103 protein-coding genes (2 of these 103 only partly in view) are annotated in these 114,025 nt (G+C 58.8%); 61 read left to right on the top strand and 42 right to left on the bottom strand.

Annotated elements, in window-relative coordinates:
- From ccsB to ACFO24_RS04375, 3 genes are all read right to left on the bottom strand, one after another.
- Positions 1 to 456: the beginning of a c-type cytochrome biogenesis protein CcsB gene (ccsB, locus tag ACFO24_RS04365; protein WP_207575266.1), read on the bottom strand. It extends 912 nt beyond the left edge of the window; the window shows 456 of its 1,368 coding nt (coding positions 1-456); its start codon is at positions 454 to 456; its stop codon lies off the left edge, out of view.
- Positions 457 to 2,589 (bottom strand): cytochrome c biogenesis protein ResB, encoded by a 2,133-nt coding sequence (locus ACFO24_RS04370; protein ID WP_377737019.1) that lies wholly within the window; start codon positions 2,587 to 2,589, stop codon positions 457 to 459.
- Between the two features lie 109 nt (positions 2,590 to 2,698).
- Positions 2,699 to 3,301, bottom strand: coding sequence for a c-type cytochrome (locus ACFO24_RS04375; protein WP_377737020.1), 603 nt, complete (start codon positions 3,299 to 3,301; stop codon positions 2,699 to 2,701).
- A gap of 73 nt (positions 3,302 to 3,374) precedes the next feature.
- On the opposite strand from ACFO24_RS04375, the gene yihA reads away from it, so the two are divergent.
- Positions 3,375 to 4,130 (top strand): ribosome biogenesis GTP-binding protein YihA/YsxC, encoded by a 756-nt coding sequence (yihA, locus tag ACFO24_RS04380; RefSeq protein WP_377737021.1) that lies wholly within the window; start codon positions 3,375 to 3,377, stop codon positions 4,128 to 4,130.
- A gap of 73 nt (positions 4,131 to 4,203) precedes the next feature.
- Here the strand turns inward: yihA and ACFO24_RS04385 are convergent, their stop codons facing one another.
- Together ACFO24_RS04385 and ACFO24_RS04390 are read right to left on the bottom strand one after the other, a co-directional pair.
- On the bottom strand, positions 4,204 to 5,079 hold the full coding sequence (locus tag ACFO24_RS04385) for a lysophospholipid acyltransferase family protein (RefSeq protein WP_377737022.1): 876 nt from the start codon (positions 5,077 to 5,079) through the stop codon (positions 4,204 to 4,206).
- Positions 5,076 to 5,930, bottom strand: a complete 855-nt coding sequence (locus ACFO24_RS04390) for a lysophospholipid acyltransferase family protein (RefSeq protein ID WP_377737023.1) — start codon at positions 5,928 to 5,930, stop codon at positions 5,076 to 5,078. The genes ACFO24_RS04385 and ACFO24_RS04390 overlap by 4 nt, the downstream gene beginning before the upstream one ends.
- A 125-nt stretch (positions 5,931 to 6,055) precedes the next feature.
- On the opposite strand from ACFO24_RS04390, the gene metK reads away from it, so the two are divergent.
- Together metK and ACFO24_RS04400 are read left to right on the top strand one after the other, a co-directional pair.
- A complete protein-coding gene (metK, locus tag ACFO24_RS04395; RefSeq protein ID WP_377737024.1) occupies positions 6,056 to 7,237 on the top strand; it encodes a methionine adenosyltransferase in 1,182 nt (393 codons plus the stop codon).
- Between the two features lie 226 nt (positions 7,238 to 7,463).
- Positions 7,464 to 8,528 carry an NUDIX domain-containing protein gene (locus tag ACFO24_RS04400; protein ID WP_377737025.1) on the top strand — a complete coding sequence of 355 codons (1,065 nt, stop codon included), beginning with the start codon at positions 7,464 to 7,466 and terminating at the stop codon, positions 8,526 to 8,528.
- A gap of 129 nt (positions 8,529 to 8,657) precedes the next feature.
- Here the strand turns inward: ACFO24_RS04400 and alr are convergent, their stop codons facing one another.
- Positions 8,658 to 9,725 (bottom strand): alanine racemase, encoded by a 1,068-nt coding sequence (alr, locus tag ACFO24_RS04405; RefSeq protein WP_377737026.1) that lies wholly within the window; start codon positions 9,723 to 9,725, stop codon positions 8,658 to 8,660.
- Positions 9,722 to 11,023 carry a D-amino acid dehydrogenase gene (locus tag ACFO24_RS04410; protein ID WP_207575259.1) on the bottom strand — a complete coding sequence of 434 codons (1,302 nt, stop codon included), beginning with the start codon at positions 11,021 to 11,023 and terminating at the stop codon, positions 9,722 to 9,724. The genes alr and ACFO24_RS04410 overlap by 4 nt, the downstream gene beginning before the upstream one ends.
- Before the next feature lie 128 nt (positions 11,024 to 11,151).
- Here ACFO24_RS04410 and ACFO24_RS04415 point away from each other — a divergent pair, with 128 nt between their 5' ends.
- The 4 genes from ACFO24_RS04415 (at position 11,152) to groL (ending at position 13,972) form a co-directional block, all read left to right on the top strand.
- Positions 11,152 to 11,628 carry a winged helix-turn-helix transcriptional regulator gene (locus tag ACFO24_RS04415; RefSeq protein ID WP_377737027.1) on the top strand — a complete coding sequence of 159 codons (477 nt, stop codon included), beginning with the start codon at positions 11,152 to 11,154 and terminating at the stop codon, positions 11,626 to 11,628.
- Between the two features lie 21 nt (positions 11,629 to 11,649).
- Positions 11,650 to 11,868 (top strand): hypothetical protein, encoded by a 219-nt coding sequence (locus ACFO24_RS04420; protein ID WP_377737028.1) that lies wholly within the window; start codon positions 11,650 to 11,652, stop codon positions 11,866 to 11,868.
- A gap of 82 nt (positions 11,869 to 11,950) precedes the next feature.
- Positions 11,951 to 12,241, top strand: a complete 291-nt coding sequence (gene groES / locus ACFO24_RS04425; protein WP_207575257.1) for a co-chaperone GroES — start codon at positions 11,951 to 11,953, stop codon at positions 12,239 to 12,241.
- 87 nt (positions 12,242 to 12,328) lie between these two features.
- Positions 12,329 to 13,972, top strand: a complete 1,644-nt coding sequence (gene groL, locus ACFO24_RS04430) for a chaperonin GroEL (RefSeq protein ID WP_377737029.1) — start codon at positions 12,329 to 12,331, stop codon at positions 13,970 to 13,972.
- Positions 13,973 to 14,078: 106 nt separating this feature from the next.
- Here groL and dbpA read toward each other — a convergent pair whose 3' ends face one another.
- From dbpA to flgA, 7 genes are all read right to left on the bottom strand, one after another.
- Positions 14,079 to 15,494 (bottom strand): ATP-dependent RNA helicase DbpA, encoded by a 1,416-nt coding sequence (gene dbpA / locus ACFO24_RS04435; protein ID WP_377737030.1) that lies wholly within the window; start codon positions 15,492 to 15,494, stop codon positions 14,079 to 14,081.
- A gap of 109 nt (positions 15,495 to 15,603) precedes the next feature.
- The gene (locus ACFO24_RS04440) at positions 15,604 to 16,494 is read right to left on the bottom strand and encodes a class I SAM-dependent methyltransferase (protein ID WP_377737032.1); all 891 of its coding nucleotides are present in this window, start codon (positions 16,492 to 16,494) and stop codon (positions 15,604 to 15,606) included.
- A complete protein-coding gene (locus ACFO24_RS04445; protein WP_377737034.1) occupies positions 16,481 to 17,107 on the bottom strand; it encodes a DUF1415 domain-containing protein in 627 nt (208 codons plus the stop codon). Before ACFO24_RS04445 ends, ACFO24_RS04440 begins: the two co-directional genes overlap by 14 nt.
- Before the next feature lie 43 nt (positions 17,108 to 17,150).
- Positions 17,151 to 18,377: a deoxyguanosinetriphosphate triphosphohydrolase gene (locus tag ACFO24_RS04450; RefSeq protein ID WP_377737035.1), complete on the bottom strand. Its 1,227-nt coding sequence runs from the start codon at positions 18,375 to 18,377 to the stop codon at positions 17,151 to 17,153.
- A gap of 25 nt (positions 18,378 to 18,402) precedes the next feature.
- Positions 18,403 to 18,771, bottom strand: a complete 369-nt coding sequence (locus tag ACFO24_RS04455) for a hypothetical protein (protein WP_377737036.1) — start codon at positions 18,769 to 18,771, stop codon at positions 18,403 to 18,405.
- Between the two features lie 170 nt (positions 18,772 to 18,941).
- Complete coding sequence (flgM, locus tag ACFO24_RS04460) at positions 18,942 to 19,271, bottom strand: flagellar biosynthesis anti-sigma factor FlgM (RefSeq protein ID WP_242700542.1); 330 nt, start codon at positions 19,269 to 19,271, stop codon at positions 18,942 to 18,944.
- A 118-nt stretch (positions 19,272 to 19,389) separates the two neighbouring features.
- Positions 19,390 to 20,130 carry a flagellar basal body P-ring formation chaperone FlgA gene (gene flgA / locus ACFO24_RS04465; protein WP_377737037.1) on the bottom strand — a complete coding sequence of 247 codons (741 nt, stop codon included), beginning with the start codon at positions 20,128 to 20,130 and terminating at the stop codon, positions 19,390 to 19,392.
- A 191-nt stretch (positions 20,131 to 20,321) separates the two neighbouring features.
- On the opposite strand from flgA, the gene flgB reads away from it, so the two are divergent.
- The 12 genes from flgB to ACFO24_RS04525 all read left to right on the top strand — a co-directional run bounded on the left by flgB (position 20,322) and on the right by ACFO24_RS04525 (position 32,295).
- Positions 20,322 to 20,747: a flagellar basal body rod protein FlgB gene (gene flgB, locus ACFO24_RS04470; RefSeq protein WP_207576158.1), complete on the top strand. Its 426-nt coding sequence runs from the start codon at positions 20,322 to 20,324 to the stop codon at positions 20,745 to 20,747.
- A gap of 22 nt (positions 20,748 to 20,769) precedes the next feature.
- Entirely contained in the window at positions 20,770 to 21,174 is a 405-nt protein-coding gene (gene flgC / locus ACFO24_RS04475) for a flagellar basal body rod protein FlgC (RefSeq protein ID WP_377737038.1), read from the top strand.
- Positions 21,175 to 21,204: 30 nt separating this feature from the next.
- Positions 21,205 to 21,900: a flagellar hook assembly protein FlgD gene (locus ACFO24_RS04480; RefSeq protein ID WP_377737039.1), complete on the top strand. Its 696-nt coding sequence runs from the start codon at positions 21,205 to 21,207 to the stop codon at positions 21,898 to 21,900.
- Between the two features lie 34 nt (positions 21,901 to 21,934).
- A complete protein-coding gene (flgE, locus tag ACFO24_RS04485) occupies positions 21,935 to 23,170 on the top strand; it encodes a flagellar hook protein FlgE (RefSeq protein ID WP_377737040.1) in 1,236 nt (411 codons plus the stop codon).
- A 34-nt stretch (positions 23,171 to 23,204) separates the two neighbouring features.
- On the top strand, positions 23,205 to 23,945 hold the full coding sequence (gene flgF, locus ACFO24_RS04490; protein WP_207576162.1) for a flagellar basal-body rod protein FlgF: 741 nt from the start codon (positions 23,205 to 23,207) through the stop codon (positions 23,943 to 23,945).
- Positions 23,946 to 23,969: 24 nt separating this feature from the next.
- The gene (gene flgG / locus ACFO24_RS04495) at positions 23,970 to 24,752 is read left to right on the top strand and encodes a flagellar basal-body rod protein FlgG (RefSeq protein ID WP_377737041.1); all 783 of its coding nucleotides are present in this window, start codon (positions 23,970 to 23,972) and stop codon (positions 24,750 to 24,752) included.
- A 105-nt stretch (positions 24,753 to 24,857) separates the two neighbouring features.
- The gene (locus tag ACFO24_RS04500; protein ID WP_377737042.1) at positions 24,858 to 25,562 is read left to right on the top strand and encodes a flagellar basal body L-ring protein FlgH; all 705 of its coding nucleotides are present in this window, start codon (positions 24,858 to 24,860) and stop codon (positions 25,560 to 25,562) included.
- Between the two features lie 36 nt (positions 25,563 to 25,598).
- Complete coding sequence (locus ACFO24_RS04505; RefSeq protein ID WP_377737043.1) at positions 25,599 to 26,741, top strand: flagellar basal body P-ring protein FlgI; 1,143 nt, start codon at positions 25,599 to 25,601, stop codon at positions 26,739 to 26,741.
- A complete protein-coding gene (flgJ, locus tag ACFO24_RS04510; RefSeq protein ID WP_377737045.1) occupies positions 26,738 to 27,724 on the top strand; it encodes a flagellar assembly peptidoglycan hydrolase FlgJ in 987 nt (328 codons plus the stop codon). Before ACFO24_RS04505 ends, flgJ begins: the two co-directional genes overlap by 4 nt.
- 44 nt (positions 27,725 to 27,768) lie before the next feature.
- Entirely contained in the window at positions 27,769 to 29,754 is a 1,986-nt protein-coding gene (gene flgK, locus ACFO24_RS04515) for a flagellar hook-associated protein FlgK (RefSeq protein WP_377737047.1), read from the top strand.
- A 29-nt stretch (positions 29,755 to 29,783) separates the two neighbouring features.
- Positions 29,784 to 31,004 (top strand): flagellar hook-associated protein FlgL, encoded by a 1,221-nt coding sequence (gene flgL, locus ACFO24_RS04520; protein WP_377737048.1) that lies wholly within the window; start codon positions 29,784 to 29,786, stop codon positions 31,002 to 31,004.
- A gap of 70 nt (positions 31,005 to 31,074) precedes the next feature.
- The gene (locus ACFO24_RS04525; protein ID WP_377737050.1) at positions 31,075 to 32,295 is read left to right on the top strand and encodes an HDOD domain-containing protein; all 1,221 of its coding nucleotides are present in this window, start codon (positions 31,075 to 31,077) and stop codon (positions 32,293 to 32,295) included.
- Positions 32,296 to 32,392: 97 nt separating this feature from the next.
- Here the strand turns inward: ACFO24_RS04525 and ACFO24_RS04530 are convergent, their stop codons facing one another.
- From ACFO24_RS04530 to ACFO24_RS04570, 9 genes are all read right to left on the bottom strand, one after another.
- The gene (locus ACFO24_RS04530) at positions 32,393 to 33,121 is read right to left on the bottom strand and encodes a M48 family metallopeptidase (RefSeq protein ID WP_377737051.1); all 729 of its coding nucleotides are present in this window, start codon (positions 33,119 to 33,121) and stop codon (positions 32,393 to 32,395) included.
- On the bottom strand, positions 33,118 to 33,915 hold the full coding sequence (locus ACFO24_RS04535) for a lysophospholipid acyltransferase family protein (RefSeq protein WP_377737052.1): 798 nt from the start codon (positions 33,913 to 33,915) through the stop codon (positions 33,118 to 33,120). The genes ACFO24_RS04530 and ACFO24_RS04535 overlap by 4 nt, the downstream gene beginning before the upstream one ends.
- A gap of 69 nt (positions 33,916 to 33,984) precedes the next feature.
- On the bottom strand, positions 33,985 to 34,521 hold the full coding sequence (locus tag ACFO24_RS04540; RefSeq protein WP_377737053.1) for a D-glycero-alpha-D-manno-heptose-1,7-bisphosphate 7-phosphatase: 537 nt from the start codon (positions 34,519 to 34,521) through the stop codon (positions 33,985 to 33,987).
- 33 nt (positions 34,522 to 34,554) lie between these two features.
- On the bottom strand, positions 34,555 to 35,778 hold the full coding sequence (gene fabB, locus ACFO24_RS04545; RefSeq protein WP_377737054.1) for a beta-ketoacyl-ACP synthase I: 1,224 nt from the start codon (positions 35,776 to 35,778) through the stop codon (positions 34,555 to 34,557).
- Positions 35,775 to 36,299 carry a bifunctional 3-hydroxydecanoyl-ACP dehydratase/trans-2-decenoyl-ACP isomerase gene (fabA, locus tag ACFO24_RS04550; RefSeq protein ID WP_377737055.1) on the bottom strand — a complete coding sequence of 175 codons (525 nt, stop codon included), beginning with the start codon at positions 36,297 to 36,299 and terminating at the stop codon, positions 35,775 to 35,777. Before fabA ends, fabB begins: the two co-directional genes overlap by 4 nt.
- 101 nt (positions 36,300 to 36,400) lie before the next feature.
- Complete coding sequence (gene lnt / locus ACFO24_RS04555) at positions 36,401 to 37,930, bottom strand: apolipoprotein N-acyltransferase (protein WP_377737189.1); 1,530 nt, start codon at positions 37,928 to 37,930, stop codon at positions 36,401 to 36,403.
- Positions 37,931 to 38,001: 71 nt separating this feature from the next.
- Positions 38,002 to 38,880 carry an HlyC/CorC family transporter gene (locus tag ACFO24_RS04560; protein ID WP_377737056.1) on the bottom strand — a complete coding sequence of 293 codons (879 nt, stop codon included), beginning with the start codon at positions 38,878 to 38,880 and terminating at the stop codon, positions 38,002 to 38,004.
- Between the two features lie 96 nt (positions 38,881 to 38,976).
- Positions 38,977 to 39,594, bottom strand: a complete 618-nt coding sequence (locus ACFO24_RS04565) for a GNAT family N-acetyltransferase (RefSeq protein WP_377737058.1) — start codon at positions 39,592 to 39,594, stop codon at positions 38,977 to 38,979.
- Positions 39,595 to 39,704: 110 nt separating this feature from the next.
- Positions 39,705 to 40,187 (bottom strand): Lrp/AsnC family transcriptional regulator, encoded by a 483-nt coding sequence (locus ACFO24_RS04570; protein WP_207575766.1) that lies wholly within the window; start codon positions 40,185 to 40,187, stop codon positions 39,705 to 39,707.
- A 152-nt stretch (positions 40,188 to 40,339) separates the two neighbouring features.
- On the opposite strand from ACFO24_RS04570, the gene ACFO24_RS04575 reads away from it, so the two are divergent.
- Positions 40,340 to 41,272: an MBL fold metallo-hydrolase gene (locus tag ACFO24_RS04575; RefSeq protein ID WP_377737060.1), complete on the top strand. Its 933-nt coding sequence runs from the start codon at positions 40,340 to 40,342 to the stop codon at positions 41,270 to 41,272.
- Positions 41,273 to 41,362: 90 nt separating this feature from the next.
- Here the strand turns inward: ACFO24_RS04575 and ACFO24_RS04580 are convergent, their stop codons facing one another.
- Positions 41,363 to 43,330: a lytic transglycosylase domain-containing protein gene (locus ACFO24_RS04580; RefSeq protein WP_377737061.1), complete on the bottom strand. Its 1,968-nt coding sequence runs from the start codon at positions 43,328 to 43,330 to the stop codon at positions 41,363 to 41,365.
- Positions 43,331 to 43,345: 15 nt separating this feature from the next.
- Between ACFO24_RS04580 and ACFO24_RS04585 the strand changes: the two genes are divergently transcribed.
- From ACFO24_RS04585 to ACFO24_RS04645, 13 genes are all read left to right on the top strand, one after another.
- Entirely contained in the window at positions 43,346 to 43,921 is a 576-nt protein-coding gene (locus ACFO24_RS04585) for a 5-formyltetrahydrofolate cyclo-ligase (RefSeq protein WP_207575763.1), read from the top strand.
- Positions 43,922 to 44,139: 218 nt separating this feature from the next.
- Entirely contained in the window at positions 44,140 to 45,000 is an 861-nt protein-coding gene (motA, locus tag ACFO24_RS04590; protein WP_207575762.1) for a flagellar motor stator protein MotA, read from the top strand.
- Positions 45,001 to 46,041 carry a flagellar motor protein MotB gene (gene motB / locus ACFO24_RS04595; RefSeq protein ID WP_377737062.1) on the top strand — a complete coding sequence of 347 codons (1,041 nt, stop codon included), beginning with the start codon at positions 45,001 to 45,003 and terminating at the stop codon, positions 46,039 to 46,041.
- Between the two features lie 29 nt (positions 46,042 to 46,070).
- The gene (gene cheY, locus ACFO24_RS04600) at positions 46,071 to 46,463 is read left to right on the top strand and encodes a chemotaxis response regulator CheY (RefSeq protein WP_207575760.1); all 393 of its coding nucleotides are present in this window, start codon (positions 46,071 to 46,073) and stop codon (positions 46,461 to 46,463) included.
- A 6-nt stretch (positions 46,464 to 46,469) separates the two neighbouring features.
- A complete protein-coding gene (locus tag ACFO24_RS04605; RefSeq protein WP_377737064.1) occupies positions 46,470 to 47,195 on the top strand; it encodes a protein phosphatase CheZ in 726 nt (241 codons plus the stop codon).
- Positions 47,196 to 47,367: 172 nt separating this feature from the next.
- Complete coding sequence (flhB, locus tag ACFO24_RS04610) at positions 47,368 to 48,513, top strand: flagellar biosynthesis protein FlhB (protein ID WP_377737066.1); 1,146 nt, start codon at positions 47,368 to 47,370, stop codon at positions 48,511 to 48,513.
- Positions 48,514 to 48,551: 38 nt separating this feature from the next.
- Positions 48,552 to 50,654 carry a flagellar biosynthesis protein FlhA gene (flhA, locus tag ACFO24_RS04615; RefSeq protein ID WP_377737067.1) on the top strand — a complete coding sequence of 701 codons (2,103 nt, stop codon included), beginning with the start codon at positions 48,552 to 48,554 and terminating at the stop codon, positions 50,652 to 50,654.
- A gap of 2 nt (positions 50,655 to 50,656) precedes the next feature.
- Positions 50,657 to 52,198 carry a flagellar biosynthesis protein FlhF gene (gene flhF, locus ACFO24_RS04620; RefSeq protein ID WP_377737069.1) on the top strand — a complete coding sequence of 514 codons (1,542 nt, stop codon included), beginning with the start codon at positions 50,657 to 50,659 and terminating at the stop codon, positions 52,196 to 52,198.
- Complete coding sequence (locus ACFO24_RS04625) at positions 52,152 to 52,967, top strand: hypothetical protein (RefSeq protein WP_377737071.1); 816 nt, start codon at positions 52,152 to 52,154, stop codon at positions 52,965 to 52,967. The genes flhF and ACFO24_RS04625 overlap by 47 nt, the downstream gene beginning before the upstream one ends.
- A gap of 4 nt (positions 52,968 to 52,971) precedes the next feature.
- A complete protein-coding gene (locus ACFO24_RS04630; RefSeq protein WP_207575754.1) occupies positions 52,972 to 53,688 on the top strand; it encodes an RNA polymerase sigma factor FliA in 717 nt (238 codons plus the stop codon).
- 199 nt (positions 53,689 to 53,887) lie between these two features.
- Positions 53,888 to 55,240 carry a flagellar filament capping protein FliD gene (fliD, locus tag ACFO24_RS04635; RefSeq protein WP_377737073.1) on the top strand — a complete coding sequence of 451 codons (1,353 nt, stop codon included), beginning with the start codon at positions 53,888 to 53,890 and terminating at the stop codon, positions 55,238 to 55,240.
- Positions 55,241 to 55,297: 57 nt separating this feature from the next.
- Positions 55,298 to 55,714, top strand: a complete 417-nt coding sequence (fliS, locus tag ACFO24_RS04640) for a flagellar export chaperone FliS (protein ID WP_377737075.1) — start codon at positions 55,298 to 55,300, stop codon at positions 55,712 to 55,714.
- A 21-nt stretch (positions 55,715 to 55,735) separates the two neighbouring features.
- Positions 55,736 to 56,032, top strand: coding sequence for a flagellar protein FliT (locus ACFO24_RS04645; RefSeq protein ID WP_207575751.1), 297 nt, complete (start codon positions 55,736 to 55,738; stop codon positions 56,030 to 56,032).
- Between the two features lie 154 nt (positions 56,033 to 56,186).
- Here the strand turns inward: ACFO24_RS04645 and ilvA are convergent, their stop codons facing one another.
- A complete protein-coding gene (gene ilvA / locus ACFO24_RS04650; RefSeq protein ID WP_207575750.1) occupies positions 56,187 to 57,758 on the bottom strand; it encodes a threonine ammonia-lyase, biosynthetic in 1,572 nt (523 codons plus the stop codon).
- Between the two features lie 292 nt (positions 57,759 to 58,050).
- Between ilvA and ACFO24_RS04655 the strand changes: the two genes are divergently transcribed.
- Positions 58,051 to 58,497, top strand: a complete 447-nt coding sequence (locus ACFO24_RS04655; RefSeq protein WP_377737078.1) for an OsmC family protein — start codon at positions 58,051 to 58,053, stop codon at positions 58,495 to 58,497.
- Between the two features lie 40 nt (positions 58,498 to 58,537).
- Here the strand turns inward: ACFO24_RS04655 and ACFO24_RS04660 are convergent, their stop codons facing one another.
- Entirely contained in the window at positions 58,538 to 59,626 is a 1,089-nt protein-coding gene (locus ACFO24_RS04660) for an SPFH domain-containing protein (protein ID WP_377737080.1), read from the bottom strand.
- Positions 59,627 to 59,760: 134 nt separating this feature from the next.
- On the opposite strand from ACFO24_RS04660, the gene glyQ reads away from it, so the two are divergent.
- The 16 genes from glyQ (at position 59,761) to ACFO24_RS04740 (ending at position 77,131) form a co-directional block, all read left to right on the top strand.
- Positions 59,761 to 60,711, top strand: a complete 951-nt coding sequence (gene glyQ / locus ACFO24_RS04665; RefSeq protein WP_377737082.1) for a glycine--tRNA ligase subunit alpha — start codon at positions 59,761 to 59,763, stop codon at positions 60,709 to 60,711.
- A 60-nt stretch (positions 60,712 to 60,771) separates the two neighbouring features.
- Positions 60,772 to 62,934, top strand: a complete 2,163-nt coding sequence (glyS, locus tag ACFO24_RS04670; RefSeq protein ID WP_377737084.1) for a glycine--tRNA ligase subunit beta — start codon at positions 60,772 to 60,774, stop codon at positions 62,932 to 62,934.
- Positions 62,935 to 62,951: 17 nt separating this feature from the next.
- Positions 62,952 to 64,673: a GspE/PulE family protein gene (locus tag ACFO24_RS04675; protein ID WP_377737088.1), complete on the top strand. Its 1,722-nt coding sequence runs from the start codon at positions 62,952 to 62,954 to the stop codon at positions 64,671 to 64,673.
- Entirely contained in the window at positions 64,666 to 65,901 is a 1,236-nt protein-coding gene (locus ACFO24_RS04680) for a type II secretion system F family protein (RefSeq protein WP_377737091.1), read from the top strand. Before ACFO24_RS04675 ends, ACFO24_RS04680 begins: the two co-directional genes overlap by 8 nt.
- A 33-nt stretch (positions 65,902 to 65,934) precedes the next feature.
- On the top strand, positions 65,935 to 66,375 hold the full coding sequence (gspG, locus tag ACFO24_RS04685; protein WP_377737095.1) for a type II secretion system major pseudopilin GspG: 441 nt from the start codon (positions 65,935 to 65,937) through the stop codon (positions 66,373 to 66,375).
- A gap of 43 nt (positions 66,376 to 66,418) precedes the next feature.
- Positions 66,419 to 66,907: a GspH/FimT family pseudopilin gene (locus ACFO24_RS04690; RefSeq protein WP_377737097.1), complete on the top strand. Its 489-nt coding sequence runs from the start codon at positions 66,419 to 66,421 to the stop codon at positions 66,905 to 66,907.
- Positions 66,904 to 67,311 carry a type IV pilus modification PilV family protein gene (locus ACFO24_RS04695; RefSeq protein ID WP_377737099.1) on the top strand — a complete coding sequence of 136 codons (408 nt, stop codon included), beginning with the start codon at positions 66,904 to 66,906 and terminating at the stop codon, positions 67,309 to 67,311. Before ACFO24_RS04690 ends, ACFO24_RS04695 begins: the two co-directional genes overlap by 4 nt.
- Positions 67,308 to 67,988 (top strand): prepilin-type N-terminal cleavage/methylation domain-containing protein, encoded by a 681-nt coding sequence (locus tag ACFO24_RS04700; RefSeq protein WP_377737101.1) that lies wholly within the window; start codon positions 67,308 to 67,310, stop codon positions 67,986 to 67,988. The genes ACFO24_RS04695 and ACFO24_RS04700 overlap by 4 nt, the downstream gene beginning before the upstream one ends.
- 92 nt (positions 67,989 to 68,080) lie before the next feature.
- Positions 68,081 to 68,821: a type II secretion system minor pseudopilin GspK gene (locus tag ACFO24_RS04705; RefSeq protein ID WP_377737103.1), complete on the top strand. Its 741-nt coding sequence runs from the start codon at positions 68,081 to 68,083 to the stop codon at positions 68,819 to 68,821.
- Positions 68,822 to 68,929: 108 nt separating this feature from the next.
- The gene (locus ACFO24_RS04710; RefSeq protein WP_377737105.1) at positions 68,930 to 69,985 is read left to right on the top strand and encodes a PilN domain-containing protein; all 1,056 of its coding nucleotides are present in this window, start codon (positions 68,930 to 68,932) and stop codon (positions 69,983 to 69,985) included.
- A complete protein-coding gene (locus ACFO24_RS04715) occupies positions 69,982 to 70,599 on the top strand; it encodes a GspMb/PilO family protein (RefSeq protein ID WP_377737107.1) in 618 nt (205 codons plus the stop codon). Before ACFO24_RS04710 ends, ACFO24_RS04715 begins: the two co-directional genes overlap by 4 nt.
- Complete coding sequence (locus ACFO24_RS04720) at positions 70,596 to 71,114, top strand: hypothetical protein (protein WP_377737109.1); 519 nt, start codon at positions 70,596 to 70,598, stop codon at positions 71,112 to 71,114. Before ACFO24_RS04715 ends, ACFO24_RS04720 begins: the two co-directional genes overlap by 4 nt.
- 36 nt (positions 71,115 to 71,150) lie before the next feature.
- Positions 71,151 to 73,637, top strand: a complete 2,487-nt coding sequence (gene gspD, locus ACFO24_RS04725) for a type II secretion system secretin GspD (protein ID WP_377737111.1) — start codon at positions 71,151 to 71,153, stop codon at positions 73,635 to 73,637.
- 145 nt (positions 73,638 to 73,782) lie between these two features.
- On the top strand, positions 73,783 to 74,232 hold the full coding sequence (locus ACFO24_RS04730) for a hypothetical protein (protein ID WP_377737113.1): 450 nt from the start codon (positions 73,783 to 73,785) through the stop codon (positions 74,230 to 74,232).
- A gap of 264 nt (positions 74,233 to 74,496) precedes the next feature.
- Positions 74,497 to 76,110, top strand: coding sequence for a cell surface protein (locus tag ACFO24_RS04735; RefSeq protein WP_377737115.1), 1,614 nt, complete (start codon positions 74,497 to 74,499; stop codon positions 76,108 to 76,110).
- Positions 76,111 to 76,207: 97 nt separating this feature from the next.
- Positions 76,208 to 77,131 (top strand): peptidylprolyl isomerase, encoded by a 924-nt coding sequence (locus ACFO24_RS04740; RefSeq protein ID WP_377737116.1) that lies wholly within the window; start codon positions 76,208 to 76,210, stop codon positions 77,129 to 77,131.
- Positions 77,132 to 77,489: 358 nt separating this feature from the next.
- Here the strand turns inward: ACFO24_RS04740 and ACFO24_RS04745 are convergent, their stop codons facing one another.
- The 3 genes from ACFO24_RS04745 to ACFO24_RS04755 are packed head-to-tail and all read right to left on the bottom strand — an operon-like array spanning position 77,490 to position 79,670.
- Positions 77,490 to 77,834, bottom strand: a complete 345-nt coding sequence (locus ACFO24_RS04745; protein ID WP_377737117.1) for an EamA family transporter — start codon at positions 77,832 to 77,834, stop codon at positions 77,490 to 77,492.
- Positions 77,831 to 78,661 carry a class I SAM-dependent methyltransferase gene (locus tag ACFO24_RS04750; protein WP_377737118.1) on the bottom strand — a complete coding sequence of 277 codons (831 nt, stop codon included), beginning with the start codon at positions 78,659 to 78,661 and terminating at the stop codon, positions 77,831 to 77,833. Before ACFO24_RS04750 ends, ACFO24_RS04745 begins: the two co-directional genes overlap by 4 nt.
- A 46-nt stretch (positions 78,662 to 78,707) precedes the next feature.
- Positions 78,708 to 79,670, bottom strand: a complete 963-nt coding sequence (locus ACFO24_RS04755; protein ID WP_377737119.1) for a glycosyltransferase family 2 protein — start codon at positions 79,668 to 79,670, stop codon at positions 78,708 to 78,710.
- Positions 79,671 to 79,833: 163 nt separating this feature from the next.
- On the opposite strand from ACFO24_RS04755, the gene ACFO24_RS04760 reads away from it, so the two are divergent.
- From ACFO24_RS04760 to ACFO24_RS04780, 5 genes are all read left to right on the top strand, one after another.
- Positions 79,834 to 80,634, top strand: coding sequence for an ABC transporter permease (locus ACFO24_RS04760; protein WP_377737120.1), 801 nt, complete (start codon positions 79,834 to 79,836; stop codon positions 80,632 to 80,634).
- The gene (locus tag ACFO24_RS04765) at positions 80,631 to 81,902 is read left to right on the top strand and encodes an ABC transporter ATP-binding protein (protein WP_377737121.1); all 1,272 of its coding nucleotides are present in this window, start codon (positions 80,631 to 80,633) and stop codon (positions 81,900 to 81,902) included. The genes ACFO24_RS04760 and ACFO24_RS04765 overlap by 4 nt, the downstream gene beginning before the upstream one ends.
- A 230-nt stretch (positions 81,903 to 82,132) precedes the next feature.
- Complete coding sequence (locus ACFO24_RS04770) at positions 82,133 to 83,653, top strand: methyltransferase domain-containing protein (RefSeq protein WP_377737191.1); 1,521 nt, start codon at positions 82,133 to 82,135, stop codon at positions 83,651 to 83,653.
- Positions 83,650 to 85,488: an LTA synthase family protein gene (locus ACFO24_RS04775; protein WP_377737123.1), complete on the top strand. Its 1,839-nt coding sequence runs from the start codon at positions 83,650 to 83,652 to the stop codon at positions 85,486 to 85,488. The genes ACFO24_RS04770 and ACFO24_RS04775 overlap by 4 nt, the downstream gene beginning before the upstream one ends.
- Positions 85,489 to 85,490: 2 nt before the next feature.
- A complete protein-coding gene (locus ACFO24_RS04780; RefSeq protein ID WP_377737124.1) occupies positions 85,491 to 88,025 on the top strand; it encodes a DUF7657 domain-containing protein in 2,535 nt (844 codons plus the stop codon).
- On the opposite strand, the gene ACFO24_RS04785 is transcribed toward ACFO24_RS04780, so the two are convergent.
- The 6 genes from ACFO24_RS04785 to ACFO24_RS04810 form a co-directional block, all read right to left on the bottom strand.
- Positions 88,012 to 89,076, bottom strand: a complete 1,065-nt coding sequence (locus ACFO24_RS04785) for an acyltransferase family protein (protein WP_377737125.1) — start codon at positions 89,074 to 89,076, stop codon at positions 88,012 to 88,014. The two genes, ACFO24_RS04780 and ACFO24_RS04785, sit on opposite strands and share 14 nt — an antisense overlap.
- Positions 89,077 to 89,085: 9 nt before the next feature.
- Positions 89,086 to 91,071: a glycosyltransferase family 2 protein gene (locus ACFO24_RS04790; RefSeq protein ID WP_377737126.1), complete on the bottom strand. Its 1,986-nt coding sequence runs from the start codon at positions 91,069 to 91,071 to the stop codon at positions 89,086 to 89,088.
- A gap of 96 nt (positions 91,072 to 91,167) precedes the next feature.
- A complete protein-coding gene (locus tag ACFO24_RS04795) occupies positions 91,168 to 94,767 on the bottom strand; it encodes a methyltransferase domain-containing protein (protein WP_377737127.1) in 3,600 nt (1,199 codons plus the stop codon).
- A gap of 92 nt (positions 94,768 to 94,859) precedes the next feature.
- Positions 94,860 to 95,822 carry a glycosyltransferase gene (locus ACFO24_RS04800; RefSeq protein WP_377737128.1) on the bottom strand — a complete coding sequence of 321 codons (963 nt, stop codon included), beginning with the start codon at positions 95,820 to 95,822 and terminating at the stop codon, positions 94,860 to 94,862.
- A gap of 11 nt (positions 95,823 to 95,833) precedes the next feature.
- Positions 95,834 to 96,892 (bottom strand): DUF1972 domain-containing protein, encoded by a 1,059-nt coding sequence (locus tag ACFO24_RS04805; RefSeq protein ID WP_377737129.1) that lies wholly within the window; start codon positions 96,890 to 96,892, stop codon positions 95,834 to 95,836.
- Complete coding sequence (locus tag ACFO24_RS04810; protein ID WP_377737130.1) at positions 96,885 to 97,988, bottom strand: MraY family glycosyltransferase; 1,104 nt, start codon at positions 97,986 to 97,988, stop codon at positions 96,885 to 96,887. The genes ACFO24_RS04805 and ACFO24_RS04810 overlap by 8 nt, the downstream gene beginning before the upstream one ends.
- 161 nt (positions 97,989 to 98,149) lie before the next feature.
- Here ACFO24_RS04810 and rfbD point away from each other — a divergent pair, with 161 nt between their 5' ends.
- The 4 genes from rfbD (at position 98,150) to ACFO24_RS04830 (ending at position 103,520) form a co-directional block, all read left to right on the top strand.
- A complete protein-coding gene (gene rfbD, locus ACFO24_RS04815) occupies positions 98,150 to 99,049 on the top strand; it encodes a dTDP-4-dehydrorhamnose reductase (RefSeq protein WP_207575131.1) in 900 nt (299 codons plus the stop codon).
- 63 nt (positions 99,050 to 99,112) lie between these two features.
- Positions 99,113 to 100,000 carry a glucose-1-phosphate thymidylyltransferase RfbA gene (gene rfbA, locus ACFO24_RS04820; RefSeq protein ID WP_377737131.1) on the top strand — a complete coding sequence of 296 codons (888 nt, stop codon included), beginning with the start codon at positions 99,113 to 99,115 and terminating at the stop codon, positions 99,998 to 100,000.
- A complete protein-coding gene (rfbC, locus tag ACFO24_RS04825; protein ID WP_377737133.1) occupies positions 99,997 to 100,551 on the top strand; it encodes a dTDP-4-dehydrorhamnose 3,5-epimerase in 555 nt (184 codons plus the stop codon). Before rfbA ends, rfbC begins: the two co-directional genes overlap by 4 nt.
- 74 nt (positions 100,552 to 100,625) lie before the next feature.
- Entirely contained in the window at positions 100,626 to 103,520 is a 2,895-nt protein-coding gene (locus ACFO24_RS04830) for an O-linked N-acetylglucosamine transferase family protein (protein ID WP_377737134.1), read from the top strand.
- Positions 103,521 to 103,531: 11 nt separating this feature from the next.
- Here ACFO24_RS04830 and ACFO24_RS04835 read toward each other — a convergent pair whose 3' ends face one another.
- The 3 genes from ACFO24_RS04835 to ACFO24_RS04845 form a co-directional block, all read right to left on the bottom strand.
- Positions 103,532 to 104,110 carry an acyltransferase gene (locus tag ACFO24_RS04835; RefSeq protein ID WP_377737135.1) on the bottom strand — a complete coding sequence of 193 codons (579 nt, stop codon included), beginning with the start codon at positions 104,108 to 104,110 and terminating at the stop codon, positions 103,532 to 103,534.
- Complete coding sequence (locus ACFO24_RS04840; RefSeq protein WP_377737136.1) at positions 104,107 to 105,219, bottom strand: DegT/DnrJ/EryC1/StrS family aminotransferase; 1,113 nt, start codon at positions 105,217 to 105,219, stop codon at positions 104,107 to 104,109. Before ACFO24_RS04840 ends, ACFO24_RS04835 begins: the two co-directional genes overlap by 4 nt.
- A 406-nt stretch (positions 105,220 to 105,625) precedes the next feature.
- Entirely contained in the window at positions 105,626 to 106,918 is a 1,293-nt protein-coding gene (locus ACFO24_RS04845) for a flagellin (protein ID WP_377737137.1), read from the bottom strand.
- 383 nt (positions 106,919 to 107,301) lie between these two features.
- Between ACFO24_RS04845 and ACFO24_RS04850 the strand changes: the two genes are divergently transcribed.
- Positions 107,302 to 108,504 carry a flagellin N-terminal helical domain-containing protein gene (locus ACFO24_RS04850; RefSeq protein ID WP_377737138.1) on the top strand — a complete coding sequence of 401 codons (1,203 nt, stop codon included), beginning with the start codon at positions 107,302 to 107,304 and terminating at the stop codon, positions 108,502 to 108,504.
- Positions 108,505 to 108,682: 178 nt separating this feature from the next.
- A complete protein-coding gene (locus tag ACFO24_RS04855) occupies positions 108,683 to 109,879 on the top strand; it encodes a flagellin (protein ID WP_377737139.1) in 1,197 nt (398 codons plus the stop codon).
- Between the two features lie 127 nt (positions 109,880 to 110,006).
- Here the strand turns inward: ACFO24_RS04855 and ACFO24_RS04860 are convergent, their stop codons facing one another.
- From ACFO24_RS04860 to ACFO24_RS04875, 4 genes are all read right to left on the bottom strand, one after another.
- On the bottom strand, positions 110,007 to 111,500 hold the full coding sequence (locus ACFO24_RS04860; RefSeq protein WP_377737140.1) for an ABC transporter substrate-binding protein: 1,494 nt from the start codon (positions 111,498 to 111,500) through the stop codon (positions 110,007 to 110,009).
- Positions 111,501 to 111,593: 93 nt separating this feature from the next.
- Positions 111,594 to 112,442 carry an ABC transporter ATP-binding protein gene (locus ACFO24_RS04865; RefSeq protein ID WP_377737141.1) on the bottom strand — a complete coding sequence of 283 codons (849 nt, stop codon included), beginning with the start codon at positions 112,440 to 112,442 and terminating at the stop codon, positions 111,594 to 111,596.
- A gap of 20 nt (positions 112,443 to 112,462) precedes the next feature.
- Positions 112,463 to 113,506 (bottom strand): ABC transporter ATP-binding protein, encoded by a 1,044-nt coding sequence (locus tag ACFO24_RS04870; protein ID WP_377737143.1) that lies wholly within the window; start codon positions 113,504 to 113,506, stop codon positions 112,463 to 112,465.
- A protein-coding gene (locus tag ACFO24_RS04875) for an ABC transporter permease (RefSeq protein ID WP_377737144.1) crosses the window boundary here: on the bottom strand, positions 113,500 to 114,025 show its 3' portion. 320 nt of this gene lie beyond the right edge of the window; 526 of the gene's 846 nt are visible here — the last part of the coding sequence; the start codon falls outside the window, past its right edge; its stop codon occupies positions 113,500 to 113,502. The genes ACFO24_RS04870 and ACFO24_RS04875 overlap by 7 nt, the downstream gene beginning before the upstream one ends.

Below are 114,025 nucleotides of genomic sequence, written 5' to 3' on the forward strand. Positions count from 1 at the left end.
GGCGTTTTGTTCGCCTTTGGCAAACAAGGCCACCCAGTAGAACGCGGTGGCAATAAAGCACAAAACGCCCATCCACAAAATGGCCGATTGGCTGGAAAGAAAGTACTTCAGGCCAAACACGGCTTCGGCTCGGTCCAGGTGCGCCACGCCATCGGGCCCGTGGTAAAGCCAAATGGCCAGCAGCGACAGGCCGCCGACAGTGAGCATGAGCTTTTGCAGCGGCCGCCAAAACCAGCCCATGGCGATCAGGCTGGGGGTGGTCAGCAGCAAAATGCCTTTTTCGTACACATCCATGGCACTGTCGTATTGCACCCAGGCGAAGACTGTGCCGGCCAGCAAAATCAGGGCAAAAAGCCAATCCCAAACATTGCGTCGGGCCATAAAACCAGGATTGAGGTCCATGGTTTTAGGAGCGGTGCTAGAGGGGGGTGCGGGGGTGGCAGTGATGGTGTTCATTCAAACCTCTGAGGCCGTAGGAGCCGTTGTCGGGGCCGCAGCCCCGAGCAGCTGGTGGTTCAATTGCGCAAATTCGCGGTCAATATCGATAAGCTTACGGTTACACGACATGGCCATGGTGGCATGGGTGTTTTGGGCGGCCTCGGCTTGAGGGGCCAGCCAGACCCACAAGCGCCGATCGCGCACGTAGAGCATGCCAAAAATGCCAACGATTAGGAAGAAGCAGCCCAAGTACACCACCTTCTTTCCCGGTGCGCGGGCCACTTGGAAGACGCTGGCTTGCACTTGGTCAAAGTCCTCCAGCATAAAGGCGGCCGGGGCCGGGTAGTACTGGGCATCGCTCAAGGCAAACACCGCTTGGGCCATAAAGCGCTGGGTTTCCGGAGTGACTTGCAGCGGGGGAAGTTGCGCCTGGCTGCGCAGTTGCTGGGTCAGCTCAAACAGGATGCCGTTCAAAATGCGCAGTAGCACTTCGCTGGCGCGTTCGCGCTCAGACTCGGGGACGCTGTCTTCGAGGTATTTACCCAGTGCCTGCAGGCCGCCGTCGGGTTTTTCGCGGTTGCCGGTGCCGGCGTACAAAATGGCAATGCGCAAGGCCGATTCGGCCAGGGCATCGCGCAGGTCGGGGCGTTCGGTGGGGGTCGCGTTGTTGGCATAGCTGCGCACAGCGGCCTCACGCTGGGCCGGGTCCAGCAGGGCCAGGCGCAGGCGCAAGAAGGTGTCCATCTTGCCCTCGGGATCGGCGGGTACGCGCAGATAGCGAAATGGCTCGGCTTCGGTCTCACGCACGCCCAACAGAAAGACAGAGTTGCCTTCTTCTTCCATATCGGTGGGCAGCATGTAATTTTGGTATTCGCGCGCCTGGCCGGCGCTGTCGCGCAGTTTGTAGCCAATGCTGGGGCCAATATTGCGCAGCTTTTTCTCGGTGCCGGTTTTGTGGCCGGCCCCAGTGCGGCTATCGAGCATGCTGCGCAGGTCCACCTTGCGGACATCGACGGCTGCGCCTTCGCGGTTGCTGAAGTTTTCTACGTTGATGGTGCGCAGCTGGGTGAATTCCAGTGTGACCGGGCTGCCATCAAAATCGGCCAACGTGGTGCTTTCGCCGACGATGCCATGGATTTCAAACGGCTTCGTGGTGGCACTGAAGGGCACCGCGCTGAGTTTGATCTTCGAGCCACCGTCGTCAAAGCTGGATTGGTAAATCTCGATCCCTCGGTGGCTGGCGGGGTGATTGACCTCGATGCGCTTGGGGATGGCTTCACCGGTTTCGTAATCGTGCAGGATGACTTCGCTGGCAAACAACTTGGGCATGCCGGTGTCGTAATACTCAACGATGAATTTTTTCAGCTCGACCGAGAAGGGCAGGGGCTGCAGCAGCACGCCGTCGGACTGGCTCAAGATGGCGGTGTCGGCCTGGGTGCCTTCGGCCACGGGCAGATTGCCCCGAAAGGTGGGATTGGTCACCGACAGGCGGTGCTGGTCGATGACTTCAGAAATACGGCCCGAGCCATTAAAAGGCGTTTTGCCGCCCAGCCACATTTGGGCACGAACGATTAAATCGCCATCGAGCAGGCCGCCCAGGCAAATCAGCACAATGGCGGTGTGGGCGGCGATATAGCCCAGCTTGTTGGCCGCACCTTTTTTGGCGGCGACCATGAAGCCAGTGCCGTTGGCCGTGGTGCGCTCTTGCACTTTGACGCGCCAGCCCAGTTGCACCAAGCCTTGGCCAATGCGCTGGGCTGCCGCTTGGCTTGATTCTGGCAAATCAGCCTGCGCCTTGAGGTTGAAGGCTTGCAGGCTTTTTTCGCGGATGTCTTCCTTGAAGTTGCGCAGGTCCGCCAAGTATTTGGGCGTGTGCCGTGTCAAGCACAAGCTGGTGCTGATGACCAAGAAAGCCAGAATGATCAAAAACCACCAGGCGCTGTAAACGGCGTTGAGTTTCAGCGCCAAAAACAGTTGCGACCAAAAAGGGCCGAATTGATTGACGTAGTTGTTGATCGGTTGATGCTGCTGCAGCACTGTGCCAATCACCGAGGCGATGCAAATCACGGTGAGCAGCGCGATGGCAAAGCGCATGGACGATACCAGCTCAAAAAAGCTGCGCAACCGTTGGCGAAGGGGGGAGTCAGGCATGGACAGGCAGTACGGAAAACGGGCGGGCCTTGCAAAATTAAGGCGCCGCCCGTGTTGAGTTTATTGTGCTGACGAAGTTCCCCGTGGTGGGCGGGGCTTTGCCAATGGCTTATTTCAAGCCAGCGATGTATTCGCCCAGGGCTTTGATTTCTTTGTCGTTGAGCTTGGCCGCGACATCGGTCATTTGCTGGTTGTTGTCGCGGGTGCCATCACGGAATTGGTTCAGCTGCGTGACGATGTATTGGGCGTGTTGGCCCGAGAGGCGCGGATATTGCGCAGGAATGCCGGCCCCGTTGGGGCTGTGGCAGCCGGCGCAGGAGGCGATGTTGCGATCCTGGATGCCGCCTCGGTAGATTTTCTCGCCCAAGGCAACCAAGTCTTTGTCGGTGGCTGCGCCGGGATCGGCTTTTTGCTGGGCCAGGTAGGCGCTGACGTTTTTCATGTCCTCGTCAGAGAGCATGGCGGCCATGCCCAGCATGATGGCGTTGTTGCGTTTGCCGCTTTTGTATTCGCTCAATTGCTTGACCAGGTACTCGGGATGCTGCTGGGCCAGCACCGGGTTTTCCTGCAGCACGGATTTACCAGCTTCGCCGTGGCAGGCGATGCACACGCCGCCGTAGGTTTCTTGGCCTTTGGCCAAGTCTGCAGCGGCGGCGGAGAAAGCGGGTGCTGCCACAACGGCAGCGGTCAGCAGGGAGGCAAGCAGCTTCATAGTAAATAGTCTGGTTATGTCAGCAAAAACGGCCGGATTCTACAATGAGGCTCCTGGATATTCCTAATACCCTATGACAACAAACACCCCCACCTTTGCCGCTGGTCAAGAATTTGACCCGGTAACCCCCAAGACAGCCATGGGTTGGATGCACACAGCACGGTTTTTAACCACTGCTGCGCAATTACAACAATTGCCCCCAGTCACTGTGCCAGAAATCGCCTTTGTGGGTCGCTCCAATGCGGGCAAATCGACCTCGATCAATACGCTGACGCAGCAAAAACAGCTGGCTTTTGCCTCGAAGAAACCGGGGCGCACACAGCACATCAACCTGTTTTCTTTGGGCAAGCAGGGGGTGACCGATGCGGTGCTGGCCGACCTGCCCGGCTATGGCTACGCGGCCGTTTCGCGCAGCGATAAAGAGCGCTGGCAGCGCGTGATGCTGAACTACCTGATGGAGCGCGAGAGCCTGACGGCGGTGGTGCTGCTGTGTGATCCGCGCCTGGGCCTGACCGAGTTGGACGAGGCGCTGCTCGATGCCCTGCGCCCCCGGGTGGAGCAGGGGCTGAAGTTTTTGGTGCTGCTGACCAAGGCCGACAAGCTCACGCGCGCTGAGCAGGCCAAGGCGCTGTCCATCATGCGGCTCAATGCCGGCGGTGGTGAGGTGCGCCTGTTTTCGGCGCTGAAAAAGCAGGGTGTGGACGAGGTGGCGCAACTGCTGTGGCAGTGGTGCCACCCGCAAGGTGGCGCTGCCGTGGACGCGCAGGCGGCGGACGATGAGCAAGAGCCGCCGGCGCTGGATGAAGCCCCGTTAGATCAGAATGAATAGCTGTTTACGCTGATACATAGTGATTTTTAAGCTGTTTTTAATCTAAAAACCAATAAATCAAAGCGCTAACAGCTCACTTGTACAAAGAATCCTGCCCCGCAGGGCGGGTTTTAAAGCGCTTGTGTACCCAGTAGTACTGCGCGGGCATGGTGCGGATGGCGGCCTGCAGCTCGCGGTTCATGCGGGCGGTGTCGGCCACATGGTCGTCGGTGGGGAAGTTGTCCCATGCGGGGGTCAGTTCGGCCACATAGCCCTGGGGGGTCATGCGGCTGTACAGGGCGACGACCTTGGCCTTGCCCAGGCGGGCAAAGCGCGACAGCGAGGGGATGGTGGCCGCATCGGGCACGGCAAAAAAGGGCACAAAAACCGAATCGCTGGGGCCGTAGTCCATGTCCGGCAGCAGGTACAGCAAGCCGCCTTTGCGCAGGCATTGGATGATGGGTTTGACACCATCGGCGCGGTTGAGCATGCGCACCTTGCCAAAGCGCTGGCGACCGGCCATGAACCAGGCATCGAGCACGGGATCGGGGTTGGTGGCGAAGATGGAGGTGAACTCGCGCGGCGTGTTCAGCGGCAGCGCCAGGCCGCCTGCGTCCATGCTGTAAAAGTGCGGCGCAAAGACGATGGTGGCGGTGTCGCCCTCCAGCTCGTGCAGGGCACCGGTCAGTTGCACGCGGCTGCGCACCAGGGCTTCGCTGCCAAACCACAGCCAGCTGCGGTCGATAAAGGTTTGGCAAAACACCACAAATGTTTCTTTGGCCCAGGCGCGGCGCTGGGCAGCGGGCACCTCGGGAAAGCACAGCTCCAGATTGCGCAGCGCAATCTTGCGCCGGGGGGCGGCCAGGATAAACAGCAGGCGGCCAACCCCCCAGCCGATGCCACGCAGCACGGGCAGCGGCAGTTTGGCCAGCAGGTGCATCAGGGCCAGGCCCAGGCGGCTGGTGTTCATGCGCTCTCTCCCGGTGTGGCGGGGGCCGCTTGGCGTGGTTGTTTGTAGCGGCCATAGCCCCACAGGTATTGCTGCGGGCATTGGCGGATGAGGTGTTCCATGGCTTGGTTCAGGTGCAGTACGGCCGCGTCCATCTCGGCGGGCAGGGGGCTGGGCAGGTCTTCAAAATACAGGTCAAAGCCCCGGCCCCAGGACAGGCGCTCGCAGCGCGCCAGCACCACCGTGGCGCCGGTTTGCAGGGCCAGGCGGGCGGCCAGGGTCATGGTGTAGGCCGGTTGGCCAAAGAAGGGTGCCCACTGGCCTTGGCCGTCGGGCGGCACCTGGTCGGGCAGCAGGCCCACGGCCTGGCCTTTGCGCAGGGCCTTGATCATTTGGCGCACGCCCGAGAGGGTGGTGGGCACGGCCTCGATGCCGCTGCGGTTGCGGGCGCTGAGCATCATCTGCGCCAGCCAGGGCTGCTTGGCCGGGCGGTAAAGGATGGTGATTGGCCCATGCTGCGCCGACCAGCGCGCGGCCGCGCCTTGCACCGACAGCTCAAAGCAGCCCAGGTGCGGGGTTAAAAACACGATGCCTTTGCCACGGGCCCAGGCGGCTTCGACCACCTCGGCACCATGGGTGTGATTGACCGGGGTGTCTTTGAGCCACAGGCGCGGCAGCTCGGTGACCATGCGCCCGGCATGGCCAATGGCGGGGCTGACCTCGTCAAAGGCATAGCCCGCCTGGGCGCTGTTGGCCGCAAAGCGGCGCCGGTAGGTGGGCGAGAGCAGCCAGGCCAACCAGCCCAGTAGCGCACCGATGCCGTGCGCCAGCCCCAAAGGCAATACAGAAAAAAAGCGAAACAGGGTGTGCATTAGAATGGCCGCCGTCGCTGAGTTAATAGAGCAACTTGCAGAGCGACGTTAAATAAAACTGCTAAAGCGTTCGCCAAGCTTTCCAGCCTCGGCAACGCGATTGCCCAAGCATAGGAGTTTATTCAATGGCGAACGACTTTCTCTTCACCTCGGAATCCGTGTCCGAAGGCCATCCCGACAAAGTAGCAGACCAAATTTCGGATGCCATCCTCGATGCCATCCTGGCCAAAGACCCCGTCTCGCGCGTGGCCGCAGAGACGCTGACCAACACCGGGCTGGTGGTGCTGGCCGGTGAAATCACCACCAACGCGCATGTCGATTACATCCAAGTGGCGCGCGACACCATCCAACGCATTGGCTACGACAACACCGAGTACGGCATCGACCACAAAGGCTGCGCCGTGCTGGTGGCCTACGACAAGCAAAGCAACGACATTGCCCAGGGCGTGGACCACGCCAGCGACGACCACCTGAACACCGGCGCGGGCGACCAGGGCCTGATGTTTGGCTACGCCTGCGACGAGACCGACACGCTGATGCCTGCGCCCATCTACTACGCGCACCGCCTGGTCGAGCGCCAGGCCCAGCTGCGCAAAGATGGCCGCCTGCCTTTTCTGCGCCCCGATGCCAAATCGCAAGTGACCATGCGCTACGTCGATGGCAAGCCGCACAGCATTGACACCGTGGTGCTGTCCACCCAGCACAGCCCGGACCAGTCGGAGTCGGCCACCAAGATGAAGGCCTCGTTCACCGAAGCCATCATTGAAGAAATCATCAAGCCCGTGCTGCCCAAAGAGTGGTTGCAAAACACCCAATACCTGATCAACCCCACAGGCCGTTTTGTGGTCGGTGGCCCGCAGGGCGACTGCGGTTTGACCGGGCGCAAGATCATCGTCGATACCTACGGCGGCGCTTGCCCGCACGGCGGTGGCGCGTTCAGCGGTAAAGACCCGACCAAGGTCGATCGCAGCGCCGCCTACGCCGCCCGCTATGTGGCCAAAAACGTGGTGGCTGCCGGCTTGGCGCGCCAGTGCCAGGTGCAAGTGGCCTACGCCATCGGCGTGGCGCGGCCCATGAACATCACCGTCTATACCGAAGGCACGGGGGTGATTCCGGATGAGCAGATCGCCAAGCTGGTGCACGAGCACTTTGACCTGCGCCCCAAAGGCATCATTCAAATGCTCGACCTGCTGCGCCCCATTTACGCCAAAACCGCAGCCTACGGCCACTTCGGCCGCGAAGAGCCCGAATTCACCTGGGAGCGCACCGACAAAGCGGCTGCGCTGCGTGCAGCGGCTGGTTTGTAAAACCAGCGCCCGCGCCAGCGGGCACAGCCGCTTTGGGGCGAAGTTCATATTGCGCAGCAATGTGAACGCAGACCACAAGCCTTCAGCGCTGCGTGCAGCGGCTGGTTTGTAAAACCTCTTCATTCATAGCTTTTTCCGCTTGTTAATAAAGGATTTCATGGTTAAAAGACGGTGAAATTGTTATTTAATCAGCGGAGAAAGCTATTCTTATTTTCAGGGTTTGACGATGTATCAAGTGCACACTGCGGTGCTGATTGGCCGCTTTCAACCGTTTCACAATGGGCACCTGGCCTTGCTGGAGCAGGCGCTGCAAGTGGCCCAGCAGGTCATTGTGGTGCTGGGCAGCGCCCACCAGGCCCGCAGCCCCAAGAACCCGTGGGTGTGGGAAGAGCGGCGCAAAATGATCGACGACTGCCTGCCCACCCGCATGAAGGGCCGGGTGCAGTTTGTGCCCATCCGCGATTACTACGATCTGCCCCAGTGGGTGGCCGAAGTGCAGCGCTGGGTGGAAGCCTTGGTGCCGCCCATGGGGGTCAGCATGGGCCTGATCAGCCACGAAAAAGATGCCAGCAGTGCGTATTTGCGCCACTTCCCGAAGTGGAAAGCCATTGAACTGCCCCGCCAGGGCGCGGTCGATGCCACGCCGCTGCGTGAGATGTTGTGGAATTTGGATGAGCAGCCGGCCGAGCAGGTGCAGGCCGCCTTGGCCGCCGCCCTGCCCGAGCCGGTGCTGCAAGCGCTGACCACCTGGCGCGAGACCCCCGCCTACGCTGCGGTGCGCGAAGAAGCCCAGGCCCTGGCCGCCTACCGCGCAGCCTGGGCGGGGGCCCCGTTTGCGCCGGTGTTTGTCACCGTGGATACCCTGGTGGTGTGCGCCAAGCATGTGCTGCTGGTGCAGCGCGGTCACAGCCCCGGCAAAGGCCTGCTGGCCCTGCCCGGTGGTTTTTTAGAGCAGCGCGACACCTTGGCAGAATCTGCCCAGCGCGAGCTGCAGGAAGAAACCGGCCTGGCCCTGAGCGCCGAGGACTGGCAAGCGGCCTTGCAAGGCGTGCGCATTTTTGACCACCCCGAGCGCAGCCTGCGCGGGCGCACCATTACCCACGTTTACGTGCTGCACCTGCCGGGCGACACCCTGCCCGAAGTCAATGGCGGCGACGATGCAGTGGCGGCCGATTGGGTGCCGCTTCAAGAGCTGTGGCAGCTGGAGCCGCAGTTCTTTGAAGACCACTTTCACATTCTGCGTACCTGTTTTGCACAGTTTGGCGGTGGGCCGCTGCCGGCGCTGCCGTAGACGGTTAGAAGTTTTTAAAACCGATAAAAACCACTAAAAGTCGTCAAAAATCGCAAAAATCCAGGTTTGGCCTCAATAAAAAGCCCTGCCATCAACAACGGCAGGGCTTTTTTTATGGGGGCAGAGGGCTTACCGGTACACCCTGGGCACGCGCTGCACGTGGCACATCAGCTCGTAGGCGATGGTGTTGTTCGCGGCCGCGATGGTGTTGATGTCCACCTGTGGGCCCCACAGCTGCACTTCTGCGCCCAGGCCAACGCCCGGTAGATCGGTCAAGTCCACCGTCATCATGTCCATGGAGACGCGGCCAATGGTGCGGCTGAGGTGGCCGTCAATGGCCACGGGCGTGCCATTGGGCGTGGTGCGTGGGTAGCCGTCGGCGTAGCCCATGGCCACCAGGCCCACGCGGGTGCGCTGGGTGGCGGTGAAGGCAGCGCCATAGCCCAGGCTGTCGCCCACTTCCAGCCAGCGCTGGGCAAAAATGCGGCTTTTCAACGCCATGACTGGCTGCAGCGCGGTGCTGCTGGCGCACGGCGCGGCACCGTAGAGCATGATGCCTGCGCGCCCCCAGTCCTGGTGCGCTTGGGGCCAGGCCAGGATGGCGGCCGAGTTGCTGATGCTGCGCCAGCCGGCCAGATTGGCGGTGGCGGTGTGAAAAGCGTGCAATTGCGCCTCGGTGGGCGCGGGGGTGTCCAGCTCATCGGCCCGGGCCAGGTGGGTGAGAAAGCTCACCTTTTCTACCTGGGGCAGCGCCGCCAAACGGGCGTGGGCGGCGGCAATGTCGTGCGGTGCAAAGCCTACGCGGTGCATACCGCTATCCACTTTGAGCCAAATGTGCAGCGCGGCCCCGGCATGCTGCTCAATCAGCTGCAGTTGCTGCGCTTGGTGGGTCACCAGCCACAGCTGGTGCTGGGCGGCCAGCTGGACATCGTCGGCCGCAAAGGCCCCTTCCAGCACCAGGATGGGCTGGGTGATGCCGGCGGCGCGCAGCGGCAGGGCTTCTTCGACAAAGGCCACGGCAAAGGCATCGGCAGGGGGGCTGGCTGTGGCCAGCGCCTGGGCACAGGCCAGGGCACCGTGGCCGTAGGCGTTGGCTTTGAGCACGGCAAACACCCGCCCGCCATGGGCTTTTTTGGCGGCGGCGTAGTTCGCTTGCAGGGCGGCAAGGTCGATCTCGACCCAGGCCGGGCGGCTCATGCAGCGCGGGTGCAGACTTTGCCTGCACGCATATAGCGTTCGACCGAGAGCCCCTCGGTGCTGATGTCGGCGGCGCGCTCCAGCACGATGTCGGCCACCAGCTTGCCGCTGCCGCAGGACATGGTCCAGCCCAGGGTGCCGTGGCCGGTGTTGAGGTAGAGGTTGGCAATCGGGGTTTTGCCGATGATGGGGGTGCTGTCCGGGGTCATGGGGCGCAGGCCCGTCCAGAACTCGGCCTTGGGCAGGTCGCCGCCGGGGAAGAGTTGGCCGACCACCATCTCCAGCGTGGCACGGCGCTGGGGGCGCAGCTGGCGGTCAAAGCCGCCCAGCTCGGCCATGCCACCGACGCGGATGCGCTGGTCAAAGCGGGTGACGGCGATTTTGTACGTCTCGTCCAGCACGGTGGAGACCGGGGCCAGGGCTTCGTTCACGATGGGAATCGTCAGCGAATAGCCCTTGACCGGGTAAATCGGCAAATCCAGCCCGGTCGATTGCAGCAGCGGGCGCGAGAAGCTGCCCAGGGCCAGCACATAGCGATCGGCCTGCAGGGTTTCGGCCGCGCTGCCGTCTGCGTTGTGGATGCGCACGCCGCTGATGCGGCCATCGGGGCCTTGCGTCAGCTGGTCGATTTCGGTGTTCCAGCGAAACTGCACCCCCAGGCCTTCGGCCAGCTTGGCCAAGGCGTTGGTGAACAAAAAGCAGTCGCCCGTTTCATCTTCGGGCAGGCGCAGGCCGCCGGCGATGGGGGCGGGCGATTGCGCCAGGGCGGGTTCGGCGCGGCAGACCCCGGCTTTGTCCAGCAGCTCGTAGGCGATGCCGCATTCTTTGAGCACCTCCATGTCACGCTGGGCTTGCTCCACCTGCTTTTGCGAGCGAAACAGCTGCAGCGTGCCGGCGCTGCGCCCTTCGAACTGGATGCCGGTGTCCGCCCGCAGCTGCGCCAGGCACTGGCGGCTGTAGTTGGAGACGCGCAGCATGCGCTCTTTGTTGATGGCGTAGCGCTCGGGCGAGCAGTTGTAGAGCATGGCGCTCATCCAGCTCAATTGAAACGCGCTGCCATCGAGGCGAATGGCCAGCGGCGCGTGCTGTTCAAACATCCATTTGATGGCCTTGGTCGGAATGCCCGGGGCCCCCCAAGGCGTGGAATAGCCGTAAGAAATTTGCCCTGCGTTGGCAAAGCTGGTGTCCAGCGCCGGGCCAGCATTGCGGTCAATGACCGTGACTTCAGCCCCCGCACGGGCCAGGTAATACGCGGTGGTTACGCCGACTACGCCTGCGCCGAGTACGACAACTTTCATTTTGGAGGTCTCCAGTAACATTAAAACGGCTGCAACTGTAGCCAAATCGTCGGTTATATTTTTCTGTTTTTAGGGTTTATTGCAGAAATAATTTCTGTTTATGATGGGTTTTGGAGTGAATACCGGCAATGTATGAATTGGACACCATAGATCTTCGCATTCTGGACTTGCTGCAGCAGCAAGGGCGCTTGACGATGACCGAACTGGGAGAAAGTGTCGGCCTTTCCACTTCTCCCTGTTCCCAACGGGTGAAACGGCTGGAGCAGCTGGGGGTGATTACAGGCTATTACGCGCGCATCAATCCGCAGGCACTGGGGCGGTCGTTGCTGGTGTTTGTGGAAATTACCCTGACCGAAAAATCCGAGCAGATTTTTAAAAAAGTTCGCGATGCCCTGGCGCACATCCCCGAGGTGCAAGAGTGCCATTTGATTGCCGGGCGTTTTGACTACCTGATCAAGGCCCGCTTGGGCGGCATGAACGAATACCGCCGCTTGCTGGGCACCATCTTGGCGCAAATGCCGGTGCCCGCCCAATCCAACAGTTATGTGGTGATGGAAGAGGTCAAGGAGAGCACCGCCTTGCGCGTGGTGGCGGTGAAAAAGTAAACGCCGCAGGGCGGCGTTCGATTGCGTGACCGGATCCATTGGTTCGACGGTTTGGTTGATCTGCTCAATGCCATCGGTTTGCACTTTGCTGGTCGTAGTGATTTCGCCCATGATATTTCGATGGTTTCGGTGATGCGGCCAGTGCTTGCAGAGAGCAATCTCTGCAATCTTGCCGCTGCTGGGCTCTTGAAACCCCATTTTTCGCCCTTATCATTAGCACTCGTTGGGGTTGAGTGCTAACAAACCGTCCCCAAGTACAGCAGCATCGACCCCGGAGTCGATACTTTTTTGTTCTGTTAAGCATTATTTGAGGAGTTCTCTTATGAACCTGCGTCCCCTGCACGATCGCGTGATCGTCAAGCGCCTGGAAAACGAAACCAAGACCGCTTCTGGCATCGTCCTGCCCGACAACGCCGCCGAAAAGCCCGATCAAGGTGAAGTGCTGGCGGTGGGCCCTGGCAAGAAGAACGACCAAGGCGTGGTCTCGCCCCTGAACGTGAAGGTGGGCGACCGCGTGCTGTTCGGCAAATACAGCGGCCAAACCGTGAAGATGAACGGCGAAGAGCTGTTGGTCATGAAAGAAGACGACCTGTTTGCCGTCGTCGAGAAGTAAGCTTTCATTACTCGAATAAATTAATAGCTGTTAGCGCTTATGTATAAAGCGCTAACAAGGTATTTCACTGATATTTAGGAGCCAAACATGGCAGCAAAAGACGTAGTTTTCGGTACCGATGCCCGCACCCGTATGGTCGAAGGCGTGAACATTCTGGCCAACGCTGTGAAAGTGACCCTGGGCCCCAAAGGCCGCAACGTGGTGCTGGAGCGCTCGTTCGGTGCCCCCACCGTGACCAAAGACGGTGTGTCGGTCGCCAAAGAAATTGAGCTGAAAGACAAGCTGCAGAACATGGGTGCCCAGCTGGTCAAGGAAGTTGCTTCCAAGACCAACGATATCGCCGGTGACGGCACCACCACCGCCACCGTGCTGGCCCAGGCCATCGTGCGCGAAGGCATCAAGTACGTGGCCGCTGGCCTGAACCCCATGGACCTGAAGCGCGGCATCGACAAGGCCGTGATTGCCCTGGTGGAAGAGCTGAAAAAGCAATCCAAAGCCACCACCACCAGCAAAGAGATCGCCCAAGTGGGCTCCATCTCGGCCAACTCGGACGAGTCGGTGGGCACCATCATTGCCGAAGCCATGGACAAAGTGGGCAAAGAAGGCGTGATTACCGTGGAAGAAGGCAAATCGCTGCAAAACGAACTGGATGTCGTCGAAGGCATGCAGTTTGACCGTGGCTACCTGTCGCCCTACTTCATCAACAACCCCGAGAAGCAGTCCGCCATCCTGGACAACCCCTTCGTGCTGCTGTTTGACAAGAAGATCAGCAACATCCGCGACCTGCTGCCCACGCTGGAAGCCGTGGCCAAGGCCGGCCGCCCCCTGCTGATCGTGGCCGAAGACGTGGAAGGTGAAGCCCTGGCCACCCTGGTGGTGAACACCATCCGCGGCATTCTGAAAGTGGTGGCTGTCAAGGCGCCTGGCTTTGGCGACCGTCGCAAAGCCATGCTGGAAGACATCGCCATCCTGACCGGTGGCAAGGTCATCGCTGAAGAAGTGGGCCTGTCGCTGGAAAAAGTGACCCTGGAAGACCTGGGCCAAGCTGCCCGCGTGGAAATCGGCAAAGAAAACACCACCATCATCGACGGTGCTGGCAAGGCCGACGAAATCGAAGCGCGCGTGAAGCAAATCCGCATCCAGATCGAAGAAGCCACCAGCGACTACGACCGCGAGAAGCTGCAAGAGCGCGTGGCCAAGCTGGCTGGCGGTGTGGCTGTGATCAAGGTCGGTGCAGCCACCGAAGTCGAGATGAAAGAGAAGAAAGCCCGCGTGGAAGATGCTCTGCACGCCACCCGCGCTGCTGTGGAAGAAGGCATTGTGGCTGGCGGTGGCGTGGCCCTGCTGCGCGCCAAGCAAGCCGTGGGCAACCTGACCACAGGCCATGCTGAGCAAGACGCTGGTATCAAGCTGGTGCTCAAAGCCATCGAAGCGCCCCTGCGCGAAATCGTGGCCAACGCCGGTGGCGAGCCTTCGGTGGTTGTGAACAAGGTGCTGGAAGGCCAGGGCAACTACGGCTTCAACGCGGCCAACGACACCTACGGCGACATGCTGGAAATGGGCATTTTGGACCCCACCAAGGTGACCCGCACCGCGCTGCAAAACGCCGCTTCGGTTGCTTCGCTGCTGCTGACCACCGAGTGCATGGTCGCTGAAGCCCCCAAGGCTGACGCAGCCCCTGCCATGCCCGACATGGGCGGTATGGGTGGCATGGGCGGCATGGGCATGTAATTGCCGCTGCAGTCAGGCTCTGGCATTGCCGGGGCCTGTCCTCTGCCAAAACGACAAAGGCCGCGCAAGCGGCCTTTGTTATTGGTGCGCCAGGGAGCGCACCTCGTTAATCTATGGGGTCGTCGGTCACCAAGCGGGCTTTGACGCTTTTGCCTTTGACGCGACCGGCGTTCAGGCGCTGCACCACTTGCGGCGCAATGGCACGCTCGACGGCGACGTAGGTGGAGAAGTCATTGACGTTGATTTTGCCGACCTGCTCGCGCACATAGCCCATGTCGCCGGTCAGCGCGCCCAACACGTCGCCGGCGCGGATTTTCTCTTTGCGCCCGCCAATGATTTGAATGGTCGCCATCGGCGGCACCAGGGGGCCGTGGCCGGTGGGGGTCAGCTCGCTGACTTGGCTCCACTGCGATTCGCGCCCTTGCAGCACTTCAATTTTGCTGACGCTGCCCATTTCGTCCAGGCTGACCAAGTTGAGCGCCAGCCCTTGCGCGTCGCCCCGGCCGGTGCGGCCAATGCGGTGGATGTGGATTTCCGGGTCGGGCGTGACATCAACGTTGATGACGGCAGCCAGGTCGGCAATGTCCAGCCCGCGCGCCGCCACATCAGTGGCCACCAGCACCGAGCAACTGCGGTTGGCAAACTGCACCAGCACTTGGTCGCGCTCGCGCTGCTCCAGCTCGCCAAACAACGCCAGTGCGCTTACGCCCCGCGCTTGCAGCACAGCCACCAGGTCGCGGCACTGCTGTTTGGTGTTGCAAAAGGCAATCGACGACTCAGGGCGAAAGTGCTCCAGCAGCAGGCCGACGGTGTGCAGGCGCTCGCTGTTTTGAATCTCGTACCAACGCTGCTCAATCTTGTCGGCGCTGTGCTGCGCCTGCACGGTGATTTGCTGCGGGTGCCGCATGAACTGCTGGCTGAGCTTGACGATGCCTTCTGGGTAGGTGGCTGAGAACAGCAGCGTTTGGCGGTTTGGCGGGCACTGGCGCGCCACGGTGGCGATGTCGTTAAAAAAGCCCATGTCCAGCATCCGGTCGGCCTCGTCCAGCACCAAGGTGTTGAGCTGGTCGAGCGCCAGGGTCGAGCGCTCCAAGTGGTCCATCACGCGCCCCGGTGTGCCGACAACGATGTGCGCGCCGTGCGAGAGGCTTTGCGCCTGCCCGCGCAGCGGTACGCCGCCGCACAGGGTGACGACTTTGACGTTGTCGCTGACGCGTGCCAGGCGGCGAATCTCTGCACTGACTTGGTCGGCCAGCTCGCGCGTGGGGCACAGCACCAGCGCTTGCACGCCAAAGCAGCGCGGGTTCAGGCGCGCCAGCAGTGCCAGGCCAAAGGCGGCCGTCTTGCCGCTACCGGTGCTGGCTTGGGCAATCAGGTCGTGGCCCTGCAAGGCCAGGGGCAAGCTGGCGGCTTGGATGGGGGTCATGTGCAGATAGCCCAGTTGCTGCAAATTGGCCAAAGTGGCCGGGCTGAGCGCCAGAGCGCTGAAGTCTTGGGCGCTGTGCGCGGGTGTGGAAGTCATGCGCCGATTATCGGGGGCTGGGCAGGGGCCGAGGGCAGCACCGGCAATAAGTCAGTACCGACTGGCCTGCGCCCCCAAGGCCGCTCAAGCCGGGCCATGCGGGCATGGTTTATGGAGCTGCTACCCCGGACAAGGGATAGCGGTGCGCCAACGCCGTTTGCAGACCAAATTGCTCCAACAGCTCGCGCAGGCGCTGGGCGCTGCTGCGTTTTTTCTGGCCGGTGTAGCGGGCGATGATGAGCTCGTTTTTCATGCTGTGCTCCCAGCCCACCAGCTCGGTCACCGTCACTTGGTAGCCGCAAGCTTCCAGGTACAGGCAGCGCAGCACGTTGGTCAGGTGGCTGCCAATTTCGCGCGTGTGGATGGGGTGGCGCCACAGTTCGGCCAGCGGGGTGCGCGCCAGGTGCAGGGCTTTGTTTTGGCGCATGGCAGCGGCCAGCTCGGCTTGGCAACAGGGCACCAGCACCAGGGCCTGGGCGTGTTTTTCCAGGCCGAAGGCAATGGCATCGTCCGTGGCGGTGTCGCAGGCGTGCAGGGCAGTGACGATGTCGAACTGCGCGGGCATGAAGTCGGCCTGCGTGGATTCGGCCACGGACATGTTCAGAAACTGCATCCGGTCAAAGCCCAGGTCGGCCGCCAGTTGCTGCGAGGCCTGCACCAGTGGGGCGCGGGTTTCGATGCCGTAGATGCTGCCCCGGCCCAGGTTTTTGAAGAACAGGTCGTACAGGATGAAGCCCAGGTAGGACTTGCCCGCGCCGTGGTCGGCCAGGGTGACGGGGTGGTCGTTGGCGCTGAGTTCTTCCAAGAGGGGCGCAATGAACTGGTAGAGGTGGTACACCTGCTTGAGCTTGCGCCGCGAGTCCTGGTTGAGCTTGCCCTCGCGGGTGAGGATGTGCAGGGCCTTGAGCAGTTCCAGGTTTTGACCGGGCCGCAGGCCAAGCTGGGCGGCCACGTCCTGCTGCGCGGGAGTGGCCGGTTTGGCAGGTTTATTTTTCTTCATTCGGGGTGTTCAGGGTGCGGCCGGTGATGGGGCAGCGCGGGCCCAGGTCAAGGTCAAGCCAGGCCTCCAGGCCCATGTCTTCCAGGGTTTGCATGTTGCGCTCGTAGATCATTTCGGCCTCAGGGTAGGCTTCCACGGCTTTGTCGATGCTGTCTTCGCGCAGCAGGTGCAGCGTGGGGTAGGGGGCGCGGTTGGTGCAGTTGGTCACGTCGTCCACCTCGGTGCCCTCAAACTGAAAGCGCGGGTGAAAAGAGGCCACCTGCAAGATGCCGCCCAGCTCCAGCTCGTCCACCATGGCATCGGCAACGGCGAGGAAGTCGTTGAAATCTAAGAAGTCTTCAAACGCCTGCGGCAGGATCAGTAAGGTGGTGTCGCGCTTGTCGGGGTTGGATTCGGCCAGGGCTTCGAGCTCGCGGTGCAAGTCCAGCACCACCCCTTCGGCATCCTGGGCTTGGCTGACGGCGTAGTGAATCTGCCCCTTGGTGTGTACACCTTTGGCAAAGGGGCACAGGTTCAGGCCGATCACCGCCTTTTCCAGCCAGCGCACGGTGTCGGCGATGACGATGTCTTCCGGGTAGGACAGTGTTTCGGGGCCAGGGGTGGGGGTGTTCATGGGTGGGGCTTCTCCAACGCAAAGGGGGGCAAAGGCGGTATTGTCAGGCCAACAGGCGTTGCCCGGTCAGGCGCTGGTGTTCGCTGGCGGCGTAGCGGTCGGTCATGCCGGCGACAAAGTCGGCCACAGCCCGGGCGCGGGCGGCGGTGTCTTGGGCGGCTGCGGCCTGTTGGGCACGCTGGGCAAAGCGTGGCTTCATGGTCTGGGGATGTTCCAGGTAGTAGGCGAACAGCTCGCGCACCACTTGCTGCGCCGCCGTCATGGTCTGCATGACCTGGGGGTGGCGGTACAGGTGGTGCAGCAAAAACGTTTTCAGCGCTTGGCTGTTGTAGTGCATGGAAGGGCTAAAGGCCACCAGCCGCTGGCCCGATTGGCGCACATCCTGCACGCTGGCCACGCCTGCGGCGGCAATGTTGGCCTGGGTGGTGGCGATGACATCGTAAACCTGCGCCGAGAGCATGCGGCGAATGCTTTCGTAGAGCAAACGGCGGCTTTGGTCCGCAGCCTGCAAATGGGGGTGGTCGTGCAGCACCTGCTGGTAATGCCCGGCAAACAAAGGGATGCTTTGCAGCTGCTCCAGCGTGATGAGGCCCGAGCGCACGCCATCGTCCACATCGTGGGCGTTGTAGGCGATGGCATCGGCCAGGTTGGCCAGTTGGGCCTCCAGCGAGGGTTGTTGCTTGAGAAGAAAACGCTGGGCCACGCCCCCAGGCTCTTGCTGCTCCAGCAAGTGCGCGTTGGTGGCCGAGCAGTGTTTGAGCACGCCTTCGCGGGTTTCAAAGGTGAGGTTCAGGCCGTCAAAGTCGGGGTAGCGCTCTTCCAGCCGATCGACCACGCGCAGGCTTTGCAGGTTGTGCTCAAAACCGCCCCAGTCGTGCATGCATTCGTTCAAAGCATCTTGTCCAGCGTGGCCAAACGGGGTGTGGCCCAGGTCGTGTGCCAGGCAGATGGCTTCGACCAAGTCTTCATTCAGTCCCAGGGGGCGGGCAATGCTGCGGCCCATCTGCGCCACTTCCAGCGAGTGCGTCAGGCGCGTGCGAAACAGGTCGCCCTCATGGTTTACGAACACCTGGGTTTTATAGACCAAGCGGCGAAAAGCGCTGCTGTGCACGATGCGGTCGCGGTCGCGCTGGTGGTCGTTGCGGGTGGGGGTGGGGGCTTCAGCGTAACGCCGCCCTCGGGTGGCTGCGGGGTGGCAGGCCCAGGGGGCTAAATGAAGATTGGAATGGGGGTTGAAATCAGGGATTTCCCCTTGTGGCATAAGCGGCATGTGCTATGACCTTTCAAGCTTTGAATTAACCGCTGACATGGTACAGCCGCGCCACCGAGGCGGCTGCGCCGGGGGGCAGTTTGCTGCCGCCGTAGGTGTGGGCGCTGCCCTGCTGGGGCATGAGGGCCTGGAGCTGCTGCTGGTTGATGGCCCCGATTTTGACGATGTGCCCGCGCATTTGCGCCAGCCGGTCAGAGATGCGCTGCATGTGGGCGATGGCGCTGGGGGTGAAGGCGCTGACTTCAAACCGCTGGGCCAATTGGACAAAGGCCGTCATGCTGCTTTGCAGCTGCTCCATGGCTTGGGCCATGGCCTCGGGCGAGTCCTCGGTCAGCAGGGGGGTGATCAGGTCGAGCAGGCCATCAATGTGGGCCAGGGCTTGGTCTAGTTGCATGGTCAGGCGATTCCCAAGAGAGAAAAAGAAGGCGCTGGAAAAACAGTCAAAAACAACTCAAAACAAAACAGCGCCAATAGTAAAGCCCCGCTGTCCTTGCACACCAGCCGAAGGTCGGAAAGGCTGGAAACGTGCAGGCCAGCGGGGCCTTGATTTTTTGTGAGGTGGTTTTAAGCGCGGGCAGCACCCAAGAACATGCTGGCATCGGTCAGCAATTTGTCGGCAATGGCCCCGGCGTTCACTTTGAACGTGCCGTTGGCGATGGCCTCGCGCATGGCTTGCACCTTGGCGGTGTCCACATCGCTGGTGGTTTTAGAGCCTTCGCCCAGCGAGCGCACCGATTTGGAGACCGTCACTGGCACCCCCGATTGGGCAGTGCGGCCACTGGCTTGCACCGATTCGGCAGCGGTACCCACTTGTTTTTGCTGTGCATTTTGGGCAGTGGTTTGCTGGAGCTTGCTTGCCAGCATTTCGATGTTGTTGTTGGTTCCGACCTTCATTTTCTTTCTCCGTAGCGTGTTTTATCGCTGAGTTGTTACTGGTATCGGCAAGGGGCAGAGGAACTTGAGGACTTTCTTTGCAACGCAATGTTGGCGCGGCTGAGTGTCTTTGGGTGGCCTACATTCCTGTTTCGACATCCCCTTGGGCATTGACGGTACCGGAGACAAGGCGGCCATTATCCATCCGGACCTTGACGGTTTCGCCCACTCCCGCGCCATTGACCGCTTTGCCGGACGAGGTAACGACAAACCCGGCCCCTTTGGCCAGGACTTTGACCGTGGCCCCTTTGGCAAACACCTCGGCGGGCCGCACCATGGACTGGCGCAGCGTTTGTCGGGCCATCAAGTTGCGGGCGGCAGTTTGGCCGACCCAGCCTTCGGGCAGGGCAATCACCGGCGAGGTGTCGGCCGCCCAATCGACTTCGGCTTGGCTGGCGCTGCTGGCATCCAGGGTTTCGCCGGCATTGACATTGGTATTGAGCACCCAGCCCATGCCCCAGGCTTGCACCGTGACCGGTAAAAACACATTCCAGGGCCGGGCACCAGGCTCGATGCAGCGCAGGCCAATGCGGGTGCGGCCCCACAGTTTGGAGCCGACGGGCAGGTAGGGCTCTACCTGGTTGCACGGGGCCAGCTGCAGGCGGGCATCGAGCTTGCCCACGTGCACTTCCATGCGCAGGGGCAGGCTTTGCAATGCTTCGTCCCCACCCGCGCCGCCTTGGCCAATGGCGCTTTGCACCCATTGGCTGCCCAGGGCGTTGAGCTCTGGCAGGCTGTTTTGTGCGCTGGCGCTGGCACAGCCCAGTGCCGCCAGCCAGGCCAGGCGGCGCAAAGGGAGGGGCAGGAGCGAAGGCAGCATAAAAAAACAATTCACATGCACAGTGGGGGTTGCGGCAACTGTAAGCAGGCACAGGCTTTTTAAACCCTGGAAAAACGCAGCCAAGGGTGCTTTCTTTGCGCTTTCAGGATTGGGGCAAGTTTCCATAATCGCTGCACGACTTGGAGCCGACCTGTGCCTCTGGGTTGGCTTTGCTTGGAGGAAAGAGTGCCATGTTCAACAAAATCACCGCGAATTTGAATTTTCAAACCGATGCCTTGGTGTTGCGTGCCGAGCGGCAGCGTTTGATTTCCAGCAATATTGCCAACGTCGATACCCCTGGTTACGTGGCGCGGGACTTTGACTTTGCCAAAACGTTAAAAGCCGCCACCGAGGGCGAAAGCAGTGTGCAAGAGCAAATGCGCCTCTTGAGCACCACGGATGCCAAGCACATTCCCGTGCCCACGGTGAATTTTGGCAAAGACAAAGACCAGCGCCTGGGCTACAGCCTGTCGGCCCAGCCCGCTTTGGACAACAACACGGTGGACATGGACCGTGAGCGGGCCAATTTTGTCGATAACGCCGTGCGTTACGAAGCCACGCTGCGGTTTATCAATGGATCGTCACGCACCTTGCTGTCGGCCATTACCGGTCAGTAAAAATTTTTTAAGGTAGAGCACGATGTCGATGTTTTCTATTTTCAGTGTGTCGGGCAGCGCCCTGAGTGCGCAATCGCAGCGCCTGAACGTGGTGGCCTCCAACCTGGCCAACGTGGATGCGGTAGCCGGCCCCGATGGCGAAAGCTACAAAGCCCGCCAAGTGGTGTTTCAGACGGCTCCCATGGGCGACGAGGGGGCGGCGGGCGTGAAAGTGGTCGGTATCAAAGAAAACGATGCCCCCGGGCGCAAGGTGTATTCGCCCGAGCACCCTCTGGCCGATGAGCAAGGCTATGTCACCCACTCCAACGTCAGTGCGGTCGATGAGATGGTGGACATGATCTCGGCCTCGCGCTCCTACCAGAACAACGTTGAAGTCATGAACACGGCAAAAACGCTGTTGCTCAAAACCTTGCAGCTGGGCCAGTAAGCGCTCAAAAAAACCAAAAGGCAAACCGCTATGTTCACCCCGATTTCCAACACCGCTGCGAACGCCAGCGCTGCCAATGGGCAAAACGGCTTTGGTGCCACCAACGCCGCCGATATGCAAAACCAGTTCCTCACGCTGCTGGTGGCCCAGTTGAAAAACCAGGACCCCACCGCGCCGATGGACAACGCGCAAATGACCTCGCAAATGGCGCAGATCAGCACGGTGACGGGCATTGAAAAGCTCAACGACACCGTCAATAGCGTCACCAGCCAGTTCTCGACGGTGCAAATGCTGCAAGGCAGCAATTTGATTGGCCGCACCGTGCTGTCCGAAGGCAACGAACTGGGCGTGGCCGTTCAGGAAACCGAAGATGCCGATGGCAACAAAACCACCACCACACGCGGTACTGCGGCCTTTGATTTGGACGGTGTGGCGGGCGATGTGCAGGTGCAAATCACCAACGCCAGCGGCCAGGTCATCGACACCTTGCAATTGGGTGCTGCCAATCCGGGGCGCAATTACTTTACCTGGGATGGCTCCAATTACGACGGGGATGTGAGCAATTTGCAGTTCAAAGTGGTTGCTACCAATGGGCAAGACACCGTGCAGTCCACGGCGCTGGCCCCGCAGGCCGTGGTGGGCACCAGTATTACCGACCAAGGCATGGTGCTGGAGCTGGCCAATGGCAAGAGCATTGGCTACAGCAACGTCAAGGCTGTGTTTTAAATTTTTCAGTTTTTCAGTTTTAAGGAGCAGCACCATGGGGTTTCATCACGGTCTTTCCGGCCTGAACGCCGCCAGCAAAAGCCTGGATGTCAGCGGCCACAACATTGCCAACAGCAACACCATCGGTTTTAAAAAATCGCGTGCTGAATTTAACGAGATGGTGGCCAGCGCCATGGGCTCGGGCCAGTGCCCGGGCAGCGCCGGGGCCGGTATCGGCGTGAGTGTGGCGGCCGTCACCCAGCAATTTAGCCAAGGCGTGATTACGCCCACGGCCAATGGCTTGGACATGGCCATCAATGGCGATGGCTTTTTTGTCGTCAATACCCCCAGTGGCACGGCTTACACGCGCAATGGTGCATTCCAGCTGGATAAAAACGGCTTTTTGGTCACCGCCAATGGCGACAAGGTGCAAGGCTGGGCCGATGCCAATGCCACGGGCACCCAGCCGGTGGATTTGCAGTTTCCCACCGGGGCTGGCATCCCGGGGCGCCAAACCACGGGCTTGTCCATTCAAGCGGCCAATTTGCCGGCCACCGCGCCGGATGCCACCAGCGTCACCCCGAACACACCGCGCCACACTTATGGCACCTCGCTGCAGGTGTACGACAGCCAGGGCGTGGCCATTCCGGTGGAAGTCTATTTTGTGAAAAATGGCAGCAATACTTGGGATGTGTATGACGGCCTGGACGATCCCAGCGCAACCCCGCCTGTGGTGCGTGCGCCCATTGGGACGGTGACGTTTGACGGTGAAGGCAAATTTGACTCCACCACGGTGACGACCTTGAACGTCGATCCTTCGCTGGCCAACCCGAACAACCCGCCTGCGCCGTTTACGGTCACCCTGGATTTGAGCGGCATGACGCAAAACGACCGCAAATGGAGCGTCGATAAGATGACCCAGGACGGCTACGCCTCGGGCGAGCTGACGGGGGTAAACGTCTCCAAGGACGGCACGCTGATGGCTTCGTACTCCAACGGCCTGACCCGCCCCGAGGGCAAGGTGGCCCTGGCCCGCTTTACCAACCCGCAAGGGCTGGCCCCCAACGGCAACAACAACTGGGTGCAGACCAACGACTCTGGCCCGGTGCTGTACGGTTCGGCCGGTTCGGGCAGTTTTGGCCAGATTACGGGCTGTGCCCTGGAAGAGTCCAACGTCGATTTGACCGCCGAGCTGGTGGGCATGATGACCGCCCAGCGCTCTTACCAGGCCAACGCGCAGACGATCAAGACGCAAGACCAAGTGTTTTCCACCTTGGTGAACCTGCGTTGATGCCGCATTGGTGAACGAGAAGGAGTAGCCCGCCATGGATCGCATGATCTACACCACCATGACCGGGGCCAACGCTGCCATGCAGCGCCAGGCCATCCTGTCCAACAACCTGGCCAATGCCACCACCACCGGCTTTCGTGCCGAGCTGACGACCTTTCGCTCGGTACCGCTGGAAGGTGCGGGCTCCAGCACCCGGGTGTTTGGGCTGGATGCCACCTCGGGCTATTCCGACGAACCGGGCACGGCCATTACCACCGGCAAGCCCACCGATGTCATGGCCCGGGGCAATGCCTGGTTTGCCGTGCAGGGGTTGGATGGCCTGGAGGCCTACACGCGCAACGGCGCTTTGGAAGTGAACGACCAAGGCCAGCTGATGACGGCCAATGGCCTGCCCATCCTCTCCGATGGCGGCACGCCCATTGATGTGCCGCAAAACGCCAAGGTCAGCTTTGGGGCCGATGGCACGATTTCGGCCACCGAGCCGGGGCAAGACCCGATCAATATTGGCCGCCTCAAGATGATTACGCCTGAGGCTGGCGCGCCCCTGGTGCGCGGTGACGATGGCCTGTACCGCGCCGCCGATGGCAACCCGCTGCCCACCGATGCCACCGCCCGCCTGGCCGACGGGGTGCTGGAAGGCTCCAACGTCAATGCCGTGGGCACCATGGTGGACATGATTGCTGCGGCCCGCCAGTTTGAGGCGCAAATGAAGCTGCTGACCACGGCCGAGACCAACGATAAAACCGCTGCCCAGTTGCTGGGCCTGAATGGCTAAGGCCAGCCAAGGAGGACTCCTACCATGATGAATTCCCTGTGGATTGCCAAAACCGGCATGAACGCCCAACAGACGAATATGGACACGGTTTCGCACAACCTGGCCAACGTCACCACCACGGGTTTCAAGCGCCAGACGGCGGTGTTTGAAGACCTGATTTACCAAAACCTGCGCCAAGTGGGCTCCCAGGTGGATGAGCAAAACCAGCTGCCCACCGGCATGCACATGGGCCTGGGCGTGCGCTCGGTGGCCACCACGCGCACCTTTTCGCAAGGCACGCCGCTGGAGACCGGCAAGGCCTACGACGTGGCCGTCAATGGCGATGGGTTTTTCCAAATTCAAATGCCCGATGGCAGCACCACCTACACCCGCGACGGCACCTTTGCCCTGAATGGCGATGGCACCCTGGTCACCTCGGGCGGCTACCCGCTGCTGGACGGCATTACCGTGCCGCCCGATTCGCGCAGCTTCACCATCAGCAAGACCGGCATCGTCACCGTGCTGGCCCCGGGCGAGACCGAGCCGCAGCAAATCGGCCAGCTGAACTTGGCCACCTTTATCAATCCGGCTGGATTGGAGCCGGTGGGCGAAAACCTCTACCGCGAAACCCCGGCCTCGGGCGCACCGCAAACCGGGGCCCCCGGCGACACCAGCATCGGCACCGTGCTGCAGTGCTATTTGGAATCGTCCAACGTGAACGTGGTCAATGAGCTGGTCACCATGATCCAGACGCAACGCGCCTACGAGATGAATTCCAAGGCCATTTCCACCAGCGACCAGATGCTGGGTCGCTTGGTACAGATTTAATTATTGATAGCTGTTTGCGCTTTGTTGGTATGGTTTTTAGGTGTTTTGTGCTTAAAAACAACTGCATATAAGCGCAAACAGCTCTTTTATTTTGGAGCACGCGCCATGGCTGGCTTTACCCCTTTGTTTTTTCGTCCAGCCCATGTTGGGCTGCTGGCCGCCGCCGTCTTGAGCGGCTGCGCCTTGAACAATCCCCCACCGGTGGACATCGGCAACACCGCTCCAGTCAGCGCCGGGCAAATCGCCCCCCCGACGCAGGTGGTCAGCAACAGCGGCAGCCTGTACCAGGCCAGCCGCTACCGCCCGGTGTTTGAAAACCGCCGCGCCCGCATGGTGGGCGATACGGTAATGGTGCAAATCGTTGAAAAAGTGGCGGCCAGCCAAAAGCAAAGCTCCAACGTCTCGCGCAGCAATGAGCTGGATGCCAGCGTGGGGGCCATTCCCTTTTTGAACAGCCCCAAAACCTTGGGCCGCCTGAGCGCCGAGGCCGAATCGAGCAACAAATTTCAAGGCGGCGGCGGCACCAGCAGCGCCAATACTTTCAGCGGCACCATCACCACCAGCGTGATCGAGGTGCTGCCCAACGGGCACCTGGTGGTGGCGGGCGAAAAGCAAATTGGCGTGAACCACAACGTCGATGTGCTGCGCTTTACCGGCACGGTCGATCCGTATTTGATGCAGCCGGGCAGCGTCATCAGCTCGCAGCAGGTGGCCAATGTGCGCGTGGAGTCGCGCAGCCGTGGCCAGCAGGGGGCAGCCCAATCAATTGGCTGGTTAGCATCCTTCTTTTTGAGCGTTCTGCCTTTTTAGAAATCTCCAAAATCGGGCAGTATGAAGATACTGTCCATGCCCCACTCCCTGCGCTTTTTGCGTGCTGGCGCACGTAACCTGGCCTTGCTCACCGCCCTTGTGGGCGCACTGGCTTGGCAGCCTGCGCAAGCGCTGCGCATCAAAGAAGTTGCTGCCGTGCAGGGCGTGCGCAGCAACCAGTTGTCCGGCTACGGGCTGGTGGTGGGCCTGGATGGCACGGGCGACCAAACCACCCAAATGCCCTACACCACCCAGTCGGTGCAAAACTATTTGCAGCAAATGGGCATCACCCTGCCGGGCAATATCAACGCCCGCAACATCCAGCTGAAAAACGTTGCCGCCGTCATCGTCACGGCCGAGCTGCCCGCCTTTGCCCAGCCGGGCCAGCAGATCGATGTGGTGGTCTCCTCCATGGGCAATGCCAAATCGCTCAAAGGCGGCACCTTGATCACCACCCCGCTGCGCGGTGCCGATGGCGAGATTTACGCCCTGGCCCAGGGCAATATGGTGGTGGGCGGGGCCGGGGCCTCGGCCGGTGGCAGCAAGGTGCAAATCAACCACCTGAGCGCTGGCCGCATCCCCATGGGGGCGCAGGTGGAGCGGGCCGTGCCCTCGCCCTTTAATGAGGGCGACACCATCCGCCTGGGGCTGAACGCTGCAGACTTTCAAACCGCCAGCAAGGTGGTGCAAGTGATCAACAGCCGCTACGGCCTGGGCACCGCCGCCGCGCTGGATGGGCGCACTGTGGAGGTGCGTGCCCCCATGGACCCCAGCGCCCGCGTGGGCTTTATGGCGGCCATTGAAGAGCTGCAACTGACCGGCAGCAGGCCTGCGGCCAAGGTGGTGATTAACCCGCGCACCGGCTCCATCGTCATGAACCAGGCCGTGAGCTTAAAACCCAGCGCCATTGCCCACGGCAATCTGGCCATCACCATTGATTCGACCCCGGTCATCAGCCAGCCCAATGCCTTCTCGCTAGGGGAAACCGTGGTGCGCGAAAAAGCCAATATCCAGGTCACCCAGGAGCCGGGCAGCATCGTGAACGTGCCCTCGTCGGCCAATTTGGCCGATGTGGTGCGCTCGCTCAACGCCCTGGGGGCCACGCCCCAGGATTTACTGGCCATATTGCAAGCGCTCAAAGCCGCCGGGGCTTTGGAGGCAGAGTTGGAGGTGTTATGAGCAGTCAAATTTTGGGCTATAGCGCCAGCAATGCCCTGGCCGGAGATGTCAATTCGCTCAACGGTCTGAAAAACGAGGCCACCAACAAAACCCCCCAAGCCGCACGCGAAGCGGCCAAGCAGCTCGAATCGCTCTTCATGCGCGAGATGATCAAAAGCATGCGCCAGGCCACCATGAAAAGCGGCCTGATCGACCAAGAAGGCGGCGGGGGCGACCTGGCCCGCGACATGTACGACCAGCAGCTGTCCGTCAGCATGGCCGGGCTGCCCGGGGGCTTGAGCGCTTCGATCACCGCGCAAATTGCCCGCTCCATGGGGGTGGATGAAAAAGAAGCGCTCGCCGGGCTGCAGCAGCCCATTGGCGGCGTGGAGCGCGGCGGCTTTTCCATCCCCTCCACCGTGAACTTTGCCAGCCGCAGCGGCCGCTTTACCCAGTGGGCGCAAAGCGCGGGCATGCTGGGCACGGCGGCCAACGCCCAGGCGCTGGATGCCTACGCCCCCTCGCCCAAAGGGCGCGAGAATTTTGTCAAAGGCCACCAGGCCGCCGCCCAGCGCGTGGCCCGCGAAAGCGGCATCCCGGCGCACTACATGATTGGCCAGGCCGGGCATGAAACCGGCTGGGGCCAAAGCGAAATTCGCGGTGCCGGCGGGGCCAACTCCTTCAACCTGTTTGGCATCAAGGCCACGGGCGGCTGGACGGGCAAGGTGGCCGAGATCACCACCACCGAATACATCAACGGCGAGGCCCGCAAGGTCAAGGCCAAGTTCCGCGCCTACGACTCGTATGAAGAGTCCTTCCGCGACTACGCCCGCCTGATCAGCCAAAACCCGCGCTATGCCAACGCCATGCAGGCCACCGGCAACGCCAAAGATTACGCCACTGCTTTGCAAAAAGCGGGCTATGCCACCGATCCGCAATACGCCAACAAGCTATCGCGGGCCATTGAAAGCGCCCAGGCCGTGCAGCGGGGCAACCAGGCGTGAATATTTTTTAAAAATTTTGCAGAAATGAAGAAAGAGCAGCCGTTATGAGTCTCATGAATGTCGGCGTATCCGCCCTGAACGCCAATCAGCAAGCCCTGACCACCGTTGGCCACAACATTGCCAACGTCAATACCCCCGGTTACTCGCGCCAAACCGTCTATACCAATGCCTTGCACGGGCAAAACATGGGCAACGGCTTTATTGGCAAAGGCGTGCAGGTGGCCACGGTGATGCGCAACTACAGCGCCTTGCTCAACCGCCAATCCAACGCTGCCAACGCCATCCATGCGGCCGATACCAGCCGCCTGCAAGGCCTGATGCAAATGCAAGACGTGTTCAAAGGCGGCGATGGCAGCCTGGGCGCGGCCGTCACCAACATGATGAACGCCTTTGTCGATGTGCAGGCCGCCCCCTCGGATGCCACGGGGCGCAACGTGGTGCTCACCCGCATGAGCGAGCTGGCGGCGCGCTTTCACGCGGCCTCCAACATGCTGGAAGAGCAGGACTACTCCACCGCGCAGCAACTGCGCAACAACGCGCTGCTGGTGAATGACAAAGCCAGCCAAGTGGCCCGCCTGAACAACGAAATCAGCCGCGCCCTGGCCACCGGCCACCAGCCCAATGATTTGCTCGATGCCCGTGACCAGGTGATCCGCGAAATCAACCAGTACGTGCAAACCACCCAGGTGGCGGCCGACGACGGCAGCATCAGCCTGTTTGTCGGGGGCAGCCAGGCGCTGGTGCTGGGCATCAACAGCGGGCAGCTGAGCGTGGAAGAAACCAAGGAATACCCTGGCAGCCAGCGCATGGCGCTGTACTTTAGCCAGCCCGGCGGGCAACAGCTAGAGCTGACGGCGGCCATGGTCGGCGGTGGCGAAATTGCTGGGCTGCTGAAATTTCGCAACGAAGACCTGGCCGAAGGGCGCAACCTGCTGGGCCGCCTGGCCATGACCATCGGGCACGAGCTGAACCTGCAAAACCAGCGCGGCCTGACCCTGAACGGGCAGCAAGGTGGGGCCTTGTTCAGCCTGCCCAGCACCAGCACCGGCTACGGCAACATCACCGGCTACAGCAATATTGGCCCCGGGGCCGCCACCACCCAGGTGATGGATGCCAGCCAGCTCAAGCCCTCGGAATACCGCTTGATTTTTGAAGGCTCGCCCGTGGCCCCGGTGCTCACGCGCATGTCAGACGGCAAGGTGTTCAACGGCAGCTCTACCCCACCTTTGACCATGGCCGCTTTGAATGCTGGTTTTGATGCCGATGGCCTGCGCTTTACGGTGCCCAATGCGACCACCGCTGCGGCCGTGGCGGGCAACAGCATGTTGTTCAAGCCTTTCAGCACGGCGGCCAGCGAGATCGAAGCCCTGGTACACAACCCGGATGAATTGGCCGCAGCCAGTGCGCTCACGGCCAATATCAATAAAAACAACACCGGCAAGCTGCAATTGACCCAGCTGGGGGCCAACGACTTCACCGGCATTCCTGCCGCGCAAGACCCGGTGCGCCTAACCTTTGACGGTGCGGGCCAGGTCACCTACCAAATCTATGACCACCTGAGCAGCACCTGGGGGCCGGCCTCTGCCCCGATGGACTACACCCCTGGCCAGCCGATCACCATCAACGGCTGGAGCATTACCCTGACCGGCACCCCCGCCGCCGGCGATACGGTGGACGTGGCCAATGCCCTGGATTTTGGCGAAGCCTTTCGCCTGAACGCCGGCAACGCCGGGGCGTTTTTGGACCTGCGTGACAAGAAAGTGTTTGACCAGGGCACCACCCTGAGCGATGGTTTTTCTGCCGCCATGGCCGTGGTGGGCACGCGCACGCAAAGCGTGCAGCTGGCGAAAAAGCTCTCGTCCACCGTGGCGAAAAACCTGGAAATGGACCGTACAGCGGTTTCCGGGGTGAACCTGGACGAAGAGGCCGCCCGCCTGCTGCAGTACCAACAGGCCTACCAGGCCTCATCCAAAGTGATTCAAATTGCGCAAAGCCTGTTCGACAGCGTGTTGAACGCTGTGGGCCGCTGATGCGCACGCTAAGTTAAGGAGTCTTTGCCATGTCGATTTCCCGCCTGGGTACGGCCAATATGTACGACCGCACCATCAACAACATCAACCGCCAGCAAAACGAGCTGGCCAGCCAGATGGAGCACACCTCGGCCGGCATGCGCGTGATTCGTCCCAGCGACGACCCCGTGGCCGCCGCCCAGGCCGAGCGCGCCCGCAACCGCCTGGAGCGCATTGCCAGTGACCAGCGCGGGCTGGATGCGCAAAAAGCCACGATCGAGTACGGCGAATCAACGCTGCGCGAAACCATGGATGCCCTGCAATCCTTCCGCGCCCTGATGGTCAATGCCGGCAGCGGCGTGTACAACCAAGTGCAGCGCGACACCCTGGTGGAGCAACTGACCAGCCTGCGCGAGCAAATTGCCAAATACGCCAACCGCGTGGACAGCAACGGCCTGCCGCTGTTTCGCGGGCTGGACACAAAAACCGGCCTGCCCTTCCCCAACGACGAGGAAGGCATTCAATCGGGCCAGCCCAACAGCGGCGAGTTTCACATTGCCAATTCGCTCAACGGCGTACTGGCATTTTTCAGTGGCAAAACCGGCAACGGCGTGCTGGAGATTGACCCCTATTCGCACGCCGCAGGCACGCCCAACCAAGGCAAGGCCCACGCCGATATTGGCGTGATCAAAGACCCGGCAGTGGCTGCGGCAGTGACAACGCCGATTGAAATCACCTTCCAGGACAACGCCGGGGTGCTGGAATACACCACCGATGGCGGCACGACCTGGAGCTCCTACAAAGAAGGGGCCGCCATCAGCGTGGCCGGCATGGACGTGGTCATCAAAGGCCAGCCTGTGGCCGGCGATGGCTTCACCATCAAGCCCAGCACCACGATTTCCACCTTCGAGGCGCTGGACCGCGCCATTGCCGCAGTGCGCGACAACGGTAAGTACGATGGCAGCACCGCCTACGGCACGCTGGCACACGGCATCACCCAGTCGCTCACCGAGCTGGACACGGCGATGAACCGCATCTCCACCGTCACCGGGCTGGCCGGTGACCTGCTCAACCAAGCAGAACGCATGGGCAACACCTTGCTGGTGCGCGAGGAACAAACCGAAGCCCAGCGCGTGGCGGCCGAGCAGTACGATGCCGAAGGCATGGTGCGGGCGGTTGCGCAAATGAAGACCCAGCAAACAGCCGTCTCGGCGGCGCTGCAGTCGTACGCGTCGATTCAAAAGCTATCGCTGTTGAACTATATTTCTTAAAATTTTGATGAAAATCCGGCCCTAACGCTTATTGGTCAAGCGTTAGCAGCTATGCATTTGAAAGTCTGCCGTGCAATACGCTTTGAACGTCCTGGTCATGGGCTACCGCCCGATGTGGAGCAGCGACCGCCAGCTGGCCGGCGTGCAATTGTTTTTGCACGACAGCACCGATGAGCCGGTCGATGTGGCCCACTTTTTGCGCACCCTGGAGCAAACCTGGAGCCCTACCGCCCCCCGGGTGCTGCTCTCGCCGCAATCCCCGGCGCTGCTGAAAAACCTGCTGGTGCGCATCCATGACAGCCCGTTTTGGGCGCTGGAAGTGCGCGGCGAGTGGCTGCAGTGGGATGCCAGCTTGTTGGCCTACGTGCAAAACGCGGCCCGCAAAAATGTGCGCCTGATCTGGCGCGGCAAGCGCGATGCCCTGCCCAGTGCCGAGGTGGCCAACCTGTTCACCAGTGGGCTATTGAGCATCCACCCGCAGGATGCGCTGGAATTTTTGCGCACCCCGCCGCCGCCCGAAGAATGCGCCTTTCTGCTGGAGCGGCAAATGTACGAAGACCTGCACAGCCAAACCATGCTGCGCTGCTGCTTTGACCGCTACCAGGCCAGCGCCGTGGTGGGCTGGCCCGATGAGGATGTGCTGTTCAACCTGCGCGGGGCCAAAGTTCTGCACCCCTCGCACGCCCATGTGCTGCGGCTGATGAAGGCGGTCGATGCCGACCAGCCGCTCGATACGTTTGAAGAAATCTTGAGCGAAGACCCGCTGCTGGCCTACCGCCTGATGCTGTTTGCCAACTCCGCCGCGCTGGGCGCACGCCACCCCATTGATTCGCTGCGCCGCGCCCTGGTGCTGCTGGGCTACGGCCCGTTGCAAAAGTGGCTGGGCAATTTGCTGCTGCACGCCTGCGAAGAGCCCGATTTGCAGCCCGTGCGCCAGTCTATGGTGCAGCGGGCACAGCTCACTTCGCTGCTGCTGGATGCCGGGGTCAGCCAAGAGCTGCGCAGCGAAGTCTATTTGTGCGGCCTGTTCTCCCGGCTGGACGACATCCTGGGCGAACCGCTGGAAGAAAGCCTAGCTCGCCTGCCCCTGTCCGAACGCATCCCCGATGCCGCGCTGCGCCAAGAGGGGCCGTACGCCTCCAGCCTGGAAATGGCCATTGCCCTGGAAAACGAAACCGGTGCCGAAGCCGTGCGCGACCTGTGCGAGCAGCACGGCATGCACCTGGAGACCATCAACCGCACCTTGCTGCGCCTGATCAGCAGCTGGCGCAGCCAGACACCGCGCTGGTAAAACTATCTTTTCAAGAGCTGGTAGCGCTTATAAATCAATGTTTTTTGCATTAAATAATAAAAAAACATTGTAAATAAAGCGCAAGCAGCTATTGTTTTTACCAAAGTGGTGCAGCCTGGGCCTTCAAGGCGGCCCGCAGCGCCAAGTAATCCGGGCAGGCTTGGGCCACCCAGGCCCAAAAGCGCGGGCTGTGGTTCATCTCGTGCAGGTGGGCCAGCTCATGCACCACCACGTAATCCACCACCGGCAGGGGGTAATGCAGCAGCTTGGCGTTGAGCATGAGGCTGCCATCGTGCTTGGCGCTGCCCCAGCGGGTGCGGGCATTCGTCAGGCGCAGGCTGCGCCAGGCCACGCCCAATTGCGGGGCGTAATGCTGCAAGCGCTCGGTGAACACGCTGCGGGCCTGGCCCAGCCACCAGGCCCAGGTGGCCGTGCGCATGGCCGCCGCGCTGGCATCGGCCGCGCAGGGCAGGTGCAGCACCCAGCGCTGGGCCGCTACGGCCACCAGCAAGCCTTCGCGCGGGGCGCTGGGGTGCAGCTCCAATTGCAATTGGCCGCCCAAAAAGGGCAGGGTGGTGCGGTTGTGCCAATCAATCTGTACTTGTGCTTCCTGGCGCTCTTGCACCAGGCTGAGCTTGCTGCGAATCCACCCGGCTTTTTCGTGCAGCAGGGCCTGAATTTGCCGCTCACTGGCGCGCAGCGGGGCGCGCACGACCAGCCCCTTGCTGGCGCTGATCTCCAGGCCCAGGCTGCGCCGGGCGCTGCGCACCAGGGTAAATGGCGGCAGCGGCGGCACGGGGGGCGTGGGCGGCGGGGCCTGCGTCATGCCTTGGGCGCAGCGGGGGGCACGGTGGGGGCGCTGGGGGCGGCCGGGGAGGCGGCTTCGGGGTAAGCCTCGGGGTCCAAGCGGCGCATTTCGGCCTCAATCCAGCGCTGCACCTCGGCGGTCAGCTCATCGTGCTTGCGCCCGGTGGTGGGGATGGGCGGGCCAATCGAGACTTCCACCGTGCCGGGGTAGCGCACAAAGCCATTGCGGGGCCAGCAGCGCGCGCTGGTAATGGCCACCGGCACGACGGGTACGCCACACATACAGGCCAGGCGCGCGGCACCGCTTTTGTAATCGCCCACTTCGCCCCGGCCCACGCGGGTGCCTTCGGGGAACATCGCCACCCACACGCCTTCGCCCAGCAGGCGCTTGCCTTGCTCGACCACCTTGTGAAACGCACGGCTGCCGTGCTTGCGGTCAATGTGAATCATGTCCATGCTGCCAATCGACCAGCCGAAAAAAGGGATGCGCAGCAGCTCTTTTTTAAACACGTAGGCAATGCGCCGGGGCAGGATGCCAGGGAGCAAAAAGGTTTCAAACGTTGATTGGTGCTTGGCCAGCAGCACCACGCCCTGGTGGGGGTCGGTGGGTAAATGTTCCAAGCCTTGCACCCGGTAGTGAATGCCGCAAAACCAACGCGCCGCGTGGACGCTGAGCATCAGCCAGGCCGTGCCAATGCGCCAGCGCACCATCACCGGCAGGCCCAGGACGCGGGCCAATAAAACCCCCAAGGTGTAGGGAATGACGGTAATCACCATCCAAAAGGTGTGCAAAAGAGAACGCAAAAACAGCATGGCGGGGCAGAAGTCGGAAGGAAATGGGCCAGCGCAGGGCAGTGGTAGTGGTCTGGCCAGCCGCAAGGGTCAATCAGGGGCCAGGGCGTGGGCCAGCGCCATCCAGTTGGCGTAGCGCGGCAACGGGCTTTCGGCGCAGAGCGTGCAGTCGATGTGCAAAGAGGGGTCGGGCATGACCAAGGCCACCTTGGCCCCCACGGCCAGCCCGGCCTGGATGTGTGCTTGGCACAGGCCGACCACCCACAGCTCTTGGGGGGCGACCCCGCAGCGGGCGGCAATTTGCAGCAGCAGGCCAGGGGCGGGCTTGCGGCAGTCGCAGTGCTCTTCGGGAGCGTGGGGGCAGAAAAAGAAGGCTTCGATCCGCCCGCCTGCGGCATTGAGGATTTTCTGCAGGCGCTGCTGCACGGCGGTGAGCTCCGCAATCTCCAAGCTGCCCCGCCCCAAGCCGGGTTGGTTCACGGCCTGCACCACGTGCCAGCCGTGGTGGTTGAGGTGGGCAATGGCATCGGCGATGCCCGGCTGGGCTTGCCAGGTACCGACATCCATGACGGCCCCGACGCTGTCGGGGTCGATGCTGCCCAGATAATCAAAAACCACCACTTTCATTTAGCACCCCCGTGGCATGTGGGCATTGTTGGTTCAGGCTCCGGCCCAGCGGCGCAGCACCAAGCTGGCGTTGGTGCCGCCAAAACCAAAGCTGTTGGACAGCACTTGGTTCAGCTGGGCATCGCGCGTGGTCGTGACCAGGGGCATGTCGCCCAGGGCCGGGTCGGGGGTTTCGACGTTGGCCGAGCCAGCGATAAACCCCTTGTTCAGCATGATCAGGCAGTAAATCGCCTCTTGCACGCCGGTGGCGCCCAGCGAGTGGCCGGTGAGCGATTTGGTGCTGGAAAACGGTGGCACGGCATCGCCAAACACGGCGCGCATGGCCCGCACTTCCTGCATATCGCCCACGGGGGTGGAGGTGCCGTGGGTGTTGATGTAGTCAATGGGTGCATCCAGGCCTTGCATGGCTTGCTGCATGCAGGCAATGGCACCGTCGCCGGACGGGGCGACCATGTCTTCGCCGTCGCTGGTGGCACCAAAGCCGACCACTTCGGCCAAGATGGTGGCCCCGCGCGCCTGGGCGTGCTCCAGGCTTTCGAGTACCACGGCACCGCCGCCGCCGGCGATGACAAAGCCATCGCGGTTCGCGTCGTAGGCGCGGGCGGCTTTTTCTGGGGTGGCGTTGTACTTGCTGGACATGGCGCCCATGCCGTCAAACAGCAGCGACATGCCCCAGGATAGTTCTTCGCCGCCACCGGCAAACATCACATCTTGCATGCCCCAGGCAATTTGCTGGGCGGCCGCACCAATGCAGTGCGCCGAGGTGGAGCAGGCCGAGGTGATCGAGTAGTTGATGCCCTTGACCTTGAAATTGGTCGCCAGGCAGGCCGAGACGGTGCTGCTCATGCAGCGCGTGACCTGGTAGGGGCCGACGCGGCGGATGCCTTTTTCGCGCAGGGTGTCGGCGGCCTCGATTTGGTTGGCGGGCGAGCCGCCGCCCGAGCCCATGATCAAACCGGTGCGCGGGTGCGAGATTTGCTCTGGCGTGAGGCCCGCTTGCTTGATAGCGTCTTCCAGCGCAATTTGGGAGTATGCGGCAGCATTTCCCATGAAGCGCAACTGTTTGCGGTCGATGCGTGCTTCGATATCAATAGTGGGAACGCCGGCCACTTGGCTGCGCAGCCCCATTTCGGTCATTTCCGGCACGGCCTGGATGCCGCTGGTGCCGTTGCGCAAAGCCGCTTCGACCGTAGCCAAATCATTGCCAATGCACGAGACGATGCCCGCACCGGTAATTACGACGCGCCGTGGGGTCATGCCTGGCCTCCAGCCTTGTCGCCCTCGCGCAGAAACAGGCCTACGCGCAGGTCGTTGCACACATAAATTTCTTTGCCATCGGCCAGCAGGCGGGCATCGCCAATGGCCATGCACAGCTTGCGTTTGATGACGCGTTTGATGTCGATCTCGTACTTGACCAACTTCACCTCGGGGCCCACTTCGCCGGTGAATTTCACTTCGCCAGCCCCCAGGGCGCGGCCTCGGCCCGGCAGGCGCAGCCAGGTCAGGTAAAAACCAATGAGCTGCCACATGGCATCCAGCCCCAGGCAGCCGGGCATGACCGGGTCGCCTTGGAAGTGGCAATCAAAAAACCACAGATTGGGTTTGACATCCAGCTCGGCCTCGATGCGGCCCAAACCGTGGGCACCACCGTCTTCAGAGATGTGGGTGATGCGGTCAAACATCAACATCGGCGGCAGCGGCAAACGGCCACTGTCGGGGTTGAACAGTTTGCCTTCTCCGGAAGCAATCAGTTGTTCATAGGAAAAAGATTCGGCCATGGGGTTCAATACTCCGCGTTAGCAGGGACGTGCTAACTTAATTACAAATATGGGCTGCAGTGTAAAGGGTTTGAGAGGGGTTTGGCGGGCTCTGGCGGCGATCAGGACGTGGCGCAACGCAGTTTGTCGCGCCTGTGCTGCCACAGGGCCAAGCCCAGTACCACCAGCGCCCACGCCGCCAAGGGCCACAGCCCGGTCACGGCCATCCAGCGGGCGTAGGGGGTGCGCTGCTGGTGGCCGGTGACTTCCCCGGTCAGCACGGCGCGCTGCGCCGAAGGCAGCTGCTGCACGACGTTGCCCCGGTGGTCAATGATGGCCGTGGCCCCGGTGTTGGTGGCCCGCAAGAACGGGCGCTCAAACTCCAGGGCCCGCATCTGGCTGATGTGCAAATGCTGGTCGATGGCCACGCTGTCGCCAAACCAGGCGATGTTGCTCAGGTTGGCAAAGATGGTGGGTGCTTGCGCTTCTTGGGCAAAGCGGGCGGCCAGCTCTTCGGTAAACAGGTCTTCGTAGCAGATGGTGGGGGCAATGCGCTCGCCCGCCCAGTGCAGGGACGGTTGCACCAAGGCCCCTTGGGAAAACTCCCCCAGCGGAATGTCCATCATGCGCACAAACCACTGGAACAGCGGCGGGATAAATTCGCCAAAAGGCACCAGGTGGTGCTTGTCGTAGCGGTAGGCCGAGGGCTCTGCAGGCGACCAGCCGATGACCGAATTGGTATAGCCCTGCGCCGCGTTGCCCAACGGCATGCCGACCAAGGCGGCCCGGTGGTCGCCCCAGGTGCTGAACCAAGAGCGCAGGCCGTCCAGGTAGCCGGGGCTCAGTTGCTGGGGCAGCAACGGGATGGCGGTTTCTGGGGCCAGGGTCAAATCGGCCTGGCTGGCGTACAGCTGGCGGCTGTACCACTGCAGCGCCAGCGGAATGCCGGTGCCGGCTTGAAATTTTTCATCCTGGGGGATATTGCCTTGCAGCAGGGCCACCGACAGGGGCGGCTGCTCGTGCCGGTAGTTGTTCAGTGTGAGCTGGCGCTGGGCATGCAGGCCAAACAGCAGCATGGCGCCATAGCCGCACATGGCCCAGATTTTCGGGTCGCGCAGGTCGCTGCGGCGCACTTGGGCCAGCAGCATGGCCAAGCCTGCCGCAGCGGCACCAATGCCGTACACCCCGACCCAGCGGGCCAGGGGAAAGAGTAGGCCGGAGATGTGCGCATAGCCGCTGGCCCCCCAGGGAAAACCCGTCCAGAGCACGCCCCGGGCCAACTCGGCCAGCAGCCAGCACGCTGCAAAAACAAGAGCATTTACCGCACGGTGGGTAAAGCTAAAGTGCTTAAAAAGCGCACAAACAGCGGCGTAGTACAAGGCCAGAAACAGCGCCAAGGCCAGCACCCCGGCCGCCGCCAGCGGGGCCGCCAGGCCGCCGTAGGTGTGCATGGAGGTGAACAGCCACCAAAAGGTGCCCGCCAGCCAGCTGGTGCCAAACAGCCAGCCCAGCAGCGCCCCATCGCGCCGGCGCGGGGCGGTGAGTAAGGCTTTGCACAGCAGCGCCAGACTGAGCAGTTGCAGCCACCACAGGGCCGCGCCGTGGCCCGGCCAGGCCAGCGAGGCCGCGTGCAGCCAGCCCGCGGGCAGCATCGCCAAGCGCCATTGCCACGGCTGCCCGGTGGGCAACTGCGGCCTAGAGCGCTGCGGCAAGCTCAAGGTGCTCAAGATGGGGTGCTTTCTGCCGTATCTGTGGCTGGGGCTTCGGGGCGGCGCACCTGGAACCAGCGCACCGCGCCGCCTTTGGTCAGCAGCACGCGCAGCTCCAGCCCTTCCCATTGCAGCACCTGGCCCCGCCGTGGCACATGGCCCAGGGTGTGGGCCACATAGCCGCCCAGGGTGTCGAAGTTTTCCATGGCGTGCGCGGGCAGATGCAGGTCAAACGCCTGCACGGCGCGGCTCAGGTCCAGGTCGCCAGCGACGCGGTAGCTGCCATCGGCCAGGGCGAAGATGTCGCCTTCCTCGTCGGGGGTGTCAAATTCGTCTTCAATTTCGCCGACGATTTGCTCCAGCACATCCTCCATCGTGACCAGTCCGGCGATGTTGCCAAACTCATCGACGACGATGGACAGGTGGTAGTGGTTGCTGCGAAATTCGCGCAGCAAATCGTACAGGCCCTTGGTTTCCGGGATGAAGTTCACCGGGCGCAGCAAGGCGCGCAGCTTCAAGGTGGGCGAGCGCTGCAGCTTGAGCAGGTCTTTGGCCATGAGCACGCCAATGATGTTTTCGCGTGCGCCTTCGTACACCGGAAAGCGCGAATGCGCGGTGCGAATGACCTGGTCGAGCAGGGCTTCAAAAGGGGCGTGAATGTCCAGCACGTCCATGCGGGGGGCCGGCACCATGATGTCGTCGGCCGTGCGGTCGGCCATGCGGATCACGCCTTCAAGCATGGCCAGGGCCTCGGGGCTGATGATGGCTTTGTCTTCTGCTTCGGCCAGGGTTTCGATCAGCGCGTCAGGCGTATCGGGGCTGGGGTGGAGAAATTCTTGAAACTTCTGCCAGAAAGAGCGTTTATCGTCCCGCTCTGGGTGGGAATCGGACACAGTGGTCAGTGCGTGTTATCGCGCAAGTGAAACAAGGCGCTAAGAATAGCCGATTGCGCAGCGATTTTCGCCAGGATAGGCGGCTGCGCCGCAGGGCTATCGGCCACCACTGGCCCGCAGCCATTGCTTTTTCAGAAAGTAATCGGCATCGGCAAAGCGTTGCTCTAAACGCTGCGCCAAGCGTGTATCCATAGCAGGTGCCGGTAGCTGCAAATAGGCTTCAGCCTCAGTTCCGTAGTAAACCACGCGGGCACCAGCGTTGATAGCTATCTTTAGCATTGCACTGTTTTGCGTGAGTGCGTGGATGCACATGGTTTTCACGTTGCGGTTGCGGGCGTGCATGCCAGCGCGGGCAAACAGGCGCGCACCCAGGCCCAGCCCACGGGCGCTTTTCAGTACCGATACGCCAAACTCGGCCGCAGCCTGGGGCGTAGCGCCGTAGCCCAAATGCGCCATGGCGATCAATTGCAGGCGGCGGTTGAAAACGCCAAACACTTCGTCGCGGGTGAAGTCGAGTTTTTCGACGTAGCGGGTAATTTGCGCATCGTTGGCCAGGTAGCCAAAGCGCAAGAAGCGGTCGGCATCATTGAGCTGCAGCAGGTGGTGGAGCACCAAGGGCCGGTGTTTGGCCTTCAGGGTGCGAATGGGCACCACCTTGGGCAGCAAAGAGCGGGCCGTGAAGCGGCGCAGAAAGGACTGGATAGAAGACAACATGGTACAAGCAAATAGGGGTAAACCCTTGAATGCCTGCATTGCACCATAAGTGCGGCTTCCCTATGAGTCCTAGGGTAAATACCAATGTCTTGGTGTGGTGTTGGTGTGGCTTAGAGCGGCACCGAGGTGGTGCCTTTGACGCGGTCCAGGACAAAGCTGGTTTTGCAGTCTTGCACGCTGGGGTGCTGCAACAAGGTGTCCATGATGAAGCGGCTGTAGTGCGCCATATCACTGACGACCACTTGCAGCAGGTAATCCATCTCGCCCGTCAGCGAGGCGCATTCGACCACTTCGGGCCACGCCTGCACGCTTTCGCGGAACGCATCCATGGGGCTGCGCTTGTGGATGCCAGCGCCTTTTTCCAGGCGCACATTGAGGTAGGCGGTCAGGCCCAGGCCGACCTTGGCCGGGGCGATGAGGGCAACGTAGCGCTCAATGATGCCCACATCCTCCAGGCGCTTGACGCGGCGCAGCACGGCGCTGGGCGACAGGCCCACTTGCTCGCCGATCACGTCGTAGGTTTGGCGGCCATTTTCTTGCAAGCGGCGCAAGATGGCGCGGTCGAGTTTGTCAATATTGTGCAGGTCGGTCATGGCAGATTTTTTTAATGGCGTTTTGCGCAGGTTGCTGCATTTTTATCAAGTTTTTGGGGTTTTGAAAGCAGTTTTATTGCGCAAATGGGGAGGGGCCCCCTCGGGAATTTACCTGATTCGCTTGACGTTTACGTAAACGAGAATGTGCCACTATGTCTGATTTTTCTACCGTGGACCCCTTGTGGCCAGAAATGCGCTTTGTGCAACGCAGTTGGCTCAGTGCCAACAACATCGTGTTTAACCAAGGGCGCACCGCCGTGGTCGATACCGGTTACTGCACCGAGGCGGCGGCCACCGTGCAAGGGGTGCGCCAGGCGCTGCAGGGGCAAACGCTGGCGCACATTGTGAACACCCATTTGCACAGCGACCATTGCGGTGGCAATGCTGCGCTGCAGGCGGCTTGGCCCCAGGTGCAAACCTGGGTTGCACCGGGGCAATTGGCCTTGGTGCAGGCGTGGGACCCGGTGGGCCTGAGCTATGCGCCGACGGGGCAGCGCTGCCCGCAGTTTCGTGCTGATGGGGTGGTGCAACCGGGTGCTACCGTGCAGCTGGGTTTGCGCGATTGGCAAGTGCATGCGGCCCCGGGGCATGATCCGCATTCGGTCGTTTTGTTTGAGCCGCAGCGGCGCTTGTTGATTTCGGCCGATGCGCTGTGGGAACGTGGGTTTGGTGTGGTTTTCCCTGAACTTGAGGGTGAGCAGGCCTTTGCCGAGGTGGGGGCCACGCTGGATGTGATCGAGCAATTGCAACCCGAGTGGGTGCTGCCCGGCCATGGCGGCATGTTCAGCGATGTGGCGGGGGCGCTGGCCGTGGCCCGCAAACGCTTGGCCGACTTTCAGGCCGACCCCCAGCGCCATGCGCAGTACGCGGCCAAGGTGTTGTTGAAATACAAATTGCTGGAATGGCAGCAGGCCAGCTGCCAGCAAGTGCAGGATTGGTGCGCCAGCACGCCGCTGATGCAGCAGATGCGCCAGCGCTACTTTGCCGATCAAGACCCTGCGGCCTGGGTGCTAGCGCTTTTGCAGGCGCTGGCGGCGGCCCGGGCGGTGGTGTGGGAGGGCGATCAGGTGCGCAATGTGGATTGATATTTGAAGCTGTTTGCGCTTGTTATTATTGGTTTTAATGGTGTTAATCCGTTTAAACCAATGTATTTAAAGCGCAAACAGCTATCAAATTTAAGGTAGCTCTTTGTTGTACGCCACAGGGGTGTTTTTCGGCCCCACCAGCCCCAGGCGGGATCGTAGCGATTGGGGTTGGCCGGTGATGGCGGCGGCGTAGTTGGTGGTGTTGGCCAGCACCTTTTTCACATAGTCGCGCGTTTCGGTGAAGGGCACGTTTTCGGCCCAAATCGCTGCATCCAGCACCGGGCCGTTGCGCCAGTTGCGCGGGCGACCGGGGCCAGCGTTGTACCCAGCGGCGGCCAGCGCCATGGAGCCATCAAAATCGTCCAGCGCCAGCTTGAGGTAGGCGGTGCCGATGGTGATGTTTACATCGTGCTGGTTGATCATTGAGGGCTGAAAATCGGTCATGCCGATTTTTTTGGCCGTCCACTTGGCCGTGGCGGGCATCACCTGCATCAGCCCGGAGGCCCCGACGTGGGAGCGTGCGTCCATGATGAAGCGGCTTTCTTGGCGGATCAGCCCGTACACATAGGCGGGATCGAGCCCAATGGTGCGGGCGCGGGTGACCACTTCGTCTTTGAACGGCATCGGGTAGCGCTGCTGCCAGCTCACAAAGCTCTTGGTGCGCTCGCTGGTGTTGATGCAGCGATCCCACACCTGGGCTTGGCAGGCGATGGCAGCGGCGGCCAGCAGATCGCGGTCATGCATGCCGCCGGGTTGGTGCAGGTTGGTGGTGTAGTTCCATTCGCGCACGCCTTCGCTGCGCAGGCCGATGCGGATGGCATACAGCGCCCGCGTCAGGCCGGGGTTGGCGTGGGCGCGGGCGATTTCCTCGGCGGTGGGCGGCTGCGGCTCGGGCGGCGGCAGCACGGCTTGCCCCAGGTCTTCAGCGGCCAGTTGTTCGTAGAAGCCATCGACACCGGCAATGCTGCCCAGCAAGGCCTGGGCGCGTGCCTGGTCGGCGGGTGTGCCCTGGGTCAGCAGGGCGCGGGCCTGCCAGTACACCCAGGTGCTGTCTTGCTGTTGTGCGGGGGACATGGCGGCGATGGCGCGCTGCACCTTGTCCCATTGGCCAGCACGCAAGGCGGCGCGGGCTAGCCAGGCCAGGCTGTCGTCGTTCAGGTCGGTCAGCTGTTTGACTTGTGCAAAATAATCCAGCGCATTGTCAGACAGGCGGCGGGCGGCCACTTTGCCGATCATGCCCCAGACCCAGTGCTGCTCTTCGGCGGACAGCGATTGTTGCCAGCGCGTGCGCAGCAATTGCGCGGCCTGGTCGGGGTCGCTGCTGGCCAGCCGAACCAGGGCCAGCGTGGCCAGGGCGGGCGGTGGGGTGGTTTTGGGGTTGCTTAGGTATGCCTGCGGGGATTTGAACAGCCCGGCCAGGGCAGCCACGTGCTGCGGCGCAACGATGGCCAGCGCATTGCGCGCGGTGCTCAGTTGGTTGCGTTCGGCCCCCAGGCGGGCGCGTTGCCACACGGCCAGGGCGGGCAGTTGCTCGGCGGCGTACAGGGTGCTGGCGGCGTATGTGCAGCCATCGTCATTGGCGGGCTGGCCCATCCACAGTTGCTGCAGTTCGGTGCTGGCGTGCTGGGGCAGGCGGCCTTCGATGCTGGCAATGGCCAAGTCGTAGCAGCGCAGCTGCTTGTCGTCTTGCATCCGAAACTCGGTGTGCAGGCGTTCAAATTCTGCCCAGTTGCGCCGCTGGCCCAGCAGCAGCAGCCAGTCGTTGCGCAGGCGGTCTTCTTGGTAGGTGCCGCGCCAGCGCTGCAGGAAGTCTTCCACCTCTTGGGCCGTGGCACTGCTTAGCCGTGCCTTCAGTGCCCAGTAGTGCCCCCAGACTTCCAGCGGGTGGTCTTGGATGGCCGGTAGCAGGGAGGTCAGCGTCCGCAGGTCCTGTTTGCGCGAGGCTTGTTGCATCTGCAGCAGCACCTCATCTGCGGCAGACTGCGCGAAAACAACGCCAGGACAGGTCAAAGTAGTGGCCAAAGCCACCAGCGGTGTCAAAATTGCAAGCCGTTTCATTCTGTGGATTATGTGATGGACAAAGTAGCCCTGCGCCGAAGTTTGGTGCAAGCCCGTTTGCAAATGCCCCATCGGCAGCAGAGCACGCACGACCTGCAAAGTGCCATGCGCATTTGGTTGGTGGGCCGTGCCGATACGGTGATTGGTGCGTATTGGCCAATCAAAGGGGAATTTGACCCCTTGCCTGTCCTGCACCGCTGGAAGGAAGATGGCGAGCTGCTGGACAAACCCCAGTTGCGCCGCATTGGCTTGCCGGTGATTGATAAGCAAACCAAGACCATGCGTTTTCATGTGTGGTATCCGGGGTGCCCGATGGAAGAGGATGCCTACGGGATTCCCAAGCCCAAAGACACGGAGGTGATTGAGCCGACGTTGCTGTTCGTGCCCTGTGTGGGCTATGGCGCGGGGGGGTATCGCCTGGGCTACGGCGGTGGTTTTTATGACCGCACCTTGGCGCAATTGCAGCCCAAACCGTTCACCGTTGGTTTGGGGTTTGCGCAAGGGTATATTGATTGCTTTGAGCCCGAGCCGCACGACCAGCCCCTGGATGCCATATTGAACAACTACGGTGCAGTCTGGCCCGTTGGGTGATGGTGCATGGGCTGTGCTGGGTTGGTGCTGCTAGTAACTACTTACTGTGTACGATGAAATACCGTGTGCCAGCAGACTGCAGTGCAGGCAAGATACAGTCAAACGTTTTGCGCCATTGCATGAAAAGCGCAAGAAATTGCACCAAGCAGCCAAGAAGTGCAGTTTTCTCCCTTTAGTTTTCGTATTTGACTGCTCGGCAGTCTGACAAAATCCCGCCTATGTTTGCCATCATTGGTTATGTTATTGCTTTTGGCTGCGTTTTCGGTGTGTATATATTGCACGGCGGCAACGTGGATGTTTTGGCTAAGGCCTTGCCCTTTGAGATGGCCACCATTGGTGGCTCGGCCCTGGGTGCGTTCTTGGTATCCAATCCCCCCAAGGTGTTAAAAGCCACCATCGCTGCCGTGGCGGCTGCCTTTAAAGGGGGAAAACAGAACAAAGCCCGGTTCATGGACTTGTTGGCCTTGCTCTATGACATTTTGCAAAAAGCCCGCAAAGAGGGCTTGATGTCCATTGAAGGCGATGTGGAGGAGCCACAGAACTCCCCCATGTTTCAAAAATACCCTGCGCTGTTGGCCGACCACCATTTGGTCGATTTCATGACCGATTATTTGCGCATGATGGTCTCGGGCAACCTCAACTCCCATGAGATTGAATCGCTCATGGACAACGAAATTGATGCCCACCACCAAGAGGCGCACCGTCCGGTGGTCGCTTTGCAGCGGCTGGCTGGTGCTTTGCCTGCCTTTGGTATCGTGGCCGCCGTGCTGGGGGTGGTGAACACCATGGGCTCGGTGGGGCAGCCCCCCTCGGTGTTGGGAGGGATGATTGCCTCGGCGCTGGTCGGGACGTTTTTGGGGATTTTGCTGGCCTACGCTTTGGTCGAACCCATGGCCTGCTTGGTCGAGCACAACGTGCAAGATGCCTCCAAAGAGTTCGATTGCATCAAATGCACCTTGATTGCCAGTATGCAAGGCTACAACCCGCCCACAGCGATTGAGTTTGGCCGCAAAGTTCTCTTCTCGACGGAGCGCCCCGGCTTTCTTGAGCTCGAGTCCCACGTCAAGGGCAAGAAGTAAATGGCAACCGCACCCCAGGGCCAGGCGGGAGGGAGTGAAAAAAAACTCCAGCCCATCATCATCAAGCGCGTTAAGAAAAGCGCGCATGGTGTGCATGGCGGCGCGTGGAAAATTGCTTACGCTGACTTTGTCACCGCCATGATGGCGTTTTTCCTCTTGATGTGGCTGCTCGGCTCCACCGCCAAAGGGGATTTGCAAGGCATTGCTGCCTACTTTAATTCACCGCTGAAAGTGGCCATGCAGGGCGGGGATGGGGCCGGTAACAGCTCCAGCATCATTCCTGGGGGTGGCACTGATTTGGCCCGCATCAGCGGGCAGGTCAAGCGCTCTGACGCAGATGCCGACACCAATCGGCGCCGTGACATGGATGCCAAAGCCCGTCGGGCACAAGAAGATGCGCAGCGCATCAAGGCCTTGCAGGCCAAGATTGAGGCGGTGATTTCCAGCAATGCCACGCTCAACGAGTACCGCTCGCAGATCCGCATGGATATCACCCCGGATGGCTTGCAGATTCAAATTGTGGATGAGCAAAACCGCCCCATGTTTGATATTGGCAGCGCCATCGTCAAACCCTATATGCGCGTTATCCTGCGAGAGGTGGGGGCGGCCCTGGGCGGGGTAGAAAATCGCATCAGCTTGGCTGGGCACACCGATGCCGCACCGTACGGCAATGGCGAGCGCGGGTATAGCAACTGGGAGTTGTCCACCGATCGCGCCAATGCTTCACGCCGGGAGCTGGTTTCTGCGGGCATGCCCGATGACAAGCTGGCCCGGGTCGTCGGCCTTTCGTCCATGGATTTGTTATTGCCGGACCAACCACGGGCACCGCAAAACCGGCGCATTACGATTACTGTGCTCACCCGCGAAGCCGAAGAGCGCTTGCTGGGGAAAAATTTCCAGCCAGTCACGCAGCAAACCGACGTTCCTGAAGTGCTGACAGGGCAAACCCCGGACAATCGACCCTTTGAACCAGCGACAATACCCGCACCTGTAGATGCAGCGAAGGGGCCATCCGCCGCCCCTGAAGCTGCAAGACCTTAACGATAACTTTTCACCGAAAGGGGCCCGATGTGGCAAACACTGCCCTTCGTTTTTTAATTGTTGATGACTTCTCCACCATGCGCCGGATCGTGCGCAACCTGCTCAAAGAGAGCGGGTTCTCTGAGGCCGATGAGGCTGAAGACGGTGTAGCGGCCTTGCAAAAGCTGCGCAGCAGCAAGTTCGACTTCGTGGTGACCGATATCAATATGCCCAACATGAACGGCTTTCAGCTGTTGGCAGAAGTGAAGTCGGACGAAAAACTCAAACACCTGCCTGTGCTGATGGTGACCGCGGAAGCCCGTAAAGAGGATATTGTGGCGGCCGCCCAAGGCGGGGCTGCTGGCTATATCGTGAAACCTTTTACCAAGGCCACCTTGGAAGAGAAGGTGACCCTGATCCTGAAAAAACAAGGATTGGCGTAAAACACCATGCAAGAAGATCTGCCCAATCCTCCCGTTGATGCGCCTGCAGCCGGTTTGGGGCAGGACGATGTTCACAACAAGCTGGGGCTGCTCACGCGCCAGCTGCACGATGCCTTGCGCGAGCTGGGCTACGCTGATCGTTTGCGCAGCTCGGCCGACAAGCTGCCCGATGCCCAAAATCGGCTGTCGTACATCGCCCGTTTAACCGGCGAGGCGGCCGAAAAAGTGTTGAGCTTGGTGGATGACGCAAAAGTGCGCCAAACCAATATCGTCAATGCCACCAAGCAGATGCGCCAGTCCATGATTGCCGACCCAGTCGCTGCGGTGGCCAAGGGGCACATCATGAACTACCTGGAGGACATGGAGACCGCCACCGAAATTGTCGATCAGCAACTGACCGACATCATGATGGCCCAGGATTTTCATGACCTCACTGGGCAGGTGATTGCCAAGGTGGTTACCTTGGCCTCCAGCCTGGAGAATCAGCTGGTGGAATTGCTGGTGCAAACCGCCCCGGCCGGTGCGGTGCTCCCAGCGGCACCTGCCCAGCCCCCTGCGCCGCCGGTGCCTGAGGCGGTGGATGCCGAAGATGTCTGGGCTGCGGCGTTGGCTGAAGGCCAGCCCATTGCCCATCCCCAGCTCAATGGCCCGGTGGTCGATCCAGCCAGCACCCCCAATGTGGTGTCCTCGCAGTCCGAGGTGGATGATTTGCTGGCCAGCCTGGGTTTTTGATGTAAATAGATAAAAAGGCTTGAAACGCTTGCTGGATAAGCGTTTGCAGCTCCTGTTTTTATTATCGCCTTGCGTCTTTTGCAAGATAAACAGCCCTTAAAGCGGGCTTATCCATCCTTTGCATTCTTTCCAGATCCGGACAATGGCATGAGACCTTACCTCTCATGCCACCATGGAATCGAGCCAAGATAAATCCCTACCAGCCACCGCCAGGAAGCTGCAAAAGACCCGTAGCGAGGGCCAGACCTCGCGCTCGCGGGACTTGTCGCATCTGGCGGTTTTAGGCATCGGCTGTGCGGTGGTGTTGGCCGGTGGCCCCACCCTGTTGCAGCACCTGCGCATCGAGATGCGCCAGCAGTTCACCTTTGATGGGGCCACGGTGCTGGTGCCGCATGTGATGCTTGAGCGCCTGGTCAGCATGATGGGCCTGGGCATCATGGGGGTGCTGGTGTTTGCCCTGTGCATCAATGTGGCGACGATTTTGCTCAGTCTGATGTCCGGCGGCTGGGTGTTCAGCTGGACACCCATCATGCCCAAATTCAGCAAGATCAACCCCTTGACAGGCTTGGGCAACGTGTTTTCCAAGCAGCAATTGGTCACGGCGATCAAAAACGTTTTTCTGACGCTGATTTTGGGATTTATCGCCTGGCTGCACATTCGTGATGGCGTGGCGCATGTGGCTAAGTTGCCCGCGCAGGGCAGCCCGATGGCCTTGGCCATGGCGGGCGATTGGATTTTGTCGGGCCTCACGCTGCTGATGTTGGTGGTGTTCATCGTGGCCCTGATTGATGTGCCCTTGCAAAAATTCCTATTCTTGCAGCGCTTGAAAATGAGCCACCAAGAGGTCAAGCAAGAGCACAAAGAGTCTGAAGGCAGCCCTGAAGTCAAGGGCAAAATTCGCCAAAAGCAGCGCGAGATGGCGCACCGTGCTTCGGTTTCGCGCGTGCCGGCGGCCGATTTTGTTGTCACCAACCCCACCCATTACGCCGTGGCGCTGCGCTATGACGAGGCCACCATGAGCGCCCCCCAAGTCGTGGCCATGGGCGCAGATTTGATTGCGCTGAAGATTCGGGAAGTGGCCAAGGCCCACAGCGTCCCCGTGTTGGAGTCGCCCATGCTGGCGCGGGCGCTGTACGCCCATGCGGAAATTGACCAAACCATTCCAGCCCAGCTCTACACCGCTGTGGCGCAGGTGCTGGCCTATGTGTATCGGTTGAAAGCCAGCCTGCGCGGCGAAGCGCCCGCCCCCGGTGATTTGGCCCCACCCGATGTTCCAGAAGAGCTGGATCCGCATAACAAGAAACGTTTTGCGGAATAAAAACCATAAATAGCGTTGAAATAAAAGGGAAGCGTGCTATGAGTACCGCAAATTTAAAGAATCTTCAGCAATGGGCCGGCCAAAATGGCTGGGCTGTGCAAGGCTTGGCGGCCCCCATCCTGGTGGTGGCCATCCTGGCCTTGATGGTGCTGCCGATTGCCCCGTGGATGCTGGACACCTTCTTCACGCTGAACATCGCCCTGGCGCTGATGGTGATGATGGTGGCGGCGTACATGGTCAAGCCGCTGGACTTTGCCGCCTTCCCGTCGGTGTTGCTGCTCACTACCTTGATGCGTTTGTCGCTGAACGTGGCCTCGACCCGCGTGGTTTTGCTCGAAGGGCACACCGGCCCCGGTGCGGCTGGGGCGGTGATTGAGGCCTTTGGCCACTTCTTGATTGGCGGCAACTTTGCCGTGGGTTTGATCGTGTTTGCCATTTTGGTGGTCATCAACTTCATGGTGGTGACCAAGGGGGCTGAGCGCATTGCCGAGGTGTCCGCCCGCTTTACCTTGGATGCCATGCCGGGCAAGCAAATGGCTGTGGATGCCGACTTGAACGCCGGCCTGATCGACGAGGCCGAAGCCAAACGCCGCCGCTTGGAGGTGCAGGAAGAGGCGAACTTCTTTGGCTCCATGGACGGTGCCAGCAAGTTTGTGCGCGGTGATGCGGTGGCCGGGATTTTGATTTTGATCATCAACATCATCGGCGGCTTTGCCATCGGCATGGCCCAGCACGGCCTGTCGGCGGGCGAAGCGGCCAACAGCTACGTCTTGCTGGCCGTGGGCGATGCCCTGGTCGCGCAGATTCCTGGTTTGCTCATTTCGGTGGCTGCGGCCATGGTGATTTCGCGCGTGGGCAAGGACAACGACACCGGCAAGCAGATTGCTGCGCAGATGTTCATGTCGCCCCGGGCCTTGGGCATTACGGCCGGCATTTTGATCTTGCTGGGGGTGGTTCCGGGCATGCCGCACACCGTATTTTTGCTGATGGGCTGCGCCTTTGGCTACGGCGCTTGGCTGGCCATGCGGGCGAAAAACAAACCCAAAGAAACCCCCGAGCAGCTCGCTGCCGCGCAAGAGGCGCTGGCTGCGCCGCAGCAAGAAACCGAGGCCACCTGGGACGACTTGCAGCCCGTGGATCTGCTGGGCCTGGAGCTGGGCTACCGCCTGATTGCCCTGGTGGATAAAAAGCGCCAAGGCGATTTGCTCACCCGCATCAAAGGCGTGCGCCGCAAATTTGCCCAGGAAGTGGGCTTTTTGCCCCCTGCCGTGCATGTGCGCGACAACCTCGAACTCAAGCCCAGCGCTTACCGCATCACCCTGCGCGGCGTGATGGTGGGCGAGGGCGAAGCCTTCCCCGGCATGTATTTGGCGATCAACCCCGGTGGCATCACCACGCCACTGATCGGCACCCCCACCACCGACCCGGCCTTTGGCTTGCCCGCCCACTGGATTGACGAGCGCCAAAAAGAAGCGGCACAAATGGCAGGCTTTACCGTCGTTGATTCGGAAACTGTGATGGCAACACATTTGTCACACTTGATGCAAATGCATGCCGCCAAGTTACTGAGCCGCGCCGAGGTTCAGCAGCTGGTGGATCACGTGGCCAAAGTGGCCCCCCGGTTGATTGAAGAGGTCATTCCAAAAATGGTGCCGATTACTGTGTTCCAAAAAGTTCTGCAGCTGCTGCTGGAGGATGCGGTGCACATTCGTGACATCCGCACCATTATTGAAACCCTGGCGGAAAACGCCGGGCACACCCAAGACCCGGTGGAGCTGGCGCGGCGCGTGCGCATTGCCTTGGCCCCGGCCATCGTGCAACAAATTTACGGCCCCACCCGCGAGTTGAATGTGATTGCCATCGAACCCGGTTTAGAGCGCCTGCTGGTGCAAGCGCTGACCAATGCCAACGGCCCGTCGTTGGACCCGGGCGTGGCCGATGTGCTGACGCAGCGGGCCGCCGAGGTGGCCAACCAGCAAGAGGAGCTGGGCATGCCGGCCTGCCTGCTGGTGCCCGACCAAATTCGCAATGCCATCGCCCGTCTCGTGCGCCGTGTGGCCCCGCGCCTGCAAGTGCTGGCGCACAGTGAAATTCCCGAAACGCATTCGATCCGCATCGGCCCGATTCTTAAAGGTGCATAACTATGAACATCCAACGCTTTCTTGCTCCCACTTCGCGTGAAGCCTTAGCCAAAGCACGGTCTGTTTTTGGCGAAGGCACACTCATTTTGTCCAACCGCGCCACCGCCCAGGGCGTGGAAGTCATGGCCACGGCCGAAGACCACCTGCAGCACATGGACCGTGGCCAGAAAACCAGTCCCGGGCTGCGCGCCGCCATCCAGGCGCGGGCGGCCGAAGAAACCCGCCCCTTGCGCAAAACTGCGGCCCCCATCATTGCCCCGCAGGCCCCAGCACCCAAGCCCGTGGCCGCTGCTGTGGCACCACGCATGGCCGCGCCGGTGCACGTCAGCCCGCGCCAAAGCGTGGCCGAAGATACCGAGCAGCTGGCCATGAGCACCCTGTCCTTCCAGGATTACGTGCGTGAGCGCATGCTGCGCCGCCGCAGCGAAGGCATCCAGGCGGCCGAGTTGCCTGAAGACCAATTGCCCACCTTCGCCCGCAAAGCCCGCCAAGACAGTGCCAAAGCCCCCGCTATGCCCCAGGTGGTGCGCCAAAACCCCCTGCGTGCCATGGCCGCAGAGGTGCCGACCAGCAAAAATCTGGCGGCCAGCCCCGCCACCAGCCAAGGCATGCTGCAAGAGCTGCAGACCGTCAAAAGTCTGATCGAAGAACGCTTCAACACCCTGGCCTGGCTGGGGCAAACGCGGCAAAACCCACTGCACTCCAACCTGATCTTGAAGTTGATTCGCGCCGGTTTTTCGCCCGCCCTGGCCCGCACCCTGATTGAGCGCATGCCCCAAACCGGGGCCCCGGCAGAATCGCTGCGCTGGCTGATGCAGGTGCTGGAGCGCAATTTGCGCACCGATGCCTCGGCAGCACCCATCTACGATGTGGGCGGCGTGTTTGCCTTGATCGGCTCGACCGGGGTGGGCAAAACCACCACGGCGGCCAAACTGGCCGCCCTGTGCGCCCAACGACACGGGGCGCAAAACGTTGGCCTGATCACGCTGGATACCTACCGGGTCGGTGCCCACGAGCAACTGCGCACCTATGGCCGCATGCTCGGTGTCGTGGCCCACTTGGCCCATGACAAAGCGGCCTTGAAAGATTTGCTGGGCCTGCTGTCGGGCAAGAAAATGGTCATCATCGACACCACCGGTGTATCCCCCCGCGACCCCCGCAAGGACGATATTTTGCAAGTGCTGCAGCTGCCTGGCGTGCAGCAACTGCTGGTGGCCAATGCCGGCTGCCATGGCGACACCTTGGATGAATCCTTGGCCGCGTTCAAGCACCACAATTGCCGCCAAGCCATCCTGTCCAAGGTGGATGAAGCCGTCAAACTCGGCCCGGCGCTCGATGCCCTGATTCGCCACCAAATGGTGTTGCGCGGGGTGACCAACGGCCAGCGCGTGCCTGAAGATTTTGACCGTGCCGTGGCCAGCAACCTGATTGCCAGCGCGATGCGGGCGCACAGCAAATCGGCGTTTGACCCCAGCGCGCTGGATTTGGACTTTTTCTATGCAGATTCCCCCTTGGGGGCCGCTGGCGGAGGTTTTCATGCTTGACAGTGGTTGGCACCAGGGCAGCAGCCTGCTTGGCCAGTCCAGTGGGCAGCTGCGGGTATTAAGCGTCATCCCCTCGGGCGAGGTGGAGGACTTGCACGCCCTGTGGCAAGCCTGCGCAGCGTTGCAAGCGCAAGGCTACCCGGTGATGATTTTGGATGGCCTAGAGAGCGAAACCGACCAAGCCCCAGGCCTAGAAGACGTGCTGCAAGGCTGCAGCAGCACCGCGCTGCCGGCGCACCTGACCCAGCCCCACGCCATTGCCAGCTTGCCTGCGGCGCGGGGCTTGCAAGAGCTGGCCGATTGGGCGCAAGCCAGTGGCCAGCCGCCCTTGGGGCAGCTGTACCGGCATTTTCGCAACCATGCGCTGCTGGTGGTGCTGGCCCCGGCCCCCTTGCTGGGGGCGGTGTGCAAGGGGGTGCAGCAAGCGCCCTGGTTGCTGGTGCCCACCAAACGCCACAGCGTGGTGGCGTGCTACCGCGCGCTGAAGCAAGTGTTCATGGACACCGGGGTCATGCCCCAGTTGCTGGCGTTGCGCCCGGCGCATACCGGGTTGGACCCGCTCTTGAAATCTATAGCGCAGTGCGCACACCACCATTTGCATGTTGAGCCTTTGGCCCAGCAAATCGACCCAGAACACCCCCGGCAGCTACAGCGCTGGGCGCTACAATGCTTGGAGCAGGGGCAGGTGATTACTGCGCCTGAGCCCGCAATGCTGCCCGCCAGCCTGTTTGCGCCTTGCGCCACCCCTTCACCTGCGTGGAATCATTGAGTTGATGTACACCGCCCACGGTCAATTAAGCCTTGATACCTTGATCCGCCAGCACGCCCCGCTGGTGCGGCGGATTGCGCAGCACATGATGGCCCGGTTGCCGCCCAGTGTGGAGCTGGACGATTTGATCCAGGTGGGCATGATTGGCCTGGCCGATGCCTTGTCGCGCTACGAAACCAGCCATGGGGTGCAATTTGAGACCTTTGCCAGCCAGCGCATTCGTGGTGCCATGCTCGATGAACTGCGCGGCAGCGATTGGATGAGCCGCAGCGCCCGCAAAGGCCAAAAAGACATTGAAAGCGCCATCCACCGCCTGGAGCAAAGCCTAGGCCGAGCGCCCAAAGAATCCGAAATCGCCGAGGCCATGGAGCTGGAGCTGGCCGAGTACCAAGAGCTGCTGGGCCGGGTGCGCGGCACGCAATTGATTTATCTGGAAGACATGGGCCAAAACGGCGATGAGGGCGAAAACTTCCTCGATCGCCATGTGGCCGATGCCCAGGCCGACCCCTTTGCCCAGTTGCGTGACCATCGCTTGCGCCAGGCGCTGGTGGAGGCCATTGAGAACCTGCCCGAGCGCGAAAAATACGTCATGGCCATGTACTACGAGCACGATATGAACCTGAAAGAAATCGCCGCCGTCCTGGAAGTGACCGAGTCGCGCATCAGCCAATTGCACAGCCAAGCCATCGCACGGCTGCGCACAAAAATGCGTTTGCATTAAGGGCTTAAGTTCTTTCGCAAAGCGCCGATAAAAAAACAAGGCCCTGGACACTTGCGTGTTCCACGTGGTCTGGATCAAAGAGATTGATAGGTGTGAGCGGTAGTTTTCTCGCTTTTGTTATAGCAACAACCGCAGCACAATAGGCATTAAGGCAACAGTTACCCGCAGGGTGGCGCATGCAGTTGAAGGAGTATTCACCATGGCAATTTCATCCGCAGGGATCGGCAGTGGCTTAGATGTCGCCAAAATCGTCGAGCAAATGGTTGCGGCGGAAAAAGTCCCGCTGAAGAAACTGGAGTACAAAGCCGAAGGCATCCAAACCCAAATTTCGACCTACGGCGAGATCAAATCGCTCACCTCCAAATTGGGCGACATCGTCTCCAAACTCACCCGCGACAGTGCTTGGAATGGCGTGAGCATCAGCTCCAGCAACCCCACCCTCTCGGGCACCATGACCGGGATTGCGGCCACCGGCACCTACAACATCAAGGTCACGGACCTGGCCCAGGCCCAAACCACGGCGCTTGGCGGCGCTGGCGGCGCTGCGTTGCCCAAAGATCAACCCATGGGAGCGGGCACCATCAAGCTGACCATGGGCACCGAGAGCAAAGACATCGACATCACCTCCTTGGACACGCTCACCAAAATTGCCACCAAAATCAATGAGGCCGGCATGGGCATCCAGGCCTCGATCGTCACTGACGTGGATGGCAAAGAGCGCTTGATGCTGCGCTCCAAGGAAACCGGCACCGACAAGGCATTTACGGTGGGTTTGAGCGCGGCACCGGCGGTGCTGGGGCAGACCACCCCCCAAACCGCCCAAAACGCCAAGGTCAAACTCAACGGCATGGAGGTTGAATCGAGCACCAATACCTTTGCCAACACCATCCCCGGTATGTCGTTTACCGTCTCGGAAGTCACCAGCACGGCGGCCACGCTGAATGTGAAAGCCGACACCGAGGCAATGAAGAAAAACATCCAAGAGTTTGTCGATACCTACAACGAACTCAACGACCTGCTGACCCAATCGACCAAGTACGTCGAAGAGAGCAAAACCGCAGGGGTGCTGCAAGGCGATAGCGCCACCGTGAGCTTGCAAAACTCCTTGCGCATGCTGACCCAAGGCATCTCGGGCAGCACCGGGGGGCTGACGCGCTTGGCCGAAATCGGCATCCAGATGCAAGAGGGCGGCAAACTGAGCACCGACACCACCAAGCTGGACAAGGCCTTGACCAATCTGGAAGGCCTCAAAGGCCTGTTCGCCAACAAGGCCGATGCCCTGGGCCAAGGCGGCGGGATTGCCGTGAACTTCAAAAACTTTACCGACAAGCTGCTGTCCTTTGACGGCACCCTGAACACCAAAACCGATTCGCTGGAGCGCACGCTCAAGAGCAACAGCGCGGAGCAGACCAAAGTCAATACCCGCGCGGACACCTTGGAGAAACGCCTGTACGCCCAGTATTCGGCGCTCGATACCAAGATGGCCTCCTTGAACGCGCTCAATGCCTACGTCTCGCAAATGGTGACCACCTGGAATAAAGCCAAGAGTTAATCCTGGTTATTGCGCTTTAAACAGATTTACTTTTTTTTACGATTGCCAAGGATTCGCATGTTTTCTTCTTCAGGATTTAACAGAGCCAATGCCTACCGCCAGGTGGGTGCGCATTCGGGGGTGGAAAACGCCTCGCCGCATGCTTTGATTCAAATGCTATTTGAAGGCCTGTTTCAAAGTCTGAACGCGGCCCGGGGCGCGATGGAGCGTGGCGAGATCGAGGAAAAAGGCCGCCATCTGGGCAAAGCCGTGCGCATTTTGCAAGAAGGCCTGGCCGCTGGCCTCGATTTGGACAAGGGGGGCGAGCTGGCCGGAAATTTAAAGCTGCTGTATGACTATTCCGTCAAGCAGCTGACCCATGCCAACGTCCACAACGACGTGGGCCTGGTCGAGGAAGTGATTGGGGTGCTGCAGCCTGTAGCACAGGGATGGAAAGAAATTGGCCCAGAGGGCAACACAACTGCTGGCGCGTGACGGCGTTAAGGAGTGAGGGAGATGGAATTGTTGGATTTTTACAAAGCAATCGAGACCAAGAGCACGGACATGCTGCAAGCCGCCATGAGCAGCAATTGGCAAGCAGTTGCCGATTGCGAAAAAGCCTGCGCGGTGCTGATTGGTGAGTTGCGTGCCCAGGCCGAGGCGCAAACCTTATCGGCCCAAGAGCGCAAGGAAAAGACCCGCATCATGCAGCGCATTCTGCGCAACGATGCCCAAATCCGCCTGCTGGCCGAGCCGTGGCTGGCCACGCTGGAATACATGGGCACGGCCCCGGCCGGTTCGGCCCTGCATTGATGCACCACTTGGTTTAACGCCCTCCAAGGTGTTCTCTTAGCCCGGATAGCTTGTTTATTCGGGCTTTTTTCTTGGGCTTGATCTTGGGTTTTATATAAAAAAGTGAGCTGCTAGCGCTTGATAGATAAGCGATAGCGGCCAAAAACACTAAAAATTAGCGCAAGAATAACTGGTAGGCGGGATTGCTGGTTTCCTCCACCCAGGGGTAGCCCAGGCTTTGCAAGAACTGGGCAAACTGCGCCCCATCCTTGGCGGGCACTTGCAGGCCGACCAAAATGCGCCCGTAGTCGGCCCCCTGGTTGCGGTAGTGAAACAGCGAGATGTTCCAGTTGGGGGCCATGAGGCTGAGGAACTTGAGCAAAGCCCCCGGCCGCTCAGGAAAGACAAAGCGCAGCAGGCGCTCATCCTGCGCCAGGGCCGATGCCCCGCCCACCATGTGGCGCAAATGCTCTTTGGCCATGTCGTCGTGCGTTAAATCCAGGGCGGCAAAGCCGTGGCCCTGGAAGTGCTCAACGATGCGGGTCGATTCGCCCGGGGCCGTGGTCGATAGCCCGACAAACACATGGGCGCGATCATGGTCGCTGATGCGGTAGTTGAACTCGGTGACGCTGCGCGGGCCGCCGGGCAGCAGGTCAATCAACTGGCAGAAGCGGCGAAAGCTGCCGCGCTCTTCGGGCATGGTCACGGCCAGCAGGGCCTCGCGCTCTTCGCCCACATTGGTGCGCTCGGCGACAAAACGCAGGCGGTCAAAATTCATGTTCGCACCGCACAAAATCGCGGCGTAGGTTTCGCCCTCGGTTTGGTGCTCGGCCACGTACTGCTTGATAGCAGCCACCGCCAGGGCCCCGGCGGGTTCAACGATGGAGCGGGTGTCCACAAAGATGTCTTTGATGGCCGCGCACACCGCATCGGTATCGACCACCACAAAATCATCGACCAGGTTTTGCGTGATGCGGAAGGTCTCCTGCCCTACCAGCTTCACCGCCGTGCCGTCCGAGAACAGGCCCACATCGGCCAGCTCCACCCGCTGACCGGCCAGCACCGACTGGCGCATGGCATCCGAATCTTTGGTTTGCACGCCAATGACTTTGATGTCCGGCCGCACCGCCTTGATGTAATTGGCCACGCCAGAAATTAAACCGCCGCCGCCAATGGCGACAAACACCGCATCCAGGCGCGGGCTGCCCAGCTTTTGCAGCTGTTGCAGCATCTCCATGGCCACGGTGCCCTGGCCGGCAATCACGTCGGGGTCGTCAAAGGGGTGGATAAAGGTCAGGCCTTGTTTTTCCTGCAGCACCACGGCGTGCTGGTACGCGTCGGAATAGCTCTCGCCGGCCAGCACCACTTCGCCGCCCAGCGCGGCCACGGCATCAATTTTGAGCTGGGGTGTGGTGGTGGGCATCACGATGATGGCGCGGCAGCCCAGCTTGCGCGCGCCCAGGGCCACGCCCTGCGCATGGTTGCCGGCCGAGGCGCAAATCACCCCGCGCTCCAGCTGGCCGGGGGTGAGGTTGGCCATTTTGTTGTACGCGCCGCGCAGCTTGAAGCTGAACACCGGTTGCTGGTCTTCGCGCTTGAGCAACACTTTGTTGCCCAGGCGGCGGCTTAAGTTTTTGGCCACTTCCAGATCGGTTTCCAGGGCCACGTCATAGACGCGGGCGTTCAGGATGCGGGTGAGGTAATCGGCGGGCGTGAGTGCCGTGGTGGCTGGGGGCAAGGTCGTCATAAAAATTGAAGCTACGGGGGCGGGCCGGTGCCGGTGCCGCAAAATCGAACATCATAGGCACTGCGCAACCCCTTGGCGGCAGTGCAGCACGAAGCCAGGCATCGCCGCTTCTACGGACAGGCCGCGGTGAGGGGACGAAAAAAAACCCTAGGCGGTAAGGCCTAGGGTTGGAATCCACCTTTGGAGGGTGGAGGAGACAACAGGTGCGATAAAGTCGCGATATGGGGATTGTATGTAGATTTTTGCTGCATTGCAACAAACCCCCCGCAAATTTAATTCACAAGGAAATTGCATGAAATGCACAGTCAGCTGGACGGGTGCCAGCGGAACCCGCTCCCACATGGGCTTTGTTGCCGAAACCGGCAGCGGCCATACCGTGAATATGGACGGTGCGCCCGATGAGCGCACCCCCACCAACGGTGGCCAAAACCTGGCCGCGCGGCCCATGGAGCTGCTGCTGGCGGGCATGGGCGGCTGCACCGCGTACGACGTGGTGCTGATCTTGAAGCGCGGCCGCCATGCGGTGCGTGGCTGCACGGTGGAGATTCAGGCCGAGCGTGCCGAGGTTGAGCCCAAGGTGTTCACCAAGATCAATCTGCACTTCACCGTCACTGGCAAGGATTTACCCGCAGCGGCGGTGGAGCGGGCCATTGCCCTGTCGCACGAGAAGTATTGTTCGGCCAGCATCATGCTGGGCAAAACCGCCGAAATCACCACCAGCTTTACGGTGGGTGAATAAAACGCATAAAAAAAGAGCTGCAACCGCAGCTCTTTTAACGTTATCCGGCTAAAAACTCATCCAAAGCCGCTTGTGCAATGCGCCAAGCGCTTCCTATTTTTCGGCCTTTCAGGTTTCCCGCTTCCAGCTCGGCCAGCACATCGGCCACCTCCACGCCCAGCAGCTGGGCCGCTTGCTCGGGGGTGTAGACCTGCAACACCGGGGCCGCAGCAGGTGCGGTGGTTGGTGTTGGTGTGGGTGCCGCCGCACCGGGCAGAAAGCCGCTGGCGGCCGGGGCGGGCTGCTGCATTTGCTTCATCATCTCTTGCGCCATGCCAAAGCCCATGGCCATGCTGGCGGGCAGGGTGGCGGCGCTGTCACCGCCATTGGCCATGGCCTGGCCCATTTGGTATTTCACGTAGTCGTTCAGGTTGCCAATGGCGGTCATGCTGGAGCGCTTGTCAATGGCTTGCTCCACCTCGGCCGGCACCGAGACGTTTTCCAGAATGAAGCTGGTGATTTCCAGCCCGTATTTATCCACCACCGCCGGGTTGATGATCTGCACCAGCGCCTCGCCCAGATCGCTGTAGCGCGTGGCGACATCGAGCACCGGGATTTTGGCCTTGGCCAGCGCCTCGCTAAAAATACTCACGATGCGCGAGCGCATGGTGTCGGCAAACTCATCCAGGCGAAAGTTTTGGTCGGTGCCCGCCACTTCTTTCAGGAACAGCGCCGGCTGCACGATGCGAAAGTCGTACGTGCCAAAGGCGCGAATGCGCACCACGCCAAAGTCGGGGTCGCGCACCGTGACTGGGTTGGCCGTGCCCCATTTGTTGCCCGTGAACAGGCGCGTGTTGATGTAGTACACATCGCATTTAAAGGGCGACTGAAAGCCGTACTTCCAGCCGTAAATGGTCGATAGCACCGGAATGTTCTCGGTCGAGAGCGTGTGCTTGCCCGGGCCGAACAGGTCGGCGTACTGGCCCGCAGCGACAAACTGCACCTGCTGCGACTCGCGCACGATGAGCTGGGCACCGTTTTTGATCTCCTTGTCCTCATCGGGCCAGCGGTAGGACAGGGTGTCGCGCGAGTCGTCCGTCCACTCGATCACTTCAATCAATTGGCTTTTGATGATGTTCAGGATATTCATGGGCACAGCTCCTTAATAACGGTGGGGCATTGTAGAAGGACGCAGCGGGCCTAAAATCAGACCCTTTTGCTTTGCGGACGCACTTTTTTGCCGACCGCGCCAGAGAATAAACCTAGACCCAAGCGACAACGGCCATGCTCACCTTCCAAGACATTATTCTGAAACTGCAGACCTACTGGGCCAACCAGGGCTGCGCCCTGCTGCAACCCTATGACATGGAAGTGGGCGCTGGCACCAGCCACACCGCCACCTTCCTGCGGGCCATCGGCCCCGAGCCTTGGAAGGCCGCCTACGTGCAACCCAGCCGCCGCCCCAAAGATGGCCGCTACGGCGACAACCCCAACCGCCTGCAGCACTATTACCAATACCAAGTGGTGTTGAAGCCCGCCCCGGCCAACATCCTGGAGCTGTACCTGGGCAGCCTGGAAGCCCTGGGCTTTGACCTGAAGAAGAACGACATCCGCTTTGTCGAGGACGATTGGGAAAACCCCACCCTGGGCGCGTGGGGCCTGGGCTGGGAGGTGTGGTTGAACGGCATGGAAGTGACCCAGTTCACCTACTTCCAGCAAGTGGCCGGCATCGACTGCAAGCCCGCCACCGGCGAAATCACCTACGGCCTGGAGCGCCTGGCCATGTATTTGCAGGGCGTGGACAACGTGTACAACCTGACCTGGACCGAAGGGCCGGATGGATCCAAGCTGTCGTATGGCGACGTGTACCACCAAAACGAGGTGGAGCAATCGACCTACAACTTCGAGCACTCGAATGTCGATTTTCTGTTCACTGCCTTCACCGCGCACGAACAGACCGCCAACCAGCTGATTGCCGCCGAGTTGGCCCTGCCCGCCTACGAGCAAGTGCTCAAGGCCGGCCACACCTTCAACCTGCTGGATGCACGCGGCGCCATCAGCGTGACCGAGCGCGCCGCCTACATTGGCCGCATCCGCAACCTGGCCCGCGCCGTGGGCAAAAGCTACCTGGACAGCCGCGCCCGCCTGGGCTTTCCCATGGCCCCCAAGCAGCACGCCGACGAAGTGCTGGCCGAACTGGCCAAAGCCGCAGAAAAACAAAAGAAAGCCGCTTAATTTCAAACAAATTTGCCATCTAACGCTTACCCAGTAAGCGCGAGTAGCTCCTAAATTATTATGACCACTGCCAACCTGCTCGTTGAACTCTTCGTTGAAGAACTCCCCCCCAAAGCCCTGCAAAAACTCGGCGATGCCTTTGCCAGCGTGCTGCACGAGCAGCTGGCCGCGCAGGGCTTGACCACCGCCGCCTCGGCCGTGACCGCCTACGCCTCGCCGCGCCGCCTGGCGGCGCACATCAGCGCCGTGCTGGCGCAAGCGCCCGACAAAGCCGTCTCGCAAAAGCTCATGCCCGTGGCTGTGGGCCTGGAGGCCGATGGCCAGCCCAAGCCCGCGCTGCTAAAAAAACTCGCCGCCCTGGGGGCCGATGCCAGCGTGGTGCCCAGCCTGCAGCGCGTGCATGACGGCAAGGCCGACGTGCTTTACTTTGCCAGCACCGCCCAAGGGGCCAGTCTGGCCGCTGGCCTGCAAAAGGCGCTGGATGAAGCCATCGCCAAGCTGCCCATCCCCAAAGTCATGACCTACCAGCTGCCAGACGGCTGGAGCAGCGTCCACTTTGTGCGCCCCGCCCATGGCTTGGTGGCGCTGCATGGTGCCGACGTGGTGCCCGTTTCCGCGTTGGGTCTGCAAGCGGGCAACAGCACCCAGGGCCACCGGTTTGAGGCCACGGTCAATCCCGTCGTGCTGCACAGCGCGGACAGCTACGCCCAGCAGCTGCGTGACCAAGGGGCCGTGATTGCCAGCTTTGCCGAGCGCCGCGCCGACATTGTTCAGCAGTTAAAACAGGCTGCAGACAAAGTGGGTGGCGGGGTGGTAGCTATCGAAGATGAAGCGTTGCTGGACGAAGTCACCGCCCTGGTCGAGCGCCCCAACGTGCTCATCTGCCAGTTTGAAGAAGAATTTTTGGCCGTGCCGCAGGAATGCCTCATCCTCACCATGAAGGCCAACCAAAAATACTTTCCCCTGCTCGATGCCCAGGGCAAGCTCACGCACCAGTTCCTGATCGTCAGCAACATCGCCCCGCACGATGCCAGCGCCGTCATCCAGGGTAACGAGCGCGTGGTGCGCCCGCGCCTGGCCGATGCCAAATTCTTCTTTGACCAAGACCGCAAAAAAACCCTCGCCAGCCGCGTGCCGCAATTGGCCAAAGTGGTTTATCACAACCAACTGGGCACCCAGGGCGAGCGCGTCGAGCGCGTACGCGCCATCGCCAAAGCCATTGCCGTGCAGCTGTTTGACAACCTTGGTGCCCAGCACGCCAGCCTCAGCAGCCACGAAGGCCAAGTGGCCGAAGAATGGCTGCTCACCTGCGTGGACAACGCCGCCTTGCTGGCCAAGACCGATCTGGTCACCGACATGGTGGGCGAATTCCCCGAGCTGCAAGGCACCATGGGCGCGTACTACGCCCTGAACGATGGCCTGCCCGACACTGTGGCCCACGCCATTGAAGACCATTACAAACCCCGCTTTGCCGGCGACCAGCTGCCGCGCGACAACGTGGGCCTGGTCGTGGCGCTGGCCGACAAGCTGGAAACCCTGGTCGGCATGTTCGGCATCGGCAACCTGCCCACCGGCGACCGCGATCCGTTTGCCCTGCGCCGCCATGCCCTGGGCGTGATCCGCATGCTGGTAGAAAAAGCCCTGCCGCTGGAGCTGGGCCAGCTCATCGCCCGCGCCGTACCGGTGTTTGGCGACAAAATCCAAGACCCGGCCGCCGCCCTGCAAGACTTCTTCTACGACCGCCTGGCCGTCAGCCTGCGCGAGCAAGGCTACAGCGCCCAAGAAGTCGATGCCGTGCTGGCCCTGCGCCCGCAGCGCCTCTCGGACGTGGCCCAGCGCCTGGCAGCAGTGCGCGCCTTTGCGGCCCTGCCCGAAGCCCCCGCGCTGGCCGCCGCCAACAAGCGCGTGGGCAATATCCTGAAAAAAGCTGAAACGGCAGTCCAGCCCCAAGTCAATGCCGCCTTGCTGCAAGAAGCCGCTGAAAAAGACCTGTACGCCGCCCTGCAAACCATCGCCGCCCAGGCCCAGCAGCAACTGCAAGCGGGCGACACCACCGCCCACCTGCAAACCCTGGCCGCCCTGCGCGCGCCGGTGGATGCCTTCTTTGAGCACGTCATGGTCAATGCCGACGATGTGGCGCTGAAAAACAACCGCCTGGGCCTATTGGCCAGCCTGCACCAGTGCATGAACCAGGTCGCCGACCTGGCGCGGCTGGCGGGGTAAGCAAAGTGAATGCAGCCATGAGCGAGCCCTCCCTGGAACGTGCAGAACCCCACCTTTCCTCGCCCCGTTTGGGCGAGCGTTTAATCGCTGCAGGCAAACTGTCTGAGCGAGATTTGCACAATGCGCTGCAGGCACAGCAAGAGCTGGGCGGCTTGTTGGGGCAAGTCCTGGTGCAGCTTGGCGTGGTTGCCGAAGCTGATGTTGCCCAAATTCTGGCCGAACAACTGGGCGTGCCCTGGCTGCGCACCGATGACTTTCCTGATCTCTTGCCCGAAGTACCGGGCCTGCAACCCGGTTTTCTGGATGCCCAGTGCGTCTGCCCCATTGCTGTGCAGGAGGGCGTGCTTCAAGTGGCCATGGCCGTACCTCAGGACTCCTTCATAACCAAAGCCCTGCGCCTGGCCACCGGGCTGCAAATTGCACCGGCCTTGGCGCTGGAAGCCGACATTCGCAAAGCCTTGGCCGATGCCCAAGAAGAACAGGCTACCGACGATGCCGATGAAAACGGCTGGTCGGGCAGCGCCAGTGGCGGTGATTTTGTCGAACACCTGAAAGACTTGGCCAGCGAAGCCCCGGTCATTCGCCTGGTCAGCAGCATCATCGCCCGCGCCATTGAGCTGCATGCCTCCGACATTCATCTTGAGCCTTTTGAGGATGGCCTCAACGTACGCTACCGCACCGATGGGGTCATCCACCTGGCCGAAGTCGTCCCCGTGCGCCTGAGCGCGGCCGTTGGCTCCCGCGTCAAACTATTGGCCCACTTGGACATTGCCGAGCGCCGCTTGCCCCAGGATGGCCGCATCAAAACCCGCGCCAAAGGGCGCGAATTGGACTTGCGTGTTTCCACCACGCCCACCGTCTATGGTGAAAGCATCGTCATGCGTGTGCTGGACCGGGCCAACGTGCGCTTGAGCCTCGATACCATGGGCTTTGCTACCGACACCCTGCAGCGTTTTAACGAACTGCTCACCCGCCCCCATGGCATCGTCCTGGTCACTGGCCCCACCGGCTCTGGTAAAACCACCACCCTGTATGCCGCGCTGTCCAAAGTGGATGCCCAGGCCAACAAAATCATTACCGTTGAAGACCCCGTCGAATACCAACTTGATGGCATCAACCAAATTCAAGTCCATGCGCAAATCGACCTGACCTTTGCCAACGCCCTGCGCTCCATCCTGCGGCAAGACCCCGACATCATCATGATCGGCGAAATGCGTGACACCGAAACCGCACAAATTGCCGTGCAATCGGCCCTGACCGGCCACCTGGTGCTCTCCACCTTGCACACCAACACTGCGGCAGGAGCCGTTACCCGGATGCGTGATATGGGGGTGGAAAGCTACCTCATCACCTCCAGCGTTAACGGTGTCCTGTCACAGCGCCTGGTGCGCACCCTGTGCGCTCACTGCAAACAACCTGTCGAGCTGCCGACCACCGTGCGGGAAAGCACCAGCCTGCAACGCTTTTTAACGGCAGACTCGCAACCCTGCCGGGCCGTGGGTTGCGAACACTGCCGGGGTAGCGGCTTCAAGGGCCGCACGGGCGTGCATGAACTGATGGTGCTGGACGACACATTGCGCCGTGCCATCATTGACGGGCAGGATGCCAACGCCCTGCACACCTTGGCCGCCCAGCGCGGCATGCTCAGTCTGTACGAAGACGGATTGCGCAAAGTCGCAGCAGGCGTAACCACTTTGGACGAAGTGCTGCGCATCACACAGGACCAAGGCGATGCCTGATTACCACTGGGAAGCTTTTGATGCCAGCGGCCAGCGCAGCAGCGGCCACCACCAGGCCGCCACGGTGGCGGAAGTTGTGCTGCACCTGCGCAAAAACCGCCTCTCCCCCGTCAAGGTGCAAGAGACGGCAGCAGGCGGCAGAGCAGGGCAGATGGGCCGTCCCGCTGCGCTTGCCCGCAAGCTACACACCGGCCCCATCAAGGCGCTGGATATCCACACCATGACCACTGAACTGGCCATCATGATGCGTGCGGGCCTATCGCTGGACAACGCCCTGAAAGTCCTGTTTGAAATGAGCCATAAACAGGCCATGCAAACCATGCTCCAGACCGTGCTTGAAGGGGTCAAAGGCGGCATGCCGCTCAGCCAGGCACTGCAACAGCACCATCAGCACTTTGGCGACTTCTACATCAACATGGTGCGCTCCGGCGAAGCCAGCGGCCAAATGGCTGCCGTCTTGGGGCGCCTGGCCGATCACTTGGAGCGCCAACGCGCTCTGCGCGACAGTGCCATCTCCGCCACCATCTACCCCGCCATCCTTCTGGGGGTTGCCGTCCTCTCACTGGTGGCCATGCTCGGCTTTGTCGTACCGCAGTTTGAACAACTGTTTACTGACATGGGCGATGCACTGCCCCTGCCCACCCAGTGGGTCATGGCCCTGGGCCATGCCTTCCGCAGCTATGGCCTCTACATCCTGGCCGCCTGTGCCTTGCTGGTTTGGTGGTTGCGCCGCTGGCTTGCCAGTCCATCGGGGCGAAAAACCTGGCAAAACGGGCTGCTGCGCCTGCCCTTGCTGGGCAGCGTGCTGCACAAATACCAAATTACGCTCTACAGCCGCTCTTTGGGCACTTTGCTGGACAACGGCGTAGGCCTGCTCGTAGCCTTGCGCATTGCCAGCGATACGGTGGACAACCATGCCATCCGTGCCCCGCTGGAGCAAATGGTCCCCCTGGTCAAACAAGGTCAGCGGCTGGCGCAAGCGGCCACCCAAAGTGGGCAGTTTGAACCCCTCGCCCTCAACCTCGTGCGCGTCGGGGAAGAAACTGGGCGCTTGGGCGACATGATGCTGCAGCTCTCCGATATTTTGAACCGCGAGGTCGAAACCAGCATCAAACGCCTCCTGACCATGCTCGAACCCGCTTTGATCCTTGTGCTCGGCATCCTCATTGCCGCCATCATCATCGCCATCCTGCTGGGCATCCTGTCCGTCAATGATTTGGCGGTCTAAATTCTCTGTTTTTTATTTGAAAGCATCTTCTTTATGCAACACCAACACCGCCGTCCCTCCGGTCTTGTGCGCCACTTAGGCTTTACCTTGATCGAATTACTGGTTGTCCTTGTCATCCTCACCCTGCTGGCTGGCTTGGTTGGCCCACGCCTGCTCAATCAATTGGGCGGTGCCAAAAGCAAAACCGCCGCAGTGCAAATTGCCGATGTTGAAAAAGCGCTGGAGCTGTACAAGCTCGACGTAGGGCGCTTCCCCACCACCCAACAAGGCCTACAAGCCCTCAACCAGCAACCAGCGGGCGTGATCGGCTGGAATGGCCCTTACCTCAAAGGCGGCGTGCCCAACGACCCCTGGGGCAACCCCTACCAGTACAGCTTGGCCGCTGGCAATGCCGATCCCATCATTCTTTCCCTCGGTGCCGACGGTGCTCCGGGCGGGGAAGGGGAGAACGCAGACATTCGCAACACCCGCTAATCACGGAACACCCCTTCCTGGGCTTTCTTCCTAGTCTTTCTCCATGCGCTCCCTCCAAAGCGGCAAGCAAAGCGGCGACCCATCCAGCCTCCAGCGCGGTTTCACACTGGTTGAACTGCTGGTCGTCTTTGCCCTGCTCGCTTTGGTCGTCAGCGTCATCCCGCCCGCCCTGGAGAAAATGCGCGTCGGCATGGATTACCGCCACACCGTCCAAGACATCACCCGCCTGCTGCGCCGCGCCCGTTTTGATGCCACCACCCAGGGCCAACCTGTCACCGTTGCCTTCAATACCCAGCAGCGCAGCTATGGCCTGGTTGGGCAGGCCGCGCACTCCCTCCCCGAGACACTCGACATGCAACTACAGACCGCCGCCGAAGCCAATTTGGCCGACGGCAGCCAAAGCATTGTCTTCCTCCCCGGTGGCGGGGCCACTGGCGGCAGTATCACCCTGCTGCGCCAAACCCAGCCCCCCACAGGGCTGCGCCTGCGGGTCGATTGGCTCTCTGGCCTCGTCAGTCAGGAGCAGCCATGAGCAGCGCCACCATCCACCACCGCCAGCGCGGCCTGACCCTGCTGGAAATGCTCGTGGCCATGACCATCATGGCCCTCTCCATCACCGTCATTTACCGTGCCATCGCTGGATCGGCGCGGGGAGTGGAACAAGTCAGTCTTAACCAGCGTGCCGTGTGGCTGATGCAATCCTTGCTCGATGCCAATGCAGTCATTGACCCACGCCAGCTGGTGCAAAGCGGACAAGACAATGCCTTGAGCTGGACCTTGCGTGCCTACCCCCATACCTCATCTGCGCAAGCTACCGCAGCCAATCGACTGGTCTTATATACCGTCGATATTCACGTGCAGAGCCATCAAGGGCGGCAATGGCAGCTCCAGACGCTGCGCCCTCTGCTACAGCTAGATGGGGCTAAAAGTCAGTGATATCCCCTTTGCGTCCTTCACGGGGCTTTACTCTGGTCGAATTGCTGGTTGCCTTGATGTTGCTTTCTCTCATCGCCTTGGGATTGGGGGGGGCCATGCGCAGCATTTCGCAAACACAGGAGCGAGTCGATCTCCGTGTCGAGCAGTTTGAGCGGCAGCACACAGCCGTGCATTTTTTGCGCTCCACCTTGGTACACCTGTCGCAGCAGCGCCGCACTGGTGCGCAGGCGCGCCCCAATGAAAACCCTTACTACTTTGTAGGGCAACCCCAGGAGATGCAATGGCTGGGCGCGATGCCCGCCAGTATCGGCGGCGGTGGTCGCACCCTCTTTCGTCTTTCATTGCAGCCTGGCACTCAAGGCGTGCAATTGATTCTTCAATATAAAAAATGGGAAAAATCTGCCAATGATGCAGACTGGACAAGTGCTTCAAGCTACGTTTTAGCAAGCAACGTCCAGACCTTCTCCCTCAGTTACCAGCGCACCTCGCACCGCGATGGCCTGCAGTGGCTACCGGCTTGGGATATCGCTCAGCTCAATGGCGAACTCCCCAGCTCGGTCGGCCTGCAGTTGATAACGTCGGACGAAGGGGCATGGCCCCTCACCTTGCTCGGATTGCGCCAGCCCATGGCCGGCGGCGCTGCACAAGGCGGGCATGTGATTGGGGGATCTCGCTAATGAGCTTTTCTCGTCTTTTTCACCACTTCTTCCGGTCGGGCCAAGCGGCCACCCGGCGATCAGCTGCACCAGCGCCAACCATGCAGCGTGGCATGGCTCTGATCGTTGTGCTCTGGATGCTCGCAGCCCTCTCTTTATTTGCGGCCAGTCTTGGCACTTTGGTGCGTGACCAAGCGCAACAAGCGCAGGTGCAGCGCAATCTGGTGCAAGGGCAAGCCATCGGCGAAGCAGCGATGTACCTGGCCTTAGAAAAAATCCAGCAAGAAAACCGCCGTCCCGTGGCAGAAACCTTGGCCATTGCCTTTGCACACCATACGGTGCAAATCCATTTTCAGCCGTGGGCTGGCCTAGTCAATATCAACCAGGCACCTGTGCCCACCTGGAAGGCGCTGCTCCAAGGCGCAGCAGGCCTGAGTGCGCAGCAGGCCGGTGCGCTGGCGCAAACCATCGTCAGCACCCGCGAGCAAATGCGCCAAGAGCAGGCAAGGGCCTTTTCTCAGCCGTGGGAAGCAGTTCAGGACATCCTCCAGGTTCCCGGTCTTGGTTACGGCACTTACATACAACTGCAACCTTATTTGGTCGCCAGCGAGAAAAATACCCGTACCGTTGGTCAGAATGCAGCCCCACCAGAACTTCTGCGCTGGCTCCAGGCGCAAGCGCCGGAACAAATTCACGCCAGCGTTGATAATGACGGGCTTTACACCTTAGAGGCATCGGTTTCCTTTCCAGACGGAATGGTGCGCGTAAAGCGGCATCTGGCTTGGCAAAAACACCCTGCGACAGGGCTGCCCTGGGTATTGCTGGCGAGCACCGCAGCCTGGCACCCGCAATAGCACACCGCCTTTGAAACCCCCTGCCCATGATTGCGAAAGACACCCCTCGTTATGGCCAAACTCAGTGCTGATGCAACCCTCTTTGGGCTCGACCTCAGCAGTGCTTGGATGCATTTACGCCAAATTGGTCGTGGCCTGCCCCTGTTCCAGTGGTTGGCGCAAGCCATTCCTGCCACACCAGTGGCATTGCTACAAGCCAACCCCGATCTGGATGTGGCATGCACTGCCCAGCAAGTTCGCCTGCGTGCGGGCCAATGGCTTGGCCCCGCCCAGCAAGCAGACGACCGCCCGGCCCGCTTTCACGCCCTGCTGTTACCGGAAGATGCCATCTTGACGCGCACCCTGCGCCTGCCAGTTCTGGGGCCGGAAGACTTGGCTGCAGCGATTGAGCTGGAAGTGCTGGCCCTCTCCCCATTTGCCGCGCAAGACACCGTCAGTGCCTACCAGGCCCAGCCCGAGCCATCTAATCGGCAACTGCAAGTGCAGTTGATCCTTGCCTCTCGGGCAACCATTGAACAACACCAGCAGCGTGCCGTAGATGCCCACGGACTAAGCCAACCTCCCGAAGTGTGGGCACCCGTGGGCGCGGGCAAAGCCATCCTTTGTCCCGGTTGGGGTGAACAACCCCGGTTACGCCATGAGCAGCGCCAGCGCTGGAGCCTTTGGGCCAGCGTCCTGGTGCTTTTGCTCGTATTGGCCGCGTTGGTCGTGACCCCCTCCCTCCAGTTGCGCCAGCGGGTACTGCAAGCGCAGCAGCAAACCCAGGCACTGGTCGATCAAACCAAAGACATCGCTGCCCAGCGTGAAGCACTCATGCGCCAAGTGCAAACCTTGTCAGCCCTACCGACAGAACTGCTTCAAGAAGCTGATTTCTTGAAAGTGCTTGAAGCCTTGACGCGTGCCTTGCCCGACGATACGGCCCTGCAAAGCCTTGCCCTAGAAGGCAACCGCCTGCGTGCCCAAGGGCTGAGTGACAACGCCTCGCGCGTTCAAGAGCTATTGGGCAAAGAGCCCGGCTTTGAAAATGTCCGACTCCCCTCCGCCATTACCCGTGAGGGGCGCAGCAACAAAGAAAGCTTTGTTCTCGAAGCCGAGCTCAACCCCGCCATCTTTACCCTCTGGCAGTTGCCGCAAAACACCGCCCAACCAGCTGCTGCGCCATGAAAACACCCCACTTCTCCGTCCGCATGCAGCAGCACCTGCTGCAAACAGCCTTGCTGCTGCTACTTCTGCTGCCCCTGGGCGCTGCAGGCCTGTGGTGGTTTGGCAAACACCAGTATTGGCAAAACAACCTTGAGCGCCAAGAGAGCCTGTACGCCCGCCTCTCGGGGATGCAAGAGCAGCAAGAAGCCATTGCCCAGGCTCTGGCACAGACCCAGCAGTCCCGCACCGTATTCTTTTACCCAGAAGACCAGCCCGCCGAGCAAGCCGCCAATGCCGCCCTGCAGAGCCTGCGCCACGTACTGGACCAAGCGGGCATGAAAGTCGATAGCAGCCAAGTCAAAATCCCCGAGCCAGGCGATACACCGCCCGAGCAAACAGACGATGACCCCCAAGGCAGCGGCATCCAGCGCATACAACTCCTGGTCAGTGCCCAGGGCAGTTGGGTCAGCCTGCAATTGGCGCTTGCGGCCTTGCGTGAGTTGCGGCCCGTGGTCACGATTGAACGTGTCCACCTAAGCACCCGCATGGGGCTGCAAAGCGTCACCCCTGGGGTTGAGCAAGCCATTAACGCCAGTTTCACTTTCCGTCTGCGTAAATTGCAGGAGGGCGCATGATCCCCCTTCGCCCCAGCACCCCAACGCAATGGCTGCAGCTGGCCAGTGCTGCCCTGGCAGCGCTATTGGCCGGACTTTGGCTCCTGCCCAATCAGCGTACCCACTGGCACCCACCCCCTGCACAGCTGCAAGACATTCAAGCCATGCAACCCAGTTTGCCGCACCAAGCCGAAGACTGGCCAGAATGGCAAAACCGCATCTTGCAAATGCAAGAGCGGCCCTTGTTCATTCTTGAGCGCCGCCTCCCGCCCCCTCCAAAAAAAGAGGAAACGCCAGCCGCCTCTGACCAATGGAACAGTGCCGTACTTTTAGGCACCTACGCCTCCGACAAAACATCGGGCGCATTTTTGGTTTTTGGCGGCCAAGCGCAACGCTTGGTATTGGGCCAAGCGCTGGGCGGTTGGATCCTACATGCCGTGCATCCCACGGGCGTAGAGCTGCAACGCGATGGGCAAAAACGCCAGTTGGCTGTGCAGAAAAAAGACCTCACCCAGGCGGCCCCCGCTGCCCGATGACACCTATCCAGATTGACTTGTATTTTTCGTGCCACTATGACCGCTTTACCCCTCTCCCGCACCCTCATCGCACTGGCCATCAGCCAATTGCTGCTCGCCTGCGCCCCCCTAAAGCCCCAATTCGTCAGCCACTTCAGCACCGACCCCAACCAGCCTCCCGGCAGCACCGCAGCCATGGCCAACAGCCCGGACAGCGCTACAGCCCAGAAAACCGACGAAAACGACAACGTCCGCACCATCATCGGCACCGGCCAGCGCATTGCCACCCCCAAACCCTACACGCGAGAAACCGGGCAGGCCGTCTCCCTCAACCTCGAAGATGTTCCCGTCGCCCAACTTGTGCGCACCGTTTTGGGCGACATCCTGAACGTGGACTACGTCCTGCACCCCCCCATTGGCGGCAACGTCACCCTGTCCACCAAAAAACCCGTCACCCCTGACCAAGCCATCAACCTCATGGAAATTGCCCTGCAAGCCAACGGCCTGGCCATGGTGCGCGACACCCGGGGCGTATTCCACATAGGCCGCGTCGATGCCCTGCGCAGCCTGGGCGCAGCCGTGCGCGTTGCCGATGGCAGCGCCCCCATGGCCCCTGGCTACGGGGCCATCGTCATCCCGCTGCAATACATCGGAGCGCAGGAAATGGCCGCCATCCTGCGCCCCATGGCGCACGACGGAGCCATCCTGCGCGTCGATAGCCTGCGCAACCTCCTCGTCATGAGCGGCACCCGCGCCCAGGCCGAAGGCTGGCTGGACGTTGTACGCACCTTCGACGTCGATCTGCTCGAAGGCATGTCCGTCGGCCTCTTTCCCCTCAAATACCTCAGCATCGACGAAGCCAGCGCCGCCCTGCAACTGCTCAGCGGCGCAGCCAACGGCGGCGCAGCCGCTGGGGCCGCTGCAGCCCCTGCCCCTGCCACTGGCCGGGCTGGTGCGGCCGCTGCGGCAGGTGCCGCTGCGCCAGCAGCAGGCGGCAGCCTCGGTGCCACCCCCTTGGCCGGGGCCTTGCACATCCTGCCCATCGAGCGCTTAAACAGCCTGCTCGTCATCACCCCCTACGCCCCCTACCTAGAGCAAGTCAAACGCTGGATGGGCAAGTTTGACCAACCCGGCAGCGGCGGTGGCCAAGCCCAACTGCACATCTACCACGTGCAAAACGGCAACGCCAAGCACCTGGCCGACGTACTCTCCGGCATCTTCGGCGGCACCAGCACCAGCCCCGCTGGCACCAGCGGCGTAGCCCCCGGCCTGAACACCACCACCAGCAGCACCACCAACACCCTGAACACCCTCAACACCAGCAACAGCACAACCGGCAACCAGCAGCGCCTGGCGGGCGGCGCAGGCAGCGGCTTGGGCGGCAGCATGGGCAACGCGGGGCAGCCCATCAACGGCGGCGTTGGCAGCGTCACCGCCCTGGGGGACATTCGCGTCATGGCCGACGAGCTGAACAACTCCGTCATCGTCTGGGGCACCAGCGCCGAATACGAACGCATCGAAACCGCCCTCAAACGCCTTGATGTCCCCCCCACCCAGGTGCTGATCGAGGCCAGCATCATCGAAGTCACCTTGAACGACACCCTGCGCTACGGCCTGGAATGGTCCTTCAACGGCAGCGGCGGTGGCGGTGGCCGCACCGGCAGCGGCCAACTGACGGGCAGCAACAACAGCAGTGGCACCGGCAGCGGCAGCGGCCTGGGCGACGTGCTTGGTGCGGGCTTCTCCTACACCGTGCGCAACTCAGCGGGCAACGTGCGCGCCGTGCTCAATGCCCTGTCCAGCAAAACCGACTTAAAAGTAGTAGCTAGCCCCACTTTAATGGTGCTGGATAACCACACTGCTGCCATCAATGTTGGCACCCAGCAACCGTTTGAAGCTGGACAAACCATGAACAGCGACGGCAAACTCATCACCAGCAACCTGCAATACAAAGACACCGGGGTCAGCCTAGAAGTCACCCCTTCTGTAAACGCCGGCAACCTCGTCACCATGACCGTCAACCAATCCGTCACCGACGTAGGTGCCAAAGACGAAGTCACCCAGCAACGCAGCTTCCTGCAGCGCCAAGTCTCCAGCCGCGTCGCCGTGCGCTCGGGCGAATCCATCGTCATGGGCGGCCTCATCCAAGAAAGCGCCACCAAAGGCAAAAGCGGCGTACCCTGGCTGCACGACATCCCCGTTGTCGGCAACCTCTTTGGCAGCACCAACACCGACGGCGCACGCACCGAACTCATCGTCATCATCACCCCCCGCGTCGTGCGCACCGATGTGGACGTGCGCGAAGTCGGCGACAGCCTGCGCCAGCACATGGGCCAAATCGCCCCCCTGCTGCAACCCATCCACCTGCCGCAGCCCCAGCCCGCGCAAACACCGCAGCCCGCGCCAGCCCCTCAGCTTGAACAAGCCCTGCCTGAGCAAGCCCCGCAGCCAGAACCTACCCCACCCCTGCCTGCACCACAGGAAGCACCCCCCGCACCCCTGGCACCGCCGCCGCCGCTGCCGTCCACTCCATCCGGTACGTGATCGGCCGCTTGCCCTGCAATGCAGCCCCGCTGCATGACAGACACAACCAGCACGCCGGGAACCCTGCAGGGGTTCCCTATTCTTAAAGCGTGCTTTTTATTGACCCACCCCTTACCTCTTGATGATTGAAAGGACTGCACTTGCCATGATGATGCAACGCACCACCACCTCCGCCTTGGCCTTGGCCCTGGTCGCCGCACTGGCGGGCTGCGCCGCCGCCCCTTCTGCGGCCCCTTCAGCCGCCCCGGCCCCTGCGCAGGCAACCGCCACCGGCCACGAAGCGCAAATCCGCGCCCGCTCCGCCGCCTTTTGGGAGGCCCGCCAGCGCAACGATGTTGCAGCCTCTTACCAATTCACCAGCCCCTCATACCGCAAAGTCAATGACCAAGAGCGCTTTCGCGTCCACTACGCGGGCGTGCCCGTGGTCGTGGGGCACGAAGTGGTCAGCATCACCTGCGACGAGCCGCCCCAGCGCTGCGTTCTCAAGCAGGGCCTAAAAGTAGCCCCCCCCATGACCCCCGGCCTGGTCACCACCGTGTACAGCGATGAAACCTGGATTCTGGAAGAAGGACAATGGTGGGTTTTTCGCCCCTAAGCGGCCCGCAGACCCCGCTGCGCGTGTTGCAATTGCGCAACGTGTAAGCCGAAGAATTGCCCTCTGCGCCTATTGCATTGCACAATATCCGTTGCAGTCTGTTGGTTGAATGGCAATTATTCATGGTTGTTGTTTTTTTGCAGTAGCCGGATAAATTTCTGTTTGCTGCTAAAACTTTCGGATATTGCTGTGCTACCATGCCGCACGCTTCCATTGTGGTGGTAGTTGTTTCTTCCCCTCTCGTTTTTCCATTTGGAGATTTGTATGAAAAAAAATGTTCTGGCCCTGAGCATCGCCACCATGGTTGGTGGCCTGGGCTTGTCTGGCGCCGCCATGGCTGCCCCCGCTACGTTTGATGTAAACGAAAGCGGCGCTGGCATTATCCAGATCGTGCCTTACTTCACCGCACAAGATGGCAATGCCACCGTGCTGCACGTGGTGAACACTGATGCCACTAACGCCAAGGCTGTCAAAGTGCGCTTCCGTGGCGCTTCCAACTCGGACGACCTGCTGGACTTCCAAGTGTTCCTGTCGCCTGGCGATGCATGGACTGGCCTGGCCTCTGCCAACGCTGAAGGCCGCCTGCAACTGGTGACCAGCGACAGCAGCTGCACCCTGCCTGCTTCCGTGCGCACCGATGGCGTGACTCTGGCCCCTCTGGATCGCCTGAGCAATCGTCTGTGGGACACTGCTGAGAAGAAACACGCACAAACCCGTGAAGGCTACGTCGAAATTCTCGAAATGGCCACCATTCCTGCTCACACCAAAACCACTGGTCTGAATCAGTTGGAAGCTCTCTACACTGCTGTGAAGCACGTGAAAAAAGACGGCAAGATGCAAGCTCCTTGCACAGCATCTGCCTTTGCTGCGTTGGATGCAGTAACTGATGGCCTGACCTTGGCAGCGGCAGTTGTCGGTCCTCCTGCAGTTCCTGCTGTAGTGTTGGGTGCACCCACCGGTACTCTGGCAGCCTCTTGGTACATCATGAATGTGGCCAAGTCCACCACTTTCTCGGGTTCGGCAACCGCCCTGCAACTGGCAGCTGGTGCTGCAGTGCCGGTGTATGCCCCTCAGAAAGCTCAGATCGCAAGCACCCTGGTAACCGCTGATCCGCTGATTGCTTCGGGGATCATTGACAAGCAAGACTTTGACGTGCCGGATTTGTCCACGCCTCTGTTGGCACCTGCTAGCGTTACCCTTGCCCATGCAAGCACGCAAGCAGCTAACCTGAGCGCTGCCCTGAACCGCGCTACAGTTGGTAACCAGTTCTACCAAGATGCAGGCTTGAATGCTGCCACCGACTGGGTGTTTTCTATGCCCACCCGTCGTTACTTGGTTGCTGCCAACTACGATGCTGAAAAATACATCAAAGGCACAGTTCTTAATGGCGTTGGTTCGACAGGTACTGCTGCTGCGGGTGCAGGCAATACCACTAACTACATCGTCCGTAACGCAATGGCTACCTTGGCTGCGAACAACGGTACTCTTCCTAACAAGTTCGACGCTGATGCGAACCTGACTGTGAACACTGCTGGTCAAATTTGCGTGCAGGCTGCTGGCCAAACCTTCTACGATCGTGAAGAAGACTCGGTTAAAGACGGTCACGTGGTATCGCCTGGCATCGCTAAAAAGCTGAACCTGTGCGGTGAAGTGCACGTGGCAACCTTTGGTGCCAAGTCGCCCCTGGGTGCATCGGTTGCACAATCCTCCTTCCAGACCGACTTTGGCGCTGGCTGGGGTGTGGTTGACTTCGGTACGGGTGCCGGTAATGGCGTGCCCGTCCTGGGCGCTGCTTTCACCGCAGCAACCAACCCCAACGCCGCTGCTGGCATGGTGGGCAACTACGGCATCACTTGGCCGCACTTCTACAGCAAGTAATTGCTGTCAGGCCTGAAACTTTGCAGGTCTAAAAACTACAAAAGCGGGGGCAACCCCGCTTTTTTTATGCCCTGATTTCTTTAAAGGATAGTGATTTATGCGTTCTTTCCGTCTTGCCGGTGTGGCCGCTGCCTTGGCCCTGTGCCTGGGGGCCGCCCATGCCGATAGCCTGCAACAGCCCATTGTGGTGGGCACCAGCGCCGCTGGCGTGCAGGTAACCAGCCTGGATTTGGTGGCCGATGCCCAGCGCATTCCGCCCGAGGTGCGCGCCCAACTGCAATCGCGCACCAAAAACCTGGAGCAACAGGTGAGCAACCTGTTGGCCCGCCGCATTGTGGCCCAGCAGGCGCTAGAGCAGGGGCTGGACAAAGACCCCGTGGTGCAAGCCGCCCTGCAGGTGGCCCGCGACCGCGTGCTGTCGGACATGATGCTTGAGCGTGCCGATGCCGCCGCCCGCCCCAGTGCCGAGCAGGTCGAGGGACTGGCCCGCAACATCTACATCGCCCAGCCCCAGCGTTTTGAGGTGCCCGAGCAAGTGCAGGCCCGCCACATTCTGATCAGCGGCACCGATGCCGCCGCCCGCGCCAAGGCCCACCAGATCAGCAAAGAGCTGGCCGCCGGTGCCGATTTTGCCGCCCTGGCCAAAGAGCATTCCGCCGATACCGGCTCCGCCCAGCGTGGCGGTGACCTGGGCTTTTTCGGCAAAGGCCGCATGGTGCCCGAGTTTGAAACCACGGCGTTTGCCCTGAAAGACGGCCAGATCAGCGACCCGGTCGAGTCGCAATTTGGCCTGCACATCATCCAGCGCACAGCCACCAAGCCCGCTGGCAAGCAGCCGTTTGAAGAAGTGCGCGCCGCGCTGATCAAAGAAGTGGCCGACGGCCTGGGCCGCGATGCCCGCGCCGCCCTGGCCAACAAGGCCAAGGCCCAGGTGCAGGTGCAGCCCCAGGCGCTGGAGACCGTGGCGGGCGACTATGCCAAGCAAATCCCCGCCGAGGAGCAGGCCAAGCCCGCCCAATAACGCGGTTTGCTGGGCCAGTGCTCTCGATGCAAAGTCCAGAGCACCTGTCGCCCCCAAAGCATGTAAAAAGGCACCCCAAGGGGTGCCTTTTTTAATAGCTGTACGCGCTGATAATTAAACGATTTAAGTGCTAAATGCGCATGAAATGCTTTGCAATCAAGCGTGTGCAGCTATTTTTTTAAATAGCGCCACCGCTTAGAACGTGTTCATGATCTCGAATGAAGGTGTGGGGGATGCGGTTCGGGATGGGTTGCGAGGCGCAAACCACAGCAATAGCTTGGCTATTGCGAGGATTTGCAACGACGCAGACCGCCCGAAGCCGCGCCCGCACACCCATGAGGAGATCGTGAACACGTTCTTAGCGGCTGCCAGCCAGTGCCACCCCTGCCACAATCAAACCGCTGCCCGCCCAGGTGCGCCAGTGCAACGGCTCTCCCCATACCAGCCAGGCCAGCATGGGCACCAGCACAAAGGCCAGGCTCATCATGGGGTAGGCCAGGCTTAGCGGGATAAAACGCAATATCCAGACCCAGCCCAGGGTGGTGATGCCGTACAGCCCGATGGCCAATAAAAACCAGCTGTTTTTAAAAATTTCTGGCAATGAGAAAACGGGCATCGACAGCGCAGCTTTTTTAAACAGCAGCTGCCCCACAGACATGCCGCTGACGCAGAGGAGCAGGTAAAAATAATCAATGTTTTTCATTCTTTTTTAAGCAACCAAACACGAATATCTGGCTTGGCAGCTTGTAACCAAGGTAAAAAAGTCTTAATAAGATAAAAAATTATCCAAGATTTTATTTTTGAATGATTGCCGGTGTATTGAATGCGCTCGATAAGCCCATCCAAAGTAATGCTGGGCAGCGGCATGGTGCTGTGCATTGAAAAATGGTTGGCAGTGGCAATTTTTTTGAGGGTGGCGGTATTGAAATAATAAAGGTGCGGCGAGGGCAACCCCCATTGCCACATTCTTTTAAATGATGCATCCAAGCCCAAGTAGGTGAGCCATTTTGACAGCCGGTAGAAAATGCCCTCGCTATCGGGCGCATTAATGACCACGTAACCGCCGGGGTTCAGGTGCTGGTGGCAATGCTGTAGCACCGAGGAAACATGGGGAATATGCTCCAGCACATCGTTGAAGACGATCAGGTCAAAGCGCTCATCGGCTTTCAGAATGTGTGGAAATAACCCACTGCGCACCGCCATTTCCTTGGCCTGGGTTTGCTGGGCCATGGCATGGTCGGCCTCAATGCCTTGGGCGGCATAGTTTGCTTGGGCTTGCTGCAGAAACCAGCCGTGGGCGCAGCCAACTTCCAGGAGCGTAGGCCGCTGCCCTGCAGGCTGCTGGTTGGCACACTGTTGCTCAAGCCATGAGAGCAGGGTGGCAAAATTGTGTGTGCGCAAATTTTGCAGCGCTTGGGCACGCTGGGTTTCGTTGATGGTTTGAATTTCATTGATTTGTGGAATCAATGTGGTTTTCTCAAGGCCACACTGTCGGCAAATAAAATGCCAAGCGGTGCGGCCTTGGCGCATGGCTGTTTTGCACAGGTCGCACTGTGGTGTTTCAGGGGTTTGCATTTCAATAAAAATCCAACAACAGTGGCTCTTTGGGGGTGTTGCTTACGTCGTAATGTAAAAACGCAATTAAAAATTGCATGCCTATGATGATGGGCAGGGCTGCAAGCATGACGGTGCCACTGGAGGCAGCTTGTTCATTCATAATGCCTTTGATCCAGTGTATGCCCCCAAAGATGCCGCCGACGCTGCACAGAAAGCCGCCTAGCAGGCTGTATAAGCTGCCGATGTTGAAATCTCTGATAAGGTAAAGGTAGATATAGCGTTTAAAGAATCTTGAAATATTTTTTTTCAGAAATTCTGGCAGTGCCTTGGATATTTTTAGGTTTGATTTTTCATCGTTGTATACGGCATGCATTGGAATATCCCGAACGACGGCGCGGATGATGTTCAGGTGGTAAAGCATGTCGGTTTCAAAAAAATATCTTTTTTCTATTTTTTCAACCGGCAGGTCTTTTATTATTTTTGTGTGAATAGCGGTGTACCCATTGGTGGGATCCATGCAGTTCCAGTAGCCGCAGCTTAGTTTGGTAATGAACGATAAAACGGCATTGCCAAATAAGCGGATGGGCGGCATAGATCGCAAGGATTCGGGGCGGTAAAAGCGGTTGCCTTTGGTGTAATCGGCTTGCCCTTTGACAATGGGCCGGATGAAGGCTGGCAGCAGGGCGGGGTTCATCTGCCCATCGCCGTCAATTTTCACAACGATGTCCAGGCCATCCCGCAGGGCCGCCTGGTAGGCCGTGAGCATGGCCGCCCCCACGCCTTGGTTGCTGGGGTGGTGCAGCACCTGCACCCGTGGGTCGGTGCAGTGGGTGGTGATTAATTGCCCGCTGCCTTCGGGGCAGGCATCGTCTATGGCATAGATGCGTTCTACTTCCGGGCCGATGGCTGCGATGACATCCAGAACATGCTGGCTGACTTTGTAGCAAGGGATGGCCACGGCAATTCGTACGTTCTCAAACATATGTGTGCAACTTTGTTTTTCTAAGCGTTCGCTGTGTCGGGTGTGACGGCGGGTGAAGATGAGCAAAATGAATAAGGGGGGCTTTTTTCGGGCAGTGTAGTTGTCAGCAGGCGCTCTTGCGGTATGGCATCATGCTCGGCTTTGTTGATTGTGGCGATTGTCGATGCATAGTTTGAGTTCTGAAGCCGCCAGCCTGTGGCGCAGCCGCCATTTGCTGAGGGTGCTGGTGCGTCGTGAGGTGGTCGCCCGTTATACCGGCACGGCTGCCGGGGCGGTGTGGCTGTATGCCCAGCCGCTGGCAACGCTGGCCGCATATTTTCTGGTGTTTGATGTGGTGCTGGGGATGCGCCTGGGCCCGGATGCCCCGACTGCGCGCGTTGGGGCTTTTTTGGTGGTGGGGGCTTTGCCCTGGATGGCCTGGAGCGATGCGATTCAGCGCAGCATGGGCAGTTTGCTGGAGGCCGGGGCGTTGCTGCAAAAAAATGCGCTGCCGCCGGTGTTGTTCCCGGTGCGGGCGGTGCTGGCCAGCCAGGTGGTGTATGCGCCTTTGCTGGTGGTGTTGGTGCTGGCCTATGCGCCATGGCATGGCGGGGCTGCGGCCCTGGTGTTGTTGCCGCTGGTGTTCTTGCTGATGTTTGTGGTGATGGTGCTGCTGGGCTATGTGTTGGCGGTGCTGGCGCTGGCGTTGCGCGATGTGGTGCAGTTGGTGGGGTTTGCTTTGTCACTGGGGATTTATGTGACACCGATTTTGTTTCCGCTCTCGATGGTGCCCCCAGGGGTGCGCTGGCTGCTGTGGGTCAATCCGGTTACGCCGGTGGTGCTGGCTTGCCAGTCTTTGCTGCTGCAGGGGCAGGTGCCGCCGTGGCAGGTGTGGCCGGCGTTGTTGGCCTGGATTGTGCTGTTGTTGGTGGTGCTGGCGGTGTTGGTGCGCCGCAGCCGTGATCAGTGGGTGGATTGGTTATGAGTGGGCCATCTGCGTTGGCACCGGCGTTGTCTTTACAAGGGGTGGGCAAGGAGTATCGGCTGTACGCGTCCCCGCGCCAGCGGCTGCGGGCGGTGCTGACAGGGCAGGCTTTGCACCAGAGCCATTGGGCGCTGCAGGAGGTGTCGCTGACGCTGCAGCGCGGTGAGTGCCTGGGGGTGATTGGGGACAATGGCGCTGGCAAGAGTACCTTGCTCAAGCTGTTGGCCGGGACGCTGCAGCCTTCGGCAGGGCAGGTGCAGGTGCGGGGCCGTGTGACGGCGATTTTGGAGTTGGGCGCAGGGTTTCATCCGGAGTTCTCGGGGCGCGAGAATTTGTTTTTTGCCGGCAGTTTGATGGGCCTGACGGTGGCGCAATTGACGGCGCTGGAGGCCGAGATTGTTGATTTTGCCGAGCTGCATGAGGCGATGCACCGCCCGGTGAAGACGTATTCGTCAGGGATGGTGGTGCGCCTGGCCTTTGCCCTGGTGACGGCGGTGCAGCCGGATGTGCTCATTATTGATGAGGCGCTGGCCGTGGGCGATCAGCATTTTCAGAAGAAGTGCCTGGATCGGATTTTGGCGTTTCGCAGCAATGGCTGCAGTATTTTGTTTTGTTCGCACAGTCCTTACCACATTCGCCATTTGTGTGACCGTGCCTTGTGGTTGCAGGGGGGGCGGATGCAGGCGCTGGGGCCAACGGAGCAGGTGCTGGCCGCGTATGAGGCGGCCAGCCGCCAGCAGAAAAATCAGCAGCCCCAAGAGGCGCAAGTGCCAGATGCCGTTGCTGCTGTGCAGTCGGTGGCATCGGCTGTCCCAGCGCAGGGAGTGGACCGGGCGCATTGGTTGCGTGTGCAGGCGCTGGATTTGCAGCCCGCTGCCGATGCGCAGGGGCTGCCGGTGTTGCCGGGGCCGGATTTGGTGCTGGAGTTGTTGGCCCATGTGCCGGGGGATGCCCCGCCCAGCTTTGGCGTGATGCTGGAGCAGTTGCACGGGGTGGGCATTACGGCGGTGACGATGCATGGGTCATCGCCACAGGTGCATGGGGCGGTGCAGCCGCTGCGCCAGGCTGATGGGAGCTGGGCTGCGCGGCTGCGTTTTCCAGCGCTGCCGTTGTGCTCGGGGGATTATGTGGTGAGTGCGTATTTGTTCGATGGTTCGGGCCTGATTGTGTTGGATGAGTGGCTGCGCTTTCTGGCTTTGCGGTTTGTTGCGGCCCAGCCGCTGCCGGGTTTGGTGCATTTGCCCCATGTGTGGGAGGCCCAGCCATGACGTGGCGCAGCGTTGTGCAGCGTTTGCGTCGCGAGGGGCGCGATGTGCTGGAGCTGGTGCTGCTGCCGGGTTTGGCTGCAGTGTTGCCGTGGCCGGTCTGTTTCAAGTTGTTCAAGTTTTTGGCGCATTGGTCGTGGCTGTACCGCGAGGTGGTGGATACCGATTGCGCCCAGGCGCAGGCCCAAGGCTGGGTGCAGGATGCCCGGGGGTGGTGCTGGCAGCGCCGTTTGGTGCAGTTGGTGGACCATGCAGATCATTATTTACACCGTACGCGTTCAGATGCTTGGTTGCGCCGTTATGTGCAGGTGCAGGGCGATTGGCTGGCGCATGGGCAGCCGGCGCTGTTGTTCACATTTCACTGGGGGGCAGGCATGTGGGGTTTGCGCCATGCCCGCCAGGCAGGCTTGAAGGTGCATGCGTTGGCGGCTCCGGCCGAGGGTGCTGCATTTGCCGGGCGCTGGGTGCTGCGCCGCTATGCCCAGGCACGGTTGCGTTCGGTGGAGCAGGCGCTGGGGACAGACTTGATTTTTGTTCCCAAAGGTTTACGCCATTTGCGTGGAGTGCTTGCAAAAAAAGAGCAGGTGCTGGCCTTGCTGGATGTGCCGCAAGACCAGGGGCAGGGCCAGGTGTGTACTTTTCTGGGACAGCGGGTGTTGTTGTCGGCAGCGATGCCGTTGCTGGCACAGCGCCAGCAAGGCAATAGTGTGTGGTATGTAACCGGGCTGGACGTGCATACGGGACGGCGGTATTTGCACATTACCCCCTTGGAAGCGGGGCTGTCGGCGCAGGCGTTGATGGAGACGATGGTGCAGGGCTTGGAGCGTTGGGTGCAGGAGGCGCCTGCCGCATGGCATTTGTGGGGCCAGTGGCCCCGGTTTTCTGGCCCGGCCCAGGCAGTGCAGGATGTGCCGGTGCCCGAGGAGGAGTCGCTTTGCTGGAGCGCAGAAAAGATTACGGATGCGTGGTTCCGCTCGCATTTTGAGTATGCCGCCGATGTGGTTTATGCCTGGCTGTCTGCGGTGGTGGATGTCCGCAGTGCGCGGATGATGCAGTTTGGTTGTGGCGATGGGATTACTGATTTGGCGTTGGCATTGCGCTATGGCGCAGGGCATATCCATGGGGTGGATGTGCGCCGTGAATATGAAAAGTTGCCCCTGATTGCCCAGCAGCAGCTGGGTTTGGAAATATTGCCCAAGGCGTTGAGTTTTGAAACGATTCGCCCGAGTGCGCCGCTGCAGGGACAGGCTGCGCTGTATGACGTGGTGATGAGTTGGTCCACGTTTGAGCATGTCCAGCGGGATCAGGTTTTACCGATTCTGAAGGATTTGTATGCTTGTTTGCGTCCTGGTGGATATTTCTTTTTACAAATTGAGCCGCTTTACTATTCTGCATTTGGTGCGCATTTAGGGCGCTACGATTCTGTGCCGTGGCACCATTTATTGGTGACGGATGACGAATTGTGGGATGTGGTGCGAAATTGTGAGGCACCGCTGCATGCAGATGAGGTGGATTTTGGTTTCGCAGATTTTGGACCGGAGGGCTATAAACGGTTTGTTTTTGAGGAGTACCAAGCGCTGAATCGGCTGACGGCCGACGAATTGGTTGCTTTGACTGCAGAAGCGGGGTTTGCTGTTGTGCGGCAAGAGCGTCGCCATTATGAGCCATCCCCCGTTCCTGATGTGCTTCTGGAAAAATATGGTCGTGATGTGTTGGTGAATAATGAGATTTTTCTTCTATTGCAAAGAAAATGATTGTTTTTAATAAAAATTTTTCAATAAAAAGGAGATTGATTTTTTGTCAATTTCCTTTATTTTTTTTCATAATCAGTTTTTTTGTATTGATTTTTTTTCGTTGGAATTTGAGTTTAACGAAAATAAATCAAATGACGGCTTGTAATGCTGATTGTTTGGTTTGGGATGCTCCAGTTTACGATCTTGGTGTTTTGGGTGGATTGATTGCGCTGATTGGTTTTTCGAGGTTGTTTTATTATCCATTGCGGTGGATTTTTTGTGTTTTTGTTTCTTCGGTTATTTTATTTTATGTGATTGATGTTTTTATTTATGATTTATTTAGCCTTAGACTGCAATTGGCAGATATTTTAAAATATTCTTCTGATATTTCTGGAAATAAAACGGTCGCTTGGCCAAGAATTAAAAGTTTTTTTGGGGTTTCTCTCTTTTTTACTGGGGCGGCGGCATGTTGTTTCGCAATATTGGCTATTTTTTCTAATTTTCAGAAAAATAATTATAGAAAAATAGTTGGCTGTCTTGCTGCTTTTCCGTTGTTATTTGTTTTACGCTATCTGCCTCAAGATAAGAATTATGTTCTTGAGAATCAGAATCAGGATTTTATTTCTGCCAATATTCCTGGTGGGGGAGATAAAGAATTTTCCAAAGAGTTTAAAAATGAATTGCTGAAACTTCCCGCTTCTCAAGAGGTATGCCAGAAATCTGATGAGATTTTTAAATCAGTTGTATTGGTGGTGGTCGAGTCGCTTTCTGCATATCAGAGTAAAAATATAGCAGGATTAAGAAATTATCTACCTCATCTTGATGATATTTCTAGGAAGTATGCATATCTTGATGAGTTTTATGCCAATGGATTTACTACTGATGGCGGGTTGATTGCTCTATTGACAGGGCATGTACCACTTCCCCAGATTAATCGTTATCAATCTACGGATGTTTTTTCTGGTTATAAAGAATCTAAACAAGATTTTTTTAAGACATTGAAGGTTGGCGGCGTTCATACATCTTATTTTACATCTGCAGATTTGAATTTTTTAAAATCCAGGGATTGGTTGGAGAATTTGGGGTTTGATTATATAGAGGGGCCGGATAATAGTTATTACTCCGCCTTGCCAAGGGGGGTGTTTGCTGATCCTGGTGACAAGGCGTTGTATCAGCGGTATTTAAATTGGCTGGATGAGGGTTTGATAAAGGGGCGGATGTTTTCTGTTATTCAAACTGTTACTACACACCCACCCTTTGTGATTCCTGGGAGTGAAAAACGTGGTGAAGAGGCTGCGTTTCAGTATGCTGATGAAGCCCTGGGTGGGTTTGTCAGGGCGCTGGAGGATCGGGGGTTTTTTGACGCTGGCGTACTTGTTATTACCGGCGATCACCGTAGCATGACGTTGTTAACAGCAGCAGAAAGAGAAGTATTGGGGCCGTCTGCTCCAGCACGAGTGCCAGCGGTGATCGTTGGAAAATCTTTTGAGGGTAGAGGGCGTATAGCTGGGCAGTGGCAGCAAACGGATGTGATTCCATCCGTTTTGGCTGGTTTTGGGATGGAGTCATGCACTTCTGATTATCAAGGAAGATTTTTTGGAGAAAGGGTGGAGGCGAAATTCATTTTTCATGCTTTGGGTATGGAGCGTGATAAAGTTTTGGTAAAAATAAAAAATCATAAAAAACCTTTTTTTGTTAAATTGAATGGTGATGCTACAGACTGGGTACTGAAGCCTCAAGAGGTTAAAAACGCAGATGCAGTTGTGCAAGAGATTAATCGACAGAGAGCAGATTTGCCAGTGGTTGATTCAAATATTGCACATGAATTATTGAAAATTTATAATTTTATTAATTAAATATGAAAAAAAATACTGTATTAATATTTTCTTCGTATTTAAAACTGTGGTTGTTGGGTATTTTTTTATATGTTGCTGGTATAGGCGGCAACTTGGCAATAGCAGGGGGGCAAGGGGTTCTGGAGTCAGCAGCTCTCGAAAAGGATGCCGGTGTTTTGGTATTGCGAGGGTGGGTTGCCACAGAGAAAAGTAGTAACTTTGCAGTGCAAGCACGGGTGCTCTTGGGGGCGCGGCAGGTGTATTTGGGGCGGCTTGGGATTGGTGGGGGCCTGCGTCCGGATGTTGTGGCGGCTACAGGGCGTGAGCAGTGGCTCAACTCTGGTTTTGAGATTCGGCTGCGGGTGCCGGATGATCTTAAAACTGGTAGCTATCCGGTGGTAGTACGGGTGCGTACCAGCGATGGCCAAGAGATTGTGTTGGACGTTTTGGATGGAGCCAAAACAGTGCATTGGCAGGCACCGCCACAGCCGGGGTCTTGGGCACGTTTGGCGCTGGGGTTGGCGGTGCTGTTGCCCTTGGTGTGCTGGGGGGTGTCTTTGTGGGTACGGTGGCCTGGGTATATCGCCTGGGCAGGGAGTGCGCGGGTGTTTGCCGTGGCGCTGCTGGCTTCGTTTACTTTGCTGGTGGCGGGAGGGTGGACGGGGTCTTCGCTGGCGTTGCTGGTCGAGAACGATACTTTGGTGCAGCACGATGCTGTCCCATGGGTGGGAGAGGCGCAGCCGGTGCGGGCGGATGAGTGGCTAGTGATAACGGCGATGGCCTTGGGGCAGTTCAATCAGTACCGTTCAGGCGATGGGTTGCCTGATGTCAGTACTGTCTTGACATCTGCTGGGCACAACATGAATGTGGTGGGGATGACGGGGGTGCCTGTGGCGAATATGGCTGCGTTGGCCAAACCGGCGACCTGGGGTTTCTTCTTCCTAGAGATGCGCCAAGCGCTGGCTTGGTATTGGTGGCTCCCTTTCTTTGGCTGCTTCTTTGCAGTGTGGTGGGCGCTGTCTGTCGTGTTTGGCTTGCCCTGGAGGTGGGCTGCTGCGTTGAGCGGTCTGCTGAGTGCGGCACCTTTGTCTGTGGGCTGGTCTGGGTGGCCTGCCTATGTGGTGGGCTTTGCTGTTTTGGGGTGGGGCGCATGGTTGCAAGGCTGGTGTGCCAAGGGGCGCTGGCAGGCGCTGAGCTGGGGAGCTTTGGCTGGGTGGGCGACGGCTGGCGCTTTTCTGACTTTGTATCCGGCTTGGCTCTGGGTTTTAGCCTCACTGCTGCTGCCGTTGGCAGGGGCATGGCTGTATGAGCAGCGGGGGCGTTGGCGCAAGGCGCAGGGTTTCTGGGCGACGCTTGGGCTGGTGGCTGTGGCGGGATTTTTTTGCGCTGCTTGGTGGTGGCATGCCAAAGATGCGGTCGCTGCCATTCAGGGGACGGTATATCCCGGTAGTCGCTTGGAGACGGGGGGGTATCTGGATGCTTGGTTCATGGTCAAGGGGTTGTTGGCCCCAGTGCTTTTTTTTCATGCCAGTGAAGCGGTATCGCCCAGTGATGGGGCTGCATTCATATGTCTTTTCCTGCCATTGGGGGGGTGGTTGATTTGGCAGCAATGCCAAACCCACCGCTGGGATGCCCTGGCCAATGTGTGTTTGTTGTTTATTGCGTGGGTGCTGTGGTTTTCGTTTTTTGGGGTGCCTGACTGGGTGGCTCGCTTCACTTTATGGTCAATGGTGCCAGTCTATCGGGTGGATATTGGGTTGCTCTTGGCCCAGACGGTGCTTTGGGCTTTGGTGCTGCGCCAGGTGGTATGTGTTCCAAAGGGGGGGACTGGATTGCTGCACATGGGGTGGCGATGGAAAGGGGCGATGGTATTTCTGGTCGCAATGGGGGCGGTGTTTGCCATGCAGCAGTTACCTGTGTCTGCGCTTGCATGGTTTGAGCCTTCGCTGTTGCTGCTTGCCTTGGTGGGGTACGTTGTTCTTTGTTGGTGGTTGCTGAGTGGGCAGCATGTGCAGGGGGGTGTTTTATACGGCGTATGGACGTTGGCTGCGGGGCTGACCTTTAATCCGTTGTTGCAAGCACCTCAGCAACTGAGCGTTCACCCTGTGTTGCAACAAAGATTTTCGGAGGCACGGTTGCCCACTACCTTGAGGGTGGCGGTGGTGGCTGGTGCTGGGCAGGCTTTAAGCCTAGGCGGGCATCGGCAGACGCTGGCGTTGATGGCTGCGGGTGTGCCTGTTGCCACGGGTGCGCTGTACCATCCCCCGTTGGATTTTTGGTATGCGCTGGATCCAGAGCATAAATATGAGGCGGTTTATAACCGTTACCAGCATTTGCTGTTGGAGCATGCAGACTTGCCAGAGGAGCGTGCGTTTTCGCTAACGTTGCCGCGCTTGGATTTGGTGTTGCTGCAGATCAATACTCGGCGGTTTGATTTTGCGCGTATGGGGGTTGGGCTGGTTCTGGTGCATCAAAACGACGCGGAATATTTGCGAGCGAACCCACGGTTGCTTGAGCTTGAAGCGGTTGGTGTGTGGGCGATTTTTAAAGTGCTTTGAAGTGTTGCAAGTTGTATGCGGTATCAAATCTTCTCTTGCATTTGCGGTAGATCGGGCGCTCTAGCGTGTAGTGCATCAAGCTTGCCAGGCTGATAGTGCCAGCAATGAGGGCGGGCAGGTGCATTGGGTTGTCGCTGGGGAGCCAGCGGGGCAGGAGCCAGATACAGGGCAGGTGTAGCAGGTACACAAGATACGAAATATCACCGCCCCAGAGGCTTAAGCGCCGAGGCAGGTAACGACCTAGGCGCAAAAACAGCAGGAGCAGGCTGCCTGCTAAGCTACCGCCCAGTAGGGCACGCTCGGGATAGTGAAAGAATCCGGCCAGGCCGGAGGGTTTGTGCGCAAAGTAGGCGGCGTAGCCATAGACGGCGGCGGCACACAGGGCGGTGCAGGCAAGCAGGGCGAGGGTGGGCAAAATACGCTGCAGTTGGGGTTGCAGGCGTTGCAGTTGGTAGCCGAGCAAAAATTCCAAGCACAGGGGCGAGAAGAATAAGTGCATGCCGTAGTGTGATTGGCCAATATTCTCGATGTTGAAGCGTTCGTGCATGACCCACCAGCTGTTGGTGATCAGCAGGCCCAGTGCCAGGAGCCAGAAGGTGGGTGTGCGCAGGTGTTGAGGCAGTAGCAGGCTCAGCGCGATGACGGCGTAGAAGTACAGTTCGAAGGTGAGTGTCCAGGTGACAGGCAGCACTAGGATGTTGAAATTGAGCTGGTAGAGAAAGAAGGAGCCGAGCAGGTCTTTGCCTTGCAAGGCGGCGCTGCCCAGCAGGGTGCAGCACAGCAGGAAGACGGGCCACCAGCCGCTGTAGATGCGGGCCAGTCGCAGTCCTAAAAATGAGAGCGATTGGCGTAGACTTGGCGAGCGTTGCTGGCTGTTCAGGGCCATGATGTAGCCGCTGATGACGAAAAAAATGTCCACCCCCAGGTAGCCTAGGCCCGTGAAGTTGTGCCACAGGCCGTTGCCTGGCGCAACGGTGGGGCTGTGGGCGGCGTGGTACAGGACGACCCACAGTGCGCTGAACAGGCGCAGCGCCTGGATGGGGTGGAGCATGGGGGCGCGTTAGATGTTGCTGCTGTGTTCCAGGTGTTGGCGCTCGGGGGTGCGGCGCTGCCAGATACGGCGCTGGAGGTTGGTTTGGCAGGCGATGGGGTCTTTGACGACCCAGTCCGTGTGGTTGATGGAGTACGCGGGGTTGAAGTAGGGGTCGCCAGCGTTGAGCCAGTTGCGCCATCGGGTGGTGAAAAAGGCAGAGTCTTCAGGGTGGGGGTCGTAGCCTTGGGCTTTGCCACGTGAGTAGGATTCGTGGTGAATCAGGCTGGCTTGGGGGCAGTAAAGAATGCGCCAGCCCTGCTCCAGAGTGCGTAGGCATAGATCTACGTCGCCAAAGCCTACGGCCAGTTGGTCGTCATAGCCGGTAATGGCATCGAAGGTTTCTTTGCGCATCAGCAGGCAGGCGGCTGTGACGGCAGAGACTTCATGGGTGGTGATGAGGCGGCCCATGTACATCGTGCGTTGCACTGCATCATCGGAAATTTGATGAAATTTCCCGTAGTGTTCGGCAGCACCGTGCAGTCCTACGCAAACACCGGCGTGCTGGATGGAGATACGGTCTGGGTACAGGAGTTGGGCACCGACAATGCCAACGTCAACCGGTTGGCATTGGGCGAGCATGTGTTCTAGCCAGCCTGGGTGGGTGGCTTCGATGTCGTTATTGCAGAACAGGTAGTGGCTGTAGGAGTGCTGTTTTAGCTGCTCCAGTTGCTGTACGGCCCAGTTGTTGATGCTGGAGAAGTTGAAGCTGCCTTCGTAGCGCAAAACGATGGTGTTGTCGCTTGATTTGAGTGTTTCAAAGTAGGCAATGCTTTCCGGGTCGGTGGAGGCGTGATCGATCAGAACGATGTCGTAGGCCACGGTTTGTACAGTGGTACGGATGCTGTTGATGCATTGGCGCACCAAGGCCCCGTGGTTTTTGGTGGGAATGATGATGGCGACACGTTGGTTGTCTGGAATTCGGTAATGAGTATGAAAGTAGTTGAAGGAGGAAGTGTCGGGTGCCGCCTTCGCGTCTAGTTGCAGCCGATCAAGGTGCTTTTGCAGGATGCTTGTCGAGGTATCCATTACCTGGGCCATTTTGCTGTGCCCTGCGGAGCCACTGTGGGCACGCCATTGGTAGAGAATTTCTGGAATATGAACAATCGTGTTCGATTGTTCGCTGGCACGCAGAATAAGGTCGTAGTCCTGTGAGATGTCCAGCTGTTCATTAAAACCGTTTAGCTGGCGCAGTAGGGCAGTGCGAAAACCAACCATGTGGACGATGTAGGGGTGGCTGCGCAGGTATTCAGGTGAGAAGGTGGGGCGGTGAAAGTATTGCAGCACCGTGTGCATGCGCTCATCTAGCAGGACTTCGTCGCTGTAGAGCATATCGGGGTTTTCGGCCAAGATACTTTCAGCGACGCGGTAGAGTGCTTGGGGTTCGAGTAAATCATCGTGGTCGAGGAGCACCGTAAAGGGTGCATCGACGAGAGCCAAGGCCTGGTTGCTTGTATGGGAGACACCGTGGTTAGTTGTCCCGAGATGTAAACGAATGCGTGGATCTTGCGCTGCGTACCGCTCTAAGATTTTGCGTACGTGGGGGTGTGTTGAAGCATCGTCTGCGATGCATAGTTGCCAGTGTGGGTAGATTTGCCCCAGGACGGAGTCGAGCATGGCCTGAAGCATGTTGGCATTGGTGTTGTAGGTGGGAACCACAACAGCAATGGTGGGAGTAGGGTGGTCTAGGGTCAAAACTTTGGCCTGCAGTGCGGGAAGTAGCTCGCTGGAGAGGCGTTGCTGATAGTGCTGCCAGTTGCTGGTTGGAGATGCTGGAGGGCGTAGGCTAAGCAAGGTGTATTTGAGCCGGTAGGTGCCGCCGTCTCGCCAGGCACGCCAGAGTTTTTGGCTATTGTGGCCAAGATCAGAATAATTCTTGAATAGATGGTAGAGGCTGTCGCCAAGTACGCGCATTTGGTTGGGAAGGCGACGTACTGCTGAAACAAGGGAAGACATTTTCAATTGTTGGCTTGGAATGTTTGATTTGTGAAAAATCTTGAATTCTTTTAAAAGGAATTGATTAAGAGATATCTGCAAAATCTGATCAGTGAGTTAGGCAAGATAGTCTTTTTCATAGCTCCATGTGAGGAGGTTTGTGTCAGTGGCATGCAGGGGAGCCGCTGGCGCCGGGGGAGGGATTTGACCATCAATAAAATACCGTTGCCGAAGGTTTAGAAATAGGTTTAACCAGTCGTCTGGCGTTGTATTCCAGGGCTCTAGCCAAGTCCAGGGGCGCTGGCTGAGGCGTTCAGTGAAAGCGCCAAGGTTAGGGGCAACAATGGGTACACCTGCCAGTATGGCGGCACTTAATGTGTAGCTGTATGTTTCTGGCCAGAGTGCGGGAAACCAAATCAAATCGGGTTGTAACCGCTCTAGCAGCAGAGCGAGGTCGGCATCGTTATAAGGCCCGTGTACGGTCAGGCTGGTATGGGGCTGGGTGGGCATGGGGCGGTGAGGGTAGCCCAGGAGGTGCAGTTCTAGTGGTGCTCGATGGCGTGTGGCGGCTTGCGCGACGGCTTGCATGACTTCCCCTCCTTTGTTGGCACTAACACCGCCCAGGATGAAGATGCGCAGGTGCCCATCGGGCGCTATACGCCGGTGCTTTTGGGGGGGCAGTTCTTGGTTCTGCGGAATGTCGAGGTGCGGGACAAAACGAATGGCCGCTTGGGGGAAATAGCGCTGTAACCGCCGGGCGGTATCACGGCTGGGCGTGAGGACGTAGCGTGCCTGGGCCAGGAAGTGTCGATGGCGCATCCGCCAGTCTTCAATGCTTTCTTCTGTGGGTGCAGGGCGTTGCGCTAGGCAGGCTGAGCATTGCTGCGGCCCTTGTTCTTCGCAGTAGCGATGGTCAGCCAAGGTCATGGTTACTTGCGGGCAAGCGCTGTAGTAGTCATGTGCAGTGAAGTCGTAGGTGGTTCCCAACTCTAAAGGTAGCTGCATAAGACCGGGGTTGAGTCCCAGTAGATGGTGGTAATGGATGTGCTTTACGCCGAGCTGTTGCAGTTTGGTGCGCAGAGCGATGGCATCGTTGGGCCAGTGAAAGTCTTCGGTGTAACCTGCTGTCGGGTTGAGCCATTGCAGTCGCAACATATGCTCGGGCAGGGGGATGAGGGTGAGGGTGTTGGCCCGAGGGGTGAGCCATTGGGCCAATTCGTGTACATGGCGCAGTGTGCCGCCCCCTAGGCTATGGGTCACCATCAATACGCACGGTAAATTACTGAGGCGCAGGCGTGCTTCATCTAAAGCATTGCGTGCTGCTTGTGCCGGATTTGTTTGTAGGTGCGCTTGCACCAGTGCGTCGTACTCTGGGTGTAGGCGCTGCAAGGTGGCATAAGCAGCTTCTTCGCGAGGCGTTTTGCTTTCTCCAAAACTTACTCCGCCGGTATGTAGCACGAAGGTGTCCAGTGCCAGCTGGTGGTTCCATCCGAGGTAGTGGGCACGCATGCAGAAGTCGTTTTCTTCACCATATCCTTTGCCAAAATTTTCAGTGTCGAAAAGCCCGGTTTGGTTAAGGCAGTCGCGTCGGATGTACATGCAAAAACCGACGGCGGTTGGGATGACGGCACTCGCATTGGGATGGGTGCTGGCACACAAGTGATCAAGGCTGGAGGTGTCAAACCCTGGGGGTAAATCGTTGTTCGCGCAAAATCGGGGGTAGCTGCAAATCGTGGCGTTGTTGGACAGAGGGGTAACGGTGCCGGTTGCTGCATCGCGATAGGCTGTTGCATGCAGGCGATCAAGCCAGTTGTTTGCAACTTCGGTGTCGCTATTCAGGAGGAGTACATCGTGTGTGGGGTGCAGTGCCATCCCGCGGTTGACGGTTGCGACAAAGCCAAGGTTGCTTTCATTCTCGAGCAAGGTCAGGCGTGGCTCTTGCTGGGCAAGTTCACGCAGCCACTGTGCCAGGGCAGGTTCTGGGCTGGCATCGTTGATTACTATGATGTGGTGAGGCTGCGCATAGGAGGCTTGCAGTACTGATTGCAAGCAGCGTCGAGTGTCATCTAACCCCCGATAGACGGGGATGATGATGTCAATGGCTTCAGCTGCTATAGCCGTGCTCGCCGGAGTCGGCATGGCAGGTGTTGTGCAGGCTGTAGTTTCTGGCACCGGTGGTGTGCCGGTATCGGGGGAGATAGCATCGGGCGCGATGGCGTCTGGCGGGGGCATTGGTGCCGACGGTGCGCTATTGGCAATAGATTGTGTAGGCGCGGTAGGCAAGCTGTTGTTTGCCAGTAGCCGTCGCTTGAGTCGGCCAAGTTTTTGCATGGCACGGTAGCTGCGCGATGCTTCTATGCTGTGGATGTAGTGTTGATGATCTTCTAGCAGGGCACGCAGGTGGGCACTGATTTGTTGTTGGTGCTGCAGTTGATGTTCCGTTGTGTGCAGGGCCTGTGTCTGGATGGCATATTGATGACGCGATTGCTGTATTTCTTGGTCAGCGCGGGTGAGGTCTGCCTGCATCGCATGGGTAGATTGGCTTAAAGCTGCGTAATCGGCAGACATGGGCCAGCCTAATTCAATGTCAAGAACGCAGCCTGCACTGGCAAGGCATTGGCGCAGCACATCGGGTGGGATGGGTAGCTGCCACCAAGGGTCATCGCTTGTGAGTAGCAATAGCATTGCGTTTGGAGCGGTGGCGCTGGCAGGCTGTAGGTGAATATTGCTGCAGGGGGTGCTGCTCAATCCGAGGGGGGTGGATTTTTGTGGGGTCCAGGCCCAGCGCAGTTGTCCTTGGTGATCGTACAGATGTATTTGATACAGGTGTAGAAAACCAGGCCGGTCGGCGGGATCCCAGCGCAATACTGGCTGCAGGGTGTTACAGGCGGGCAGCTCAAACCGCAGGTTTTGATGGTGTTGCCCAATACGACCCCGAAGGGAGTGTTTACAGCTTTCATTTAGTTGCCCCTGTTCCCCCCAGTACAGGTCGCTGCTAAAGCTGGGATGGGCTTCAGCGTTGTGCTCAAGCAGGGCGGTGGTTTGCTGTGCACAAGCATCCGTGTCTGGACGGGTGGTGCAAATGAACTGATAGGTCAGTGCATCAGGCAGTGCGAGCAGGTAGCGGATAACTGCTGGCGGGAGGCTGTCCGGGTGGATGGCTTTAAATTCTGAGTCATCCAAGGGTCTCTTAATGGTGCTTAGCGCATTGATTGCCCATCCTTTTTCTGTGAAAAAACGAATCAGTGAATGCCGTGTGAAAAAGCGCAGATGCGTGCGATCCAATAGACCTTCTGTGCGATAGCGAAATTCGCCCTGCATCAGCTCTAGCAGTAGGCCGCTGTAGCTGGCGTTTGGTATGGAGGCCAAGAGCTCTCCTTTTGGGGCCAGCAGACTATGGCAAGCATCAAGAATTTGTTCGGGATTTCGGAGGTGTTCCAGTACATCGGCACAAATGATTCGATCGTATTGTCGTCCGGCAAAAGCTTGTGCCAGATTGATGCCCTCTAGATCGGCAACCAGTAAGTCGCGGTAGTGGGGGCGGGCGAGTGCTGCTTCATGTTGGCTGAGGGTGACACCATCAACGGTGCATTTTTTTTGTAATGCCAAAAATTGACCCAATACACCTGCACCGCAGCCAAGATCAAGCACTTTTGAATTCTCTGGAACTTGATCGGCAAGGGCGCTCAGGGAGTTGAGTCCTTCTTGTTGGTCCATGCTGCGGATATAAGTGTGGTGCGGAGTCATGATGAAAGCTAATTGGTTGGATAAAAGGTATATGTTTTATCTGAGTTATTTTTGAGAATTGCTTACATTATCCACTGTAATAGTATGAATAATGATAATAGTTTTCTCTGTATGGTTGGTCCACGGAAGATGGCTAGGGTGATTAGTGTTGGATATATTAACCAGTATAAATATTTTTTATTTATTTTTTCTAAAAAAACATCTATTTTTTTCGGGTGGATGATTTGCCCTTGTATCTTTGGTAGTAGTTTTCCAAATTCTTGATTTTGGGCTATTATTTTTTTTGAGAAAAAATACGTCCGATAAAATTTTTCGGTAAATTTTCTTTTTCTTGCGGCTCCAAGAATATTGGCGTTATGCTGGCGATATAGTGAAAGTGGAATATTTCCTGTGTAAACAATTTCCCCTGTTCGACTGGCAAGCAAGGATATCGCCCAGTCATGCATCAGATAATTTTCACCTTGTAATTTTTTAGCAGCAAGTTGCAATAGTGCGCCAGAGAGCGCCATGGTGTGACCAATAATTGGATTGCATAGAAGTAAGCGATCCGGTGATAAATCCCTTGGGATAGAGTAGGGGTTCCCTGTGTAGAATGTATCTTGTATGATGTTTAACTTTTCATCAGTAATTGCGACATTATGAAAAATTAGTAATTTATTATTGGGAGAGCTTTTTATTCGTTTTAAGAAAACTTGTTGTACCGAGGAGACTTTGTTTTTTAGCCAAACATCATCTTGGTCGGCTAATAAAATAAAATCTGTACTGGAAATCAGTGGAGAGACTTTTTTGATTGCATAGAAAAAAGATGCTGCAGGACCTGGCGCATGATTTATTTTTGAAATATTCCATGCATAATTTTTATGCGTTTCTTTTATTTCTATAATCTGATCATACGTTGTGTCAGTGGATGCAAAATCAAAGATATGAATATAATCAATTTTTTCTTCTTGATTTATAATAGATAGTATTTGATCCTTTATAAAATTTTCTCCGTTATGAGAGCAAAGAAGAACGTGTTTTTTCATAATCAATCTTTTTATTCTAGTAATTGAAGGTATTGTGCTCTGATTTTTTCCCAGCAATAATTCTCCATTGCGATTTGTTTTAGCTTTTCCCCTGTTGTTTTGTCTTCATTTGGGGTGTGTAATATGCTTTCTAATTCCTGACTGTTTTTGAAGTAAAGGCCTTCGTTCATCATTGTTGATCGATTGTAGGCGCAGTCAAAAGCAATGATGAGCTTTCCGAAGTGCATCATTTCTACAAGAGAGGGGTTGGTTCCGCCAGCGGAGTGTCCATGAATATAGATCGAGCAATTGGCTCTATAGTTGAACAATATTTCATTGTCATATATTGGGTTTAATAAGCGAATATTTTGACTTGAGGAAAACTCTTGATATAAGTGTTTTCCATATGTGCTGGCATTCCAATTGCCAATAAATATTATTGCTTTGTTGCTTTTTTTAAAGGCTTGAAGAATAGTATGGATATTGTTTTCAGGCTCTATTCTACATATAGAGAGGCAGTAGTTGGATATTTCTATTTTGGTTATTTTGTTTTGTGATGATTTGATTGCATGATCACCGCCATAGGGGATTAGTACTCCAGTTTTTTCGTACTTATTTTTTACGTAATCTAGGATTACTTTGTTGTCACATACCACATGTGTTGAGTTCTTTACAGCTAATTTTTCGAAGTATTTTAATAACTTCTTTGTAGGGGTGTTCCATTTTTGCCGCTGCCATTCAAGGCCATCGATATTGGTGATAACTTTTGCATTTGGATAGATTGTTTTTATTATTTTAAAGGCAAGGGCGCCAGAGACTCCAAGAATTAAAAATGTCTGACACCCTGTTGTTATGGCATGAATGATTGATGCAATATCATATAATATACTTTGGAATCCATTAGCGCGAAGTGGAATATAGTGAAGGTGTGATTTTTTATAACTTTTAGTCTTTTCTTTGTATGAAAAGGATGAGCAGTAGATATGAAATTTTTCGCCTTTTTCTTCTATTAAATTATCTACCAAAGTCTCAAATCCACCGTAATTTGCGGGCACGCCGACAATGCCTATGATTGCAATTTTATTATTCATTGTTATTTTTTCTAGGGAGCCAGCGGAAAAATGCAAGTTTCCGGTATATTGCGATATATAATAGTATAGATGCTAATAGTGATAAAACGGTTCCTATCTTATTTTGGTAAAAATAAACAGCTGCCCAACATGGGAGAATTGTATAAATCCATAGCAATGGTGCCGTCATGCCATTCTGGGTAATAATAGATGTATTGGGGAATAACTTTTTTATCCAGCGGCGATTAGCCAGCGAGTGCAGATGTATTGCATCGGGTTCGGTTGCATTATGGCCTTCTCGTAAATATCTACGTCTATAAATACTAAAAATTATTTCAGTGATGGGGTAGATGCAAATAAGCAGGCTGCTCCACGGTGATACGCTGGCATTGCGCTCTGGCAAGAGGACGGCGATCCAAGCCAATGCAAAGCCCAGAAAGTACGCTCCACCGTCACCTAAAAAAATTTTTCCTCGGGGCCAGTTCATCACGAAGAAGCCAGCTACGGCTGCGGCAATGACCAAGCATGTAAAGGCCAAGGCAATGTCGCCCACCAGGCGGGCAATCAGGCCAAAAGCGCCCAACATAATCAGGGTTACCCCAGCGGTCAGACCATTAAAGCCATCGATGATGTTGATGGCATTGGCCACGCCACCGACGGCAAAAGCGGTAAACAGCACCGAAATCGCGGTAAAGCCCAGCAGCCAATCGAGCCCAGGGACGTTCACATGGGTCAGTGCCACCCCGGTAATGCCCCAGCCCAACATCCCCGAGGCCATGGTGGCCAGCAGACGCGCACGCACCGAGACGCGTTTGGTCAGGTCTTCGAGCAGGCCAAAAATAAACGCGGGCATGCCTGCAAGCAAGATAGCGCTGAGGATGGCGCGTTTTTCCGCTGCGGCAGGGTCGTGGCTGGAGGCGGCAAAGCCGACCAGAACCCCCACGGCGATGGCGATGCCGCCGATGCGGGGGGTGGGCTGGGTATGAAATTTTTGTATGCCATCGGTGCTGTCGATGGAAAAACTGCCGTGCCAAGACTTGGTCAGCACCAAGAGAATGCAGGTACATAAGGAGGCCGCAGCTGCCATCAGGGCATCGTAGCGAAGGAGCTCAAGCATGGATGGATTGGCCAAAAAAAGAGAAATAAAAAAGGGCTGATTCTCCCATGGATGGTGTTGCTGCGGTTCAGCGCGAAGCGGCCCACTACAATCGTTCGCACTGCTGCACGCAACGTGCCAACACCTTCTAAAACATATTGCGGTATTAAACAGCCATGGTGATGAAAATTCTTCTTTTCGGTAAAAACGGCCAAGTGGGCTGGGAGTTGCAGCGCAGCCTGGCCGTGCTGGGCGAGGTCACGGCGGTCGATTGGGACGGCACGGAGCACTGCGGCGATTTTGCCAACACCGAGGGCGTGCTGGCCACGGTGCGGGCGCTGCAGCCGGACGTGATTGTCAATGCGGCGGCGCACACGGCCGTGGACAAGGCCGAGAGTGAGCCCGAGCGCGCGCGCGTGCTCAACGCCACCACGCCAGGGCAGATTGCCCTGGAGGCGGCCCGCCTGGGCGCTTGGCTGATTCACTACAGCACAGACTATGTGTTCGATGGCAGCGGCAGCCGCCCCTGGACAGAGGCCGATGCGCCTGCACCGCTGTCGGTCTATGGCCAGACCAAGTGGGAGGGGGAGCAGGCCATCCAAGCGTCTGGTTGCCAGCATTTGATTTTGCGCACCAGCTGGGTGTATGCCGCACGGGGCCATAACTTTGCCAAAACCATGCTGCGCCTGGCCAGTGAGCGCGAGCGCTTGGCCGTTATCAACGACCAGTGGGGCGCACCCACCAGTGCCGAGTTGCTGGCCGATATCACCGCCCATGCCATTGCCCACTTGCAACGCCACCCGCAGGATGGCGGCTTGTACCACTGCACCGCCAGCGGTGAAACCCATTGGCATGGCTATGCCAGCTATGTGATTGCGCAGGCCCGCCGCCTGGCACCTGCGCGACCGTGGCAGGTGCAAGAGATTGCGCCGGTCGCCACCAGCGCCTTCCCCACCCCGGCGCAGCGCCCGCTTAACTCGCGGCTCAATTGCACCAAGTTAGAAACGACCTTCGGTCTTCAACTCCCGCATTGGGAAAAAAGCGTAGCTCGAATGCTTGATGAAATCATGATTTCAAACTAAATAAGTCCTGAAATCCTTATAAATTCAGCGGTACAAGCTGTTTAATTAATAGTTATCCACTCTATGCACTCTCAACGCAAAGGCATCATCCTGGCTGGCGGCTCTGGCACCCGCTTGCACCCGGCCACCCTGGCCATTAGCAAACAATTGCTGCCCGTCTATGACAAGCCCATGATTTACTACCCCTTATCCACGCTGATGCTGGCGGGGATTCGGGAAATCTTAATCATCAGCACACCCCAAGACACCCCCCGGTTTGAGCAACTCTTGGGCGATGGCAGCCAATGGGGCCTGTCGCTGCAGTACGCCGTGCAGCCAAGCCCGGATGGCTTGGCGCAGGCGTTTGTGATTGGTGAGCAGTTCCTGGCGGGCAGCCCTTCGGCTTTGGTGTTGGGGGACAACATTTTTTACGGCCATAGCCTGCAGCCCCTCTTAAAAGCGGCAGATGCCCAAACCCACGGTGCCACCGTCTTCGCCTACCACGTGCAAGACCCCGAGCGCTATGGCGTGGCCGAGTTTGATGCGGCAGGCAAAGTTCTGTCGCTGGAAGAAAAACCGGCACAGCCCAAATCCCATTACGCCGTCACGGGCCTGTACTTTTACGACGCGCACGTGGTGGAACTGGCCAAGGCACTGCAACCTTCGCCGCGTGGCGAATTGGAAATTACCGACTTGAACAAGCTCTACCTCGAAAAATCCGCCCTGAATGTGCAGCTGATGGGGCGTGGCTACGCTTGGCTGGACACGGGCACGCACGACAGCCTGTTAGAAGCGAGCCAATTCATCGCCACCATTGAACAGCGCCAAGGCTTAAAAGTAGCCTGCCCAGAAGAAATCGCCTGGCGCAACCACTGGATTGATGATGCACAAGTCAGTCGCCTGGCCCAGCCTTTATTGAAAAACGGCTATGGCCAGTATCTACTGCGCTGCTTGAAAGGGGATGTGCGATGAAAGTGACGCAAACCGCGATTGCCGACGTACTGGTGCTCGAACCCAAAGTGTTTGGCGATGCCCGGGGCTTTTTTACCGAAAGCTTTAACCAGCAAGCCTTTGATGCCGCCACCGGCACCCGCTACGAGTTTGTGCAAGACAACCACAGCCGCTCTTGCCAGGGCGTGCTGCGTGGGCTGCACTACCAGCTGCCCCCCCACGCCCAGGGAAAACTGGTGCGGGTCGTGCAAGGGGCTGTGTGGGATGTCGCCGTCGATATTCGCCCCCACTCCCCCACCTTTGGCCAGTGGGTGGCCGAGACACTCACCGCCGAAAACCACAAACAGCTGTGGCTGCCTCCCGGTTTTGCCCATGGCTTTGTCGTGCTCAGCGACACGGCGGATTTTCTCTATAAAACCACAGCCTATTACGCGCCCGAATGCGATCGAGGCATCGCCTGGAATGACCCAGATTTAGCGATTGCCTGGCCTGCATTGCCAGTAGATTATTTATTGTCAGATAAAGACCAACGCCAGCCGCGTTTTGTTGATGCTGATTTGGCTGGTATGTGAATTATCAGAGTACATGCAGTGTTTGAATCTATAGTCTATTTTGGTTTTCGTACTAAAAAATAAAAGTAAGCTCTATGCATAAAAAAAAATCTCTTGTCAAAAACGAAAATTTTTTAGCTAAAAAGAAACCACAGGTTAAAAAATTTGACAATTTAAACTCTTCAGCAGAAGATAAACTTGAGCATGCTATTGAACTGCAGCAGCAATGGCGCTTTGAAGAAGCAAGGGATCAGTACGAAGCTGTTCTGCGAGATAATCCAGAAGATGCCAATGCCCAGCATAATTTAGGGGTTTTATATTCGGTTCAGTTGCTAGAGCCAATAAAAGCCCTGCCTTATTTTGAAGCTGCGCTGAATAACAACCCTACCAAGCTTCAGTTTTGGTTCAGTTATATCGATGCACTCATTAAAGCCAATATGCCAGAAATGGCAGAACAAGTTCTGGCACTTGCAAGCAACTATGGCCTCAATGATTTGCAAATTGAATCTTTTCAGCGCGATATCCGCTTAGCCCAGGCATCGGTAGATGATTTGCTTGCCAAGGTACTGGCAGAGGCCCCGCCATTGCCAGAACCTGAGATGGCTCAAGCTGCGCCAGCACCTACCGCGGCTGCAGACCACCCCGGTACGGCAGATTTACAGCAATTACTCAGTTTTTTTAATCAAAAAAAATACGATCGAACCATCCTCCATGCGACCACCTTGCTCAAGCGCTTTCCTAAGGCGACAGCAGTCTGGACATTATTGGCAGAGGCGGAAAAGCGCAGTGGCAATTTAGAAAAATCACTGCACGCTCGCCAGCAAGTCGCACAGCTGCAGCCAACAGACACGGCAGCGCAAATAGCGTGGGTTGATGCATTGTTGGCGCTGGGCCAAGACGACAAGGCGCAGGCGGTTTTGGAAACTGTGCTGCGTGTTGAACCACAGTCGGCCCCTGCCCACGGAAAAATGGGGCTGCTTTATCAAAAACAAGGCAATATTCAACAAGCCCTGCACAGCTACGCCAGAGCTTTACAAAAAGAGAAATGCAATCCGATTTTTTTAGAAAAATTTGGCTCTTTATTGCGGACACAAGGTGACCAAGACGGCGCACTGGTCTGTTTTAAAGCCGCTGTGGATGCAAGCCCAAATTCTGCAGAGTTATTGGATGCCTATGGTGTTACCTTGCGCAACCAAGAGCGGTTAGGGGCTGCGGAAAATGCTTTTAGGCAAGCTTTAAAAATTCATCCTGGCTACATCCAGGCGCTGCGCAACCTGTGCCATTTACTGGAAGTGCATGGTCGATTTGCCGAAGCCGAAGCCGGTTTACTGCGCTGTGCAGAAATCGACAATGAAAGCCCGGAAAGCCTGTATGAAATTGGCCGTAACCTGGTGCAGCAGAAAAAAGAAGATGAAGCATTGGAATGGCTGCGCCGTGCAATCAAAGCCCAGCCAGATTACGCTGCGGCCCATATTACCCTTAGCGCTGCATTGAATGCCACTGAAGACCCCTTAGCAGCTATGGAGGAAATTAAGGCCAGCATTAAAGTCTTGCCCAATATTCCGCACTTGCATACCAATTTAGGGATTGTGAACCTTTCTCTTAGCCGCGCTGATGATGCTATTGCATGCTTTCGCAAGGCATTGGAAATTGCGCCTAACTTCTCCCATGCCCGCAGCAGCATGCTGTTTGCCCTGAGTCATAGCACCAAAATCACCCCCGAAGAGCTGTACCGAGAACACCGTGCTTACGGTAAATTGATTGAAGAAGAGGTGAAAGGCAAGGAATACACCACCTACACCAATAGCCGCGTGATTGACCGTCCTTTGAAAATCGGTTTTGTCTCAGCCGACTTCCGCAACCACGCCGTGGCCAAGTTTGTTATCCCGTTTTTTGAAGAACTGCACAAGCGCGAAGGCTTTATCACTTACGCCTATTCCAACCATGGAGCGGTCGATGATTCCATGCTGCGGATCAAAGAAAATATGGATGTTTGGCGCACTGTGGTGCAGTGGTCAGATGACAAATTGGCTGAGAAAATTCGCGAAGACCAAATTGATATATTGGTTGATATGAGCGGGCACACGGCTGGGGATCGACTAAAGGTTTTCGCTCGACATCCAGCTCCCGTGCAAATGACATGGCTTGGTTATCCAGGAACCACAGGGTTGAAGGCTATGGATTATTTGGTGACGGAAAATAATTTAATGCCGGGAAAGAATATTTCTCCGCAATTTATTGAAAAAATTATTCGTTTGCCCCGTGCATTTTCTTTTGATGGGCATGCTGCTTTACAGCCAGTTGGCGATGCTCCGTGCATAGAAAATGGGTTTGTTACTTTTGGGTCATTCAATCGATTGAATAAAATTAATCGAGAGGTGATTGCTCTTTGGTCAGGGGTTTTACGCGCTGTTCCAGGCTCTAGGTTGCAGATGGCAGGGATGCCTGCCAATGGGGCGCCGGAAGAGTTATTGCAGTGGTTCGCAGCAGAGGGTATCGCGGAGGATCGCTTAATATTTTATCCTCGATCAGGATTCTCTGAATATCTCAAACTTCATAATCAAGTTGATTTTTGTTTGGATACCTTCCCCTACACAGGTGGAACGACAACGCTCCATGCTCTGTGGATGGGGGTTCCAACATTAACCATTGGTGGCCATGCCTATCCTAGTTACCAAGGGGCTTTGATGTTGCATCAAGTGGGCTTGGAAGATTATTTTGTCGCTAATAATAAGGAAGACTTTATTATTAAGGCATTATTTTTGGTTAAAAATCAGATTTTTCTTCAAGATGCTCGCTTTAAACTAAGGAACTATCTGGTTGATGGTTATAGTGCTAGCCTGAAGGCTGTTGTGGATAGTTTTTCTCTTGCTTTTCAGATGACTTGGCAGGGATGGTGCGAGGGAGAAAAGCCAAGGAGTATTCGTATAGATAATAGTGATATTAATTTCGATCCTTGTTTTGTAAATTATTCTGATGTGATTCAATAAAAAATCCGGCATTAGCCGGATTTTTTATTGAATGGTTTGCATAAATTTTTTTCTTTGTCTAGTAAGCTCCTGCTTCTTGGCTTTATTTTTTTTGCAGGATTTCCTGCGTAGATAAAAAATTCTTCACAATCTCGATTGACGAGACTTAGTGCGCCTACGGCAGCTCCTTCTTCAATAGTGACTCCCGGTAAAATAACACTTCCAGAACCGATGATGGCGTGTTTCTTAATAATTACATCAGCGTGAGTTACATTGGTAAATTCTGTTGGAATAGATGGATTTGTCATGTTGTTTCCACTGTAGTCGTCATTGCTTGAATAGATGGAAACTCGAGAGGAGATGTTTGAAAAGTCGGCGAGGGTAATTTTTCCCCCGCCAATGAGAGATGTGTAAACCGCAATATGAATAAAGTTACCGATTTCTATTCCGCCAGCTCCTGCAGAAAGTACACAAAAATCATCGATTCTTACATTGTTGCCAATGGAGATGCGATCTGCCCCATAAAAGCTAGCCTTGCTTGAGATAAGGCAATTTTCTCCAATTGATTTGAATCCTATTTTTTTTAACTCTTCTTTTGATAAAATTGTCATGATTGGTTTTTAATTAAATTGATAATTTCCAGTTGAAAATTTTGCAAGAGCTTTGGATATATCGGTAGACATAATACTTGCCTTGAAAATTTTGCGGCAATAGCGACATTTGCGGGTGCTGCTGAAATAAGTTCTCGGTACATTGGAAAATCAGTAATCAACGGATAAAAATACCGCCGTGCATGAATACCATGCTCTTTAAGCTTTTCATACAACGCATCCCGGTTTAAAGGATATTCAGGCCCTACAAGAATCGGAAAGTACGAATGGTTGGCCACCGTCTGGTGGCCTTGGGGTAAGCAGGTAATTCCTGGCACATGGGCCAGTTGCTCGCGGTAATAGGCATCGATCTCGGCCCGGCGCTGCATCACGTGGGGCATGTGCTCCAGTTGCAGCAGGCCAAAAGCGGCGTTGATTTCACTCATTTTTGCGTTGATGCCTGGGGCGACAACGGTGACCTCGTCCACAAAGCCAAAGTTTTTCAGGTGATCAATGCGTTGTTTGGTTTTGGCATCGTGGCAGATGATGGCGCCGCCTTCAAAGGTGTTGAAGACTTTGGTGGCGTGAAAGCTCAGTACCGATAGGTCGCCGTGGCGCAAGATGCTGCCCCCGGCATCTTGCACGCCAAAGGCATGGGCCGCGTCGTAGATGACGCGCAGGTTGTAGTTGTCGGCAATTTTTTGAATCGCTGTGGTGTCGCAGGGGTTGCCGTAGCAGTGCACGGGCAGGATGGCGGTGGTTTGCGGGGTGATGGCCGCTTCGATTTTGGCGGGGTCCAGGTTGAGGGTGTGCGGCTCAATATCGACAAACACGGGTGTGCAGTTTTGCCACAGCAAGGCGTGGGCCGTGGCGACAAAAGAGTAGGGGGTGGTAATCACTTCCCCCTGAATGCGCAGCGCTTGCAGGGCGGTAATCAGGGCCAGGGTGCCGTTGCTAAACAGGCTGATGTGCGGCACCCCCAGATAGCGGCACAGTGCTTGTTCGAGTTGCTGGTGAAAGGGGCCGCCGTTGGTCAGTACTTTATTGGCCCAGATTTGCTCTAGGTAGGGGATGAACTCCTCCAAGGGGGGCAGGTAGGGCTGGGTAACGTAGATTTTTTCTGCTGCCATGGCGCGGTCAGTCCCTTGTGGTGGTTTTTCAGGGGGATGGGGATGTGCATAAAGAGTAGCAGCATCTGCTTGCGCTAAAGGGCAGAGAAGGCCAGAGAAAAGGACAGTTTTGAGGGTGCATGCGGGGATATACACCATAAAAAATAGCTGCTAGCGCTTTATTGGCTTTGATTCCAGATAAAAAACTACCTGAAATAAAGCAATACCAAGCGGTAGCAGCTAATTTTTTAAAGCGATCGGCTTAGAACGTGTTCACAATCTCCTCGCGGGTGTGCAGTCGCGGCCTCGGGCGGTCTGCGGCGTTGCAAATCCTCGCCATAGCTATGGCTATGTCTGTGGTTTGCGCCTTGCAGCCCATCCCGATCCGCATCCCGCACCCCTTCGCGTGGAGATCATGAACACGTTCTTAGCCTTGCAGCAGCTGCAGCACGTTTTGCGGAATTTGGTTGGCCTGGGCCACCATGGCGGTGCCTGCTTGTTGCAGGATCTGGGTGCGGCTGAGGTTGGCGGTTTCAACGGCAAAGTCGGCATCAATGATGCGCCCCCGTGCGGCAGCCAGGTTTTCCACCTGGATGTCGATGTTGTTTACGGCCGTTTCAAACCGGGTTTGGATGGCCCCCAGGGTGGCGCGGGCGGCATTGATCTGATCAATGGCGCTGTCAACTTTTTGCAAGGCTACCCATGCACCTGCTTGGGTGGAGACGTCCACATCTTCAATACCGCGTGCGTTGCTGATGGAGCCGGTCGTGTTGGTGGGCAAGCCAGGGCCGCCAGCGAGGGTGGTGTTGATGACGGTGCCATCCAGCCCGGTGAGCTCGGCATTGAACGGGGTGGAACCAGGCAAGCTCGTGTCGTTGTCGAACACAACTGGTAGTGGGTTGCCGTCGGTATCGAGCTTGCTGGACAGAATCTCGATGTTGTATTCCTCGGAACCCTCCACTTTGGTCAGGTAGGCCGTCACGCCGGTATCCGAGCTTTTGTTGTTGATCGCTTCCACGATCTGGCCCAGGCGCTCTTGCGGGCTGTCTGCTGCGGGAATCGGGGATGCCAGTTTGACCGGATTGCCGGTGCCTACAGTGATCTGCAGGCCAATGGCTGGGGCCGTGAAACTTGCAAGGGGGTCGCCTGCCGCAATCGGGGTGGCGGTATCAATCGGGCCTTCCTCGGCCTTGGCATACGACACCGAGGAAATCTGTGAAGCCCGCGTATCCACCAGCGCCCCCAGCGTGATGTTGTCGCCCGAGTTGGCACCTACTTGAAACACCGCGCCGGCAAAACTGCCGTCCAGCACCTTCTGGCCGTTGAAGTTGGTTTGCTTGGCCACACGATCGACCTCATCGGCCATCTGCTTGACTTCCAGTTGCAACGCTTCGCGGTCGCTTTTGCTGTTGGTGGCGTTGCCGGCCTGCACGGCCAGCTCACGCATGCGTTGCAGCATGTCGCCAATTTTGCCCAAGGCACCTTCAGCGGTTTGCGCCAGTGAGATGCCATCGCTGGCATTGCGCGAGGCCACCGTCAGGCCTTTGACCTGGGTGTTCATGCGCTCAGAGATGGCCAGGCCAGCGGCATCGTCTTTGGCGCTATTGACGCGCAAACCCGAGGACAGGCGCTGCATGGTGGTGTTCAGAGACTGTCCCGAAAACGTCAGGTTGCGCTGCGCGTTGATCGAGGCGATGTTCGTATTGATAGTGGCGGCCATTGCTGTGATTCCTTCAGTTAGGCAAAAAAGTGCAGTTGCTTCGCATCGCTGAGAAAACCTAGGCGTTCAAAAGCGGCAGGCAACGCGAGCGATGGGAAGGATTCTTCCCTTTTCACCCAGGGGAAGTGGGGGAATAAGCACCGGGTTTTGCGGCTTTCTTCGGTGTTTGTGCTGTTTTTGTTTTTAAAAATAAGAGCTGTCTGCGCTTGCTGTTCAATGATTTTTAGCCTTTTTTATTAAAAGTCGCTAAAGCTTTCTGAACAGCGCCCGATAACTCATCTGTACGCAGCAGGCACCCGATGCCGCAACCGCCCACAGAGGCCAGGCAGCCTGCAGCGACAAGCAAAACTTGTTCATTACCGTTTGTTTAAAGGAATCGCATCATGGCCATGTCTATCAACACCAACGTCGTCTCCATCAACGCGCAACGCAACCTGAGTCTGTCTGGCGGTTCGTTGGCAACTTCGATGCAGCGCCTGTCCTCGGGTTTGCGTGTCAATAGCGCCAAGGACGATGCCGCTGGCTTGGCCATTGCCGAGCGCATGAGCACCCAGGTGCGTGGTCTGGCCGTGGCCTCGCGCAATGCCAATGATGGGATTTCTTTGGCCCAAACCGCAGAAGGCGCTTTGAGCAAAGTGGGTGACATGCTGCAGCGCATGCGTGAGCTGGCCGTGCAAGCGGGCAACGCCACCAACAGCAAGGGCGACCGCGAAGCGCTCAACGCCGAGCTGGTGCAATTGCGCGATGAGGTGGACCGCGTGGCCAAAACCACCAGTTTTAACGGTAAAAAAGTGCTGGACGGCAGCTTTACCGGCGGCGTGTTCCAGGTGGGGGCCAACTCGGGCGACAACATTACGGTGGGGGCGCTGGCCAATACCAAGGTGGATCAGTTGGGTAAAACCGAGTTTGGTACAGGCTCTGTGATTGGTATTACGGAAGGTTCTAAAACAGATGCAGCCAGCAATATGACCAACGCCGATGTGACTATCGTTATTACAGGGGCAAATCAGGTGAGTGCCCAAGTCACGATTGCCAAAGATGCTGATGTCACAGGGGATGAGGCTCTGGGCCGTGTCGTTCAGGCAATTAACTCTAAAACGGCAGATACCGGCATTGTGGCCTTCTTGGCCGAGGACGGTAAATCTATCCAGTACCGTGCAGAAAAGAATGCCGATGGTGTTTTGGCCAGCGCCACCATGGCGGTCTCTGGTGGTGGTGCTGCAGACGTGGCGGCACTGTTGGCCAACCCAACCAATCCCAACGCTGACCAAACTGGCATCCACAAAATGGACATCAAAACCCAAGCCGGTGCCTGGGAGTCACTGCAGCGCATTGACAGCGCCCTGGACAAAGTCAGCTCTGCCCGTGCCGAGCTGGGCGCTATCCAGACCCGGTTTGAAAAGTCGATTGAAAACATCGACATCCAGCAAGAGAACATCTCAGCGGCTCGCGGTCGCATCACCGATGCGGACTTTGCCCAAGAAACGGCCAACTTAAGCCGCACCCAAATCTTGCAACAAGCGGGCACCGCCATGGTCGCCCAAGCCAACCAATTGCCGCAGCAAGTGCTGCAGCTGCTGCAATAACGAGGAGGGCTGCGCAACCGGCAAGAAGCAATCTGATAAGGGGTGAGAAAAAAGCCCTGTGCTTTTTCTCCCACCCCTTTCGATAAAAACGCCTGGCCCAAGCATTTGAAAAACATATTTCAAAGCTTGGGTACGGGCATATCAACCAACGGTAGATCCATCAAGAAGGGGAATCAACATGGGTATGTCTATCAACACCAACTCGGTGTCCATCAACGCCCAGCGCAATCTGGGCTTGTCAGGCAACTCCTTGGCCACCTCCATGCAGCGCCTGTCTTCGGGCCTGCGGGTGAACAGTGCCAAAGACGATGCTGCTGGCCTGGCCATTGCCGAGCGCATGAACACCCAGGTCAAAGGCCTGGCGGTGGCCTCGCGCAATGCCAACGACGGCATCTCGCTGGCGCAAACGGCCGAAGGCGCTTTGGGCAAAGTGGGCGACATGCTGCAACGCATGCGCGAGCTGGCCGTGCAATCGGGCAACGCCACCAACAGCAAAACCGACCGCGAAGCGCTGCAGTCTGAATTAAAGCAACTGCGCGATGAAGTGGACCGTGTGGCCAAAACCACCAGTTTTAACGGCAAAAAAGTGCTGGACGGCAGCTTCACCGGGGCAGTGTTCCAGGTGGGTGCCAACTCGGGCGACAACATCACCGTGGGGGCGCTGGCCAATACCAAGGCATCTGAATTGGGCAATGCCACTTACGGCACTGTCGCCGGGATTGCTGCGGGTGGTGTCAAAACAAGTGCTTTGGCAGCTATTACCGCAGGAGCTATCACCATCAGCATTACCGGGGCAGGTGGTGGTTCAGGTGTGAGCGTAGAGATTGCCCAAGACGAAAACGCCACCGAGGACGAAGCCCTGGGTCGTGTGCTGGCCGCCATTAACAGCAAAACCGCAGATACCGGGGTTATTGCCTTCCTGGAGGATGACGAAATTCACTTCCGCGCTACCCAAGGCGATGGCGAAGATGTGGGCGATGTAGAGATCGATACCGGCGGGGCTATTGCGGGTTTGGATTTGGCAGCCGCTAGCGTTACTTTGGTCACTGGCGACGATGCCAAAGGTATCGACGGCATTGATATCGGCACCCAAAAAGGGGCGTGGGAAGCGCTGCAGCACATCGACAGTGCCATCGACAAAGTCAATACCGCCCGGGGCGAGCTGGGTGCCATCCAGACGCGTTTTGAGAAAACGGTGGAAAACATCGACATTCAAAACGAGAACCTGACCGCTGCCCGGGGCCGGGTGGTGGATGCCGACTTTGCGCAAGAAACCGCCAACTTGAGCCGTACGCAGATCCTGCAACAAGCCGGTACCGCCATGGTGGCCCAGGCCAACCAACTGCCCCAGCAGGTCTTGAGCCTGCTGCGTTAAGCGGTGGTGATGCCCACCGGCTTGGCAAAGCGCCTTTGGATGCTTTGCCAGGCAGGTGGGGTGTGATAGTTTTGCTTTTTGATAGCAGCCTTGGGCAACCTGGGCTGCTTTTTTTTTGGGGCGCTTTTTATGCCCAGCCCAAGCTGCTGAGGTCATTGGCGGCAATGGGCATGTCGCGCCACAGGCCGCGCAGGCCGGTTTTGGCGATGGTGATCCATTGCGGTTGGTACAAAAAGACGTTCACACAGTCTTCGGCCAGCAGGCGCTGGGCATCGGCCAGGAGCTGCAGGCGCTCTTCAGGGTTGGCGCTGGCCTGGATGCGCGCGTACAGCGCGTTAAAGCGGCTCGATTGGTAGCCCCAGTAGTAATCGGGCTTGGCGTAGTTGCCTAAATCGAGGGGTTCAACGTGGCTGATCAGGGTCAGGTCGTACTGCTTGGCGCCGTAGGTTTGGCTCAGCCACTGCGCCCATTCCACGTTGATGAGCTGCACTTGCACGCCCACCTGCGCCAGTTGGGCAGCGATGACTTCTCCGCCCTGGCGGGCGTAGGGGGTGGGCGGCAGCGTCATGTGCAGCTTCAGCGGCAGGGTGACCCCGGCCTCTTGCAACAGCTGGCGGGCGCGCTCGGGGTGGAAGGGGTTGATGCCGGTGGTGTCGATGTAGCCCGGGGCGTTGGGGGTGTAGTGGCTGCCAATGGGCACGCCAAAGCCTTCGGCCGCGCCGGTGATGACGGCCTGGCGGTCGATGGCCGCAGCCAGGGCGCGGCGCACGCGCACATCGTTCAAGGGCGGGCGGGTGTTGTTGATGCTCAGAATAGTTTTGGCCCGCGAGCCGCTGATGAGCACCTGAAAGCGCGGGTCGCTTTGGAATTGCGCCACGCTGCGCACGCCGATGCGCGGGAAGGCATCCACATCGCCGGCCAGCAAGGCGGTGGCCTGGGCGGCGGCATCGGGGATAAAGCGGAAGGTGACGCGCTGCAGGGCGATGCGCCCGGCTTCGCGCCATTGGGGCCAGGCCAGCAGGGTCAGGCGGCTGCCTTTTTGCCATTGCTGCACGCGGTAGGGGCCGGTGCCGACGGGAGTGGTGGCGTTGGTGGCGGCGCTTTGGGGCTCGACGATGATGGCGGTGGCTTGCCCCAGCAGAAAGAGCAGGTCGGGGTTGCTGTGGGCGCTTTCGATCACCACGGTGAAGCGGTCTTTGGCGGTGACCTTGAGCTGCGCGAACAGGGCCTTGTCTTTGTTGGTGCTGGTGCTGCTGGCGGCGCGGGCAAAGCTGAACTGCACGCTGTCGGCGGTGAGCGGCTGGCCGTTGTGAAATTGCGCATCTTGGCGCAGGTGGAAGGTGAAGGTTTTTGAATCCGGGGCCACGTCCCAGCGCTGGGCCAGCAGGGGCAGTACCGTGCCTTCGGGGGTGATTTTGGTGAGGGTTTCAAACAGGTTGTAGTGGACGATTTCGCCAATCGCCGCCGCCGCGCTGACGGTGGGGTCGAGCATGGGCGGCTCTAGCGCCATGCCCAGGGTGAGGCTGTTTTTGCCGGCGCTGCCTGTGCTGCTTTGTGCCCAGGCGGGCCAGGGCAGGCTGCTGGCCAGGGCGCTGGCCAAAAGGGTGCGGCGATGGAACATGAAAATCTCCTAAAAAAGAAGCTGGTAGCGCAGTGAAATCAACATTTAAAAAGGCTTTTTGCCTTGAGATGATTGATTTATCAGCGGTGCCAGCTATTGATTGTGGTGCGCAGCATAGCGCTGGCGGGCGGCGCCGGGCGTGATGGTGGGCACGCTGCGCAACAGGGCTTGCGTGATGGGGTCGTGCGCAGCCCGCTGCAGTTGCTGGGGGCTACCGCTTTCTACCACTTCGCCCGCGTGCAGCACCAGCATGTGGTGGCACAGGTGGCTAATCACCGCCAGGTCGTGGCTAATGAGCAAATAGGCCAGGCCCAGTTGTTGCTGCAGCTGCAGCAGCACATTGAGCACCTGGGCCTGCACCGAGACATCGAGGGCGCTGACCGGCTCATCCAGCACCAGCAGGCGCGGGCGCGTGATGATGGCCCGCGCAATGGCAATCCGCTGGCGCTGGCCGCCAGAAAAACTGTGGGGATAGCGCTGCGCATCGTGCGGGTGCAGGCCCACGTGTTCCAGCGCCTGGGCCACGCGCTGGGCGATGTCTGCGGGCGCAAGATTGCCGTGGGCGGTCAGCGGCTCGGCAATGCTCCAGCCCACACTGCGGCGCGGGTTGAGGGCGGTGGCCGGGTCTTGAAACACCATGGCCATGTGCTGGCGCAGTGGGCGCAAGGCGGCGGCGGGCAGGCGGTGCAGGTCTTGGCCATCGAGCAGCACTTGGCCGCTGGTGGGCGATTCCAGCGCCAAAATCAGCCGCGCCAGGGTGGATTTACCGCTGCCCGAGGCACCCACCAGCCCCAGGCAGCGCCCGGCGTGCAGCTCAAAATCGACGTTGTTGAGCACCCTCTGCTGCGCGGGCAGGGCCAGCCAGTGGCGCCGGGGGGCGGGGTAGCTTTTGCACAGTTGGCGCACTTGCAGCAGCGGCGGGGGCAGGTCGTGAAGGTCCATGGCGGTGCAATCCCTCGTCGTTAATCTTGCCAGTGCTGGGTGTTGCCGCTGCGCAGTGCCTCGGGGCGCAAGCACCAAGCATGGTGGGCGCCCAGGCTGGTGTGCGGGGCTTGGTGTGGAAAGAAGCTGGGGATGGCGATGCGCGGCGGGGTTTGCGCCTGGCACTCGGCCTGGGCAAAGCTGCAGCGGTTGGCAAAGGGGCAGCCGTGGCCCAAGTCGGCCAGGCTGGGCACCTGGCCGGCAATGGTTAAAAGCGGGTAGGGCTGGCCGCTGGGCTGGCGGGCTGCCCCTAAACGGGGTCGGGCGGCCAGCAGGGCGCGGGTGTAGGGGTGGGCCATGTGGCTGAACAGGGCCGCGGTGGGGCCGCTTTCCACCACCTGGCCGCCGTACATGACGAGCAGGTCGTCGGCGTTTTGCGCCACCACGCCCAGGTCGTGGCTGATGAGCAGCAGGGCCATGTCGCGCTCTTGCATCAGGCGGTGCAGCAAATCGAGAATGTGCTGCTGCACCGTGGTGTCCAGGGCGGTGGTGGGCTCGTCGGCCAGCAAAATATCCGGCCCGCAGGCCAGGGCCATGGCAATGGTGATGCGCTGGCGCTGCCCGCCGGAGAACTGGTGCGGGTAGTCGGCAAGGCGGTTGCGGGGGATGCCCACTTGGGCCAGCAAATCGGCGGCCTGCGCCCAGGCGGCCGCGCGGCCCAGACCCTGGTGCAGGCGCAGGGGCTCGGCCACCTGGCGGCCAATGGGGTGAACGGGGTTGAGCGCACTGCCCGGGTCTTGAAACACCATGGCAATGCGGTTGCCGCGCAGGCGCTGCCAGGCCGCTTCGCTTTGGCCCAGCACTTCGCGCGTGTGCAGGCGGATGCTGCCGCTGACTTGGCTGCCCGCAGGCTGCAGGCCCAGCAAGCTCAGGGCCAGCAGGCTTTTGCCGCAGCCCGATTCGCCCACCACGCCCAGGCAACTGCCGCGCTGCAGTTTGAAGCTGATCTCGCGCAGGGCGTGCAGCCGCCGCCCGCCGGGGGTGGGCAGCAGCAGGTTCAGGCGGGCAACATCCAAAATCACCATGGCGAGCGTCCTTGCGTTGGCGGGGCCAGCAGCTGGCGCAGGCCCTCGCCCACAAGCTGAAAGCCCAGCACGGCCAAGGCAATCGCCAGGCCGGGGTACAGGGCCAATTGCGGGGCCTGGTAGAGCAGGCTTTGCGCCTCGCTCAACATGCGTCCCCATGACGGGGCCGGTGCCTGCACGCCCAGGCCCAGGTAGGACAGCGCCGCCTCGGCCAAGATGGCCAGGGCAAACTGGCTGCTGGCCTGGGCCATCAGCACCCCGGCGCAATGGGGCAGGACGTGCTCCCAGGTAATGCGCCACCGGCTTTTGCCGCAGGCGCGGGCCGCGAGCACATAGTTTTGCGCCCACACGCTGGCGGCGCTGGCCCGCGCCAGGCGGGCAAAGATGGGGATATTGAGCAGCGCAATCGCCAGCACCGCATTGCCCAGGCCCGGCCCGCGCACGGCACTGAGCAAAATGGCCGTGAGCAGCGCCGGAAAGGCCAGGCTGAAATCGGCCAGGCGCAGGGTCAGTTGCTCA

Source organism: Comamonas denitrificans (assembly GCF_042654745.1).
Taxonomy (GTDB): domain Bacteria; phylum Pseudomonadota; class Gammaproteobacteria; order Burkholderiales; family Burkholderiaceae_C; genus Comamonas; species Comamonas denitrificans.

Coding starts and splice junctions, on each gene's coding strand:
- ACFO24_RS04870 (WP_377737143.1), bottom strand. CDS start 113,506: ATGGTGATTTTGGATGTTGCCCGCCTGAACCTGCTGCTGCCCACCCCC.
- flgC (WP_377737038.1), top strand. CDS start 20,770: ATGTCGATGTTTTCTATTTTCAGTGTGTCGGGCAGCGCCCTGAGTGCG.
- ACFO24_RS04400 (WP_377737025.1), top strand. CDS start 7,464: ATGTATCAAGTGCACACTGCGGTGCTGATTGGCCGCTTTCAACCGTTT.
- ACFO24_RS04390 (WP_377737023.1), bottom strand. CDS start 5,930: ATGCACACCCTGTTTCGCTTTTTTTCTGTATTGCCTTTGGGGCTGGCG.
- ACFO24_RS04575 (WP_377737060.1), top strand. CDS start 40,340: ATGTCTGATTTTTCTACCGTGGACCCCTTGTGGCCAGAAATGCGCTTT.
- ACFO24_RS04505 (WP_377737043.1), top strand. CDS start 25,599: ATGCCCCACTCCCTGCGCTTTTTGCGTGCTGGCGCACGTAACCTGGCC.
- ACFO24_RS04845 (WP_377737137.1), bottom strand. CDS start 106,918: ATGGCCGCCACTATCAATACGAACATCGCCTCGATCAACGCGCAGCGC.
- ACFO24_RS04745 (WP_377737117.1), bottom strand. CDS start 77,834: ATGAAAAACATTGATTATTTTTACCTGCTCCTCTGCGTCAGCGGCATG.
- ACFO24_RS04855 (WP_377737139.1), top strand. CDS start 108,683: ATGGGTATGTCTATCAACACCAACTCGGTGTCCATCAACGCCCAGCGC.
- ACFO24_RS04795 (WP_377737127.1), bottom strand. CDS start 94,767: ATGGACCAACAAGAAGGACTCAACTCCCTGAGCGCCCTTGCCGATCAA.
- ACFO24_RS04755 (WP_377737119.1), bottom strand. CDS start 79,670: ATGTTTGAGAACGTACGAATTGCCGTGGCCATCCCTTGCTACAAAGTC.
- glyS (WP_377737084.1), top strand. CDS start 60,772: ATGACCACTGCCAACCTGCTCGTTGAACTCTTCGTTGAAGAACTCCCC.
- rfbA (WP_377737131.1), top strand. CDS start 99,113: ATGCACTCTCAACGCAAAGGCATCATCCTGGCTGGCGGCTCTGGCACC.
- ACFO24_RS04655 (WP_377737078.1), top strand. CDS start 58,051: ATGAAATGCACAGTCAGCTGGACGGGTGCCAGCGGAACCCGCTCCCAC.
- rfbC (WP_377737133.1), top strand. CDS start 99,997: ATGAAAGTGACGCAAACCGCGATTGCCGACGTACTGGTGCTCGAACCC.
- ACFO24_RS04760 (WP_377737120.1), top strand. CDS start 79,834: ATGCATAGTTTGAGTTCTGAAGCCGCCAGCCTGTGGCGCAGCCGCCAT.
- ACFO24_RS04835 (WP_377737135.1), bottom strand. CDS start 104,110: ATGACAATTTTATCAAAAGAAGAGTTAAAAAAAATAGGATTCAAATCA.
- flgF (WP_207576162.1), top strand. CDS start 23,205: ATGGATCGCATGATCTACACCACCATGACCGGGGCCAACGCTGCCATG.
- ACFO24_RS04570 (WP_207575766.1), bottom strand. CDS start 40,187: ATGACCGACCTGCACAATATTGACAAACTCGACCGCGCCATCTTGCGC.
- yihA (WP_377737021.1), top strand. CDS start 3,375: ATGACAACAAACACCCCCACCTTTGCCGCTGGTCAAGAATTTGACCCG.
- flhF (WP_377737069.1), top strand. CDS start 50,657: ATGAACATCCAACGCTTTCTTGCTCCCACTTCGCGTGAAGCCTTAGCC.
- ACFO24_RS04415 (WP_377737027.1), top strand. CDS start 11,152: ATGTATGAATTGGACACCATAGATCTTCGCATTCTGGACTTGCTGCAG.
- ACFO24_RS04780 (WP_377737124.1), top strand. CDS start 85,491: ATGAAAAAAAATACTGTATTAATATTTTCTTCGTATTTAAAACTGTGG.
- flgB (WP_207576158.1), top strand. CDS start 20,322: ATGTTCAACAAAATCACCGCGAATTTGAATTTTCAAACCGATGCCTTG.
- flgA (WP_377737037.1), bottom strand. CDS start 20,130: ATGCTGCCTTCGCTCCTGCCCCTCCCTTTGCGCCGCCTGGCCTGGCTG.
- ACFO24_RS04675 (WP_377737088.1), top strand. CDS start 62,952: ATGAGCGAGCCCTCCCTGGAACGTGCAGAACCCCACCTTTCCTCGCCC.
- fliD (WP_377737073.1), top strand. CDS start 53,888: ATGGCAATTTCATCCGCAGGGATCGGCAGTGGCTTAGATGTCGCCAAA.
- ACFO24_RS04785 (WP_377737125.1), bottom strand. CDS start 89,076: ATGCTCCACCCCATCCAGGCGCTGCGCCTGTTCAGCGCACTGTGGGTC.
- groL (WP_377737029.1), top strand. CDS start 12,329: ATGGCAGCAAAAGACGTAGTTTTCGGTACCGATGCCCGCACCCGTATG.
- flgJ (WP_377737045.1), top strand. CDS start 26,738: ATGAGCAGTCAAATTTTGGGCTATAGCGCCAGCAATGCCCTGGCCGGA.
- ACFO24_RS04805 (WP_377737129.1), bottom strand. CDS start 96,892: ATGAATAATAAAATTGCAATCATAGGCATTGTCGGCGTGCCCGCAAAT.
- ACFO24_RS04720 (WP_377737109.1), top strand. CDS start 70,596: ATGATCCCCCTTCGCCCCAGCACCCCAACGCAATGGCTGCAGCTGGCC.
- fabB (WP_377737054.1), bottom strand. CDS start 35,778: ATGACCCCACGGCGCGTCGTAATTACCGGTGCGGGCATCGTCTCGTGC.
- ACFO24_RS04730 (WP_377737113.1), top strand. CDS start 73,783: ATGATGATGCAACGCACCACCACCTCCGCCTTGGCCTTGGCCCTGGTC.
- gspG (WP_377737095.1), top strand. CDS start 65,935: ATGCAACACCAACACCGCCGTCCCTCCGGTCTTGTGCGCCACTTAGGC.
- flgL (WP_377737048.1), top strand. CDS start 29,784: ATGTCGATTTCCCGCCTGGGTACGGCCAATATGTACGACCGCACCATC.
- ACFO24_RS04830 (WP_377737134.1), top strand. CDS start 100,626: ATGCATAAAAAAAAATCTCTTGTCAAAAACGAAAATTTTTTAGCTAAA.
- rfbD (WP_207575131.1), top strand. CDS start 98,150: ATGAAAATTCTTCTTTTCGGTAAAAACGGCCAAGTGGGCTGGGAGTTG.
- ACFO24_RS04445 (WP_377737034.1), bottom strand. CDS start 17,107: ATGAACACCCCCACCCCTGGCCCCGAAACACTGTCCTACCCGGAAGAC.
- ACFO24_RS04840 (WP_377737136.1), bottom strand. CDS start 105,219: ATGGCAGCAGAAAAAATCTACGTTACCCAGCCCTACCTGCCCCCCTTG.
- metK (WP_377737024.1), top strand. CDS start 6,056: ATGGCGAACGACTTTCTCTTCACCTCGGAATCCGTGTCCGAAGGCCAT.
- alr (WP_377737026.1), bottom strand. CDS start 9,725: ATGAGCCGCCCGGCCTGGGTCGAGATCGACCTTGCCGCCCTGCAAGCG.
- flgE (WP_377737040.1), top strand. CDS start 21,935: ATGGGGTTTCATCACGGTCTTTCCGGCCTGAACGCCGCCAGCAAAAGC.
- flgG (WP_377737041.1), top strand. CDS start 23,970: ATGATGAATTCCCTGTGGATTGCCAAAACCGGCATGAACGCCCAACAG.
- motA (WP_207575762.1), top strand. CDS start 44,140: ATGTTTGCCATCATTGGTTATGTTATTGCTTTTGGCTGCGTTTTCGGT.
- ACFO24_RS04680 (WP_377737091.1), top strand. CDS start 64,666: ATGCCTGATTACCACTGGGAAGCTTTTGATGCCAGCGGCCAGCGCAGC.
- ACFO24_RS04585 (WP_207575763.1), top strand. CDS start 43,346: ATGGACAAAGTAGCCCTGCGCCGAAGTTTGGTGCAAGCCCGTTTGCAA.
- ACFO24_RS04535 (WP_377737052.1), bottom strand. CDS start 33,915: ATGCTGTTTTTGCGTTCTCTTTTGCACACCTTTTGGATGGTGATTACC.
- flgM (WP_242700542.1), bottom strand. CDS start 19,271: ATGAAGGTCGGAACCAACAACAACATCGAAATGCTGGCAAGCAAGCTC.
- ACFO24_RS04625 (WP_377737071.1), top strand. CDS start 52,152: ATGCAGATTCCCCCTTGGGGGCCGCTGGCGGAGGTTTTCATGCTTGAC.
- ilvA (WP_207575750.1), bottom strand. CDS start 57,758: ATGACGACCTTGCCCCCAGCCACCACGGCACTCACGCCCGCCGATTAC.
- motB (WP_377737062.1), top strand. CDS start 45,001: ATGGCAACCGCACCCCAGGGCCAGGCGGGAGGGAGTGAAAAAAAACTC.
- ACFO24_RS04410 (WP_207575259.1), bottom strand. CDS start 11,023: ATGAAAGTTGTCGTACTCGGCGCAGGCGTAGTCGGCGTAACCACCGCG.
- ACFO24_RS04455 (WP_377737036.1), bottom strand. CDS start 18,771: ATGCAACTAGACCAAGCCCTGGCCCACATTGATGGCCTGCTCGACCTG.
- ACFO24_RS04440 (WP_377737032.1), bottom strand. CDS start 16,494: ATGAAGAAAAATAAACCTGCCAAACCGGCCACTCCCGCGCAGCAGGAC.
- ACFO24_RS04800 (WP_377737128.1), bottom strand. CDS start 95,822: ATGAAAAAACACGTTCTTCTTTGCTCTCATAACGGAGAAAATTTTATA.
- ACFO24_RS04775 (WP_377737123.1), top strand. CDS start 83,650: ATGATTGTTTTTAATAAAAATTTTTCAATAAAAAGGAGATTGATTTTT.
- ACFO24_RS04810 (WP_377737130.1), bottom strand. CDS start 97,988: ATGCTTGAGCTCCTTCGCTACGATGCCCTGATGGCAGCTGCGGCCTCC.
- ACFO24_RS04580 (WP_377737061.1), bottom strand. CDS start 43,330: ATGAAACGGCTTGCAATTTTGACACCGCTGGTGGCTTTGGCCACTACT.
- ACFO24_RS04705 (WP_377737103.1), top strand. CDS start 68,081: ATGGCTCTGATCGTTGTGCTCTGGATGCTCGCAGCCCTCTCTTTATTT.
- ACFO24_RS04740 (WP_377737116.1), top strand. CDS start 76,208: ATGCGTTCTTTCCGTCTTGCCGGTGTGGCCGCTGCCTTGGCCCTGTGC.
- ACFO24_RS04530 (WP_377737051.1), bottom strand. CDS start 33,121: ATGACGCAGGCCCCGCCGCCCACGCCCCCCGTGCCGCCGCTGCCGCCA.
- ACFO24_RS04375 (WP_377737020.1), bottom strand. CDS start 3,301: ATGAAGCTGCTTGCCTCCCTGCTGACCGCTGCCGTTGTGGCAGCACCC.
- ACFO24_RS04710 (WP_377737105.1), top strand. CDS start 68,930: ATGCATTTACGCCAAATTGGTCGTGGCCTGCCCCTGTTCCAGTGGTTG.
- ACFO24_RS04865 (WP_377737141.1), bottom strand. CDS start 112,442: ATGGACCTTCACGACCTGCCCCCGCCGCTGCTGCAAGTGCGCCAACTG.
- ACFO24_RS04500 (WP_377737042.1), top strand. CDS start 24,858: ATGGCTGGCTTTACCCCTTTGTTTTTTCGTCCAGCCCATGTTGGGCTG.
- flhA (WP_377737067.1), top strand. CDS start 48,552: ATGAGTACCGCAAATTTAAAGAATCTTCAGCAATGGGCCGGCCAAAAT.
- ACFO24_RS04645 (WP_207575751.1), top strand. CDS start 55,736: ATGGAATTGTTGGATTTTTACAAAGCAATCGAGACCAAGAGCACGGAC.
- ACFO24_RS04690 (WP_377737097.1), top strand. CDS start 66,419: ATGCGCTCCCTCCAAAGCGGCAAGCAAAGCGGCGACCCATCCAGCCTC.
- ACFO24_RS04630 (WP_207575754.1), top strand. CDS start 52,972: ATGTACACCGCCCACGGTCAATTAAGCCTTGATACCTTGATCCGCCAG.
- ACFO24_RS04450 (WP_377737035.1), bottom strand. CDS start 18,377: ATGCCGCTTATGCCACAAGGGGAAATCCCTGATTTCAACCCCCATTCC.
- ACFO24_RS04750 (WP_377737118.1), bottom strand. CDS start 78,661: ATGCGCCAAGGCCGCACCGCTTGGCATTTTATTTGCCGACAGTGTGGC.
- glyQ (WP_377737082.1), top strand. CDS start 59,761: ATGCTCACCTTCCAAGACATTATTCTGAAACTGCAGACCTACTGGGCC.
- lnt (WP_377737189.1), bottom strand. CDS start 37,930: ATGCTGCCCGCGGGCTGGCTGCACGCGGCCTCGCTGGCCTGGCCGGGC.
- ACFO24_RS04565 (WP_377737058.1), bottom strand. CDS start 39,594: ATGTTGTCTTCTATCCAGTCCTTTCTGCGCCGCTTCACGGCCCGCTCT.
- ACFO24_RS04765 (WP_377737121.1), top strand. CDS start 80,631: ATGAGTGGGCCATCTGCGTTGGCACCGGCGTTGTCTTTACAAGGGGTG.
- flgK (WP_377737047.1), top strand. CDS start 27,769: ATGAGTCTCATGAATGTCGGCGTATCCGCCCTGAACGCCAATCAGCAA.
- groES (WP_207575257.1), top strand. CDS start 11,951: ATGAACCTGCGTCCCCTGCACGATCGCGTGATCGTCAAGCGCCTGGAA.
- ACFO24_RS04540 (WP_377737053.1), bottom strand. CDS start 34,521: ATGAAAGTGGTGGTTTTTGATTATCTGGGCAGCATCGACCCCGACAGC.
- fabA (WP_377737055.1), bottom strand. CDS start 36,299: ATGGCCGAATCTTTTTCCTATGAACAACTGATTGCTTCCGGAGAAGGC.
- flhB (WP_377737066.1), top strand. CDS start 47,368: ATGGAATCGAGCCAAGATAAATCCCTACCAGCCACCGCCAGGAAGCTG.
- ACFO24_RS04850 (WP_377737138.1), top strand. CDS start 107,302: ATGGCCATGTCTATCAACACCAACGTCGTCTCCATCAACGCGCAACGC.
- ACFO24_RS04660 (WP_377737080.1), bottom strand. CDS start 59,626: ATGAATATCCTGAACATCATCAAAAGCCAATTGATTGAAGTGATCGAG.
- ACFO24_RS04385 (WP_377737022.1), bottom strand. CDS start 5,079: ATGAACACCAGCCGCCTGGGCCTGGCCCTGATGCACCTGCTGGCCAAA.
- ACFO24_RS04790 (WP_377737126.1), bottom strand. CDS start 91,071: ATGTCTTCCCTTGTTTCAGCAGTACGTCGCCTTCCCAACCAAATGCGC.
- ACFO24_RS04605 (WP_377737064.1), top strand. CDS start 46,470: ATGCAAGAAGATCTGCCCAATCCTCCCGTTGATGCGCCTGCAGCCGGT.
- dbpA (WP_377737030.1), bottom strand. CDS start 15,494: ATGACTTCCACACCCGCGCACAGCGCCCAAGACTTCAGCGCTCTGGCG.
- ACFO24_RS04480 (WP_377737039.1), top strand. CDS start 21,205: ATGTTCACCCCGATTTCCAACACCGCTGCGAACGCCAGCGCTGCCAAT.
- ACFO24_RS04715 (WP_377737107.1), top strand. CDS start 69,982: ATGAAAACACCCCACTTCTCCGTCCGCATGCAGCAGCACCTGCTGCAA.
- fliS (WP_377737075.1), top strand. CDS start 55,298: ATGTTTTCTTCTTCAGGATTTAACAGAGCCAATGCCTACCGCCAGGTG.
- ACFO24_RS04860 (WP_377737140.1), bottom strand. CDS start 111,500: ATGTTCCATCGCCGCACCCTTTTGGCCAGCGCCCTGGCCAGCAGCCTG.
- ACFO24_RS04735 (WP_377737115.1), top strand. CDS start 74,497: ATGAAAAAAAATGTTCTGGCCCTGAGCATCGCCACCATGGTTGGTGGC.
- ACFO24_RS04695 (WP_377737099.1), top strand. CDS start 66,904: ATGAGCAGCGCCACCATCCACCACCGCCAGCGCGGCCTGACCCTGCTG.
- gspD (WP_377737111.1), top strand. CDS start 71,151: ATGACCGCTTTACCCCTCTCCCGCACCCTCATCGCACTGGCCATCAGC.
- ACFO24_RS04370 (WP_377737019.1), bottom strand. CDS start 2,589: ATGCCTGACTCCCCCCTTCGCCAACGGTTGCGCAGCTTTTTTGAGCTG.